This is a genomic window from Franconibacter sp. IITDAS19 (assembly GCF_023079515.1).
Taxonomy (GTDB): Bacteria; Pseudomonadota; Gammaproteobacteria; order Enterobacterales; family Enterobacteriaceae; genus Franconibacter; species Franconibacter pulveris.
Window position 1 is genome coordinate 504763 of sequence record NZ_JALJCP010000001.1, and the last position, 112225, is coordinate 616987.

Genomic DNA, 112225 nt, shown 5'->3' on the forward strand with positions numbered 1-112225 from the left:
AGATCGCGAGCCAGCACGCCGAGGTTATCCAGACTGCCAAACAGGCCGTGAATCAAAACGACAGGCGAATTGTTATTCGGTTGTTGCGCAGATTGCATTCGGGTATTCAATTTCATGGCAAAGTTCTTTTTTTGCATCTGAAAGGTTAGGGTATCATGTTGACCATTCTGCCGTCCGGCTGCAAGAAGCCAGTTAATTCCGACTTTTGCCGCCCCTCCAGGTGTGACGCTATCCGCTGTTGGGTTTTACTTCTATAATCCCAACGACTTGTATTCAGAAAAGATATTGCACTGGATTAAGATGAAAACGATTGAAGTTGATGACGAGCTGTATCGCTACATTGCCAGCCACACTCAGCACATTGGCGAAAGCGCGTCCGACATTTTACGGCGCATGCTTAAAGTTGCCGCCGGCTCGCAAGCCGCTGCCGCTCAGGCGAAAGAGAGCGCGCCTGTCAGCGCAGCCGTTGCCGAAAAGCCGGCGAACCCTGCCAAAGACCGCGTTCGCGCTATGCGAGAGCTGCTTTTATCGGACGAATACGCAGAACAGAAGCGAGCGGTCAATCGTTTCATGCTGGTGCTGTCTACACTCTATTCACTGGATGCAAAAGCGTTTGCCGAAGCCACCGAGTCGCTGCATGGCCGCACCCGCGTCTATTTCGCCGGTGACGAGCAAACGCTGCTGCAAAGCGGCAACCAGACCAAGCCCAAACATGTTCCGGGCACGCCATACTGGGTTATTACTAATACGAATACGGGCCGCAAATGCAGCATGATCGAACATATCATGCAGACCATGCAGTTCCCGGCGGAATTAATTGAAAAGGTTTGCGGCACCATCTAACACAAGCGTCAGAAGGATCAGGCCATGGCAATGCATAACCGTGCGGGTCAACCCGCGCAACAAAGTGATTTGATTAACGTCGCGCAGCTTACCGCGCAGTACTACGTATTGAAGCCGGAAGTCGGCAACGTTGAGCACGCGGTGAAGTTCGGTACCTCCGGCCATCGCGGCAGCGCGGGACGTCACAGCTTTAACGAGCCGCACATTCTGGCTATCGCCCAGGCCATTGCCGAAGAGCGCGCTAAAAACGGCATTACCGGCCCGTGCTATGTGGGTAAAGATACCCATGCGCTCTCTGAGCCCGCTTTTATCTCTGTGCTGGAAGTCCTGTCCGCGAACGGCGTCGATATCATCGTGCAGGAAAACAATGGTTACACCCCAACGCCTGCGGTTTCCAACGCTATCCTGGTTCACAACAAAAATGGCGGCGCTCAGGCGGACGGCATTGTCATTACCCCCTCTCACAACCCGCCGGAAGATGGCGGCATCAAATACAATCCGCCGAACGGCGGCCCGGCGGATACTAACGTAACCAAAGTGGTGGAAGATCGCGCAAACGCGCTGTTGGCGAACGGCCTGAAAGAGGTTAAACGCCTGCCGCTTGACGAAGCCTGGGCCAGCGGTCGCATTCAGGAAAAAGACCTGGTGCAGCCGTTTGTCGAAGGATTGGCAGATATTGTCGATATGGCGGCTATCCAGAAAGCGGGCCTGAAGCTCGGCGTTGACCCGCTTGGCGGCTCCGGTATCGAATACTGGAAGCGTATTGCGGAGCACTACAAGCTGGATCTGACCATTGTTAACGATCAGGTCGATCAAACTTTCCGCTTCATGCACCTTGATAAAGATGGCGTTATCCGTATGGACTGCTCCTCTGAGTCTGCGATGGCGGGGCTGCTGGCGCTGCGTGATAAGTTCGATCTGGCCTTTGCCAACGACCCGGATTACGACCGTCACGGTATTGTCACCCCGGCGGGGCTGATGAACCCGAACCACTATCTGGCGGTCGCCATTAACTATCTGTTCCAGCATCGTCCGCAGTGGGGCAACGAGGTGGCTGTCGGTAAAACGCTGGTCTCATCCGCGATGATTGACCGCGTGGTGAACGATCTCGGCCGTAAGCTGGTGGAAGTGCCGGTAGGCTTCAAATGGTTCGTTGATGGCCTTTACGACGGCAGCTTTGGCTTCGGCGGCGAAGAGAGCGCGGGCGCCTCTTTCCTGCGTTTTGACGGCACGCCGTGGTCCACCGATAAAGACGGCATCATCATGTGTCTGCTGGCGGCGGAAATCACTGCCGTCACCGGCAAAAACCCGCAGCAGCATTATGATGAACTGGCTGAACGCTTCGGCGCGCCGAGCTATAACCGTCTGCAGGCTTCCGCCACGTCCGCGCAAAAAGCGGCGCTTTCTAAGCTGTCGCCGGAAATGGTCAGCGCAAGCCAGCTGGCGGGCGACCCCATCACGGCGCGCCTGACCGCCGCGCCGGGCAACGGCGCTTCCATTGGCGGGCTGAAAGTGATGACTGACAACGGCTGGTTCGCCGCGCGTCCGTCAGGCACGGAAGACGCGTACAAAATCTATTGTGAAAGCTTCCTCGGCGCGGAACACCGTAAGCAGATTGAGAAAGAAGCGGTGGAGATCGTCAGCGAAGTGTTGAAAAACGCCTGATGGGTTGAATATAAAAAGGGAGCGCTTGTCGCTCCCTTTTTTATGTCGGCGTTACAGCATAAAGCGGTAGCCAATCCCCGTTTCTGTCAGCAGATGGCGCGGACGCGCCGGATCGCTTTCCAGTTTCTGGCGCAGGTGGCCCATATAGATGCGCAAATAGTGGCTATGCTCCACGGCGTTCGGGCCCCAGACCTGGCTTAAAAGCTGCCGCTGCGTCAGCACCTTGCCGTGATTATTCAGCAGCACCGCCAGCAGGCGAAACTCGATGGGCGTCAGGTGAATTTCTTCTTCGCCGCGCAGAATGCGCCGTGTAGCGAGATCGACATGAATATCGGAAAAGTGATAAGCCGGATCGTCCGGGGTTGAGCTGCCATGACGACGCAGCGCCACGCGCAGGCGCGCCTGCAGCTCGCCGATGCCGAAGGGTTTGCTCAGATAATCATCCGCCCCGGCATCCAGCGCGGCGATTTTATCTTCCTCTTCGCTGCGTGCTGACAGCACTATCACCGGGCGCTGGCTCCACTGGCGAAAATCGCGGATAAAATCCAGCCCGTCGCCGTCGGGCAAGCCAAGATCGAGTATGACCAGATCCGGTTTGCGGGTCGCGGCCTCAATCAGCCCGCGCTGCAACGTTTCCGCTTCATGAACGCGCAAGCCTTCGCTTTCCAGCGCAGCGCGCAGAAAGCGGCGGATCTCTTTCTCATCTTCGACAATCAGTACGCTAATCACATGTCCTCGTGAATATCCAGCTCAGGGGGGCGCTGCTGGGGCAGCACGATGTGGAAGCTTGCGCCGCCTTCAGGGCGGTTTTTAGCGTAAATGATGCCGCCGTGCACCTCAACTATAGCCTGACAAATAGCGAGACCGAGCCCGACGCCGGGAATGGCGGATTCTTTGTTGCCGCGCGCAAATTTCGCGAAAATCGCCGCTTCCTGACCCGGTGGGATCCCCGGCCCGCTGTCCCAGACTTCCAGCTCCAGTTGCTCGTCCCGACGGCTGGCCCGTACGCCGATGCGCGCCGCCGAGCCCGCATACTTCACGGCGTTTTCCAGCAAATTAATCAGCACGCGCTCAAGCAAGGCGCCGTCGACGTAAATCAACATCAGCGGGTCCGGCAGCGCGAGTTCAATATGCCGCCCGCCAAGGCCTGGCTCCAGCATTTTCAGCGCGCTGCCGACCACTTCCTCAAGCGTCAACCACTCTTTGCGCAGATTAAAGCCGCCGGACTGAATGCGCGCCATATCCAGTAAGTTATTCACCAGCCGCGTGGTGTTCAGCACATGCTGGCGAATAGCGCTGGCCTGCAGGGCATGTTTTGAGCCTTCAGAGGCGAGGTCGAGCGTCAGGATCTCCGCCTGGCCGAAAAGTACGGTAAGCGGCGTGCGTAAATCATGAGAAAGGGCCGCCAGCAGCGAGTTACGCAGTTGCTCATGCTCGCTCGCCATACGTGCCTGCTCCTCGCTTTTAGTCAGCCACAGCCGCTCAAGCGCGCTGGCGATAAGCAGGGTGAAGGTCTCCAGCAAACGCTGCTGCTCCGGGATCATCAACTGGCGCAGGCTTGAAGGTTCGACAATCAGCAGGCCGTGGGTTTTGTGCGCGGTGCGCAGCGGCAGGATCTGATACGGCACGCCGGGCAGCGTGTCGGTGCCGGCGCCCGCTGGCTGACCATTATCGAAACTCCAGCGGGCGATGGCCTCATCCCATGCGCTGATGCTGGCGGTATCGACAGGCGGCAGCAATTTACCGTGCTCATCGGGCAGCAGCATCAGGCTGCGGGCATGAAACGTGGAGTCGATAAAGCGCTCGCTGGTCACGGCGATATCCTGCGCCGAACGGCCCACCGCCAGCGCTTTCGACATTTCATAAAGATGGCGCGTGCGCTGCTCCCGATAACGCGCTATTCGCGCCTGGTAGCGTACGCCCGCGGTCAGGTTGCCGATAACCAGCCCGACGGTAAGCATCACCGCAAAGGTGAGCAGATACTGCACATCGGAGACCGCCAGCGTGCCGCGCGGGGCGATGAAAAAGAGATCGAAGCTGATGACATTAATCACCGTCGCCAGTACGGACGGCCAGCGCCCGTAAAAGAGGGCGACCATGACCACGCCCAGCAGATAGACCATCACCAGGTTGGCGGCGTCAAAGGCCGAAAGCCACTGATTCGCTACCAGCGTGATTAAGGCGCAAAGCAGCAGGGCGACGAGACAGCCGCGAATTTGTATGCGCCACTTTTCTGTAAAGGGGCGCGCGTCCGGGGCCTTAGGCGCGCTGGCGAGAGGCTTGTCATCAAGCGCGACGATAAGCAAGTCGAGGTCCGGCGCATGGCGCGCCAGCCGTTCGGCGAAGGTTTCGCGGTTCCACCAGCGGCGGCGATTGCGCCTGCCGATGATAATTTTGCCAAGGTTATGTTCCCGCGCGTAGCGCAGCAGCGCTTTCTCTTCCTCCGCTTCCGCGAGCGTGGCGGTTTCCGCGCCCAGCTCCTGGGCAAGGCGCAGCGCGCTTAAGATGGCGCGACGGGATTTTTCCGGCAGGCGATGCAGCCGCGGCGTTTCCACATAGACGGCGTGCCAGGCGCTGCCGAGCTTAGCGGCAAGGCGTGCGGCGGTGCGCACCAGCTTCTCGTTGCCGCTGCCGTGGCCGATGCAAAGCAAAATAGCGTCGCGCGTATGCCAGACCTTTTCCAGCCCCTGGTTATCGCGCCAGACGCGCATCTGCTCGTCCACCCGATCGGCGGTGCGCCGCAGCGCCAGTTCGCGCAGCGCGATCAGATTGCCTTTGCGAAAGAAGTGCTCAATGGCGCGCTCCGCCTGGCCTGCAATGTAAACTTTGCCTTCATGCAGACGCTGGCGCAGGTCATCGGGAGGAAGGTCCACCAGCACCACTTCGTCGGCGGCGTCAAAGAAAGGATCGGGCACCGTTTCGCGCACCTGAATGCCGGTTACTCCGCCCACCACGTCGTTCAGGCTTTCCAGATGCTGCACATTAACGGTAGTGAAAACGTCGATACCGGCGTTGAGCAACTCATCCACATCCTGCCAGCGCTTGGGGTGACGGGAGCCCGGCGCGTTGCTGTGCGCCAGTTCGTCCATCAGGATCAACGCCGGGCGGCGCGCCAGCGCGGCGTCGAGATCAAACTCCTGCACGGTGCGGCTGCGGTGCTGGATACGCTTGAGGGGCTGGATAGCCAGCCCCTCAAGGAGGGCCGCCGTTTCCTGGCGGCCATGGGTTTCCACTACGCCCACCAGGATGTCCAGCCCCTGCTGGCGCAGGCGCTGGGCTTCCTGGAGCATGGCGTAGGTTTTGCCCACGCCCGCGCAGGCGCCGAAGAAGATTTTGAGTTTGCCCCGCGTTCTGTCGCTCGCCTGGCTTAACAGGCGATCCGGGTCCGGACGCGTCGGTTCTTCGGTCATATCCCTTCCTTTATTTTTGCAGCGCATCCAGCGCGAGGTTGAGCTGCACCACATTCACTACCGGCTGGCCGATAAAACCCGGCATTGGCGTTTGCGTATTTTGCGCCACCAGTTGCGCTAATTGTTCAACGGAAAGCTGGCGGGCGCGGGCGACGCGCGGGATCTGCCAGGCGGCGGCCTGCGGCGAAATACCATAATCCAGGCCGCTTGCGGAGGCGGTCACCAGCTCTACCGGCACCGTAGGCGTCGCCTGCGGGTTAGCGGCGCGTAATGCCGCCACTCGCTCCTGCACCTGTTTATCGAGTTCCGGATTGCTGCCCGCGAGGTTGCTGCCACCGGACGCCATGGGATTATACGGCGCTTCGGCAGTGGCGGAGGGGCGGCCCTGGAAATATTTCGCTTCGCTAAACGCCTGACCGATAAGCCGCGAGCCGCGGATTTCTCCCGCTTGCTCGATGAGCGAGCCCTTCGCCTGCGCGTTAAACCACCACTGCCCGAGGGCGGTAGTCACGAGCGGATAGAGGCCGCCGGTAATCAGCGTCAGCAACAGCAGCAGCATAATGGCGGGACGTAACATCGTCATAACTATTTCCTCAGACTAAACCAAAAAGGGTGAGCAGCAGATCGATGGCCTTGATGCCGATAAAGGGCACGACCAACCCGCCCAGCCCGTATATCCACAGGTTGCGGCGCAGCATGGCGGCAGCGCTCAGCGGTTTGTAGCTCACGCCCTTCAGCGCCAGCGGGATAAGAAAAATAATGATCAGCGCGTTGAAAATGACCGCGCTCAGGATTGCCGAGGCGGGGGAGTGCAGATGCATCACGTTCAGCGCGTTAAGCTGCGGATACGTAGCGGCAAACGCCGCCGGAATAATGGCGAAATATTTCGCTACGTCGTTGGCGATGCTGAACGTGGTGAGCGAGCCGCGCGTCATCAGCATCTGCTTGCCGATATGCACCACCTCAATAAGTTTAGTGGGGTTGGAATCGAGGTCCACCATGTTGCCCGCCTCCTTCGCCGCCTGGGTGCCGGAGTTCATCGCCACCGCCACATCCGCCTGCGCCAGCGCGGGGGCGTCATTAGTGCCGTCGCCGGTCATCGCCACCAGCCTACCTTCCGCCTGATACTGACGGATAAGCGCGAGCTTCGCTTCCGGCGTCGCTTCCGAGAGAAAATCATCCACGCCCGCCTCGGCGGCGATAGCGGCGGCGGTGAGGCGGTTATCGCCAGTGATCATCACCGTTTTGATGCCCATTTTGCGCAGCTGTGCGAAGCGCTCTTTAATGCCGCCTTTTACGATATCTTTAAGCGCAATCACCCCGAGCACGTTCGCCCCTTCGGCCACCACCAGCGGCGTGCTGCCCTGGCGGGCAATCTCTTCTACCAGCGTATCCACCTGCGACGGAAAGTGGCCGCCGTTGGCCTCGACGTGACGGCGAATGGCGTCAACTGACCCTTTGCGAATCATCCTGTCGCCGACGTTAATGCCGCTCATGCGCGTCTGGGCGGTGAAGGGCACAAAGGTGGCGTGCAGGTTTTGCACATCGCGTTCGCGCAGATTAAAGCGCTGCTTCGCCAGCACCACAATGCTGCGGCCCTCCGGCGTTTCGTCAGCAAGCGATGCGAGCTGCGCGGCATCGGCCAGTTGTTGTTCATTTACGCCAGGTGCAGGGAGGAAAGCCGAAGCCTGACGGTTGCCAAGCGTAATGGTGCCGGTTTTATCAAGCAGCAGCACATCCACGTCGCCCGCCGCTTCCACTGCGCGTCCGCTGGTGGCGATAACATTTGCCCCGAGCATACGGCTCATCCCGGCGACGCCGATAGCAGACAGCAGCCCGCCGATAGTCGTGGGAATAAGGCACACCAACAGCGCCACCAGCACTGTCACGCTGACGGCCGTGCCGCCGTACAGCGAGAATGGCCAAAGCGTCGCGGTCGCCAGCAGAAAGACTATCGTCAGCGCCACCAGCAGAATGGTCAGCGCGATTTCGTTCGGCGTTTTGCGGCGCTTTGCGTTTTCCACCATCGCTATCATCCGGTCGAGGAAGGTTTCGCCCGGGTTGACGCTGCACTGGATAACCAGCCAGTCGGAAAGTATGCGCGTACCGCCGGTCACCGAGGCGAAATCGCCGCCCGACTCGCGAATCACCGGCGCGGATTCACCGGTAATGGCGCTTTCATCCACCGACGCGCCGCCTTCAATCACTTCACCGTCGCAGGGGATAATGTCGCCAGCCTCCACCAGCACGATATCTCCCTTACGCAGATCCGTGGCGGGCACGTGATCGATCTGCGCATCATGCTGCGGCGCGCGCAGCTTCCGGGCGAAGGCCGTTTTCTTTACGCCCTTCAGGCTATTGGCCTGCGCTTTACTGCGGCCTTCCGCCAGCGCTTCGGCGAAGTTAGCGAACAGCACGGTAAACCACAGCCACAGGCTGATGGCGCCGGTAAACAGCGCCTCTCCGGGCAGGCTGCCTGTGGCCATGGCGACAGCGAGCACGCTGGTCAGCAGACTGCCCAGCCAGACAATGAACATCACCGGGTTACGCCACTGCACGCGTGGGCTCAGTTTCTTGAACGAATCCATCAGCGCCTGACGAAGCAGGGATGCTTCAAACAGCGCCAGTTGCTTGCGACTCATGTATAGCGACTCCGCAATGGTCATTTCACAAGAGAAAGGTGTTCCGCTACCGGGCCTAAGGCGAGGGCGGGGATAAAGGTCAGGGCGCCAACCAGCAGAACCGTGCCGATCAACAGGCCGATAAAGAGCGCGCCGTGCGTGGGCAACGTGCCGACGCCCGCCGGCTGCGCTTTTTTCGCGACCAGCGAGCCCGCTATCGCCATCACCGGAATGATGACCAGAAAACGACCCAGCAGCATGCAAACCGCCAGCAGCAGGTTCCAGAACGGCGTGTTGGCGCTCAGGCCCGCAAAGGCGCTGCCGTTGTTGTTGGCGCCGGAGGAGACGGCGTAGAGCACTTCGCTAAAGCCGTGAATGCCGGGGTTATAGATGCCCGCGCGTCCGGCGTCGGTCATCATGGCGAGCGCGGTGCCGAGCAGCACCAGCGCAGGCGTAACCAGGATAGCCAGCGCGGTCATTTTCATTTCGCGCACGTCGATTTTTTTGCCAAGGTATTCCGGCGTGCGGCCAATCATCAGCCCGGCGATAAACACCGCCAGCAGCACGAACAGCAGCATGCCGTAAAGCCCGGAGCCTACGCCGCCGAAAACCACTTCGCCAATCTGCATCAGCCACAGCGGGATCATGCCGCCAAGCGCGGTGAAGGAGTCGTGCATCGCATTGACCGCGCCGCAGGACGCCGCGGTGGTGACCACGGAAAAGAGGCTGCTCGCCAGAATGCCGAAGCGGCTCTCTTTGCCTTCCATGTTGATGGCGCTATCCGCGCCGAGCGTGAGGAAGTGGCTGTTGCCCTGGGTTTCGGCCCACATCACCACCGCGACGCAGACTACGAAGATAATGCTCATCGACCAGAGAATGGCGCGCCCCTGACGAGCGTCGCCGGTCGCTTCGCCAAAGGTGAAACACAAGGCTGCGGGGATAAGGAAAATCGCCAGCATCTGCACGAAATTGGTCAGCGCGGTCGGATTTTCAAAAGGGTGCGAAGAGTTGGCGTTGAAGAAACCGCCGCCGTTGGTGCCGAGCATCTTGATAGCCTCCTGCGAAGCGACAGGCCCCATCGGCAGCAGCTGTTTCGCCCCTTCCAGCGAGGTATAAGGCTGATAGTCAGCAAAATTCTGAATGACGCCCTGCTGGATAAAGACCAGGGCGATAATCAGCGATATCGGCAGCAATACCCAGAGCGTGACGCGAGTAAGGTCTTTCCACGCGTTGCCAAGCGTCGTCACAGAATGACGGGCAAAGGCGCGAATAAGGGCAAACACCACGGCGATGCCGGTAGCGGCTGAGAGGAAATTTTGCACCGTCAGCCCGACCATCTGGCTGAAATAGCTAACCGTGCTTTCGCCCGCATAAGACTGCCAGTTCGTGTTAGCCACAAAACTGACGGCGGTGTTGAGCGCCAGATGCCAGCTTAAGCCTGGCAACTGCTGCGGATTTAACGGCAGCGAACCTTGCAGCATCAGAATCGCAAAAAGCACCGCCAGTCCAAGAGCGTTAAACAGAAGGATAGCGAACAGGTAGCGCTTCCAGTCCATCTCTTCGTTGCCCACGCCGGTAAAGGACCACAGCCATTTCTCCACTTTGCCGACGACAGGCAGCGGTCCGTCTTCAACGAACCGCGCAAGCACGCTGCCGAGCGGTTTCGCCAGCAGCAGAAGCACCAGCAGGAAACTCGCGATAAGTAAAAAAGCGGGAGCCGCCATCAGAACGCCTCCGCTTTAACAAGGGCATACACCAGGTAGCCCAGCAACAGGAAAACCAGCACCACGCCAGCTATCACGCCTGCACTCACAATCCACCTCCAGTGGGGTATTCAGGATGACGTGAGCTTAGAAATTCGCGCGCAAAGATTTCGCAAAAAAAACGCGGCGGGGTGTAAAAAAAATATAAAAAAAGCAAAAACCATTATTTAACTAAGGTTTAGTATTTATTTAACCGTTTTGTAACTTATTTACGGAAGAAGTGTAAATATCGGGCTTATACGCCAGAAATAGTGGTCGGAGGAGTAGTAAAATTACAAACAAAACGATACTATTTTAACCAGCTAACCACTTATCACTTTTCGGCGCTTTTTTGCCGGGTCACTTAAAGGGGAGAAACCTATGTCTTTATATAAAGAATTTCCAGCGCATCGGATCCTCCTGCGTCGCGCTCTGGTGATTGTTGCGGGCGTGCTCGCGTTGCCGGTCATGCTGTTCTGGAAAGATCGCGCTCGTTTTTACAGCTATCTGCACCGCGTCTGGGCGAAAACCAGCGATAAACCCGTCTGGATGGCGCAATCTGAACAGGCTGCCTGCGACTTTTACTAAGCCAGTCAATATCAGCCGAAAAAACCGCCGTAAAGGCGGTTTTTTATTGCCGAAGGGTTGGGGGTCTTTTACAACACAGGCTTAGCATGCCGCTATTCGCTGCGTTTTCACTGTCGGTAAGAAGGCGAAACGGTTAACAGTGGGGACCGCGCAATGAAGCAAAATCTTTTGGCGTCTCGTTGTTGATGGCGTGATGACGATGGAAGAGGGAAATATTATTGTTTCTGGCAATACATTTTTGCTTTCCGTCATCACGCAGGTCAAGTAGCGTTAAGGCTGCCCCCTCGGGCGGCCTTTTTCTTTTTGGCCTGGCTACAATTGGAAGATGTAGCGCGTAAGGAGCGGTTATGAGTGAAAAAATCCCTGTTGGCATCAGCGCCTGTTTGTTAGGGGACAACGTAAGATTTGATGGTGGGCATAAGCGGCTTACTTTTGCCGTCGATGAACTGGCGCCGTGGGTGCGCTTTGAGCCTGTCTGCCCGGAAATGGCTATCGGCCTGCCGGTGCCTCGTCCTGCGCTGCGACTGGTTAAGCAGCCGGCAGGCGGCGTCGCGCTACGCTTTAGCGATAAGCGGGAGGGCGATTTAACCGCCGCGATGCAGGATTTCGCAGAGGAGCGCATTTCCCGTTTTGAACATCTTTGCGGTTATATCGTCTGCGCCAAATCCCCCAGTTGCGGCATGGAGCGGGTACGCGTGTATGACGAAGAGGGAAAAAATAACCGTAAGGCAGGGCGCGGCATTTATACCGAAGCCCTGATGCGTAAATTCCCCTGGCTGCCGGTGGAGGAAGATGGGCGTCTGCACGATCCGCTCATTCGGGAAAATTTTGTCGAACGCATCTATACCCTGTTTGAACTTAACGAACTCCATAAAAACGGGCTGACCCGCGGCGAACTTATCGCGTTCCACAGTCGCTATAAATTGCTGCTGCTGGCGCATTCGCAGGCGCAATACCGCGAACTGGGGCGTTTTGTCGCCGCGATAGATAAGTGGGAAAACCTGGAGGCGTATTTCGTTGAGTATCGCCAGCGGCTGATGGATTTGCTGTCGCATCAGGCGACCCGCCGCAACCACACCAATGTGTTGATGCATGTGCAGGGCTATTTCCGCCCGCACCTCAACGCGCGGCAGCGCCAGGAACTTGCCGAGCTTATCGACCGCTACCGCCAGGGGACGCAGCCCCTGCTCGCGCCGGTAACATTGCTGAAACATTATATGGCAGAATACCCGGATGCCTATCTTGACCAGCAGCGCTATTTCGAACCCTATCCGGAAGCGTTGCGTCTGCGTTACGGCCATTAAAACAGGAGTGTTATGACCACCCATCTGGTCTGGTTTCGCGCGGATCTGCGCATCCACGACAATCTGGCGCTGGCCGCCGCCTGCCGCGATAAAAACGCCGCCGTGCTCGGCCTGTTCATCGCCACGCCGCAGCAGTGGCAAGACCACGCGATGGCGCCTCGTCAGGCCGCTTTTCTCTGGCAAAACCTCCAGGCGCTGCAGACGGCCCTGGCGGAGCGGGGCATTCCGCTGCACGTGCGGGAAGTCGCCACCTTTGCTGAGTCTGTAGAGGAAATAAAACAGTTTTGCGCGAAGCATCAGGTCGACGCGCTTTTCTATAACTACCAGTATGAGCTGAACGAGCATCGCCGCGATCGGGAAGTGGAGCGATGTCTGGAGGGCAACGTAGTCTGTCAGGGGTTTGATGACAGCGTGCTGTTGCCGCCAGGCAGCGTCACGACCGGCAACGGCGAGATGTACAAAGTCTTCACCCCTTTCAGCCGGGCGTTTATCCGCCGCCTGCAGGAAGGCCTGCCGGAGTGCGCGCACGCGCCGAAAGCGCGGGAAGGCGGAGCGCTCACTCCTGTCTCGCCGCTAAAGCCATTTGATTATCCGCAATGCGCGGTTGATGAGACGCTGTTTCCGGCAGGTGAGCAGGCGGCGCTGGCGCGGCTGCGCCATTTCTGCCAGCAGAAGGTGGCGCGCTATCCCGACGAGCGCGATTTCCCGGACCGCGATGGCACCAGTCGGTTATCCGCCTGGCTGGCGCTGGGCGTGCTCTCGCCGCGTCAGTGCCTGCACCGGCTGGTGGCCGAACAGCCCGGCGCGCTGGAAGGCGGTCCCGGCGCGGTGTGGCTCAACGAGCTTATCTGGCGTGATTTCTATCGCCATCTGCTGACCGCCTGGCCGACGCTCAGCCGCCACAAGCCCTTTATCGGCTGGACGGACAAGGTGCGCTGGCAGCAAAACGACGACCACTTTCAGGCCTGGTGCGAAGGCAAAACGGGATACCCGATTGTCGATGCCGCCATGCGCCAGATGAATGAAACGGGCTGGATGCACAACCGGCTTCGGATGATAACCGCCAGCTTTCTGGTGAAAGATCTGCTTATCGACTGGCGGCGGGGCGAGCGTTATTTTATGACGCAACTTGTTGATGGCGATTATGCCGCGAACAACGGCGGCTGGCAGTGGGCCGCCTCAACCGGTACGGACGCCGCGCCTTATTTTCGCATTTTCAACCCCACAACCCAGGGCGAGAAGTTCGATGCGCAGGGCGAGTTTATTCGCCGCTGGCTGCCGGAATTACGCCATATCCCCGACAAAGCGGTGCATCAACCCTGGACATGGGCGGAAAAACGGGGCGCGCGGCTTGATTACCCGCGCCCGATTGTCGATCACAAAGCGGCTCGCGCCGCCACGCTCGCGGCCTACGAGGCTGCACGGAAAACGCATTAAGAGAACGATGATGAAAAATACCGAACTGGAAACGCTAATCAATCAGAAGCTCAACAGCGCAGGCTTCAGCGACTACGCGCCAAACGGCCTGCAGGTTGAAGGACGCGACGAGATCCGCAAAATCATCACCGGCGTGACCGCAAGCCAGGCGCTGCTGGATGAGGCGGTGCGCCAGCAGGCGGACGCCGTCATTGTTCATCATGGCTATTTCTGGAAAGGCGAGTCACCGGTCATTCGCGGCATGAAGCGCAACCGCTTAAAAACGCTGCTGGCTAATGACATCAACCTTTACGGCTGGCACCTGCCCCTGGACGCGCATCCGGAACTTGGGAATAACGTGCAGCTGGCGCGTCTGCTGGGTATTGAAGTGAAAGGCGAAATCGAGCCGCTGGTGCTGTGGGGCGAGCTTTCTATGGCGGTGCCCGGGCTGGAATTCGCCTCCTGGCTTGAGGCGCGGCTCGGGCGTCGTCCGCTCTGGTGCGGCGATACCGGCCCGGCAGAGGTCAAACGCGTGGCGTGGTGCACTGGCGGCGGTCAGAGCTTTATCGATGCGGCGGCGCGTTTTGGCGTGGACGCTTTTATTACGGGCGAGGTCTCTGAACAGACTATTCACTCCGCCCGTGAACAGGGGCTGCATTTCTATGCGGCAGGCCACCATGCCACTGAACGCGGCGGCATTCGCGCGTTGAGCGAGTGGCTGCAGGAAGAAACCGATCTCGATGTGACGTTCATCGATATCCCGAACCCGGCATAAAGGGGAGCTTAAGTGCAAAGAGCACGTTGTTATCTGTTGGGTGAAAGCGCGGTAGTGCTGGAGCTTGAGCCGCCCGTCACGCTGGAAAGCCAGCGTCGTATCTGGTGGCTCACGCAGCGTCTGGCCGATGTCCCTTCGGTCGTGGAAACCATTCCGGGCATGAATAACATCACCGTCGTGCTGCGGGAGCCAAAAGCGCTGGCGCTGGACGCCATTGAGCGCCTGCAACGCTGGTGGGAAGAGAGCGAAGCGATGGACCCGCCTTCACGGCAGGTAACCCTGCCGGTGATTTACGGCGGCGACATGGGGCCGGATCTGGCCGACGTGGCGCGCCACACGGGGCTAAGCGAGAAGCAGGTCGTGGAACAGCACGCCGCCGGGGAGTATGTCGTCTATTTTGTCGGCTTCCAGCCTGGTTTTCCTTACCTTGGCGGCTTGCCTGCCGCGCTCGCTACGCCCAGGCGTGCGGAGCCGCGCCTGAGCGTGCCGGCTGGCTCGGTCGGCATCGGCGGCAACCAGACTGGCGTCTATCCGCTGCCCACGCCCGGCGGGTGGCAGATAATCGGGCGCACGCCGCAGGCGCTGTTTGACCCCACCCATGAGCCGCCAGGGCTGTTGATGCCCGGCGATACCGTGCGCTTCGTACCGCAAAAGGAGGGCGTATGTTAATCATACTTCGCGCCGGAATGCATACGACGGTACAGGACAGCGGGCGCTTCGGCTGGCGGCAGTTCGGCGTAAGCCGCAGCGGCGCCATGGATACGCCTGCGCTACGCATCGCCAACCTGCTGGTGGGCAATGACCCGGACGCCGCAGCGCTGGAGATAACGCTCGGCCAATTTCGCGTGCAGTTTACAGAAGATTGCTGGTTTGCTTTAACCGGCGCGGGCTGCGAGGCGCAGCTGGATGGGCATGCGGTATGGACAAGCTGGCGCATCGCGGCGAAAGCTGGCCAGACGCTGACGCTGAAATCCCCACAGCATGGCATGCGCAGCTACCTTGCGGTGGCGGGCGGCCTGGATGTGCCGAAAGTGATGAACTCCTACAGCACCGATCTCAAGGCGGGCTTCGGCGGTTTTCACGGACGTCCGCTTCGCGACGGCGACGAACTGGCGCAGCTGCCTTCCGCGCGCCATTTCCGCGAATCGCGCGGCGTGAAGCCGCTGTTCTGGGGTAACCGTATCCGTGCGCTGCCGGGGCCGGAGTATCACGAGTTTTCACACGCTTCGCAGGAAGCGTTCTGGCGCGCGCCATGGCAACTCAGCCCGCAAAGCAACCGCATGGGTTACCGGCTGAACGGCCAGCCGCTGGCGCGCACTACCGACCGCGAGCTGGCTTCTCATGGCCTGATGCCGGGCGTGGTGCAGGTGCCGCACAACGGTCAACCTATCGTACTGATGAACGACGCTCAGACCACCGGCGGCTATCCGCGCATCGCGTGCGTAATTGAAGCGGATCTCTATAAGCTCGCGCAGTTGCGCCTGGGCGAGCCGATTCACTTCGTGCAGTGCACGCTGGAGGAGGCGCTGGCGGCGCGTGAAGATCAACAGCGTTATTTCGATCAACTGGCCTGGCGACTGAATGATGAAGATTGACCTGAACGCGGATCTCGGCGAAGGCTGCGGCGACGACGGTGCGCTGATGCCGCTTATCTCCTCGGCGAATATCGCCTGCGGTTTTCACGCGGGCGATGCGCAGACGATGCGGGAAAGCGTGCGGCTGGCGCTGGCGCATCATGTCGCTATCGGCGCGCATCCTTCCTTTCCCGATCGCGAGAATTTCGGCCGCACGGCGATGCATCTGCCGCCGGAAACGGTTTACGCCCAGACGCTGTACCAGGCGGGCGCCTTAGCCGCCATCGCCCGTGCCGAAGGGGGCGTGATGAAGCATGTGAAGCCCCATGGCATGCTCTACAACCAGGCGGCAAGGGAGCCGCTGCTGGCCGATGCCATCGCCCGCGCGGTGAAAGCGCTGGATGCGAATTTAATCCTGGTGGGCCTTGCGGGCAGCGAGCTTATTCGCGCCGGTGCGCATTATGGCCTGGCGACCCGGGAGGAGGTGTTCGCAGACCGGGGATATCTGGCGGATGGTTCGCTGGTGCCCCGCAGCGAGCCGGACGCGCTGATTGAGGATGACGACGAGGCGGTAGCGCGTACGCTTGATATGGTGCTGAACGGCCAGGTACGGAGCCGGGAAGGCGGCTTTGCGAAAGTCAACGCTCAGACGGTCTGCCTGCACGGCGACGGCGCGCACGCGCTGGCGTTTGCGCGTCGGCTGCGCGAGGCTTTCGAACAGCGCCAGATTGCGATCAACGCGGGTTAAAGAGGCCCGGTTAATAAAGCCCGTCGCTTGCGGCGGGCATGCGCTCAAAGCGAAGCCGCAGCCCGCGCGGCGGTATCATAAAGCGAAGAGATGGTGCGCAGCAGCTGGGCCGTATCGCCAATAGAAGAGCCCGGTATACCGCTTTCCACCTGGATAGCGATAAGGCAGGCTTCGCGCACATCCCGGTATCGCATACACAACGCTTTTCCCTCCTCGGTGGTAGAAAAATAAAGCTCTTTACCCACCTTTTCGCTGGTCACATAACCTGCCTTAACCAGTTTTTTCAGCGCATAAGTCACGACATGCGTGTCCTCTACGTTCAACACAAAACAGATATCCGCGAGCTTTTTCTTGCGGTTGCGGTGGTTAACGTGATGCAGGAGCGAGACGTCAAACGCGCCCATATCGGGTTCGCCCGCGGCGGTCATACAGCGCACCATCCATTTGTTAAACGCGTTGCTGGTCATGATCAGCGCATATTCCAGCTCCGATAATTCCGCGCAGCGCTCCGAAACCAGGTGGCGGGAAGAGACGATGCGACCATCGCTGATGTCGTCGTTATTCGTTGATACAGAAGCAGTTTTTCGGGCCATAACTTCCCTTACATAAATGTGACTATTAGCAAAAAATATAAAACCGAACGGATAAAATAAAAACATTTTATTGATAAATTGTTTACATATTATGGGCGTTCGGATATAGCTTTTTGACTCAGGGTCTGCGCAGGTTTCGCGCATTCACAGGACCTGTCGTACATACACAACAACCGTTCGCCGTAATGCCACACGCTTCGCCCTGATGGGGAGTATTAAAAAAATAGCCTTCGGCGTGCAACGCTCACTTTAGATAGGGTCACGTTTTATGGACAGTTCCACACTGTTGCCGCTCATCGGGATACCGATAGTGGTTATAGGTTTTGCGCTGCGCTTCAACCCGCTGTTGGTCGTGGTGGTCGCAGGTCTGGCGACGGGGTTGCTGGTCGGCATGGATTTCGGCATGTTACTGGAAACGTTTGGCGAGAAGTTTGTTAACAGCCGCTCGCTGGCGACTTTCATTCTGATCCTGCCGGTCATTGGCCTGCTGGAGTATTACGGACTCAAAGAGCGCGCTCAGGCCTGGGTGGCGAAAATCGCCAGCGCAACCTCGGCGCGTATTTTGATGCTCTATTTTGTGGCGCGCGAAGGGACGGCGGCGCTGGGCTTGATGTCGCTCGGCGGACACGCGCAAACCGTGCGTCCGCTGCTGGCGCCGATGGCGGAAGGGGCGGCGCTTAACGAATATGGCGAATTGCCGCAGCATATCCGCGATAAAATCAAAGCCCACGCCGCCGCCTGCGACAATATCGCCGTGTTCTTCGGCGAAGACATTTTTATCGCGTTCGGCGCGGTGCTGCTGATTGACGCCTTCCTGAAAGAGAACGGCATTGCGGGCATTGAGCCGCTGCACATCGGCCTGTGGGCGATCCCTACCGCTATCTCGGCGCTGATTATCCATATGATTCGTCTGTTGCGTCTGGATGCCAGCATCCGTCGCGACGTGATGGCCTGGAAAGCGGAGCAGGGCAAGCAGGAGGTAGCGCAATGAGTACGCTGATAACCATCAACCGCGTTTATTACCTCATCGGCTTTATCGTTATGCTGCTGGTGGTGATGACGCTGCGCGATCGCGGCAACCCGAAACGTTTTACCACCGCGCTGTTCTGGTTTCTGTTCGGCGGGATTTTTCTGTTTGGCGACCTGATGGTGCAGGAGCTTGGTAAATCGCTGGCGTACCGGATTATCGGCGGCGGCGTTATCGTCATCGCCCTGCTGGCGGGTTTTGGGCTGGTCGGGAAGGGGCATTACAAAATGTCCACCGAGCCTGAGCGCGTCGCTTCGTCTGAGCGTCTTAAGAACTGGCTCTTTTTGCCGGCGCTGATGATCCCTGTCGTGACGGTGCTGGGGACGCTGTTTCTGAAAGGCGTTGCGGTCGGCGGCGTTTTCCTGCTCGACCAGAAACAGCTGACGCTCGCTGCGCTTAGCGTGGCATGTATAGCGGCCATCCTGACCGGCTGGTGGCTGACGCGCGGCACGCCGCTGCATGCGATTCGCCAGTCCCGCCGGCTGGTGGATACGATCGGTTGGGCGATTATTCTGCCGCAGATGCTCGCTATGCTTGGCGGCGTGTTTGTGGCGGCGAACACGGGCGACTCGGTGCAAAAAGTGGTGAGCCTGTTCGTCGACCCGGAAAACCGCTTCATGCTGGTGGTGATTTACTGCATCGGCATGGCGCTCTTCACCATGATCATGGGCAACGCCTTCGCCGCTTTCCCGGTATTAAGCGCCGGCATCGCCCTGCCGTTTTTGATTCATCACCACCATGGCGACCCGGCTCCGCTGCTGGCGATTGGCATGTATGCCGGCTATTGCGGCACGTTGATGACGCCGATGGCGGCGAATTTTAATATCGTCCCTGCGGCGCTGCTGGAGCTGAAGGATAAATATCAGGTGATTAAAGTTCAGATCCCCACCGCGCTGCCGCTGCTGGTGGTGAATGTGTTGTTAATGTATTTCCTCGTGTTTCGCTAAGCGCGGCGCGGTGTACCTAAGGAGCTGTTATGGAATTAACGCAACATCAGGCTGACGCCTTCGCCCGGATGCCTTTAACCTATTTGCGTCAGGAATACCCGAACCACATTATGCATTTGCTCAATGATGATGGTGACGTATTGCCGCCCCGCGAACTGCATCCCATTTTTTATGGCTGCTTTGACTGGCACTCGGCGGTGCATGGTTACTGGCTGCTGCTGCGCTGTTTGCGCCTTTACCCGCAGCTGTCGTGCCGCGAGGAGATTATTGCCCTGTTTGATGAGCACGTTACCGACGAGAACGTGGCGCAGGAGCTGGCCTATTTTACCGCGCCGTTCCGCGCCTCGTTTGAGCGTCCCTATGGCTATGGCTGGCTGCTGGCGCTGGCCCAGGAGCTGAAGCGCGCTTCGCTGCCGCAGGCCGAACGCTGGCATCAGACGCTGGAGCCGCTCACGCAGGATATTCGCGCGAGGCTTATGGATTACCTCAGCAAGCTAACTTACCCGATTCGCGTGGGGACGCATTACAACACCGCTTTTGCGCTGGCGCTGGGGCTGGATTATGCGCGAGCGCTGGAAGACAACGCGCTGGAAAGCGCCATACTGGACGCGGCTAATCGTTATTATCTGCACGATACGCACTATCCGGCGCACTACGAGCCGGGCGGCGATGAGTATATTTCCGGCGCGTTGACCGAAGCGCTGCTAATGAGCAAGGTGGCGGATAATTTCCCGGCGTGGTTTGATGCTTTCCTGCCGCAGGTGGCCTCGGTTTCGGCTTTGATGAACCCGGCGCAGGTGAGCGATCGCACCGATCCGAAAATCGCTCACCTTGACGGACTAAACCTCAGCCGCGCCTGGTGCATGAAGCACATTGCGAAGGCGTTGCCGGAAAACCATACGGCGCAGACCGCGTTGAAAGAGGCGGTGGCGCGCCATCTTTCGGCGAGCGTTGAACACGTGGTGGGAAGCCACTACAGCGGCGGACACTGGCTCGCAAGCTTCGCGCTGCTGGCGCTGGAGTAACGCCCTGAACCGCCGTCTGCGAACGGCGGTTTTTGTTGGTGGGATAAACACTGAAGCGGCATCGGCCGTTAAGCATGCGCGGCGTTTTACGGCTAAGGTTATGCAGGAGCATAAAACGTAAAACGAGGGGCGGCGCCATGCGGCGTCAGCCTGAAACGAAAAGGATGAAGCATGCCGGAAGGACCGGAAATCCGCCGCGCGGCGGATAAGCTTGAAGAGGCGGTAGCAGGCAAGCCGTTAACGCACGTCTGGTTTGCCTTTCCCGCGCTGAAAACGTTCGAAACCTCGCTGGTCGGCGAACGGGTGGAGCGTCTGGAAACGCGCGGTAAAGCGCTGCTGACGCACTTCTCTAATGGGTTAACGCTTTATAGCCATAACCAGCTGTATGGCGTCTGGCGGGTAGTGAAGGCCGGTGAAACGCCGCAGACCACGCGCAGCCTGCGTGTGCGGCTGGAAACCAAAGAGGCCGCCGTGCTGCTTTACAGCGCCTCGGAGATAGAAATGCTGGATGCCGAAGGCGTGGCGGCGCACGCGTTTTTGCAGCGGGTGGGGCCAGATGTGCTGGATATGTCTTTAACGGTGGAAGAGGTTAAGGCCCGGCTGTTAAGCCCGCGCTTTCGCCGTCGCCAGTTCAGCGGCTTACTGCTCGACCAGGCGTTTCTGGCGGGGCTTGGCAACTATCTACGGGTGGAGATCCTCTGGCAGGCGCAGCTTGCGCCGCGTCATAAGGCGGCGGCGCTGAGCGAAGCGCAGCTGGATGCGCTCGCGCGGGCCTGTCTCGCCATTCCACGCCTCTCTTACCAGACGCGAGGGCAGGCGGATGAAAACAAACACCACGGCGCGCTGTTTCGCTTCGAGGTGTTCCATCGGGCAGGGAAAAAGTGTCGGCGCTGCGGGGGGATCATTGAAAAAACCACGCTCTCCTCCCGGCCTTTTTACTGGTGCCCGGCGTGCCAGCATTAATATGATGGCCATAAAAAACGCGCCCGAAGGCGCGTTTTTCTTGATAAGCATTAACCACAGGCGATTAATGCTTCTCCAGGTCTGATTTGAAATCACGCTGCGTGTAGCCGGTATAGAGCTGACGCGGACGCGCAATTTTCATGCCTTCGCTGTGCATTTCGTTCCAGTGAGCTATCCAGCCTACGGTACGCGCCATGGCGAAAATCACGGTGAACATAGAAGACGGAATGCCCATCGCTTTCAGGATGATGCCGGAGTAGAAGTCTACGTTCGGGTAGAGTTTCTTCTCAATGAAGTACGGGTCGTTCAGGGCGATGTTTTCCAGCTCCATCGCCACTTCCAGCAGGTCGTCTTTGGTGCCCAGCTCTTTCAGCACTTCATGGCAGGTTTCGCGCATGACGGTGGCGCGCGGGTCGTAGTTCTTGTAAACGCGATGACCAAAGCCCATCAGGCGGAAAGAGTCGTTTTTGTCTTTCGCGCGACGCACGAACTCCGGAATGTGCTCCACGGAACTGATCTCTTCCAGCATCTTGAGCGCCGCTTCGTTGGCGCCGCCGTGCGCCGGTCCCCACAGAGAGGCGATGCCAGCCGCGATGCAGGCGAACGGGTTAGCGCCGGAAGAGCCTGCGGTACGGACGGTGGAGGTAGACGCGTTCTGCTCGTGGTCAGCGTGCAGGATAAGGATACGATCCATTGCGCGTTCCAGCACCGGGTTCACCTCGTAAGGCTCGCACGGTGTGGAGAACATCATATTCAGGAAGTTGCCTGCATAGGAGAGGTCGTTGCGCGGATAAACGAACGGCTGGCCGATAGAATATTTGTAACACATCGCTGCCATCGTCGGCATCTTGGAGAGCAGACGGAACGCCGCGATTTCACGGTGACGCGGGTTATTCACATCCAGCGAGTCGTGGTAGAACGCCGCCAGCGCGCCAGTCACGCCGCACATCACCGCCATCGGGTGAGAGTCGCGACGGAAGCCATGGAACAGACGCGTAATCTGCTCATGAATCATGGTATGGCGGGTTACTGTCACTTTAAATTCGTCATACTGCTCCTGGGTCGGTTTTTCGCCGTAGAGCAGGATATAGCAAACTTCGAGATAGTTAGATTCGGTGGCCAGTTGGTCGATGGGAAAACCGCGATGGAGCAGGATACCTTCGTCACCGTCGATAAAGGTGATTTTTGATTCGCAGGATGCGGTGGAGGTAAAACCCGGGTCGAAAGTAAAAACACCTTTAGAACCAAGACTACGGATATCAATTACATCCTGACCGAGCGTGCCTTGTAGCACGTCCAGTTCAATAGCAGCGTCACCGTTATAAGTGATGTTTGCCTTTTTGTCAGCCATTTACGGTCTCCTTAGCGCCTTATTTGCTTAAGACTCCTAACAACTTTTTTACATTCACTTTCAGGGAGAATATTGCCAGTTTGTTGTAGGGCGCGCAGCTCTGTGTGAGGAGGAAACCAGGGTACAGAGCGATGGGCGGCTTGCAGGCAACTATTCAGAACCCGGTGAAACTACCGCAAATCAGCGTGTTAGCAGTCGGGATTCTTTAAATCTGTGTATCACTAATACCGGGCTAAATAACTTCGGTCAATAGCACTACACTGTTACATAACTTATTCTCAGCAGAAAGTGTAATGCCATAACTTTTGCGAATTATATGCCTTTTCTGGTGATGTTTGTAACAATTTTGTTTAACATTTGTCAAATCAGATGATTAAAAATTAAAATTATGTTGTTATCGTGATCCTGGTCACTGTTCCGACCAAAAGCGGCCAAAGTATTTGTATGTTAATTGTAATGATATTGTGAACATCCTATACTGCCGCCAGGTCTCCGGAACACCCTGCCGCCGCGAGCCACCCAGCGTAGTAACCCTTCGTTTAACACTGGAAGCAGTTGTTTTTGCATGACGCAGAGTTATAGAAAAGTGACGCTGTCTGACCCGCCTGCAGACCGGAGGAAGGAAACAATAAGAAAAGCATGTGGGCGCTATTCATGATAAAAAAGGTGAAAAAACAAAGACCTGTTAACCTGGATCTCACAACGATCCGGTTTCCTGTCACCGCGATTGCTTCTATCCTCCACCGCGTTTCCGGCGTGATCACGTTTGTCGCTGTCGGCATTCTGCTCTGGTTGCTCGGGCTTTCGCTCTCCTCCCAAGAAGGTTTTCTGGCCGCGTCCTCCATCATGGACAGCTTCTTCGTTAAGTTCATTCTCTGGGGCATCCTCACTGCGTTGGCTTACCACGTGGTCGTAGGCATTCGCCACATGCTGATGGACTTTAACTACCTGGAAGAGACTTTTGCCGCGGGCCAACGCTCCGCGCGTGTTGCTTTTGTTATTACTGTCGTGCTTTCAATTCTCGCAGGAGTCCTCGTATGGTAAGCAACGCCTCCGCATTGGGACGCAATGGCGTACATGACTTCATCCTCGTTCGCGCTACTGCTATCGTTATTACGCTCTACATCATCTATATGATCGGCTTTTTCGCCATGAACGGCGAGCTGACCTATGAGATCTGGCGCGGTTTCTTCGCCTCCACCTTCACCAAAGTTTTTACCCTGCTCACGCTTATCTCGATTCTGGTCCACACATGGATTGGCATGTGGCAGGTGTTAACGGACTACGTTAAATCGCTCGCGCTTCGTCTGTTCCTGCAACTGGCGATTGTGGTTGCGCTTGCGGTTTACGTTATTTATGGATTCGTTGTGGTGTGGGGTGTGTAATGAATTTACCAGTCAGAGAATTTGATGCTGTAGTGATTGGCGCAGGCGGCGCAGGCATGCGCGCGGCGCTGCAAATTTCCCAGAGCGGCCAGACCTGTGCGCTGCTCTCTAAAGTGTTTCCTACTCGTTCGCACACCGTTTCCGCCCAGGGCGGCATTACCGTTGCGCTTGGCAACTCCCATGAAGATAACTGGGAATGGCACATGTACGACACGGTAAAAGGTTCCGACTACATCGGCGACCAGGATGCTATCGAATATATGTGCAAAACTGGCCCGGAAGCGATTCTGGAGCTTGAGCACATGGGGCTGCCGTTCTCCCGTCTGGACGATGGCCGCATCTATCAGCGTCCGTTCGGCGGCCAGTCGAAAAACTTCGGCGGCGAACAGGCGGCGCGCACCGCAGCCGCCGCGGACCGTACCGGCCACGCTCTGTTGCATACGCTGTATCAGCAGAACCTGAAAAACCACACCACGATTTTCTCCGAATGGTATGCGCTGGATCTAGTGAAAAACCAGGATGGCGCGGTGGTTGGCTGTACCGCACTGTGCATCGAAACCGGTGAAGTGGTTTACTTCAAAGCCCGCGCCACCGTGCTGGCGACCGGCGGCGCAGGCCGTATTTACCAGTCCACCACCAACGCCCACATCAATACCGGCGACGGCGTCGGCATGGCGCTGCGCGCGGGCGTACCGGTGCAGGATATGGAAATGTGGCAGTTCCACCCGACAGGCATCGCGGGCGCTGGCGTACTGGTGACGGAAGGCTGCCGCGGCGAAGGCGGCTATCTGCTGAACAAACATGGCGAGCGCTTCATGGAGCGTTATGCCCCGAACGCCAAAGACCTGGCGGGCCGCGACGTAGTGGCGCGCTCCATCATGATCGAAATCCGCGAAGGCCGCGGCTGCGACGGTCCGTGGGGCCCGCACGCCAAGCTGAAGCTCGACCACCTGGGTAAAGAGGTGCTGGAGTCCCGTCTGCCTGGCATTCTGGAGCTTTCCCGCACCTTCGCCCACGTTGACCCGGTAAAAGAGCCGATTCCGGTTATCCCGACCTGCCACTATATGATGGGCGGCATTCCGACCAAAGTGACCGGCCAGGCGCTGACCGTGAACGCGCAGGGCGAAGATGTGGTAATTCCTGGCCTGTTCGCGGTAGGCGAAATCGCCTGCGTATCCGTGCACGGCGCCAACCGCCTCGGCGGCAACTCGCTGCTCGACCTGGTGGTGTTTGGCCGTGCGGCGGGCCTGCATCTGCAGGAGTCCATCGCCGAGCAGGGGCCGCTTCGCGACGCGAGCGACTCTGATGTGGAAATGTCTCTTGAACGTCTCAACCGCTGGAACAACAACCGCAACGGTGAAGATCCGGTGGAAATTCGCAAAGCGCTGCAGGAGTGCATGCAGCATAACTTCTCGGTGTTCCGCGAAGGCGATGCCATGGCGAAAGGGCTTGAGCAGCTGAAAACGATCCGCGAGCGCCTGAAAAACGCTCGTCTGGACGACACCTCCAGCGAGTTCAACACCCAGCGCGTAGAGTGCCTGGAGCTCGACAACCTGATGGAAACCGCTTACGCCACCGCCGTTTCTGCGAACTTCCGTACCGAAAGCCGTGGCGCCCATAGCCGCTTCGATTATCCGGATCGCGATGACGAAAACTGGCTGTGCCACTCGTTGTACCTTCCGCAAAGCGAATCCATGACCCGCCGCGAGGTGAACATGGAGCCGAAATTGCGTCCGGCGTTCCCGCCGAAAGTGCGTACTTATTAATTGCGGAGAGACGGTGATGAAACTCGAATTTTCTATCTATCGCTATAACCCCGATGTCGACGACGCGCCGCACATGCAGGATTACGTCCTGGAGCAGGAAGAAGGGCGCGACATGATGCTGCTGGATGCGCTCATGCTGCTGAAGGAGAAGGACCCTACGCTGGCGTTTCGCCGCTCCTGCCGTGAAGGGGTCTGCGGTTCCGACGGCCTGAACATGAACGGTAAAAACGGTCTGGCGTGCATCACGCCGATCTCCGCCCTCGGCAACGGCAAGCAGAAAATTGTTATCCGTCCGCTGCCCGGTTTGCCGGTTATTCGTGACCTCGTGGTGGACATGGGGCAATTCTATGCCCAATATGAGAAGATTAAGCCTTACCTGTTGAATAATGGGCATAATCCGCCGGCGCGTGAGCATCTTCAGACGCCGGAGCAGCGTGAAAAACTCGACGGTCTGTATGAGTGTATTCTTTGCGCCTGCTGTTCGACCTCGTGCCCGTCGTTCTGGTGGAACCCGGACAAGTTCATCGGGCCGGCAGGGCTGCTGGCGGCGTACCGTTTCCTTATCGACAGCCGCGATACGGAAACCAACGATCGCCTCGATGGCCTGAGCGATGCTTTCAGCGTATTCCGCTGCCACAGCATCATGAACTGCGTCAGCGTATGTCCGAAGGGCTTAAACCCGACGCGCGCCATTGGGCACATCAAATCGATGCTGTTGCAGCGCGGTGCGTAACTGACCGAAGCATGCCGGGAGCGTAGGCTCCCGGTAGTATAAAGAGTAAGCAGGAAACCTTTAAAAACCGCTAATTGTAGTAGCACCAGTAATCGATGCGTTCAGCGCGAGGCAAGGCGGCAACTGAGCGCATCCCCGGGAGCATAGTGGACTATGTGACTGGGGTAAGCTCAGGCAGCCAACGCAGCCGCAGCCTGAAGGCCGAAGATTAATGGCAGTTTTTAAAGGTTCCTTCGCGGGCCCCACCAAGAAGAGCTCGCAAGTGAACCCTGGGACGTGCGTCTTACCGCGTACGTTGTAGTTATCCACGGCGAAATAAGCATACTGATGCTTAAGGGATCACGATGCAGAACGGCGCAATGCAAGCCTGGCTGGACTCTTCTTATCTCTCTGGCTCGAACCAGAGTTGGATAGAACAGCTCTATGAAGACTTCCTAACCGATCCTGATTCAGTGGACGCCCACTGGCGCTCCATGTTCCAGCAGTTGCCTGGCACCGGAGCCAGACCGGATCAATTCCATTCCAAAACGCGTGATTATTTTCGTCGCCTGGCGAAGGATGCCTCACGTTACACTTCCTCGATTACCGACCCTGACGCTGATGTTAAGCAGGTTAAAGTCCTGCAGCTGATTAACGCCTACCGTTTCCGCGGCCATCAGCAGGCTAATCTGGATCCGCTGGGTTTGTGGAAACAGGATCGCGTAGCCGATCTCGACCCGGCATTCCATAACCTGACCGAGGCCGATTTCCAGGAAACCTTTAACGTAGGCTCCTTCGCTGGCGGCAAAGAAGCGATGCAGCTCGGCGAGCTTATCGAAGCGCTCAAGCAGACCTACTGCGGCTCCATCGGCGCGGAATACATGCACATTACCTCCACGGAAGAGAAGCGTTGGATCCAGCAGCGCATTGAATCGGTGGTGGGCCACGCAAGCTTTAGCGTGGAAGAGAAAAAGCGCTTCCTCGGCGAACTGACCGCGGCGGAAGGGCTGGAGCGTTACCTGGGCGCCAAGTTCCCGGGAGCGAAACGTTTCTCGCTTGAAGGCGGCGATGCGTTAATCCCGATGCTCAAAGAGATGATTCGCCACGCCGGCAAAAGCGGCACCCGTGAAGTGGTGCTGGGCATGGCGCATCGCGGTCGTCTGAACGTGCTTATTAACGTGCTGGGCAAAAAACCGCAGGATCTCTTCGACGAGTTTGCAGGCAAACACAAAGAGCACCTCGGCACCGGCGACGTGAAATACCACATGGGCTTCTCGTCCGACATCGAAACCGAAGGCGGCCTGGTGCACCTGGCGCTGGCGTTCAACCCGTCGCATCTCGAAATTGTAAGCCCGGTAGTGATGGGCTCCGTGCGTGCGCGTCTGGATCGTCTGGACGAACCGAGCAGCAACAAAGTGCTGCCGATAACTATCCATGGCGACGCGGCGGTTACCGGCCAGGGCGTGGTTCAGGAAACTCTGAACATGTCGAAAGCGCGTGGTTACGAAGTGGGCGGCACCGTTCGCATCGTTATCAACAACCAGGTGGGCTTCACCACCTCCAACCCGCTGGATGCGCGTTCTACGCCGTACTGCACCGACATCGGCAAGATGGTACAGGCGCCGATTTTCCACGTGAACGCGGACGACCCGGAAGCGGTGGCGTTTGTTACCCGTCTGGCGCTGGAATTCCGTAACAACTTTAAGCGCGATGTTTTCATCGACCTGGTGTGCTATCGCCGTCACGGCCACAACGAAGCCGATGAGCCGAGCGCAACCCAGCCGCTGATGTACCAGAAAATCAAAAAGCATCCGACCCCGCGCAAACTCTATGCTGACCAGCTGGAGCAGGAAAAAGTGGCGACGCTGGAAGACGCAACCGAAATGGTCAACCTCTACCGCGACGCGCTGGATGCTGGCGAATGCGTGGTGAAAGAGTGGCGACCGATGAACATGCACTCCTTTACCTGGTCGCCATACCTCAACCATGAGTGGGACGAAAGCTACCCGAACAAGGTAGAGATGAAGCGGCTACAGGAGCTGGCTAAGCGCATTAGCACCGTGCCGGAAAGCATCGAAATGCAGTCGCGCGTGGCAAAAATTTATGCCGACCGTCAGCTGATGGCGAACGGCGAGAAACCGTTCGATTGGGGCGGGGCGGAAACGCTGGCTTACGCTACGCTTGTTGACGAAGGGATCCCGGTGCGTCTGTCGGGCGAAGACTCTGGTCGCGGCACCTTCTTCCACCGTCACGCGGTAGTACACAATCAGACCAACGGCTCCACTTATACGCCGCTGCAGCACGTGCATAACGGTCAGGGCCAGTTCAAAGTCTGGGACTCCGTGCTTTCCGAGGAAGCGGTGCTGGCGTTTGAATATGGTTACGCCACCGCTGAGCCGCGCACGCTGACCATCTGGGAAGCGCAGTTTGGCGACTTCGCCAACGGCGCGCAGGTGGTAATTGACCAGTTCATCAGCTCCGGCGAGCAGAAATGGGGCCGTATGTGCGGCCTGGTGATGCTGCTGCCGCACGGCTATGAAGGCCAGGGGCCGGAGCACTCCTCCGCACGCCTGGAACGTTATCTGCAGTTGTGCGCTGAGCAGAATATGCAGGTTTGCGTACCTTCCACGCCAGCGCAGGTTTACCACATGCTGCGTCGTCAGGCGCTGCGCGGTATGCGTCGTCCGCTGGTGGTAATGTCGCCGAAATCCCTGCTGCGTCATCCGCTGGCGATTTCAAGCCTTGATGAGCTGGCGAACGGCACGTTCATGCCGGCTATCGGCGAAATTGATGAGCTGGATCCGAAAGAAGTGAAACGTGTGGTGCTCTGCTCCGGTAAGGTTTACTACGACCTGCTGGAACAGCGCCGCAAAAACGATCAAAAAGATGTGGCCATTGTCCGTATCGAGCAGCTTTATCCGTTCCCGCACCAGGCGGTGCAGGAGGCGCTTAAGCCGTTCGCTCACGTACATGACTTCGTCTGGTGTCAGGAAGAGCCGCTTAACCAGGGCGCATGGTACTGTAGCCAACACCACTTCCGTGAAGTGATTCCGTTTGGGTCCGCGCTGCGTTATGCAGGCCGCCCGGCCTCCGCCTCTCCGGCGGTAGGGTATATGTCCGTTCACCAGAAACAGCAACAAGATCTGGTTAATGACGCGCTGAACGTCGATTAATAAAAGGATAAATAATGAGTAGCGTAGATATTCTTGTTCCCGACCTGCCTGAATCCGTTGCTGACGCAACCGTCGCCACCTGGCATAAAAAACCGGGCGATGCAGTCACACGCGATGAAGTGCTGGTAGAAATCGAAACTGACAAAGTGGTACTGGAAGTACCGGCGTCGGCTGACGGCATTCTGGATGCTGTGCTGGAAGAAGAGGGCACCACCGTGACCTCTCGCCAGATCCTCGGCCGCCTGCGTGAGGGCAACAGCGCAGGCAAAGAGAGCAGCGCCAAAGCTGACGCCAAAGAATCGACGCCTGCGCAGCGTCAACAAGCTTCTCTGGAAGAACAAAATAATGACGCGCTGAGCCCGGCTATTCGCCGTCTGCTGAGCGAACATGACCTTGACGCCAGCGCCATCAAAGGCACCGGCGTAGGCGGCCGCCTGACCCGTGAAGATGTGGAAAAACATCTGGCGAAAGCGAAATCCGCGCCGGCGCAAAGCGCCAAAGCGCCTGAGCAGCAGCCTGCCGCAGCGCAGCCGGCGCTTGGCAACCGCTCTGAAAAACGCGTGCCGATGACCCGCCTGCGCAAGCGTGTGGCGGAGCGTCTGCTGGAGGCGAAAAACTCCACCGCCATGCTAACCACCTTCAACGAAGTGAACATGAAGCCGATTATGGATCTGCGCAAGCAGTACGGCGAAGCCTTCGAGAAGCGTCACGGCATCCGCCTGGGCTTTATGTCCTTCTACGTTAAGGCGGTCGTGGAAGCGCTCAAGCGCTACCCGGAAGTTAACGCCTCTATCGACGGCGAAGATGTGGTTTATCACAACTACTTCGACGTCAGCATGGCGGTTTCCACGCCACGCGGCCTGGTAACGCCGGTACTGCGCGACGTTGATCTGCTGGGCATGGCTGATATTGAAAAACGCATCAAAGACCTGGCGGTGAAAGGCCGTGACGGCAAGCTGACCGTTGAGGATCTCACTGGCGGCAACTTCACCATCACCAACGGCGGCGTTTTCGGCTCGCTGATGTCCACGCCTATCATCAACCCGCCGCAGAGCGCGATCCTCGGCATGCATGCCATTAAAGATCGCCCGATGGCGGTAGATGGCAAGGTCGAGATCCTGCCTATGATGTATCTGGCGCTCTCCTACGATCATCGTCTGATCGACGGCCGCGAATCGGTAGGCTTCCTGGTGGCCATCAAAGAGCTGCTGGAAGATCCGACTCGTCTGCTGCTGGACGTGTAGCAACGCGGGAGCGCGCTCCCGACTTTTACCCTGTGGCCGCTCCGGAAGGGGCGGCGTCAGTACCCGAGCGTAACGGCTCTTAAGTCTTAATGGATAGAACACATGAACTTACACGAATATCAGGCGAAACAACTGTTTGCCCGGTATGGCTTACCGGCGCCGGTGGGTTATGCCTGTACTACCCCGCGTGAAGCAGAAGAAGCCGCGTCTAAAATCGGTGCAGGTCCGTGGGTAGTTAAATGTCAGGTTCACGCAGGCGGTCGCGGTAAAGCGGGCGGCGTGAAAGTGGTTAAGAGCAAGGAAGAGATCCGCGCTTTCGCTGAGCAGTGGCTGGGCAAACGTCTGGTGACCTACCAGACAGACGCTAACGGCCAGCCGGTAAACCAGATCCTGGTAGAAGGCGCAACCGATATCGATAAAGAGCTTTATCTTGGCGCGGTTGTCGACCGCGGAACCCGTCGCGTGGTCTTTATGGCCTCTACCGAAGGCGGCGTGGAAATTGAAAAAGTGGCGGAGGAAACCCCGCACCTGATCCACAAAATGGCGCTTGATCCGCTGACTGGCCCCATGCCGTATCAGGGCCGCGAGCTGGCGTTCAAACTGGGCCTGGAAGGCAAGCAGGTTCAGCAGTTCACTAAAATCTTCATGGGCCTGGCGACGTTGTTCCTTGAGCGTGACCTGGCGCTGGTAGAAATTAACCCGCTGGTTATCACCAAACAGGGCGACCTGATTTGCCTCGACGGCAAACTGGGCGCGGACGGCAACGCGCTGTTCCGCCAGCCGGATCTGCGTGAAATGCGCGACCACAGCCAGGAAGACGCCCGCGAAGCGCACGCTGCGCAGTGGGAGCTGAACTATGTGGCGCTGGATGGCAACATCGGTTGCATGGTGAACGGCGCGGGCCTTGCGATGGGCACCATGGACATCGTTAAGCTGCATGGCGGCCAGCCGGCGAACTTCCTTGACGTGGGCGGCGGCGCGACCAAAGAGCGCGTGACCGAAGCGTTTAAAATCATCCTGTCTGACGACAAGGTGAAAGCCGTTCTGGTAAACATTTTCGGCGGTATCGTACGCTGCGACCTGATTGCCGACGGCATCATCGGTGCGGTGGAAGAAGTAGGCGTAAACGTGCCGGTGGTGGTGCGTCTTGAAGGCAACAACGCTGAACTTGGCGCGCAGAAACTTGCTGAAAGCGGCCTGAATATTATTGCGGCGACAAGCCTGACGGATGCTGCGCAGCAGGTCGTTGCTGCGGTGGAGGGGAAATAATGTCTGTTTTAATCGATAAAAACACCAAAGTCATCTGCCAGGGCTTTACCGGCAGCCAGGGGACTTTCCACTCCGAGCAGGCGATTGCGTACGGCACCCAGATGGTCGGCGGCGTAACGCCGGGCAAAGGCGGCACCACCCACCTGGGTCTGCCGGTTTTCAATACCGTGCGTGAAGCCGTCGAAGCGACAGGCGCTACCGCCTCCGTTATCTACGTTCCGGCGCCGTTCTGTAAAGACTCCATTCTGGAAGCTATCGATGCAGGCATTAAGCTGATTATCACCATCACCGAAGGTATCCCGACGCTGGATATGCTCACCGTGAAAGTGAAGCTTGATGAAGCTGGCGTGCGCATGATCGGCCCGAACTGCCCGGGCGTCATTACCCCAGGCGAATGCAAGATAGGCATCATGCCGGGCCACATTCATAAGCCTGGTAAAGTAGGTATTGTTTCCCGCTCTGGTACATTGACCTATGAAGCGGTTAAGCAGACTACCGATTACGGCTTCGGCCAGTCCACCTGCGTGGGCATCGGCGGCGACCCGATCCCGGGTTCCAACTTCATCGATATCCTGAAGCTGTTCCAGGAGGATCCGCAGACAGAAGCTATCGTGATGATCGGCGAGATCGGCGGCAGCGCGGAAGAAGAAGCGGCGGCGTACATTAAAGATCACGTCACGAAGCCGGTTGTGGGCTACATCGCAGGCGTTACCGCGCCGAAAGGCAAGCGTATGGGCCATGCGGGCGCCATCATCGCAGGCGGTAAAGGCACAGCGGACGAGAAATTCGCTGCTCTGGAAGCGGCTGGCGTGAAAACCGTTCGCAGCCTGGCCGACATCGGCGATGCGCTGAGCACTATCCTGAAATAAACCGTTTCCTCGTTACAGAGAAAACAAAAAGTCCGATTCCATCTTTCGACATGGTTGGCCACCTCCGGGTGGCCTTTTTTATGCCCTGACTCCAGGGCGCGCTGTGACAGGCAGAACTGCCACGACAGGCGCGCAATAGCGTTTACTCTACGCCGCCGCGTTTTTCCATAACCTGATTTGATGATCACGCAGGGGAGGGGCGAAGAGTGTTCTTTGCCGTTTTACTGTGGCCGTACCGCGCCAGTCGCTGGCGTATGCCGCGTTATTCATGAGTTTCGTTAACGTTCCTTTTTGGCAAAAAAAGGGCTGTTTTAAGTAAAACTTTGGTGAGCAGCGCGCGAAAAAGGCAGGCTGTTGAATTTTAACGGGCAAAAAATAAAGGTTGTAGAAAAAATAAAAGCGCCGCTTATCAGGAAAAAAGAGATTAACGCAAATCATCACCGCCGTTTAATTGTTAATTAAATGCTGCATTAATGAAATAAACTTGCTATATCACGGCGCGATAAAAAGAAGGCGAAAATATGTGACCAGGTTAACATTGTCTCAACTTTTAATTAAAGAAAAGCCGCACGCTAATAAATAACGAAAAGTCATGGCAAGGTTAAATTAGCTAACTTACCATTTCACTGAAATGCACATTTAATTAACATCAATTTTACCGATGTAACCCAACTGGCTTGAAAATTAACATTAATTTTGAAAATTGATTTAAATTAATTTTTTGAACAGAAGGAAATGAGTGAAATTTATATTAATTGCGGTAAATCAATATGGCGCTTTTATAGGAAATTCGGTATAAATTGATCAACTTCGAGAAACGCAAATAAGCTTAATAAAACCTGTTTATTGTAAGGTTTTTGCGGCGTAATATATTTGTCGAATCAATTTGTTTTATTTAACGTATTTGTAACCTAACGCCACAGTTTTCTTACATCACCTCCGTGATGCGGCTTTGGCGTACCGGAAGCAAATGTATTTCTATTGGGGCATGCGTTGTGGAAACCGGTAACGGGAGCCGCATTCAAAGTCTTCATGCGAAGAGCAAGGAGTCAAGATGTTAGATATAGTCGAACTGTCGCGCTTACAGTTTGCCTTGACCGCGATGTACCACTTTCTGTTTGTGCCGCTGACGCTCGGTATGGCGTTCCTGCTGGCGATTATGGAAACGGTTTACGTCCTCTCTGGTAAACAAATTTATAAAGATATGACCAAGTTCTGGGGCAAGTTGTTTGCAATCAACTTTGCGCTGGGCGTGGCGACCGGCTTGACCATGGAGTTCCAGTTCGGGACTAACTGGTCTTATTATTCCCATTACGTGGGCGATATTTTTGGCGCGCCGCTGGCCATTGAAGGGTTAATGGCGTTTTTCCTTGAATCCACTTTTGTCGGCTTGTTCTTTTTTGGCTGGGATCGTCTGAGCAAAGTGCAGCATATGGCGGTGACCTGGCTGGTGGCGCTGGGTTCTAACCTCTCCGCGCTCTGGATTCTGGTAGCGAACGGCTGGATGCAGAACCCGGTTGCTTCCGATTTCAACTTTGAAACCATGCGCATGGAGATGGTGAGCTTCTCCGAGCTGGTGCTGAACCCGGTAGCGCAAGTGAAATTCGTTCACACCGTCGCAGCAGGGTATTGCACCGGCGCGATGTTTATTCTCGGTATCAGCGCGTGGTACATGCTGAAAGGCCGCGACTTCGCCTTTGCTAAACGCTCTTTCGCGATAGCGGCGAGCTTCGGCATGGCGGCGGTGCTTTCCGTTATCGTGCTGGGCGACGAATCCGGTTACGAGATGGGCGACGTGCAGAAAACCAAGCTTGCGGCGATCGAAGCGGAATGGGAAACCCAGCCGGCGCCAGCGGCGTTCACGCTGTTTGGTATTCCGGATCAAGAAGGGCAGGAAAACCACTTCGCGATTCAAATTCCTTACGCGCTTGGCATTATCGCGACCCGCTCCGTTGATACGCCGGTTATCGGCCTGAAAGATCTGATGGTGCAGCACGAGGCGCGCATCCGTAACGGCATGAAAGCCTATCAGTTGCTGGAGCAACTGCGCGGCGGTTCTACCGATCAGGCAGTTCGCGATCAATTCAACAGCGTGAAGAAAGATTTGGGCTATGGTCTGCTGCTTAAGCGCTACACCCCGAACGTGTCTGACGCGACCGAAGAGCAGATTAAGCAGGCAACCCAGGATTCTATTCCGGCTGTGGCGCCGCTTTACTTCTCCTTCCGCATCATGGTCGCCTGCGGCGTGCTGATGTTGCTTATCATCGGCGCCGCTTTCTGGAGCGTCATTCGTAACCGTATCGGTGAGAAAAAATGGCTGCTGCGCGCGGCGTTTTACGGCATTCCTCTGCCGTGGATCGCAGTGGAAGCAGGCTGGTTTGTCGCAGAATATGGCCGCCAACCGTGGGCTATCGGCGAGGTATTGCCAACGGCGGTGGCGAACTCAACGCTGACTGCGGGTGACATCATCTTCTCAATGGTGCTGATTTGCGGGCTCTACACGCTCTTCCTGGTGGCTGAACTCTTCCTGATGTTCAAATTTGCCCGCCTGGGACCGAGCAGCCTGAAAACCGGTCGCTACCATCACGAGCAGCCCAACGCGGGTTCTCGGGAATATGAAGAGTCCACCGTGGCTTCTCAGCCGGCACGCTAAGCGAGGAGAGGGAAAATGATCGATTACCAAGTATTGCGCTTTATCTGGTGGCTGCTGGTCGGCATTCTGCTGATCGGTTTTGCGGTCACCGATGGTTTTGATATGGGGGTCGGCATGCTGACCCGCGTGCTGGGACGGACCGATACCGAACGTCGCGTGATGATTAATACCATTGCGCCGCACTGGGACGGCAACCAGGTATGGCTCATCACGGCGGGGGGCGCGCTGTTCGCCGCCTGGCCGATGGTCTATGCCGCCGCGTTCTCCGGCTTTTATGTGGCGATGATCCTGGTGCTGGCGTCGCTCTTCTTCCGCCCGGTTGGTTTTGACTACCGCTCGAAGATTGAAGACACCCGCTGGCGCAATATGTGGGACTGGGGCATCTTCGCAGGCAGCTTCGTGCCGCCGCTGGTTATCGGCGTGGCGTTCGGCAACCTGCTGCAGGGCGTGCCGTTTACGGTAGATGAGTATCTGCGCCTGACCTACACCGGCAATTTCTTTCAGTTGCTGAACCCGTTTGGTCTGTTGGCGGGTATTGTCAGCGTGGCGATGATCATTACTCAGGGCGCGACTTACCTGCAGATGCGCACCGTTGGCGAACTGCACCTTCGTTCGCGCAATACTGCGCAACTCTCCGCGCTGGTAATGATGGTGTGCTTCGTGCTGGCGGGTGTTTGGGTTGTGTTTGGTATCGATGGCTATGTCGTCACGTCCACTATTGACGTTCATGCGGCGTCTAACCCGCTGACCAAAGAAGTGACTCGCGAGGCGGGCGCGTGGCTTGCGAACTTCAATAACACGCCGGTTTTGTGGGCGCTGCCTGCGCTGGGTGTGGTACTGCCGGTACTGACGATTCTGGCTTCGCGTCTGGAGAAAGGGGCCTGGGCGTTTGTCTTCTCTTCACTGACGCTGGCGTGCGTTATCCTCACTGCAGGCATTGCGATGTTCCCGTTCATCATGCCGTCCAGCATTATGATGAATGCCAGCCTGACGATGTGGGACGCCACCTCAAGCCAGCTGACGCTGACTGTGATGACCTACGTGGCCGCCGTGTTCGTACCGATTATTCTGCTCTACTCCACATGGTGTTACTGGAAAATGTTCGGTCGCATCACCAAAGAGCATATTGAAAGCAATACCCACTCTCTGTACTAACTAAGGAGCTGATTATGTGGTACTTCGCATGGATTTTAGGCACGCTTCTTGCTTGTGCTTTTGGGGTGATTACTGCGCTTGCGCTTGAGCATGTTGAAGCGGTCAAAGCGGGTAAAGAAGAGCACTGATGATTAACTTCATCACGAAGCTTTATGCAGTTATGGATAAGAGCCCCTTGCGGGCTCTTTCCTTAATCATGGCGCTAACGCTTGCCGGCTGCGTATTCTGGGACCCGACCCGCTTTGCGGCGAAGACCAGCGAGCTTGAGATTTGGCATGGCTTGCTGCTTATCTGGGCGGTTTGCGCAGGGGTGATTCACGGCACGGGATTCAGGCTGCGCGCAACCTACTGGCAAGCCTTGTTTTTCCCGCTCATCGCTGACCTTGTGCTGCTCGCCGGGCTGCTCTTTTTCTTCTTTTGAGCAACAACTCGCCACTGCTATTTATGGGCCGCTGAAGGCCCATAAATATTTACTCTCCGTTTACTTCAACCCATTCCAAACCTACACCCTCTTGCGTATAGTAAGCAGCGTTTAATTGCATTACCGGGATGTAGAGTGAGCACAACGCTGTTTCGATGGCCGGTCCGGGTCTATTACGAAGATACCGATGCCGGTGGTGTGGTTTATCACGCCAGTTATGTCGCTTTTTATGAAAGAGCACGCACAGAGATGCTGCGCCATCACCACTTTAGTCAGCAAGAGCTGCTGGCTGAGCGCGTGGCCTTCGTCGTACGCAAGATGACGCTTGAGTATTTTGCGCCTGCCCGACTCGACGATTTACTCGAAATCCAGACTGAAATTACATCGATGCGTGGGACTTCACTGATCTTCACGCAGCGGATAGTCAATGCCGATAATACCCTCCTCAACGAAGCGGAGGTTCAAATTGTCTGCGTTGATCCACTCTTAATGAAGCCTCGTGCGCTTCCCAAGTCTATTGTCGCGGAGTTCAAGCAGTGACTGACATGAATATCCTTGATTTGTTCCTGAAGGCAAGCCTTCTGGTTAAACTTATCATGTTGATTTTAATTGGTTTTTCCATCGCTTCCTGGGCCATCATCATTCAGCGAACGCGTATTCTCAACGCGGCGAGCCGCGAAGCGGAAGCGTTTGAAGATAAGTTCTGGTCCGGCATTGAGCTTTCCCGCCTTTATCAGGAAAGCCAGGGCCGTCGTGAAAATCTGAGTGGTTCAGAGCAAATCTTTTACGCAGGTTTTAAAGAGTTCGCCCGTCTGCATCGCGCCAATAGCCATGCGCCGGAAGCGATTGTCGAAGGGGCTTCACGCGCCATGCGTATCTCCATGAATCGCGAACTGGAAACGCTGGAAACCCATATTCCTTTTCTTGGCACCGTGGGGTCCATCAGTCCTTATATCGGTCTGTTCGGCACCGTATGGGGGATCATGCACGCCTTTATCGCCCTCGGCGCGGTGAAACAGGCGACCCTGCAGATGGTGGCGCCGGGTATCGCGGAAGCGCTGATCGCAACCGCTATCGGTCTGTTCGCGGCAATTCCCGCCGTTATGGCTTATAACCGCCTGAACCAGCGCGTGAACAAGCTGGAACTGAATTACGACAACTTTATGGAAGAGTTCACCGCTATTCTGCACCGTCAGGCTTTTACCAGCAGCGAAAGCAGCAAGGGGTAAACCATGGCCAGAACACGTGGACGGGGTCGTCGCGATCTGAAGTCTGAAATCAACATCGTACCGCTACTGGACGTGTTGCTGGTGTTGTTGCTCATCTTTATGGCAACGGCGCCGATAATCACCCAGAGCGTGGAAGTGGATCTGCCGGACGCCACGGATTCGAAAACTGTCAGCACCAATGACGACCCACCCGTCATCATTGAAGTTTCCGGGGTTGGGCAGTACAGCGTGGTGGTTGAAAAAGATCGTATGGATCAATTGCCTTCGGAGCAGGTGGTGGCGGAAGCCCAGCGTCGCTTGCAGGCGAATCCGAAAACGGTCTTTCTTATCGGTGGCGCTAAAGATGTCCCTTACGATGAAATTATTAAAGCGCTGAACCTGTTGCATCAGGCGGGTGTGAAATCTGTCGGGTTAATGACGCAGCCAATTTAAGCGTTTTACGCAACGGGTGAACAGTTTTTGGGAACCGAGAGTGTCAAAGGCAACCGAACAAAACGATAAGCTGAAACGAGCAATAATCATTTCAGTGGTGCTGCACGTCTTGCTGATTGCACTGCTGGTCTGGAGTTCGTTTGATGAGCACATTGACGAAGCTGCCGGCGGCGGCGGCGGGTCGGCCATTGATGCAGTCATGGTCGATCCCGGCGCGGTGGTGCAGCAATACAACCGTCAGCAACAGCAGCAGGCGAGCGCGCGCCGCGCCGCTGAGCAGCGTGAAAAGCAGGCGCAGCAGCAGGCGGAGGAGCTTCAGGAGAAGCAAGCCGCTGAGCAGGAGCGTCTGAAGCAGCTTGAGAAAGAACGTCTCGAAGCGCAGGAACAAGCGCGTCAGCAGGCGGAGCAGCAAAAGCAAGCAGAAGAGGCGGCTAAACGCGCTCAGGAACAGCAGAAGCAGGCTGAGGAAGCGGCGGCGAAAGCGGCGGCGGAGGCGAAGTCGCAAGCTGAAGCACAGGCGAAAGCCGCTGCCGAAGCAAAAGCGAAGGCGGATGCTCAGGCGAAAGCCGCTGAAGAAGCAGCGAAAAAAGCCGCCGCGGATGCACAGAAAAAAGCGCAGGAAGAAGCAGCAAAAGCCGCAGCAGACGCGCAGAAGAAAGCGCAGGAAGAAGCGGCTAAAGCGGCAAAAGCGGCTGAGAAGAAAGCGCAGGAAGAGGCGGCGAAAAAAGCTCAGCAGGAGGCTGAGAAAAAAGCAGCGGCTGAAGCGGCGAAGAAAGCGGCAGCCGAGAAAGCAGCTGCTGAAAAAGCAGAAAAAGCGGCCGCGGCGAAGGCGGCTGCGGCTGCGGAAAAAGCCGCTGCGGAAAAAGCGGCCGCTGCCGAGAAGGCCGCCGCCGCGAAGAAAGCCGCAGCAGAAAAAGCCGCCGCCGCGAAGAAAGCTGCGGCGGAAAAAGCGGCAGCTGCCGCAGGGGTTGATGATTTGCTTGGCGATCTCAGTTCCGGTAAGAATACGCCGAAATCCGGCGGCGGGGCGAAGGGAACTAATGCAGCGCCTGCCGGGACGGGTAATAGTAAAAACAATGGCGCCTCCGGCGCCGATATCAGCAGCTATGCTTCGCAGATTAAGTCTGCCATTGAGAGTAAGTTTTACGACGCGTCATCCTATACAGGCAAAACCTGTACGCTGCGCGTGAAACTCGCACCTGATGGTCTGCTGCTTGATATCCAGTCGGAAGGGGGGGACCCGGCGCTCTGCCAGGCGGCGATTTCCGCTGCTCGTCAGGCGAGAATTCCGAAGCCGCCAAGCCAGGCTGTATACGAAGTCTTTAAAAATGCACCGCTGGACTTTAAGCCCTGACCACAATTTCCCCGCGCAAGCGGGGAAAATCGTACTAAGGTGAGTCTCAGAGGTGGGGTAGTTTGAAATTAAGTTTGTTAACCTTCTGCTAAATTATCGTGGGCTTTCTGTCCGGATAAGGGAGATATGATGAAGCAGGCATTACGATTAGCATTCAGTTTTTTGATGCTGTGGGCAGCGGTGCTGCACGCGGAAGTACGTATTGAGATTACCCAGGGGGTAGACTCGGCGCGTCCTATTGGCGTCGCTCCGTTTAAATGGGCAGGTCCGGGCGCTGCGCCTGAAGATATTGGCGGCATTGTTGCAGCCGACCTGCGCAACAGCGGTAAATTCAACCCGCTCGACCGTTCCCGTCTGCCGCAGCAGCCCGCTTCCGCCCAGGAAGTGCAGCCTGCTGCCTGGTCAGCGCTGGGCATTGACGCGGTAGTAGTAGGCCAGGTTACCCCGAACGGTGACGGCAGCTACACGGTTGCTTATCAACTGGTAGATACCGGCGGCGCGCCGGGCACGGTACTTGCGCAAAACTCTTATAAGGTGAACAAGCAGTGGCTGCGTTATGCAGGTCATACTGCAAGCGACGAAGTCTTTGAAAAGCTGACCGGCATCAAAGGCGCGTTCCGCACCCGTATCGCCTATGTCGTGCAGACCAATGGCGGTCAGTTCCCGTATGAGCTGCGCGTATCTGACTATGATGGCTACAACCAGTTCGTGGTTCATCGTTCTCCGCAACCGCTGATGTCTCCGGCCTGGTCTCCGGATGGCAGCAAAGTTGCTTATGTTACCTTTGAAAGCGGCCGTTCCGCGCTGGTTATCCAGACGCTTTCCAACGGCGCCGTGCGTCAGGTTGCCTCCTTCCCGCGTCACAACGGCGCGCCGGCTTTCTCGCCGGATGGCAGCAAGCTCGCCTTCGCGCTCTCTAAAACCGGTAGCCTGAACCTTTACGTGATGGATATCGGCTCCGGCCAGATTCGCCAGGTGACGGATGGCCGCAGCAACAATACCGAACCGACCTGGTTCCCGGACAGCCAGACCCTGGCCTATACCTCTGACCAGGCAGGTCGTCCGCAGGTTTATAAAGTTAACGTCAACGGCGGCGCGCCTCAGCGTCTGACCTGGGAAGGTTCTCAGAATCAGGATGCGGATGTCAGCTCCGACGGTAAATTCTTAGTGATGGTGAGCTCCAACGGCGGCGCTCAGAACATTGCTAAACAAGATCTGGCAACGGGTGGCGTACAAACTTTGTCGTCCACGTTCCTGGATGAAACGCCAAGTCTGGCACCTAACGGCACTATGGTTATCTACAGCTCTTCTCAGGGGATGGGATCCGTGCTGAATCTGGTTTCTACAGATGGGCGTTTCAAAGCGCGTCTTCCGGCAACTGATGGTCAGGTTAAATTCCCGGCCTGGTCGCCGTATCTGTGATAATAAATAATTGATTATTAAAGGAATCAAAGAAATGCAACTGAACAAAGTGCTGAAAGGGCTGATGCTGGCTCTGCCTGTTATGGCAATCGCGGCGTGTTCTTCCAACAAGAACGCAAGCAACGACCAGAGCGGCGAAGGCATGCTGGGTGCCGGCACTGGTATGGATGCTAACGGCGGCGGCAACATGTCTTCTGAAGAGCAGGCTCGCCTGCAGATGCAGCAGCTGCAGCAGAACAACATTGTTTACTTCGATCTGGATAAGTATGACATCCGTTCTGACTTCGCTGCGATGCTGGATGCGCACGCTAACTTCCTGCGTAGCAACCCGTCTTACAAAGTGACCGTAGAAGGTCATGCGGACGAACGCGGTACCCCGGAGTACAACATCTCCCTGGGCGAGCGTCGTGCTAACGCCGTTAAGATGTACCTGCAAGGTAAAGGCGTTTCTGCAGACCAGATCTCCATCGTTTCTTACGGTAAAGAAAAACCTGCAGTACTGGGTCACGACGAAGCGGCTTACGCTAAAAACCGTCGCGCTGTACTGGTTTACTAAGAGACTCGCATGAGCAGTAACTTCAGACATCACCTGTTGGGTCTGTCGTTACTGGTTGGCATAGCGGCCCCCTGGGCCGCTTTTGCTCAGGCGCCAATCAGTAGCGTCGGCTCAGGCTCGGTCGAAGACCGCGTCACGCAACTTGAGCGTATCTCTAACGCTCACAGCCAGCTTTTAACTCAACTCCAGCAACAGCTCTCCGATAACCAGTCCGATATTGATTCCCTGCGCGGTCAGATTCAGGAAAATCAATATCAGCTGAATCAGATTGTCGAACGCCAAAAGCAGATCCTTTTGCAGATTGATAGCCTGAGCAGCGGCGGGGCGGCGACACAGGGAGCCGGCGGCACCCCAAATAGTGAGGCTCCGGCAGCGCCGGATAGCTCAGCCAGCGCGCCGGCAGCAGCGGCGCCAGTGCAGAGCGGCGATGCCAATACCGATTACAATGCGGCCATCGCGCTGGTGCAGGATAAATCGCGCCAGGACGAGGCTATCGTTGCGTTCCAGAACTTCATCAAGCAATACCCGGATTCCACTTACCAGCCTAATGCGAACTACTGGTTGGGACAGCTGAATTACAACAAGGGTAAAAAAGACGATGCGGCGTTTTACTTCGCATCAGTGGTGAAGAACTACCCAAAGTCGCCGAAAGCGGCTGACGCCATGTTTAAAGTCGGCGTCATCATGCAGGATAAAGGCGATACGGCGAAAGCAAAGGCGGTTTATCAGCAGGTTATCGCCAAATACCCTGGTACCGACGGCGCGAAGCAGGCGCAAAAGCGTCTGAATGCTATGTAATGCGTGCGGCTTGACCAGTAAGCGTTGGTTTTCTGGTCTCGCCGCATGATTACTAAGCAGTTGAGTGATCTGTATCGAAATTTTAGTTGCGTCAGATTCTTAAATCAGTAATATATGCCGCCGTTGCCACGGGATATGAAGCAAGCCTGTAGCAGCAAAAATGTGGGTCGTTAGCTCAGTTGGTAGAGCAGTTGACTTTTAATCAATTGGTCGCAGGTTCGAATCCTGCACGACCCACCACTCGCTAAGGTGGTATGAATAGCGAGAGCGTGAAGGATAACGTTGCACAGCAACGGCACAAAGGACGAGGCGAAGCCGAGTCATCCTGCACGACCCACCACATTAAAGGTGGAAACACCTTTCCAGCGTAATATCGGGTGATTAGCTCAGCTGGGAGAGCACCTCCCTTACAAGGAGGGGGTCGGCGGTTCGATCCCGTCATCACCCACCACGCGGGTCGTTAGCTCAGTTGGTAGAGCAGTTGACTTTTAATCAATTGGTCGCAGGTTCGAATCCTGCACGACCCACCACTCCACCACCGAGTGGTACAGCAGCAATTCTTTCAGATAACACCCGCATGGGTCGTTAGCTCAGTTGGTAGAGCAGTTGACTTTTAATCAATTGGTCGCAGGTTCGAATCCTGCACGACCCACCATCTGAAAGAAACCCGAGCAGTAAACCCAAAAGGGGTCGTTAGCTCAGTTGGTAGAGCAGTTGACTTTTAATCAATTGGTCGCAGGTTCGAATCCTGCACGACCCACCAGTGTAAAAAGGCGCCCTAAAGGCGCCTTTTTGCTATGCGCAGTTGTCAATGATTCGAACCTGCCGCAGGTTCGAGCCGAGCTTTAGTGAGGCAACATTGCCGCTTGCGGCAATGGCCCGGAGGGCGAAGTCATCCTGCACGACCCACCAGTGTAAAAAGGCGCCCTAAAGGCGCCTTTTTGCTATGCGCAGCGGTACTGATTCGAACCTGCCGCAGGTTCGAGCCGAGCTTCAGCGAGGCAACATTGCCGCTTGCGGCAATGGCCCGGAGGGCGAAGTCATCCTGCACGACCCACCAGTGTAAAAAGGCGCCCTAAAGGCGCCTTTTTGCTATGCCCAGCGGTAATGATTCGAACCTGCCGCAGGTTCGAGCCGGGCTTTAGCGAGGCAACATTGCCGCTTGCGGCAATGGCCCGGAGGGCGTAGTCATCCTGCACGACCCACCAGTGTAAAAAGCGCTCTCTACGCTATCTTGCTCTCCCTTTGACTCAACTATTAGCGCAGCGTTTGTCCGGCTGGTTTGCCTGTCAGTCCTGCATTATATGGGGCCTAAGTGAAACGCTGCCTGCCAAACCACAGCCGCTTATTTATTGTGACTTTTGGTCGTCAATCCGCTATCTTGTTTAGTATATAAAACACGATCGACTTATCTTTGCCTGCGCGAGCTATATGAGGGCAATCTTGTTAAGTCAGCAAAACGAGACAGTATGATGAGTGTGATGTTTGATCCGCAATCCGCTATTTACCCCTTCCCGCCGAAGCCCGCGCCCCTGAGCCATGACGAGAAAGCCTTTTATCGCGAAAAAATAAAGCGTTTACTTAAAGCGCGCGACGCGGTGATGGTGGCACATTATTACACCGATCCCGAGATTCAGGCGCTGGCTGAAGAAACGGGCGGCTGTATTTCCGACTCGCTGGAAATGGCCCGTTTTGGCGCAAAACATCCGGCCAGCACGCTGCTGGTCGCCGGGGTTCGCTTTATGGGGGAAACCGCCAAAATCCTCAGCCCCGAAAAAACCATCCTGATGCCGACGTTGCAGGCGGAATGTTCCCTCGATTTAGGCTGCCCGATTGACGAATTTAGCGCCTTCTGCGACGCGCATCCGGATCGCACCGTGGTGGTTTACGCTAACACTTCCGCTGCGGTTAAAGCACGCGCGGACTGGGTTGTAACATCAAGCATTGCCGTTGAGTTGATTGAGCATCTCGACAGCCTTGGTGAAAAAATTATCTGGGCGCCAGACAGGCACCTTGGCAGCTACGTGCAAAAGCAAACCGGCGCCGACGTCTTGTGCTGGCAGGGCGCCTGTATTGTGCATGACGAATTTAAAACCCAGGCGCTGGCGCGAATGAAAGCGCTCTACCCCGATGCCGCCGTGCTGGTGCACCCCGAATCGCCGCAGGCGGTAGTGGAAATGGCAGATGCTGTCGGTTCGACCAGCCAGCTTATCAATGCTGCCAGAGCCTTGCCGCATAAGCAGCTTATCGTAGCGACCGATCGCGGTATTTTTTACAAAATGCAGCAGGCCGTGCCGGAAAAAGAGCTGCTGGAAGCGCCGACTGCGGGCGAAGGGGCTACCTGTCGCAGCTGCGCTCATTGTCCATGGATGGCGATGAACGGGCTAAAAGCCATTGCCGAAGGCCTGGAGCAGGGCGGGGCGATGCATGAAATTCATGTTGATGCGAAACTGCGTGAGGGCGCGTTGCTGCCGCTTAACCGCATGCTGGATTTTGCCGCTACACTTCGGGGTTAGGTTGGTTTTTAAATCAAGGGCCTGTCGCCTATGCCCGGCAGGCCGGACAACGCAAAAGCGGTTTACGCTCAGGGGAAAATATGGATTTTTTTAGCGTTAATAACATTCTCGTTCACATCCCGCTCGGCACCGGCGGTTACAATCTGTCCTGGATAGAAGCGGTCGGCACGCTCGCCGGGCTCCTGTGCATCTGGCTGGCAAGCCTTGAGAAAATCAGCAACTATGCGTTTGGTTTAGTTAACGTAACGCTCTTTGCAATCATCTTTTTCCAGATCCAGCTTTACGCCAGTTTGCTGCTGCAACTCTTCTTCTTCGCCGCCAATATTTACGGCTGGTACGCCTGGTCGCGCCAGACGAATGACCACGAAGCGGCGCTACGCATACGGTGGTTACCCATGCCAAAAGCGATGGGCTGGCTTGCAGGATGCGTTCTCGCCATTGGCCTGATGACAGTCTGGATTGACCCGGTATTTGCTTTTCTCACGCGCGTGGCGGTGACAATAATGCAGGGGATGGGGCTAAACGTGACCATGCCTGCGCTTGCGCCGGATGCTTTCCCGTTTTGGGATTCCTGCATGATGGTGCTCTCCATCGTGGCGATGATCCTGATGACCCGCAAATATGTCGAGAACTGGCTGCTGTGGGTCATCATTAATGTTATCAGCGTGGTGATTTTCGCACGCCAGGGCGTCTATGCCATGTCGCTCGAATACCTGTTGCTGACTTTCATTGCCCTTAACGGTAGCCGTATGTGGATCAAAAGCGCCCGTGAGCAGGGCTCCCGGGCGCTGGCGCATTAATGCTGATGACCGTGGTGGTGCGAATGCGCCGCCTGCGGTTCATTGAGATGGCAATCTGCGCCGCTACATGGCTGGTATTCCATTTGTACCGTAGCGTGTTCTACCTGGTACTTGTGGGAAAGAAAATGGTGAATGCGGCTAAGCAGGGCGTCATGATCGTGCGGGGGAATAACCTGCACGTGCAGCGTCATTAAAGGCCGCTCGCCGACCAGCCAGACGTGAACATGATGTACGTCGCGCACTTCCGGGATAGCCCGGGAAAGTTCGCGCTTGAGGCCGCGCACGTCAAAGGTTTTCGGCGCCCCCTCCAGTAATTCATTGAGGCTCTCTTTTAACAGATTCCAGGCACTGCGCAGCACCAGACACGAAACCAGAATCGACAGGATCGGGTCGATGGGCGTCCAGCCCGTGCTGAGAATAATCAGTGCGGCCGCTATCGCGCCAACCGAGCCCAGCAAATCCCCCAGCACGTGCAACGCGGCGGCACGCACGTTCATATTTTTCTCTTCGCTGCCGCGATGCAAAATCCAGAACGAGGCCAGGTTGGCGATAAGTCCGGCAAAAGCGATGAGAAGCATTGCGCCGCCTGCCACAGGGCGTGGATGGTAAAACCGCTGGATAGCTTCCCAGACGATAAGCGCTGTTATCACCAGCAGCGCCAGCGCGTTCACAAACGCGGCTAGGGTGGTCAGGCGCAGCCAGCCGAAAGTATGCCGCGGGTTCGGCGGACGGCGCGAAAACTGGACCGCCAGCAGCGCCACCAGCAGGGCTGCGGCGTCCGTCAACATATGGCCGGCGTCTGCCAGCAGCGCCAGCGAGCCAGAAAGCAAACCGCCGACAACCTCGAGCACCATAAAAGCGGCGGTAATGGCAAAGGCGATGAAAAGCCGTCGGGCGTTAGCATCCTGTGACTGGGGAGCATGGGAGTGTGAATGCGCCATAGCAAATAAGCCTCAAAGGAATTGTTATAATTTTCACTTCATAAAATGGATAGCCAGTCTATAACGCGGCAGAGCAGTTTAAAAATCCGAAAAAACAAAGGAGAGCATAAGCTCTCCTTTATTGACTATTGATTTGTTATAGCCCGACAGTTTAGTGCGTCGTACCGTCGGTTTTGGTGTTGACGTCGTTGTTATTACCGCTGCCGGTTTCAACTTTTTTGTTCACGTCCGGGCAGCGACCGTCTTTACACATGGTGTTTTTGTGGACTTCATCGGTAGTCATGCCATCGCCGGAAAGCGTACCGGTGGAGCCTGAATTCGTGTTGCTGCTGGAGCTGGTTCCTGTGCCCGAGCCCATCGCGCCGGAACTCGTTCCTGTGCCAGAACCGGTCGTACCGGTAGTACCGCTGCCAGAATTGATGTTGTTGTTATTCACACCATTCGGAGCAAGGTTTTCTTTCGCGCCCGGCGCGACCTGGCCTGCATCAGCAGCCTGGTTAGACTGACCATTGCTGCCGCCCGCAGAGGAACCGCCAGCGCCGCCTGATGCTGCCAGTGCCGCGCCGCTAGCCAGAGTAAGTGTCGTAGTCAGGATTAATGAGGCTAATTTATTCATGTCATACTCCTGTTCTGATCGTTGTTGTTGGACATTGCTTCCAACAGTGCACTGAGACAGGTTTGTTTGCTCAGCACCCATAAGGTGGTTGAAAAAACCACTTCCGCCTCGTAAAGCAGAACGTGATCGGGAAATAAAGCAAAAACAGAGTGTTAACAGTTAAAAAGTGTAGACGCGATCTCGTTTTTCGCTACTCTTTGGCGAGTAATCACTCATTTCCAGGAATTTTCCTGTCGAAGTGTAAAAGCGCGTTTACACTTCGGACGTGACGAGATAGATTGAGGGGATTGAAACTTTATAAAAATGTAGAGCCCCACTGGAACGAACATGAATTATCAGAACGACGACTTACGCATTAAAGCCATCAACGAATTACTCCCACCGGTCGCCCTGTTAGAAAAATTTCCGGCGACAGCAAAAGCGGCGCAGACGGTTTCTCATGCCCGTCAGGCCATCCACAAGATTTTGCGCGGCAATGACGACCGCCTGCTGGTGGTAATTGGACCCTGCTCTATTCACGATCCGATCGCGGCGAAAGAGTATGCTTCTCGTCTGCTGAAGCTGCGTCAAGAGTTGCAAGGCGAACTGGAAGTGGTGATGCGCGTTTACTTTGAAAAGCCGCGCACCACGGTAGGCTGGAAAGGCCTTATTAACGACCCGCACATGGATAACAGCTTCCAGATCAACGACGGCCTGCGCATCGCCCGTAAGCTGCTTTTGGATATCAACGATACTGGTCTGCCTGCGGCAGGTGAGTTCCTCGATATGATCACGCCGCAATATATGGCGGACCTGATGAGCTGGGGCGCAATTGGCGCGCGTACGACGGAATCTCAGGTGCACCGCGAGCTGGCGTCCGGCCTCTCTTGTCCGGTGGGCTTCAAGAACGGCACCGATGGCACTATCAAAGTCGCGATTGACGCCATTAACGCAGCGGGCGCGCCGCACTGTTTCCTTTCTGTGACCAAGTGGGGCCATTCCGCTATCGTCAACACCAGCGGCAACAGCGACTGCCATATTATTCTGCGCGGCGGCAAAGAGCCGAATTACAGCGCAGCTCACGTCGCGCAAGTGAAAGAGGGGCTGACTAAGGCAGGTCTCGCGCCGCAGGTGATGATTGATTTTAGCCACGCTAACTCCAGCAAGCAGTTCAAAAAGCAAATGGATGTGGGCGCGGACGTCTGCCAGCAGATAGCGAAAGGCGAGAAAGCGATTATCGGCGTGATGATTGAAAGCCATCTGGTGGAAGGCAACCAGAGTCTTGAGAGCGGTGAACCGCTGGTTTACGGCAAAAGCGTGACCGACGCCTGCATCGGCTGGGAAGACACCGATGCCATTCTGCGCCAGCTCGCCGCAGCCGTTAAAGCGCGTCGCGGTTAATGCTGTTTGGCGGGGCGGCCGTACCCCGTTCCGTCAGCGGCCAATAAAAAAGGCGTGGTTTTCACCACGCCTTTTCTCATTTCGCAGAGCGATTACTTCGCTTTACCCTGGTTCGCTACGGCCGCGGCTTTCGCTGCGATTTCATCCGCGTTGCCCAGGTAGTAGTGTTTAATCGGCTTAAAGTTCTCGTCGAACTCATAAACCAGCGGCACGCCGGTCGGGATGTTCAGTTCGAGGATCTCTTCTTCGCTCATGTTATCCAGGTATTTTACCAGCGCGCGCAGAGAGTTGCCGTGAGCGGCGATAATCACGCGCTCGCCGCTTTTCAGGCGCGGCAGAATGGATTCGTTCCAGTAAGGAATGACGCGATCGATGGTCAGCGCCAGGCTTTCAGTCAGCGGCAGCTCCTGCTCGCTCAGTTTCGCATAGCGCGGGTCATGGCCCGGGAAACGCTCATCGTCTTTAGTCAGCGCCGGCGGGGTGACCGCGAAGCCGCGACGCCACTGTTTAACCTGCTCGTCACCATATTTCTCAGCGGTTTCCGCTTTGTTCAGGCCCTGCAGCGCGCCATAGTGGCGCTCGTTCAGTTTCCAGGATTTTTCAACCGGCAGCCAAGCCTGATCCAGCCCGTCCAGGATGTTCCACAGCGTATGGATGGCACGTTTCAGCACGGAGGTATAAGCAAAGTCAAAGCTGTAGCCTTCGTCTTTCAGCAGCTTGCCCGCAGCTTTCGCTTCGCTCACGCCTTTTTCAGACAGGTCGACATCGTACCAACCGGTAAAGCGGTTTTCGTTGTTCCACTGGCTTTCACCGTGACGAACCAGAACCAGCTTAGTAACAGCCATAGTATTACTCCTTCATAAGCCTGATTGAATGATAACAGTTATCATTATATTGCCGTGGTGAAGCCAGCGGCAACGCTAAACCTTTAACATAGCGAAAATAGCAGCGCAGTGTAAGGCGGTTGTGAAGCGGGGGTTAGATTTTTACAGCGAAATGGCGCGTTTATCAGCAATCTGGTGAAAAAAAGCCCTCTGTCGAGGGCTTGCGTCTTATAGCGGCAGGAAGTGGTATTCCGTGACGCTCAGATAATCTTCGCCGGGCTTCAGAACAGGGCTCGGCTGCGGCCATTCCGGATGGTTCGGGCTGTCGGGCAAGAATTCGCTTTCCAGCGCCAGCCCCTGATAGGGTTGATATTCACCCTGCTCGCGAGCCGGCACGCCGGTCAGGAAATTGCCGGTATAGACCTGCAGGGCAGGGGCGGTGGTATACACCGTCATCTGCAATTTGTTGTCGCTGGACCAGACCTGCGCGGCAGGCTCGCTGGCGTCGCCCTGAGCCTGGAGCAAAAAGGCGTGATCGTAGCCTTTTACCAGCTTCTGATCTTCATCCGCCAGGAAATCGGCGGCTATCTTCTTCGGCTGGCGGAAATCAAAGCTGGTGCCTGCCACCGCTTTCAGCCCGCTATGAGGAATACCCTGGGCATCCACCGGCAGATAGTGGTCGGCAAAAAGCTGCAGGCGGTGCTCACGCACGTCATCCTGCGCGCCGTCCAGGTTGAAATAGGCGTGGTTGGTAAGGTTAACCGGGCAGGGTTTATCAACCTTAGCGCGGTATTCAATGCAAAGCGCGTTCTCATCCGTCAGCCTGAAATGAGCGGTAGCGCGCAGTTCGCCAGGAAAGCCCTGGTCGCCGTCCGGCGAATCGAGGCTGTAGAGCACTTCATGCTCGTTCTGGCGAACAATACGCCAGCGTCGCTTGTCGAACCCTTCCGGCCCGCCGTGCAGCTGGTTTTCACCCTGGCTTGGCAGCAGGGTAACGGTCTGCCCGTCCAGTTGATAGGTCGCTTTCGCAATACGGTTGGCGTAGCGGCCTACCGATGCGCCTAAAAAAGCATCCTGTTGCGGATAATTTTCCGGGCTTGCGCAGCCCAGCAGCGTTTCGCGCACGGTGCCGTCGGTCATCGGGACGCGGGCGGAAAGCAGCGTGGCGCCCCAGTCCATGAGCGTGACCACCATCCCTGCGCTGTTGCGCAGGGTGGAGAGGCGGTAAGGCTGCCCGTCAGGGGCGAGTTGCGGCGTCTCTTTTAGCACAGACCTGCTCCTTCTGAAGGTTTGCACACATAAAAGGTTTCTTTAATTCCGGTTTTCGCTTCGTACTGGTTTTCTACGGCCTCTTTCACCGCAGGCACCAGCGACTCAGGCACCAGCGCGACCACGCAGCCGCCGAAGCCGCCGCCGGTCATCCGCACGCCGCCTTCGTCGCCAATGGCGGATTTCACAATGTCCACCAGCGTATCGATTTGCGGCACGGTTATCTCAAAGTCGTCGCGCATGGAGGCGTGCGATTCCGCCATCAGTTGGCCCATGCGCATGAGGTCGCCTTTTTCCAGCGCCTGCGCAGCCTCCTGGGTACGGGCATTCTCCGTCAGCACATGACGAACACGCTTAGCCACCACCGGATCCAGTTCATTCGCCACGGCGTTAAACTGCTCGAGGCTTACGTCTCGCAGCGCCTTTTGCGTAAAGAAGCGGGCGCCGGTTTCGCACTGCTCGCGGCGGGTGTTGTACTCGCTGCCCACCAGCGTGCGCTTGAAGTTACTGTTAATAATAACCACAGCCACGCCTTTTGGCATAGGCACCGCTTTGGTGCCGAGCGAGCGGCAGTCGATAAGCAACGCGTGATCTTTTTTACCGAGCGCGGAAATAAGCTGATCCATAATGCCGCAGTTGCAGCCCACAAACTGGTTTTCCGCTTCCTGGCCGTTAAGGGCTATCTGCGCGCCGTCCAGCTTAAGATGGTAAAGCTGCTGGAAAACGGTGCCGACCGCCACTTCCAGCGAAGCGGAAGAGCTTAAGCCCGCGCCCTGCGGCACGTTGCCGCTGATGACCATATCCACGCCGCCAAAGTTACTGTCGCGCTTTTGTAAATGCTTCACCACGCCGCGAACGTAGTTAGACCACTGCTGGCTCTCATGGCTCAGAATCGGCGCGTCGAGGGAGAACTCATCCGTCTGGTTTTCGTAATCCGCAGCGATAACGCGCACGGTGCGATCGTCGCGCTTCGCGCAACTGATAACCGTCTGGTAGTCAATGGCGCAGGGCAACACGAAGCCGTCATTATAGTCGGTGTGTTCGCCAATCAGGTTAACGCGTCCTGGCGCCTGAACGAGATGGGTGGCAGGGTAGCCGAATTTTTCAGCAAACAGGGATGCGGTTTTCTCTTTCAGACTCATTGTTATTCTCCGGATTCGCGAAAATGGACATCACTGACCGCGCGCAGGCGCTCGGCAGCCTGCTCGGCTGTCAGGTCGCGCTGGGTTTCCGCCAGCATTTCATAGCCGACCATAAATTTACGCACCGTAGCGGAGCGCAGCAGCGGCGGATAGAAATGGGCGTGCAACTGCCAGTGGGAATTCTCTTCGCCGTTAAACGGCGCGCCGTGCCAGCCCATGGAATAGGGGAAAGAGGTCTGGAACAGATTGTCGTAGCGGCTGGTCAGCTTTTTCAGCGCCAGCGCTAAATCGCTGCGCTGGGCTTCGCTGAGATCGGTAATGCGCAGCACATGGGTTTTGGGCAGCAGCAGGGTCTCAAAGGGCCAGGCCGCCCAGTAAGGCACCACGGCGAGCCAGTGCTCGGTTTCCACCACCGTGCGGCTGCCGTCGGCGAGTTCGCGCTGTACATAATCCACCAGCATCGGCGAGCCTTGCTGCGCGAAGTAGTCGCGCTGTAAGGCGTCTTCCCGCGCCACTTCGTTAGGCAGGAAGCTGTTCGCCCATACCTGGCCGTGCGGATGCGGGTTCGAGCAGCCCATGGCTGCGCCTTTGTTTTCGAAAACCTGCACCCACGGGTAGGTTTCACCCAGTTCGGCAGTTTGTTGCTGCCAGGTTTTCACCACTTCTTCCAGCGCAGATAGCGAAAGCTCAGGCAGCGTTTTGCTGTGATCGGGCGAGAAACAGATAACACGGCTGGTGCCGCGAGCGCTCTCGACGCGCAGCAGCGGATCGGCGCTCTGCGGCGCGTCCGGCGTGTCGGTCATCAGCGCGGCGAAGTCGTTGGTAAACACATAGGTGCTGGTGTAGTCCGGGTTTTTATCGCCAGTCACACGGGTATTGCCCGGGCAGAGATAGCAGTCCGGGTCATGCTTTGGCAGCGTCTGTTTCGCCGGGGTCTCCTGCGCGCCCTGCCACGGACGTTTGGCGCGATGCGGAGAGACCAGGATCCACTGGCCAGTCAGCGGGTTATAACGACGATGCGGGTGATCGACAGGGTTAAACTGTTCCATTTTTTCTTTTACTCCTCGTAGCCCTGCGGGTGACGAGACTGCCAGCGCCAGGTGTCATCCGCCATTTCCTGAAGCGAACGGGTCACGCGCCAGTCCAGCTCAGTATCCGCTTTGCTGGCGTCCGCCCAGTAGGCTGGCAGGTCGCCGTCGCGACGCGGCGCAAAGTGGTAAGCGACTGGCTTGCCGCACGCCTGGCTGAACGCGTTTACCACATCCAGCACGCTGTGGCCGACGCCCGCGCCGAGGTTATAAATGTGTACGCCCGGTTTACCGGCAAGCTTCTGCATGGCGGCGACGTGACCATCCGCCAGGTCCATAACGTGAATGTAATCGCGCACGCCAGTGCCATCTTTCGTCGGGTAGTCATTGCCGAAAACAGCCAGCGACTCGCGGCGGCCTACCGCCACCTGCGCGATATAAGGCATCAGGTTATTAGGGATGCCCTGCGGGTCTTCGCCCATGTCGCCCGACGGATGCGCGCCAACCGGGTTGAAATAGCGCAACAACGCAACGCTCCATTCCGGGTTCGCTTTCTGAATATCGGCGAGAATTTGCTCGACCATCAGCTTGCTTTTGCCGTACGGGCTTTGCGGCGTGCCGGTGGGGAAACTCTCCACGTAAGGGATTTTCGGCTGGTCGCCATAAACAGTGGCGGAGGAGCTAAAGATAAAATTAGTAACGTTAGCGGCGCGCATGGCGGAGACCAGGCGCAGGGTGCCGTTGACGTTGTTATCGTAATACTCAAGCGGCTTGCTGACCGATTCGCCGACCGCCTTCAGGCCCGCGAAATGGATCACCGCGTCGATTTGATGGTCGTGAAAAATTTCGGTAAGCAGCGCTTCGTTGCGAATGTCGCCGTCAATAAACAGCGGATGTTTGCCGCCCAGACGTTCGATAACCGGCAGCACGCTGCGCTTACTGTTGCAAAGGTTATCAAGAATAATCACGTCGTGGCCGCTCTGCAGTAATTGCACGCAGGTATGGCTGCCAATGTAACCGCTACCACCTGTTACCAGAACACGCATTTTTCGCTCCATTAGGCTTATGTTATCTATTAACCATAGCATAACAGAGAGGCGAAAAGTGTGATATGCGATAAATTAGTGAAATCGTTTACACCGCAGTTGCGCGCCTGTAAAAAGGGCGCGTTGAGCATTATAAAACAGGACGTTGCAGATGAGAGGCTGCGGGTTGTCTGAAAATAGCCGACAAAAGAAAACGGGAGCCTTTGGCTCCCGTGCGTTACGCGTCTAATTCCTCGCTCTGGTAGCGATAGCTGTCCCCCTCAGGCACAAAAGTCAGCCGGTGAGTAATGCACTGCGGCGCATCTTCGGCGTGATGAGAAACAAACAAAAGCTGCGTCTCGCCCTCGCCAATCAGAATGTCGACAAAGCGGCGCACCAGCTGGCGATTGAGTGGGTCGAGCCCCTGCAACGGCTCATCGAGAATCAACAACGTCGGGTGTTTGACCAGCGCGCGAGCAATCAGCGCCAGCCGCTGCTGGCCCCAGGAGAGGCTATGAAAGGGGGCGTCGGCAGTGGCGTTATCGATGCCGAGAATATCGAGCCACTGGCGGGTCAGCTTCTGCTGGCGGTCAGAAACCGCCTGATAGATGCCGATAGAGTCAAAGTAGCCAGAAAGAATCACATTGCGTACGGTGGTGCTGACGCGATAATCCAGATGCAGGCTGCTGCTGACGTAGCCGATATGCTTTTTAATATCCCAGATGGTTTCGCCGCTGCCGCGTCGTCTGCCGAACAGCGTTAAATCATTGCTGTAACCCTGGGGATGATCGCCAGTAATAAGGCTCAGCAGCGTCGATTTTCCCGCGCCGTTAGGGCCGACGATCTGCCAGTGCTCGCCGGGGCTTACGGTCCAGCTCAGGTTGTTGAGAATAGGCTTATCGTCATAAGAGACGGTGCCGTTTCGCAGCACAATACGCGGCTCGTCGGCAGAAAGCGTATGGCGCGCCGCCGGATCGTCCGCTTCCGGCAGGCTGATGCCTGCAAGTTTTTCGCTGTGGGCAAGTTGGGCGATAAGAGCCTGCTCCAGCAGCGTCGCTTTCGGGCCGGTATCGATGAGCGTGCATTCCGCCAGCACGCCGACGTTTTGCACGAAGCCTGGGATCTCATCAAAGCGGTTGAGGATCAGCACGATCGTGTAGCCTTGATCGTTAAGCGTGCCGAGCAGGCGGCCCAGCTGTTCGCGCGAACCCACGTCCAGGCCGTCGAACGGTTCATCGAAAATCAGCAGGTCGGGCTGCGCCATCAGCGCCTGGCAAAGCAGCGTTTTGCGCGTTTCGCCGGTAGAGAGGTATTTAAAGCGGCGCGCCAGCAGCGGCTCGATGCCGAACTGCGCGGCCAGTTCGCGACAGCGCGCATCGTCTTTTACGTCCTCCTGAATAATCTGCGCCGCCGTGCGCCCGGTATCCTCCTCGCCCGGGCTAAGCAGGTCGGTATTGTTGCGCTGCCATTCGTCGCTCACCAGCTTTTGCAGCCGCTCGAAGGAGAGCAGGTTAATGCGCGAGAAATCACAGCGCCGCTCGCCTTTTAGCAGCGTCAGATCGCCCGCCAGCGCGCGGGCCAGCGACGATTTACCACTGCCGTTAGCGCCAACAAACGCCCAGCTTTCGCCCTTGTGCAGGGTCAGACTGGCGAGATCGAGCACGCGCGTATCGCTCAGGCGAAACGTGCCTTGCAGAATTTGCAACGTTGACATGTTTTATCCCATTTATTGCAGCAGAAAACTACAGGGATACGTGCTGTTGGCGTCGTTGTCAACCGCAGGCGGCGTTTTAACAGAGCGTGGCGACGATCACTTTATCGGCGTTAAAAAAGGCTGTTATCACTTCGCCTTCCTGTAAAGCCAGCGTCTGCGCCTGCGTTAAGGGGAGGGTAGCGCACAGCGTTTGTCCATCCGGCAGACGTATCACGGCTTCGCTGTGCGCGCTGTCATGGGTAAGCTGAACAATCTCGCCGCGCAGCTGGTTATCCGCAAGCTTCGCTTCTTCTTCATCGCGGGTGAGCTGCACCCAGGGCGCCTTTAGCAGAATCAGCACCTCGCGTCCTTCATCCAGCGCCAGCCGGGCGGCGCTCTGCGCCGTGACCGCCGCCTTAAGGCGCGTTACGCCGTCCGCCAGCAAAACCGCGACCTGCTCCTGTACCGCTTCGCGCTCGCGCTGCACCACGGTGCCAAACCACTGGTTGCGGGCGCTGGTTTGCAGCGAGAAGCGGGAGATGGCCGCGAGCAGGCTGTCGAGCGGCAGTCGATCGTCACTCAGCACGTCGAAGGCTTTTTGCTGGATCTGCCCGAGCAGATCGTAAAGCTGGATTAACCGCCGCCCGTAATGCGTCACGACCGCGCCGCCGCCTCCTTTGCCGCCGGTGGCGCGCTCAACCAGCAGTTGCTCGCTTAGCTGGTTCATCTCGTTAATGGCGTCCCAGGCGCTCTTATAGCTGATGCCTGCGAGCTTCGCCCCCTGGCTGATGGAGCCGGTCTGTTCTATCTGTTTAAGAAGAGCGATGCGGCGCGGATCGGCAAACAGGCGGTCCTGAAGTTTCAGCGTAAGAAGAATGTCGGCGTGCATGAGAGGAGTCCTGCTCAAAAAGGCTATTGTGAAGGAAAGGCGTAAGCGGGTGCAAATGGCACAAAAGAGCAGTGCGTTTTGCGTTAATACCGCTAGAATAACCCTTTGTTCATATTCAGGAGACAACCATGCTCGAGTTGTTGAAAAGTCTGGTTTTCGCCATAATCATGGTACCCGTCGTGATGGCGATTATCCTGGGCGCGATTTACGGCCTGGGTGAAGTGTTTAACGTCTTCTCCTCTATTGGTCACAAAGACCGTTCAAGACAGCACCGCTGATTTCAAAACGCCCGGCTAAGCCGGGCGTTTTACTATAAAGCTCCCTCCCGCGCCGCCGATAATTGCTATGAAAAAGGATGGGTGGTCGTTATATTACTGCGTATATAACGACACTCGCAGGAGAAGCACATGGCAAACTTCCGGGCAACACTCACCCTCGGCGTCACGTTGGCGGCCGCCCTCACCGGGCAGGCGCTGGCGGATAACGGTAAAATTACGATTTTCGCCGCCGCCTCGTTAACAAACGCGATGCAGGAGATCGCCGCGCAATACAATAAAGCGAAAAAGGTGGATGTGGTTTCTTCCTTCGCCTCTTCCTCAACGCTTGCCCGTCAGCTGGAAGCGGGCGCGCCGGCGGATATCTTTATCTCTGCCGACCAGAAGTGGATGGACTATGCGGTGGAGAAAAAAGCTATCGAGACTGCCAGTCGTAAAACGCTGCTCGGCAACAGCCTGGTGGTGGTGGCGCCCAAAGCGAGCAAGCAGGGTGAAATCACCATTAACGAGAAAACCGCCTGGCAGAGCCTGCTGAAAGGCGAGCGTCTGGCCGTGGGCGACCCGGCGCACGTACCGGCAGGCATTTACGCCAAAGAGGCGTTGCAAAAACTGGGCGCATGGGAGACCCTCTCGCCGAAACTCGCTCCGGCGCAAGACGTACGCAACGCGCTGGCGCTGGTGGAGCGCAATGAAGCGCCGCTCGGCGTGGTTTACGGCTCCGACGCCGTGGCCAGCAAAGGCGTGAAAGTGGTGGGCGTCTTCCCGGAAAGCTCGCACCAGAAAGTGGAATACCCGCTGGCGATAGTGGCGGGGCGCAACAGCCCCGCAGTGAGCGCCTTTTATGATTACCTGCAGGGGCCGCAGGCCGCTGCCATCTTTAAACGTTACGGATTTACAACCAGCCAATGATGTTGACGGACCCCGAATGGCAGGCGGTGCTGCTGAGCCTGAAAGTCTCTTCCCTTGCGGTGCTTTTTAGTTTGCCCTTTGGGGTTCTGTTCGCCTGGCTGCTGGTGCGCTGCTCTTTTCCCGGCAAGTCGCTGGTCGACAGTTTGATTCACCTGCCGCTGGTGCTGCCGCCGGTGGTGGTGGGTTATTTACTGCTGATTGCCTTTGGCCGCCGGGGTATTTTCGGCGAATGGCTCTACGACTGGTTTGGCTTCACCCTGGCCTTTAGCTGGCGCGGCGCGGTGCTGGCGGCGGCGGTGATGTCCTTTCCGCTGATGGTGCGCGCTATCCGTCTCGCCCTGGAAGGGGTTGATCTGAAGCTTGAACAGGCGGCGCGCACGCTGGGCGCCGGACGCTGGCGCGTCTTTTTTACCATTACGCTGCCGCTGACGCTGCCGGGGATTATCGTCGGCACGGTGCTGGCCTTTGCCCGGTCGCTCGGTGAATTCGGCGCCACCATTACGTTTGTTTCCAATATTCCCGGCGAAACCCGCACGCTGCCTTCGGCGATGTATACGCTTATTCAGACCCCGGGCGGGGAAGGGGCGGCGGCCCGACTGTGCATTATCTCCATTGTGCTGGCGCTCTGTTCGCTGCTGGTTTCCGAATGGCTGGCGCGCCGCAGCCGTCAACGGACTGGAGGGTGAAATGCTGGAGCTTAACTTTACCCAGACGCTTGGCGACCACCGCTTAACCCTCAACGAAACGCTCCCGGGCAGCGGCATTACGGCGATATTTGGCGTCTCGGGCGCAGGCAAGACGTCGCTCATCAACGCCATCAGCGGCCTGACGCGGCCGGAGCAGGGGCGTATCACGCTTAATGACCGCGTGCTGAGCGACGCGGCGCAAAACATTTTCCTGCCGCCGGAAAAGCGGCGGATCGGTTACGTCTTTCAGGATGCCCGGCTCTTTCCTCACTATCGGGTCAGCGGCAACCTGAAATATGGCATGGCGAAAAGCATGGCGGGGCAGTATGACAAGCTGGTGGCGCTGCTGGGCATTGAGCCGTTGCTGGATCGTTTTCCCGCCAGCCTGTCGGGCGGCGAAAAGCAGCGGGTGGCTATCGGCAGGGCGCTGTTGACCGCGCCGGAATTACTGCTGCTCGACGAGCCGCTGGCCTCGCTCGATATCCCGCGCAAGCGCGAACTGCTGCCTTACCTGCAACGCCTCGCTCGCGAAGTCAACACGCCGATGCTCTACGTCAGCCATTCGCTGGAGGAAATTCTTCATCTGGCGGACAAAGTGCTGGTGCTGGATAACGGCGAGGTTAAAGCGTTTGGCAATCTGGAACAGGTCTGGGGCAGCCGGGTGATGAACCCGTGGCTGCCGAAAGAGCAGCAGAGCAGCGTGTTGAAAGTTACGGTGCTGGAACAGCATCCGCACTACGCTATGACAGCGCTGGCGCTGGGCGATCAGCACCTGTGGGTTAACCGTATCGATAAGCCGCTGCAGACGGCGCTGCGCATCCGCATTCAGGCTTCCGATGTGTCGCTGGTGCTGCAGCCTTCGCCGCACAGCAGCATTCGCAACGTGCTGCGGGCGAAAGTGGCGCAGTGCTATGACGACGACGGCCAGGTGGAAGTGCAACTGGAGGTCGGCTCGCGCACGCTCTGGGCGCGCATCAGCCCGTGGGCGAGGGACGAGCTTGCCATCAAGCCGGGCCTGTGGCTTTACGCGCAGATCAAAAGCGTGTCGATAACGACCTGATCAGAGCAGGTGCTGATAGATGACCTGGGCGATGCTCGGCTCGGTATTCGGGCCGATAACGCGGCTGGCGCTCGCCTTCACCACATCATCCGCATTGCCCATAGCGAAGCTCAGCCCCGCCGCTTTGAGCATGCTGATGTCGTTGTGGTTGTCGCCGAAAGCCACCACCTGGTCCATGCTCAGACCCTGTGAGGCGACCCATTCTGCAAGGCGCGCTCCTTTGCTGTTGCCGCGCGCCGACACGTCCACCTGATCGTGCCATGACCATTCGCACTCCACGCCCAGCTCTTTCTCCACCGTCAGGGCGAACGTTTGCAGGCGCGGAATATCACCGTCCGTCAGCGCAAACTTCCAGATGGCGTCCACTTGCGTTGCCGCCTCGCGTAGCGAGGGCACCTGGCGAAAGATCGGGCGCTGGTGTTCCGGCAGGCTCTTCGCCCAGTTTTCGGTGCGCATGACGTGGCCCATCGGATTTTCATAGAGCATGGCGTCATCCACGTACATCAGGCCGTTAATGTGGTGCTCATCCAGCAAATCAATTAAACGCAACGCTTTTTCCGGCGCCAGCGGCGTGGCCGACAGCACCTTTTTCGCTGGATAATCATACAAATAAGCGCCATTACAACAAATTGCAGGTGTATCCAGCGCCAGCGCCTGATAAAAAGGATGAATGGCGATGTGATGGCGGCCAGTGACGATAAGCAGTTGATAACCCGCTTCCTGTGCGCGCTTAAGCGCCTCGAGCGACTGCGGCAGCAGCGTTTTTTGCGCGGTCAGCAGGGTGCCGTCCAGATCCAGGGCAATTACACGGTACGTCATTTACGTTTCCAGAGGTTGTCGAATCATACAGGTTTTCCTGATGGTACACCGCAAGCCGCAGCGGGCGAAACCCTGCGGCGCGTTTCGGCATCGCTTGCTAAAACACGCTACCCTTTGTGGCAGACCTTCAAGTTGCAGTGAGGAAAGGAGTATTCATGAAACAGACCGTTTATACCGCCAGCCCGGAAAGCCAGCAAATCCACGTCTGGCGACTTAACCCCGAAGGGGATCTTACGCTGTTGCAAGTGGTGGACGCCCCAGGCCAGGTGCAGCCGATGGTAATCAGCCCCGATAAGCGTTTTCTTTATGTCGGCGTACGCCCTGAGTTTCGCGTTATCGCCTACCGCATCGCGGCGCACGACGGCACGCTGAGCGAGGCGGGCGAATCGGCGCTGCCGGGCAGCCCGACCCATATCTCTACCGATCATAGCGGGCGCTACCTGTTCAGCGCCTCCTATAACGCAGGCAACGTTGCGGTGATCCGCTTAAACGACGGCCTGCCAGGTGAAGTGGCCGACGTGGCCGACGGGCTGGAGGGCTGCCACTCCGCCAACATCTCTCCGGATAACCGCACGCTGTGGGTGCCAGCGCTTAAGCAGGATCGCATCTGCCTGTTTACGCTCAGCGACGATGGCAAGCTGGTCGCGCAAACCCCGGCGGAAGTCACCACCGTGGAAGGGGCTGGCCCGCGCCACATGGTGTTCCATCCGAACCGTAAATTTGCCTACTGCGTTAACGAGCTGAACAGCTCTGTGGACGTCTGGGCGCTGAACGACCCGCACGGCAACATTGAGTGCGTGCAGACGCTGGATATGATGCCTGCCGGTTTCGCCGATACCCGCTGGGCGGCGGATATTCACCTTACGCCGGACGGACGCCATCTTTACGCCTGCGATCGCACCGCAAGCGTATTGACCATTTTCAGCGTGTCGGAGGATGGCAGCGTGCTGGCGGTGGAAGGGCATCAGCCGACCGAAACCCAGCCGCGCGGCTTCAACATCGACCACAGCGGTAAATACCTGATTGCCGCCGGACAGAAATCGCACCATATCGCGCTTTACGCCATTGAAGAGCCGCAGGGGCTGTTGCAGGAAAAAGCGCGTTACGCCGTAGGCCAGGGGCCAATGTGGGTGACGATTAACGTCCAGGAGGCGTAATAAAAAAACCTCGCCGCGGCGAGGTTTTTTATTGGGCGGAGGGTGTAGCGCCTGACATGCCTGAATGCTTAGCATTGTCATTGGCGACAGCGAGCCGGGGCACGCCGTCGGAAGTGCGCGTGTTAAGGGCATCGCGTGCAGGCGGCGTGACATAAACACTCCGCTTCCTGCAACGGCTAATGCAGGCTCTGTGATAACGCAACAGGTCGCAGCAAAAAGGGGGATAACTCCCCCTTTCTTTACCGGCTTTCAGGCCGATTACTTTTTAGGCTCAGCCACCACCTGGCTGCCTACGCCGCGGTTGTTAAACTCCCACATGCGGTTGGCGTTCGCGTCGTTAAGGTCGCGCTGCACGTTGCCTTTATCGTCCGCCGTGCCGGTGTTGCCGGTGAACGGACGCTTAGAGCCGAGCGCGTCGCCCCACGGTTTCGCCACATTAAAGCCTTCGTTGATGACGCTGTCGCGAATAACGACCTGGCCGTTAGCGGTCTGGCCCGGCGTGTAACCGCCTTCGCCCGCTTCAAGATCCCATGCGCGGCCAAGCTGCGCTACGCCGTTGCCGGAAGCGCTGAAGCGGCTGTTTACCGCGAGGAAGCCGTAGAACAGGTTCGGCTGCGTCGCTGGCGCGAACACATAGCCTTCCTGCGGATTGCGGGAATTCACCAGACGGAACTCGGTATTATCAAACACTACCGCGCCGCGGCCAGCCACCACATCCACATCGCCTTCGATATAGCTGTTGGTAACCTGAGTGCGGGTCAGGCGGTTAGTCAGGAAGCGGTTCTGCACGTCGCTGTTAGTCACGAGGAAGGTGTTCTGGCGGCCCAGAATGTTCACCTTGTCAATCTGCACGCGATCGCCGTCGCTGCGCAGCGCCACCGCCTGATGGTTGCCCGCGTCCACGCTGTCGCCAAGGTTGTTCTCAATGGTCAGGTTCTGCAACTGCAGGCCATTGTTCTGCGACCAGACTACGGCGGAGCACATCACGCCGACAACGCCGGAGCGGCGGTTCTGGCAGTTATCAAACATATACCAGGCCGGTTTGCCCGGCATGTATTTGCCCGACGGGTTAACGGTGTGGCGCCAGGTATTGGCGTCCATTTCAGAATCCAGCGCCAGGCCAATTTTCACATCGATCGGTTTCTCGCCGGTGCCGTAAATCGTCACGCTGCCGGAAGCGGCCGGCACATAAACGGTGCCTTCATAGGTTCCCGGCATGACGGCGATATACTGACGGCTGGTGGAGTGGCGAACAATCGCCGCGTCAACCGCCGCCTGGATGCTGGTGTGGGTCACGCCCTGGGTACCCGCCGGGCCGACCACGAAATCGGGCTGCTGCGGCAGACGGATAGCGGAAGGGGACCACGCGGCCGCATTCGGATCGAGCGCGGCGAAATAGCGCGCCGGGGTGAAGTTTTTCGCTTCGTCAGCCGAAAGCACAGGACGGGACGCGGTGCCAGGGGCGGCCTGCTCAGAGGGACGCTGGTCCGGCGGCGTTGAGCTGCATGCACTCAGTGTCACGCCAAAAGCGAGCGCCAGCGCCAGACGGGAAACCGAAAATGTGTTCAAGGGTTGCTCCTTGCTTAGCAATGTAAAAAGAGGATATCCACGAAAGCCTGCATTTTTATACTAAGTTGAGCGAAACGAAAAGCCGATTGTGATAATCGGCTTTAAATCGGATCAGATATAGAGGGCGGTAAGGGAGGCGCTGGCAAGTCGGTGGAAATGCACATTAAAACCGACCATCGCGCCGCTGGCGTTTTCATCCACTTCGATGCGTTCTACGTCAAGCGCGTGAACGGTGAAGATATAGCGGTGCGATTCGCCTTTCGGCGGCGCCGCGCCGCCGTAGCCCGTGTTGCCAAAATCGGTCAGCGTCTGAATGGCGCCGTCCGGCAGCTCCGCCTGGCCGGAGCCGGAGCCCTGCGGCAGCACGCGGGTATCGGCGGGCAGATTCGCCACCACCCAGTGCCACCAGCCGGAGCCGGTAGGGGCGTCCGGGTCGTAGCAGGTGACGACAAAGCTTTTGGTACCCGGCGGCACCTCGTCCCACGCCAGGTGCGGGGAGATATTGTCGCCTTCATAACCCATGCCGTTAAAGACATGGCGGGCCGGCAGCTTTTCGCCCTCTTTGATATCGTGGCTGATTAACTTCATTGTTGCTCCTGTTCAGAGATCCAACAGCTTGAGTAACTCCTGGGCAGTCGCCGCGGACGAGGCTGGATTCTGTCCGGTAACGAGATGGCCGTCGGTTACCGCATACTCGCCCCAGTCTCCGGTGCGTTCAAACTGCCCGCCTTTTTCTTTCAGCGCATCTTCCACCAGGAACGGCACCACGTTAGTTAAGCCCACCGCCTCTTCTTCGCTGTTGGTAAAACCGGTTACGCGCTTGCCTTCAACCAGCGGCGAGCCGTCCGGTTTTTTGGCGTAACGCAGCACGCCGGGCGCATGGCAGACTGCCGCCACCGGCTTGCCGCTGGCCCAGTAATGCTCAATCAGCGCGATGGATACAGGATGGTCTGCCAGATCCCAGAGCGGGCCGTGACCGCCGGGGAAGAAAATCGCGTCATAATCGTCGGCGTTAATATCCTCGAGTTTCAGCGTGTTAGCGAGGGCATCCTGTGCGGTTTTATCCTTACAGAAGCGATCGGTGGCTTCGGTCTGGGCATCCGGTTCGTCGCTTTTCGGGTCAAGCGGCGGCTGGCCGCCTTTCGGCGAGGCGACGGTCACCTCCACGCCCGCATCATGAAAAACGTACCAGGGCGCGGCAAACTCCTCGAGCCAGAAGCCCGTTTTTTTGCCGGTATCGCCAAGCCTGTCGTGAGAGGTCAGCACCATCAGAATCTTCATCGTCTCCTCCTGGTTTTCTGCTTCAAATCCCTGAAGTGTAGTGCATCACGCTCCCGGTCGCCGGGCGCGGCGGCGGGATCACGCTCTGAAAAACGCCGGGTTTTTTACCGCTTCGCGCACCGCCCGGGTGAGCTTCGTGAGCTGTTCCGGCGTGATGATATAAGGCGGCATCAGGTAAATCAGGCGGCCGAAGGGACGTATCCAGACCCCTTGCTCAACGAAAAAGCGCTGCAGCGCCGCCATTTCTACCGGCTGGCGGGTTTCCACCACGCCGATAGCGCCCAGCACGCGAACGTCCGCCACCCCCGGCTCGTCGCGGCACGGGGTTAATTCTTCGCGCAGCTGTCGCTCAATGGCGGCGACCTGCGTATGCCAGTTCCCTTCTTCTAGCAGCGCCAGGCTCTCTGCGGCCACGGCGCAGGCGAGCGGGTTGCCCATGAACGTCGGGCCGTGCATAAAGCAGCCTGCTTCGCCATTGCTGATGGTCTCGGCGACATGGCGAGTGGTAAGCGTCGCTGAAAGGGTCATGGCGCCGCCGGTCAGCGCTTTGCCAAGGCAGAGAATATCCGGAGTCATGCCCGCATGTTCGCAGGCGAAGAGTTTGCCGGTGCGGCCAAAGCCGGTGGCTATCTCATCGGCGATCAGCAGAATGCCCTCGCGGTCGCACATCTTGCGGATGCGCTTAAGCCATTCCGGGTGATAAATGCGCATGCCGCCTGCGCCCTGCACGATAGGCTCCAGAATCACGGCCGCAATCTCGTGACGATGCGCCGCCAGCAGGCGGGCGAAAGGCGCCAGGTCGCGCTCATCCCATTCGCCGTCGAAGCGGCTTTGCGGCGCGGGCGCGAAGAGGTTTTCCGGCAGATATCCCTTCCACAGGCTGTGCATGGAGTTGTCCGGGTCGCAGACCGACATCGCGCCGAACGTATCGCCGTGGTAGCCGTTGCGAAAGGTGAGAAAGCGCTGACGCGGCTCGCCTTTCGCCTGCCAGTATTGCAGCGCCATTTTCATCGCCACTTCCACCGCCACCGAGCCGGAATCCGCCAGAAACACGCACTCCAGCGCCTGCGGAGTCATTGCCACCAGTTTACGGCAGAGCGCTATGGCGGCGGGGTGAGTAATGCCGCCGAACATCACGTGTGAAACGGCGTCAATCTGACGTTTAAGCGCCGCATTAAGGCGCGGGTGGTTATAGCCATGAATGGCGGCCCACCAGGAAGACATGCCGTCCACCAGCCTTTCGCCGCTGGCGAGACGCAGCTCGCAGCCTTCGGCGGACGTGACCGGATAGACGGGCAGCGGGGCGCTCATGGAGGTGTAGGGGTGCCAGATATGTCGCTGGTCGAAGGCGAGATCGTCAGGGGTCATAAGTGCTATTGTAAACCAAATTAAAAAGATTTAGGTTTACAAGTATATCTATAACCCCAACGAAAAAAAACTTTGGAGACGCCCCGATGGCTCACCACGCACGCTGGACTTTGTCGCAAGTTAACGCCCTTTTTGAAAAACCGCTGCTGGAGCTGCTCTTCGACGCGCAGCAGGTTCACCGCCAGCATTTCGACCCGCAGCAGGTGCAGGTCAGCACGCTCCTTTCCATCAAAACCGGCGCCTGCCCGGAAGATTGCAAATACTGCCCGCAGAGCGCGCGTTACAAAACCGGCCTCGAAGCGGAGCGGCTGATGGAGGTCGAGCAGGTGCTGGACTCCGCCCGCAAAGCGAAAGCCGCAGGCTCCACGCGCTTTTGCATGGGCGCGGCGTGGAAAAACCCCAACGACCGCGATATGCCTTACCTGGAGCAAATGGTGCAGGGCGTTAAAGCGATGGGGCTTGAAACCTGCATGACGCTTGGCACGCTGAGCGAATCGCAGGCGCAGCGTCTGGGCCAGGCGGGGCTGGATTACTACAACCACAACCTCGACACCTCGCCGGAGTTTTACGGCAACATTATCACCACCCGCACCTATCAGGAGCGTCTCGACACCATCGGCAAAGTACGCGACGCCGGCATTAAAGTCTGCTCCGGCGGCATCGTGGGCCTTGGCGAAACCGTCACCGACCGCGCGGGGCTGCTGCTGCAGCTCGCGAATCTCCCTACGCCGCCGGAAAGCGTGCCAATCAACATGCTGGTGAAGGTGAAAGGCACGCCGCTTGCCGACAACGAGGATGTTGACGCGTTCGATTTCATTCGCACCATCGCCGTGGCGCGCATCATGATGCCAACTTCTTACGTGCGCCTTTCGGCAGGCCGCGAGCAGATGAGCGAGCAGACGCAGGCGATGTGCTTTATGGCAGGCGCCAACTCCATTTTTTATGGCTGTAAGCTGCTCACCACCCCGAACCCGGAAGAGGACAAAGACTTACAGCTTTTCCGCAAGCTTGGGCTTAACCCGCAACAGACCGCGGTGCTGGCCGGCGACAACGAGCAGCAGGAGCGTCTGGAGCACGCCCTGCGCGACGCGGACAACCAACAGTACTACAACGCGGCGGCAGTATGAGCTGGCAGGCGCGAATCGACGCCGCCTTAAACGAGCGGCGTGAAAACCACGCCTTTCGCACCCGTGAACCAAACGAGCAGGGGAACGGGCGCTGGCTGGTGCGCGGCGAACAGCGCTGGCGGAATTTTTCCAGCAATGACTACCTCGGCCTGAGCCAGCACCCGGACGTAACCCGCGCCTGGCGGCAAGGGGCGGAGCGCTATGGCGTGGGGAGCGGCGGTTCCGGACATGTGACCGGCTATCATCGCGAGCACGCCGGGCTGGAAGCGGCGCTGGCGCAGTGGCTCGGTTTCGACCGGGCGCTGCTGTTCATCTCCGGCTTCGCGGCTAATCAGGCGGTTATTAGCGCGCTGATGCAAAAAGAGGACCGCCTGCTGGCGGACCGCTTAAGTCACGCCTCGCTGCTGGAGGCGGCAAGCCACAGCCCGGCGCGGCTACGGCGTTTCGCGCACAACGACGCGGGGGCGCTGCGAAATCTGCTGGCGAAACCGTGCGACGGGCAAACGCTGGTGGTGACGGAAGGGGTTTTTAGCATGGATGGCGACAGCGCGCCGCTGGCGCAACTTGCTCAGGCGTCCCGTGAGGCGAAGGCCTGGCTGATGGTGGACGATGCGCACGGCATCGGCGTGCTGGGCGAAGGCGGGCGCGGCAGTTGCTTTGCAAGCCAGGTTCACCCCGAACTGCTGATAGTCACCTTCGGCAAGGCTTTTGGCGTGAGCGGCGCAGCCGTGTTGTGCAGCCACTCGCTCGCCGATTACCTGACGCAGTTTGCCCGCCATCTTATCTACAGCACCAGCATGCCGCCCGCTCAGGCCGCTGCGTTGCATGCTGCGCTGCGCGTGATTCAGCAAGGCGACGCGCTGCGTAGCCGGCTTGCTCATCACATTACACGCTTTCGCACGGGCGCTGCGGCGCTGCCGCTTACGCTTGCAGAATCCGCCACCGCCATCCAGCCGCTGATTGTGGGTGATAACCTTCGCACCCAGGCGCTGGCGCAGCGGCTACGGGAACGCGGCTGCTGGGTCAGCGCGATTCGTCCGCCTACGGTGCCGGCGGGGACCGCCAGGCTTCGCATCACGCTCACCGCCGCCCATGAAAACGACGATATCGACGCCTTGCTGGAGGCCCTCTATGACGCCTGCCGTGAATAAACGCGCCGTGGCGGCCGCCTTTGGCCGCGCGGCGCAAAGCTATGACCGCTTTGCAGAACTACAGCGGCTGAGCGGCGAACGGTTGCTGGCCTGCCTGCAGGGCGCGGCCTTCGCCCAGGTGCTTGACGCAGGCTGCGGCACCGGCGCGTTCAGCCGCCGCTGGCGTGAGCTGGGAAGCGAGGTGACGGCAGTTGATCTCAGCGCGCAGATGCTGACGCAGGCGCGTCGCCAGCAGACGGCGCACCGCTATGCGCAGGGCGATATCGAAGCGCTGCCCTTCGCCAGTGAAAGCTTTGACCTGGTCTGGAGCAACCTGGTGGTGCAGTGGTGTGAAAACCTCTCACGGGGGCTGGGCGAACTTTATCGCGTAACCCGCTCCGGCGGGCGCATCGCCTTCAGCACGCTGGTGGAAGGATCGCTGCCGGAGTTGCATCAGGCGTGGCGGGCGGTGGATGAAAACCCGCACGCTAACCGCTTTTTATCCGCCGACGCGATAGCCCGCGCCTGCCCGGAAAGCCGCGTGGTGCTCTTTCAGGAGCGCATTACCCTGACTTTTCCGGACGCCTTAAGCGCCATGCGGTCGCTCAAAGGCATTGGCGCGACGCATCTGCATGACGGGCGGCAAAACCGCACCCTGACGCGCCGGGAGCTGCAGCGGCTGCCGCTCGCCTGGCCGCAGCGAGCGGGCGGTTTCCCGCTCTCGTACCATCTGATTTTTGGAGTGATTGAACGTGACTGAACGCTGGTTTATTACCGGTACCGATACCGAAGTGGGCAAGACCGTGGCGAGCTGCGCGCTGTTGCAGGCGGCGGCGCTTGCGGGCTACCGCACCGCAGGCTACAAGCCGGTGGCGTCCGGCAGCGAAATGACGCAAGAGGGGGTTCGCAACAGCGACGCGCTGGCCCTGCAGCGCCACAGCAGCGTGGCGTTGCGCTATGAACAGGTTAATCCGCTCACCTTTCTGGAACCCACATCGCCGCATATCGTAAGCCAGGAAGAGGGCAGACCGATTGATTTCGCTACGCTCTCCGCCGGGCTTGCCGCGCTGGAGCCGCTCGCCGACTGGGTGCAGGTGGAAGGCGCCGGCGGCTGGTTTACGCCGCTTTCGCAAACCGCCACTTTCGCCGACTGGGTTGTGAAGGAGCAATTGCCCGTGATTCTGGTCGTAGGCGTGAAGCTTGGCTGCATCAACCATGCGCTGCTTACCGCCCAGGCGGTCGCGGCGGCCGGGCTGCCGCTCGCGGGCTGGATTGCCAACGACGTGCAGCCGCCTGGCAAACGCCATCATGAGTATATGGCGACACTTAAAAGACTGCTGCCTGCGCCGTGTCTTGGGGAGATCCCGTGGCTTGGGGAGCGGGCCGAGCATCAGCCGCTCGGCCGTTATCTTTCGCTGGAGGCGCTGAAGCGGCGCTGAAGCGGCGCCAGGCTTTACGGCGTTATCCAGTGCGCCAGCTTTTCGTTATCAAGCTGCGCAACGCTCCCCCGGGCGACGGCGCGGCCGCGATGCAGCAGGCAAAAGCGGTCTGCTACCCGTCGAATGAACGACAGCTGCTGTTCCACCAGCAGCACGGTCAGGCCGAAATCGCGGTTTAAGCGCACTATCAGCAGGCTTAGCTTTTGAATCACATTCTGACCGGCGCCGCGCGTCGGCTCGTCCAGAATAAGCAGCCTGGGCTGGTTTACCAGCGCCCGGGCGAGCGCCAGCTGCTGCTGGTTATCGCCCGACAGCTCGCCGCCGCGCGCATGACGCAGCGCGTAAAGATCGGGGAAAAGATCGAAAATCATCTCCGGCAGCGGGCCTGGCTTATCCGCCGCCGCCAGCATGGCGATGCGCAGGTTTTCCTCAACGGTAAGCTGCGAGAAAATGCGCCTGTCCTGCGGCAGGAAGCTGATGCCGAGCGCGGCGCGGTGTTCTGGCGGCATCGTTAACAGCTCTTCCGGCGGCTTACCCGCCTCGCGCCACGTAATGCTGCCGCTCTGCACGGGCAGGTAGCCTGCAATACAATTCACAAGCGTCGTCTTACCCATACCCGGCGCGCCCATCACGCAGGTGCATTCGCCCGGCAGCAAATCTAAATCGACATTCCACAGCGTGTGCTGCGTGCCGTAGTACTGATTCACAGCACGTAAACTCAACATAGCAAACTCCTTTCTGAGAGGGTGAAGAGATAATCACTTCGCTGACTGCGCAGCGTTACGAGCGTTTTATTCACCAGATCACCAGCATCCTGCGTCGCTTCTCCCAAACAGGGAGAAAGGGTCGAGTTCCGGTACGGTTACGTTGCAATTCTCTTGCCAGCGCCGGAATCCGGGGCGAAATATCGTGTTCTTTGAGATTAAGCTGATAAAAAAGGGTGGGTGAGCGATCCTGGGCTAGCACTTTATCTGAAGGGTGCACTTTAAGGGTGCCTGAGAAGGGAGGAAACTCGCCGCCCTGGTGCAGCGCTGCGTTTAATTTTTAATCTATTGCCGGGCGTTATGTGACCATAATCACGTCTTGACGCTGAACAAAAAGTGCCAAAAGACGTCTAAAGCCGACAAGAAAAAATTTTTTCCGCCTCGTTACACAAAATGCAGGGTTTTCGCGGAGCGGCGCAGACAATGGCTTGAGGGTAGTTATCCACTATTCCTGTGGATAACCTTGTGCATTAGAGTTAGAAAACACCCGGCAAGCGAGAGCGGATGCGGGTTCCCGCCGGATTGACGCGAAAGCCGTCTCAAAAAAATATCGCTTAATTTACAGCAGTTTAAATAAAATCAATGGCCGTCAGAAAAGTGTCACCTGCTGCAATAAAACTATCACAGCCTCGCTTGACAAATGTTAAAAGGGCAAAACTTTTGGGGATAACCGCGTTCCGCTGGTTTTTTCTTCAGCTGGCAGGGGAAATAAAGCAGACCAGACGGCGGAAACGGTGCGTAACAAAATATTGCTTACCTGACACTGGTTTTTCATACAGTATTTAGTGCTGGCAAAAATTTCGCCTGCGAGTAAAATTACACCTCCGGCCCGCCCAAATCTGCATCAGGTAGTCATTTCATGAGTAAACCTTTCAAACTCAATTCCGCTTTTAAACCCTCTGGCGACCAGCCGGAGGCGATTCGTCGTCTGAAAGAGGGGCTGGAAGATGGTCTGGCTCACCAGACGCTGCTTGGCGTAACCGGTTCGGGGAAAACCTTTACCGTGGCCAACGTGATTGCCGACCTGCAGCGTCCGACGATGGTGCTGGCGCCGAATAAAACGCTGGCGGCGCAGCTGTATGGCGAAATGAAAGAGTTCTTCCCGGATAACGCCGTGGAATATTTCGTCTCGTACTACGACTACTATCAGCCGGAAGCCTACGTGCCGAGCTCCGACACCTTTATTGAAAAAGATGCGTCGGTGAACGAACACATCGAACAGATGCGCCTTTCCGCGACCAAAGCGCTGCTGGAGCGCCGCGACGTGGTGGTCGTGGCGTCGGTCTCCGCCATTTATGGTCTGGGCGACCCCGATTTGTATCTGAAGATGATGCTGCACCTCACGAAGGGCATGATAATCAACCAGCGCGATATCCTGCGCCGTCTGGCGGAGCTGCAATACACCCGCAACGACCAGGCGTTCCAGCGCGGCACCTTCCGCGTACGCGGTGAAGTAATAGATATTTTCCCGGCGGAATCCGATGACCTGGCGCTGCGCGTAGAACTCTTTGACGAAGAAGTGGAGCGCCTGTCGCTGTTTGACCCGCTTACCGGCACGGTAGAGTCGGTTATCCAGCGTTTCACCGTCTATCCGAAAACGCACTACGTTACGCCGCGCGAGCGCATTGTGCAGGCGATGGAAGAGATAAAAGTCGAGCTGGCGGACCGCCGCAAGGTGCTGCTTGCCAATAACAAGCTGCTGGAAGAACAGCGCCTGACCCAGCGCACCCAGTTTGACCTCGAAATGATGAACGAGCTGGGCTATTGCTCCGGCATCGAAAACTACTCGCGCTATCTCTCGGGGCGCGGACCGGGCGAGGCGCCGCCGACCCTGTTTGATTACCTGCCGGCCGACGGCCTGCTGGTGATTGACGAATCGCACGTTACTATTCCGCAGATTGGCGGCATGTATCGCGGCGACCGGGCGCGTAAAGAGACGCTGGTGGAGTATGGCTTCCGTCTGCCTTCCGCGCTGGATAACCGTCCGCTGAAATTTGAAGAGTTTGAAGCGCTGGCGCCGCAGTCGATCTACGTATCGGCGACGCCTGGCAACTATGAACTGGAAAAATCGGGCGGCGAAATCGTCGACCAGGTGGTGCGCCCGACAGGGCTGCTTGATCCGATTATCGAAGTGCGTCCGGTGGCGACCCAGGTGGACGACCTGCTGTCGGAAATCCGCAAGCGGGTGGCCATCAACGAGCGCGTGCTGGTGACAACATTAACCAAGCGCATGGCGGAAGATCTTACCGAATACCTGGAAGAGCATGGCGAGAAGGTGCGCTATCTGCACTCCGACATCGACACGGTGGAGCGCATGGAGATCATCCGCGACCTGCGTCTGGGGGAATTTGACGTGCTGGTGGGCATCAACCTGCTGCGTGAGGGGCTGGATATGCCGGAAGTATCGCTGGTGGCGATTCTGGATGCGGACAAAGAGGGCTTCCTGCGCTCCGAACGTTCGCTGATTCAGACTATCGGCCGCGCGGCGCGTAACGTTAACGGCAAGGCGATTCTGTACGGCGATAAAATTACGCCGTCGATGGCGAAAGCGATTGGCGAAACGGAGCGGCGTCGCGAGAAGCAGCAGCGTTATAACGAAGAGCACGGCATTGTGCCGCAGGGCCTGAACAAGAAGGTGGTGGATATTCTGGCGCTTGGCGAAAGCATCGCCAAAACTAAGCCGAAGGGCCGTGGCAAAGGCCGCAGCGTAGCCGATGTGGAAGCGGCGGAGCTGGCGCTGACGCCGAAAGCGCTGCAGCAAAAAATTCACCAGCTGGAGGCGCAGATGCTGCAACATGCGCAAAACCTGGAGTTTGAAGAAGCCGCGCAGATCCGCGACCAACTGCATCAGCTGCGCGAGCTGTTTATCGCCGCGTCCTGATTGCCTTCCTGAAGAAGGCAAAGGCGTCTTCTGTTGCGTTGAGCGGCGGCTTACAAAAAAGGCGGGTGGCCCTGAGCTCACCCGCCTTTTCCATTACGGCTAACCACGCTAAATCTTATCCCAGTTCCTGAATCGCTTTTTCCAGCGCAATGCGCAGCAGATGGCGGTCGTGGCGATGCGGGATGTCGGTCGCCTCAAGCGGTTGCTGGACGATAATGCGGTTCTTAACGCCGCTCACGTCAATTTGCGGACCTACCACCACCGCATCCACAACCGGTTTGCCGACATACTGCTCCATGACGGCGAGCTTCTCTTCCAGCGGTAAATTATCCGCCGCCGCGCTCTGTTCGCGCCCCAGGTTGCCGACATAAACCATCGGTGCGGGCGTGCGGCGCAGCGCCTGCGCCAGGTCCTCAACCAGCAGCAGCGGAATGAGGCTGGTATAAAAACTTCCCGGCCCGATGATAAGTAAATCCGCTTCGCCGATGGCCTGAATCGCTTCCCGCGTCGCCTGTACTTTAGGATAAAGCATCAACTCCTTAGGCGGCTGGGTTAGCAGGTCGATGCTGACCTCGCCGTAGACCGCATTGCCGTCCACGTCGATAGCCATCAAATCTACCGGTTGCTCCGACATCGGAATCAAGAAGGCGTCCACTTTCAGCAGGTTGCGAATTAAATTAATCGCCTCCAGAGGCCGCACGCTCAGGTGGTCCAGCGCCTTTAACATCAGGTTTCCGAGGTTATGGCCTGAAAGTTCGCCGTTGCCGCCAAAACGGTACTCAAACATCGCCGATGCGACGCTCGGTTCGGTAATGAGTTGATTAAGGCAATTACGCATGTCTCCCCAGGCGATGCCGCCTTCGGAACGGCGAATACGTCCGGTGGAGCCGCCGTTGTCGGTGGTGGTAACGATACCGGTAAGCCGTGAACCCAGCGAAGAGAGCGACGACATTACCCGGCCAAGGCCGTGCCCGCCACCCAGCGCCACCACCCGGTCAAGGTCCGCAAAAGTGCGATTGCGCATACCTAATCCTTATGAACCCAAAAAACGGCCTACGTTAACGTAAAGTGCGGCGAAAAACGATCCGCCATCCGCCTTAAAATGACGTGTATCAAGGCAAAAAGATGACTTTTACGTATCCTGATGCCAAATGTGGCGAATAAAGCGCTATGTATGCGTTTATATAGCGAAAATCGGCGTTGGCGAAACTGGGTTTCACGCGCTACTATCGCCATTACCACGTTTCAACAAATTGAAACAACACTCTAAGCCTTTGCGCCTAAGTCCTTGCGATATGGCGCTCTGGCCGTGGCGACGCCACCAGGGTGCAGGAAGAAATGACTGCATCTCCCGTATTTGGAAAGGTGTACATGGTTTCTCAACTTACCGATGCTTTTGCGCGTAAGTTTTATTACTTACGCCTGTCGATTACCGACGTCTGCAATTTTCGTTGCACCTACTGCCTGCCGGATGGCTACAAGCCCGCAGGCGCGACCAACAAAAGTTTCCTCTCGCTTGATGAAATTCGCCGCGTGACGCGCGCTTTCGCCGCGCTGGGCACTGAAAAAGTGCGCCTGACCGGGGGCGAGCCCTCCTTACGCCGCGACTTTACCGACATCATCGCCGCGGTGCGTGAAAACGCCGCCATCCGCCAGATTGCGGTCACCACAAACGGCTACCGCCTCGCGCGTGACGTAAAGGCATGGCGCGACGCCGGGCTCACCGCCGTTAACGTAAGCGTCGACAGTCTCGACGCCCGTCAGTTTCACGCGATTACCGGGCAGGATAAATTCCGCCAGGTCATGGCGGGGATAGACGCCGCTTTTGCGGCGGGCTTTGAGCGGGTGAAGGTCAATACGGTGCTGATGCGCGACGTTAACCACCATCAGCTCGACACCTTTCTTGCCTGGATCAAGCCGCGCCGCATTCAGCTACGCTTTATCGAACTGATGGAGACGGGCGAGGGCGGTTCGCTGTTTCGGGAGCATCATATCTCCGGCGCGACTATTCGCGACGAACTGCTCAAACGCGGCTGGATCCATCAGCTTCGCAACCGGGCGGACGGCCCGGCGCAGGTCTTCTGCCACCCCGATTACGAAGGGGAGATAGGCCTTATCATGCCGTATGACAAAGATTTCTGCGCCAGCTGCAACCGGCTGCGCGTGTCGTCGTCAGGTAAGCTGCATCTGTGTCTTTTTGGTGATGGCGGCGTGTCGCTTCGCGAACTGCTTGCTGATGACAGCCAGCAGGGCGCGCTGATTGCCCGCATCGAAGAGGCGCTGACCTATAAAAAGCAGACCCATTTCCTGCATGACGGCAACACCGGCATTACCCAGAATCTGTCCTATATCGGCGGTTAACCTTTTTACAAGGAGTAGAGCATGAGCCAGGTTAGCGCGGCGTTTATCCCGGCGCGTATCGCTATTCTTACCGTCTCCAGCCGTCGCGGCGAAGACGAAGACACCTCCGGCCATTTCCTGCGCGATGCCGCCGTTGAGGCGGGGCATCAGGTGGTGGAAAAAGCCATCGTAAAAGAGAATCTCTATGCCATTCGCGCCCAGGTTTCCGCCTGGATAGCCTCTGATGAAGTGCAGGTGGTGCTGATTAACGGCGGCACCGGCTTTACCGCAGGCGATGTCGCGCCTGAGGCGCTGCTGCCGCTATTCGACCGCGAAATCGCAGGCTTTGGCGAGCTGTTCCGCATGCTCTCTTTTGAAGAGATAGGCACCTCGATGATGCAGTCGCGCGCCGTGGCGGGCATTGCCAACCAGACGCTGATTTTCGCCATGCCCGGCTCCACGAAAGCGTGCCGCACGGCCTGGGAAAACATCATCGTGCCGCAGCTTGACGCCCGCACTCGTCCCTGTAATTTTCATCCTCATCTCAAGAAGTAAGCTATGTCGCAACTGACCCACATTAACGCCGCGGGCGAAGCCCATATGGTTGATGTTTCCGCCAAGGCGGAGACGGTGCGCGAGGCGCGCGCCGAAGCTTTCGTCGCCATGCGCCCGGAAACGCTGGCGATGATCATCGACGGCAGCCACCATAAGGGCGATGTGTTCGCCACCGCCCGCATCGCCGGCATTCAGGCCGCCAAACGCACCTGGGAGCTGATCCCGCTTTGTCATCCGCTGCTGCTTAGCAAAGTGGAAGTAGAGTTAGAAGCGCAGCCGGAACAGAGCCGCGTGCGCATTGCGTCGCTTTGCCGCCTGACCGGTAAAACCGGCGTGGAAATGGAGGCGCTGACGGCGGCGTCGGTGGCGGCGCTGACCATTTACGATATGTGCAAAGCCGTGCAGAAAGATATGGTCATTGGCCCGGTGCGGCTGCTGGCGAAAAGCGGCGGCAAGTCAGGCGATTTTCAGGTGAATGACAATGATTAAAGTCTTGTTTTTCGCGCAGGTGCGCGAGCTGGTCGCGACCGACGCGCTGGAGGTGACGGCGGACTTCGTAAACGTTGAGGCGCTGCGCGCGCACCTCGCCGCGCGTGGTGACCGCTTCGCGCTGGCGCTGGAGCCCGGCAAGCTGCTGGCGGCGGTCAACCAGACGCTGGTGGCCTTCGATCATCCGCTGAAAGCGGGCGACGAAGTGGCCTTTTTCCCACCGGTAACCGGAGGCTGACCATGGAAACCCGTATTCGCGTCGGGCGTGAAAATTTCAACGTAGGCGAAGAGTACCAGTGGCTTGCCCAGTGCGATGAAGACGGCGCCGTGGTCACCTTCACCGGCAAGGTGCGCAATCATAATCTTGGCGACAGCGTGAGCGCGCTGACGCTTGAGCACTACCCGGGCATGACGGAAAAGGCGCTGGCGGAGATTGTCGCGGATGCCCGAGCGCGCTGGCCGCTGCAGCGCGTGTCGGTGATTCACCGTATTGGCGAACTGTGGCCGGGAGACGAAATTGTGTTTGTCGGCGTAACCGGCGCCCACCGCAGCCAGGCGTTTGACGCCGCGCAGTTTATTATGGATTACCTGAAAACCCGCGCGCCGTTCTGGAAGCGGGAAGCGACGCCGGAAGGCGACCGCTGGGTGGAAGCCCGCGAGAGCGACCAGCAGGCGGCGAAGCGCTGGTAAGCGGGTTTCGCAGAATGTGCCAGGCTTTTACCAGGGGGCGCAAGCCCGGTTTTTATCGTTAAGAGGAGCCGTCATGGACCGATATCCACGTTCAAGTGACACCATTGTTCAGCCCCGCGCGGGGTTGCAGACTTTTATGGCGCAAGTGTATGGCTGGATGACCTGTGGGCTGCTGCTCACTGCGTTCGTCGCCTGGTATGCCGCTAATACGCCCGCCGTGATGATGTATGTGTTCTCAAGCCGCATCACTTTCTTCGGGCTTATTATCGCGCAGCTGGCGGTGGTGTTTGTGCTGTCGGGGCTGGTGCATAAGCTCAGCCCGGCGGTGGCGACCGCGCTGTTTATGCTCTATTCGGCGCTCACCGGCTTAACGCTCGCCAGTATCTTTCTGGTCTATACCTATGCCTCCATCGCCAGCACGTTCGTCGTGACGGCGGGGATGTTTGGCGCGATGAGCCTGTATGGCTACACCACCAAACGCGACCTGAGCGGCTTCGGCAATATGCTGTTTATGGCGCTGATAGGCATTCTTATCGCCTCGCTGGTGAATTTCTGGCTGAAGAGCACGGCGCTGATGTGGGCGGTAACCTATATCGGCGTTATCGTCTTCGTGGGGCTGACGGCGTATGACACGCAGAAGCTGAAAAACCTGGGGGCGGAGATAGATGTTAACGATCGCGGGCATTTGCGTAAGTACTCCATTCTCGGCGCGCTGACGCTATACCTTGATTTCATCAACCTGTTCCTGATGCTGCTGCGTATTTTTGGCAACCGGCGGTAGGCTGTTTTGATGGATAAAAACCCTCTGCGGAGGGTTTTTTTATGCGCGGGGCAAGGTGCGCGCTGACGTGTGACCCGGCGCGAAGGACATACGTTAGCGCCGGATGTTCCCCACAGGCGGCCCTGAACGGGCGCCGCCGTAGTCAGTGTGGGGAGGGCTGTGTCGCGGTGGCAGGAGAACGGTTTTGGTTTTGCAGGGCGGGTTAGCGTCGCGCCACCCGCCTTATAGCTTGTCGCCTGAGCGCCGCGCTTACCCTTTTACCTCTCCTTCTCTCGGCGTAAAGCGCGCCTCTTTCGTATGGCTCTCCACCCGATTCTCATCCGGCGTGCCGGACTTCTGCTCTGCGCTGGCGAGCTTTTTCTCGTTTTTCGCCCGCAGTTTCTTCGCGCGGCTTTCCAGCACCAGATAACAGATGATGGCGATGAGCAGCGGAGCGAAGAAATAGAGCATGCGATAGGCGAGCAGGGCGGCGATGATGGCGCCGTGGCTGACATGTTCGCCCGCCAGCAGGGCGATAAACACCGCTTCCAGCACGCCGATGCCCGCCGGAATATGGATGATAACCCCGGCGATGCTGCTCACCAGCAGCACGCCCAGCACGAAGAAATAGTCCACCTGCTGGCCGAGCAACAGCCAGATTATCGCCCCCATCGCCATCCAGTTCGCACTGGAGATAAGCAACTGGACGATAGCGAACTTCCACGACGGCAAGACCAGCTTCTGTCCTTTGATGGTCATATGACGGCGTTTCGCAAAACCGCAGGCCCAGAGATAAAACCCAATAAACGCCAGCAGCGCGAGACCAATAATGCGCAGCGTGCTTTCATTGATATACCAGTGTGCGGGCAACTGAACGACGCCAATGCTGAATATCACCCCGCCCAGCAGAATGTAACCAAGCCAGTTAGTGGTGATGCTGAGTGAGAAGATGCGCGTGATGGTGCTGCCCGGCAGCCCAAGCCGTGAATAGAGCCGGTAGCGCATCCCCACACCGCCCACCCAGGTGCTGAGCGTCAGGTTAAAGGCGTAGCAGATAAACGACACCAGCATCACTTGCCTTTTGGCAAGCTTATGGCCGCAGTAGGCGCGCCCGAGCAGGTCGTAAAAGCCGTACAGCACATAGCTGACAATCACCAGCGCGATGGCGCTTAACAGCGCGGTGCGATTGTAATCGCGGATAACCTTCCAGACCTCTTCCCAGTCCACTTTTTGCGCATAAAGCACAATCAGGACAATAACGGCGATAAAGAACAGCCAGGTAAGGATCTTTTTCGCTTTACGCCATTTCGGATGTGATTTCGCCATCAGGGTTTTACTCCCGGATTATCCGTCTCAACCCGGTCCTGGGTCTCGATTTCAGGTTGCACGGGCGGGTTAACCAGCGCCAGCCGCGGTGTGTGGGCGGGCAGCCAGCCGACCAGCGCCGGGAAGTGGCGCAAAAAGTGGAACGCCAGCACGCTTTTCGTCAGATTCCACCACGTACGCCGCGGCAGCATGCTTTCATCAACCTGTTTAGAATCTTCGCGGATAAGCCTGTTAAGGTTGTCGCGCAGCGTCTGGTTAAAATGCCGGTCATGGATGATAAGGTTCGCCTCCAGATTGAGAGAGAGGCTCAGCGGGTCAAGGTTGCTTGAGCCGACCGTTGCCCAGTGGTCATCCATCAGCGCCACTTTACCGTGCAGCGGGCGACGCAAATATTCAAACACCTGCACGCCGCCTTTCACCAGATAGTTGTAAAGCAGTCGCGCGCCTACTTTAACGATAGGCATATCTGGCTCACCCTGCACGATTAGCTTCACGCGCACGCCGCGCCGCGCTGCATTGCGCATGGCGTGCAGCAGACGGTAGCCGGGGAAGAAATAGGCGTTGGCGATGATCACCTCTTTCTTCGCGTTGGCGAGCATTTTCAGGTAATAACGTTCGATGTCGTCCCGGTGCTCTTCGTTGTCGCGCCAGACAAACAGCGCCTGGGCTTCGCCCGGCGTGATGTTGTCCGCCGCCTGCTGACGTCGACGCCGCCACCAGCGGCCCGCCTGCTCGTTTTCCGGCAGGTTGCTCAGCACAAACTGGTAGATATCCTGCACCACCGGGCCTTCCACCCGCACCGCGTAGTCCTGCTTCGCTTCCGGGCCGTAGTCGGACATATGCTCGGCGGAGTAGTTAATGCCGCCGACAAAAGCCACGTTGCCGTCAATCACCACAATTTTGCGGTGCATGCGGCGAAAGAGGTTGGTGCGCATGCCGAACAGCGGCTTGCGCGGGTCGTAATAGCGGAATATTACGCCTGCGGCGGTGAGCTCGTTGACGAAGCTGTCGCTGAGGTCTGGCGAGCCGTAGCCGTCCAGCAGCACTTCAATGCTGACGCCGCGCTGCGCCGCGCGCAGGAGCACCGCGTGCAGCTGTCGGCCGACCTCATCCTCGAACCAGATAAAGGTTTCGAGAAAAATTTTGCTTTTCGCTTTGTTGATGGCGGCAAACACCGCCGGATAGTACTCATCCCCGTTTTCGAGCAACTGTATGCGGTTGCCATCGCGCCAGGTGGGTTTCATAGATGAATCTCCACAGCCAGAGGGGCATGATCGGAAAGGTGTCGCCAGGTACGCAGCGGCAGCGCGGTCGGGGCGCTGACCGTGGCGTTTTTCACGTAGATGCGATCAAGGCGCAGCAGCGGGAAGCGAACCGGAAATGTGCGCGCCGGGCGGCCATAGGCCCGGGTGAACACTTCATCAAGCCCCGTGTGCTGATGCAAAAAGCGGTTCGCCTGCTGTCGCCAGTCGTTAAAATCGCCTGCTACCACTACCGGCTCGCCATCCGGCAGGCTGTTTACCAGCTCCGCCAGCATGTTGAGCTGTTCCTGACGATGCGCCTCCTTCAGGCCCAAATGAACACAAATAACATGCAGCGTTTTATCGAACGAGGGGGGAGAGATTTGACAGTGCAGCAACCCGCGCTTTTCATGCCCATCTACCGAGACGTCCAGGTTCTCATACTGCTCAATCGGAAAGCGGGAGAGCACCGCGTTGCCGTGATGCCCTTCCGGATAGACGGCGTTTCGCCCATAGGCGTAGTCGCTCCACATCGTATCGGCCAGAAACTCATAATGCGTGGTATCCGGCCAGTTCTCGACGTGCATTGGATGCACTTCATGCGCGCCCATGACTTCCTGCAGGCAGACAATATCTGCGGAAACCGTCCTTACCGCATCCCGTAGTTCCGGCAAAATAAAGCGCCGGTTAAAAGCGGTAAATCCTTTGTGCGTGTTGATGGTGAGCACTTTGAATGAAAATCGCTGTGTTTTCCCTGCCATGTTTCTCCCGTCACGTTTCGCTGTCCTGATGGAAATAAAGTGTAGTCTTAGTCACAAAAAGGTGCGGGCTTACGGAATTTTCCGTAAAGTGCGGTACTCTCAGTTATCAGTGAAAAATCCCGGAGGATGGAAGCCATGAGGTGGCAACAACAAATTCGCGTCGTAACGGGCCTGAGTTGCTGGCAGATTGTTCTGCATCTGGCGGTTATCGCGCTTCTTGTCGCCGGCTGGCTTAGCGGCTCGCTGGTGCGCGTCGGGCTGGGTTTATGCCTGCTTTACGGCGTGACGGTGCTGTTGATGCTGATGCTGCAGCGCCACCATGAAGGCCTCTGGCGCGATGTGGGCGATTTTCTGGAAGAGCTCACCACCACCTGGTATTTCGGCACGTCGCTTATCGCGCTGTGGCTGCTTTCCCGCGTTTTGCACAACAACTGGCTGCTGGCGCTGGCGGGGCTCGCCATGCTGGCGGGCCCGGCGCTGGTGTCGTTGCTGGTAAAAGAGCGTAAGCGCCATTCAGGCGATTTTGCGCCGAAACATCGCGTAGGCCGCTGACCCCGTCGTGGCCGCGATGACCAGTAGCGGCCACAAGCTCCGCCAGATAATCTCCAGACTCGCATCCTTTAAATAAATCGCTTTAGTAATATCGGTAAAGTGACGAATCGGGTTCGCCCAGGTGAGGTTTTGCAGCCACACCGGCATGTTCTCTACCGGCGAGACATACCCGGAAAGCAAAATCGCTGGCATCATAAAGACAAACACGCCGATAAACGCCTGCTGCTGCGTCGCGCAGAGTGCGGAAATCAACAGCCCAAAGCCCACCAGCGACAGCCCGTAAATAAGCATGGTGAAGTAAAAGAGCGCGAGCGAGCCGGAGAAGGGGATGTCATAGCCCCAGATGCCCGCACCCAGCACGATAGTGGCCTGAAAGGTCGCCACAACCAGCGCCGGCACCGCCTTGCCGACAAAAATCTGCCAGGTGGCCAGCGGCGAGACCAGCAGCTGGTCGAGCGTGCCCTGTTCGCGCTCCCGCGCCACCGAAAGGGAGGTGACAATCATCACCCCGATGGTGGTTATCATGGCGATAAGCGAAGGCACGATAAACCATTTGTAATCCAGGTTCGGGTTATACCAGTTGCGCACCACCAGCTCGCTGTTGTTCGGCTTCGGCTTGCCCTCCAGCAACTCCAGTTGGTAATCCTTCACTATCTCCTGCAAATAGTTGGCCGCTATCTGGGCGCTGTTGGAGTTGCGCCCGTCGAGGATAATTTGCAGCGGCGCGGGCTCAAGGCGTGACAGCTTGCGGGAGAAGTCTGCCGGAAAGCGGATCAGCAGCAGCGCTTTTTGCGTGTCGAGCGTCGGGCGGATCGCCTGCGCGCTGTTGAGCATTCGCACTTCGCTGAAAGCCTTAGCGCGTGCAAAGCGCTGCGTCAGCTCGATAGAGTGCGCGCCGTTGTCTTCGTTATAGATAGCGATAGTGGCGTTAGTGACCTCAAGCGTGGCGGCAAAAGGGAACAGCAGCACCTGCAGCAAGACTGGCATGATGAGGATGGCGCGGGTCTGCGGCTCGCGCAGCAGCGACTGCAACTCTTTGCGGATAAGCGTCCATAAGCGATAAAACATTCTGCCTCCTTAATCGAGCCGCCGACGGGTTTTAAGCCAGGTCAACCCGATAAACACCACGGCCGAAGCCACCAGGAAGAGCGTATTGACTACCAGCACCGCCGGAATATTTCCCGCCAGAAACAGGCTTTGCAGGGTGCTGACGAAATAGCGCGCCGGAATGATATAAGTCACCACCCGTATGGCGGCAGGCATGCTGTCTATCTGGAAAATAAACCCCGAGAGCATGACTGACGGCAGAAACGCCGCGTTCAGCGCCACCTGGGCGGCGTTGAACTGATTGCGGGTAAGCGTCGAGATAAGCAGCCCCATGCCCAGCGTGCTGAGTAAAAACAGGCTGGAGATGAGAAACAGCAACAGCAGTGAGCCGCGGTAAGGCACCCCCAGAATAAAGACTGAGACCAGCATGCAAAGCAGCATTGCCAGCATGCCAAGGAAGTAGTAGGGGATAAGCTTGCAGAGCAGCAGCTCGGTGCGCGTTACTTCGGTGGAAAGCAGCGCTTCCATGGTTCCGCGCTCCCATTCACGCGCCACCACAAGCGACGTGAGGATAGCGCCTATCACCGTCATGATGATGGTCACCGCACCGGGAATAATAAAGTGCTGGCTGATGGCGGCGGGGTTAAACCAGTAGCGAAGCTGCACATCGATAAGCGGCTCGACGCTTTCGCCCCGGTCTTGCGCGCGCTGGGTCTGCCAGATTTGCCAGATCCCCTGCAGATAACCCTGCACGAAGTTAGCGGTGTTGGGCTCGCTGCCGTCGGTTATCACCTGTACGGGGGCGGTATCGTTGCTGCGCGCCATGAGGGCGGCGAAGTCGTTCGGGATAACCACGATGCCGCGAATTTTTCCGCCCTGCATCAGGTTGATTAACTGCTGACGATTGCTGCTGACCGTGGCGGCGATAAAGGGCGAGGCGCTAATGGCATGCGTAAAATCCAGCGCCTCTTCGCTGCGCTCCTCCAGCAAGACGCCCACATGCAGGCGGCTGGAGTCCAGATTTATGCCGTAGCCGAAAATAAAAAGCAGCAGCAGCGGAATAACCATGGCGATAAGCCAGCTGCTGGGGTCGCGCAGGATCTGCCGCGTCTCTTTGACGCACAGCGCGCGGACGCGTCGCCAGGAAAAAGCCTGTGAGTGAGCGCTCATTTCGCGTGCTCCTTATCCCATTGCTCAATCAGCCGGATAAACGCCTGCTCCATGGTCGGGTCTTCCTGCTCACTCTGCGCCGCCTCGCGCTTGAGGGAGTCCGGCGTGCCGTGGGCGATAAGCTGCCCGTGATAGACCAGCCCGATGCGGTCGCAGTACTCCGCCTCGTCCATAAAGTGAGTGGTTACCATCACCGTCACCCCTTTTTCCACCATGCTGTTGATATGCAGCCAGAACTCACGGCGGGTGAGCGGGTCGACGCCGGAGGTGGGTTCGTCCAAAAAGAGAATGTCCGGCTCGTGCATCAGCGAACAGGCCAGCGCCAGCCGCTGCTTGAAGCCGAGCGGCAGGGCGTCGGTGGGCTGGCGAAAAATCGCGTTCAGGCCGAAAGCCTCGCTCATGCTGGCGATTTTGTCGTTCTGCGCCCGGCCGCGCAGGCCATATACGCCGGAGAAAAAGCGCAGGTTCTGCTCAACCGTCAGGTTGCCGTAAAGCGAGAATTTCTGCGCCATGTAGCCCAGATGCTGGCGCGCTTTGCCGGAGCTGGTTTTCAGATCCATATCCAGCACCAGCGCCTTACCTGATGTGGGCACCAGCAAGCCGCACATCATTTTGAAGGTGGTGGATTTGCCCGCGCCGTTAGGGCCGAGCAGGCCGAAAATTTCGCCGCGCTGAACCGTAAAGCTCACGTCATCGGTGGCGGCGAAGTCGCCAAATTTCTTGGTCAGGCTGCGCGCCTCGATGACCGTCTCGCAAGCCTCGCCTTCAACCGTATGCAGGATGGCGCCGAGCGGCGACTCTCGCGAGCCGGCGCCGCCTAAAAGATCGATAAACGCGTCTTCAAAGCGCGGCGCGGTCTCCTCAAGCTGGATCGGCGCCAGCGCCTGTTTTAGCGTTTGCGCGTTCGCCTCCCGGCGCAAAATCAGGCGTACCGAACGGCCCTGAATCATGCCGTCGCTCACTTCCGGGCGCTTTAGCGCCTGCTGCAACAGCTGACGGTTGCCGGTTGTGGGGCTGGTCATCAGAAAGCTGCGCCCGGCCATCTGCTGCGTAAGCGCCTTCGGCTCGCCCTGATAAAGCAGTTCGCCTTCGTTCATCAGCAGCACGTCCCGGCACTGTTCAGCCTCGTCCAGATAGGAGGTGCTCCAGAGAATAAGCATGCCTTCGCCTGCCAGCTCGTGCACCATCTGCCACAGCTCGCGCCGTGAGATCGGGTCGACGCCAACGCCGGGTTCATCAAGCAGCAGCACTTTCGGCTGCCCCACCAGCGTGCAGGCGAGGCCGAGCTTCTGCTTCATGCCGCCGGAAAGCTTGCCCGCCAGACGCCCGGTAAAGGGATCAAGCGCCGTAAACGCCAGCAGGCGTCTGAAGGTTTCACGGCGGGCCTCGCCGGTGACGCTGCGCAGGTCGGCGTAGAGATTCAGGTTCTCCAGCACCGTTAAATCTTCATACAGGCCGAATTTTTGCGGCATATAGCCGAGTACGGCGTGCAGGGCGTGGTCGTCGCGCACCGGATCGAGCCCGGCCACCTGCGCTTCGCCTTCATCCGGGCGTAGCAGCCCGGCCAGCATGCGCATCAGCGTGGTTTTTCCCGCGCCGTCTGGCCCCACCAGCCCGGTTACGCCGCCCGGCAGAATTTCCGCATCCAGCCGGGCGACGGCGGGTTTCTCCATGCCCGGGAAACGCTTAACCAGCCCGTGCAGGCGAATGGCGTTCTTAACGGCGTTCATCGCGCGCCCCGTCGCTGAAGGCGAGCGTCGCCGGCATGCCCTGGCGCAGTGCGCCGTCCGCGTCGTTTACGATAATGCGCAGGCGATAAACCAGGTCGGTGCGCAGATCCGGGGTTTCCACGCTTTTCGGCGTAAATTCGGCGGTAGGGGAGACAAAGCCGATTTTGCCGTGGTAGGGCTTATCGGGGCGGCTGTCAGTGTAGATCAACACCTCCCGGCCCGGCTGAACCTGGCTTAAATTCACCTCGTCGACATAGGCGCGCACCCAGACCGGGCGCGTCAGCGAGACGGTCAATACCGTGCCGCCGGCGTTCAACATCGTGCCCGGCTCCACGGCGCGGGTCAGCAGCACGCCGTCGGAAGGCGCCACCAGCTTCGTATCGTGCAGATCAAGCTTCGCCTGCGCGAGCTGCGCCTGCGCCTGTTGCAGGCTCGCTTTCGCCTGGGCTATTTCCTGCGGACGGTTCCCGGCGCGGAACTGGCTTAGCTTATCCTGCGCCGATTTGAGCTGCGCCTGGGCCTGGTCGCGCGAGGAGCGGGCATTCTCCAGGTCGTTGGCGGAGATAACGCGCCGTTGCCACAGCCCCTGCTGGCGCTGTAAAAAGCTCTGCGCATAGTCCCAGGCGGCCTGTGCCTGGCGTACCGCGGCGGCGGCCTGGGCTATCTCTTCCGAGCGGTAGCCGGCCATCACCAGTTCATATTTCGCCTGAGCGGCGGCGACATTTGCCTCGGCCTGCAACAGCGCGTTTTCATACGGTGCTTTGTCGAGTTCGCCAAGCAGCTGCCCGGCTTTTACCGTGTCGCCTTCATCCACCGTCAACGCGCTAAGCCGCCCGCCGACGCGAAAGCTCAGGTTGACGGTGCGGATATCCACGTTGCCATATAGCGTAAGCGTCTCGCGCTGGCGGCTCTCATACCAGCGCCAGCCGCCCCAGGCAGCCGCCAGCACGGCTATTGCAAGCAAAATTAGCCACAGCGGCTTTCTGTTCTTCATGGTTTCTCTCCTTGCGTCAGGCCGTCCAGGATCCAGTCAATATGGCGCGCCACCACCCGGTGAATGCTCGCGGCTCTCTCTTCATCAAACTGTGTCCAGCCCGCGCGCAGCAGGATCGTTTCCCGGCCAAGGCGAAACGCCAGAATCTCGCCGAGCAGCGCGTGGGTATGCAAAATGGTTTCGGTGGCCTGCTCATCGCAGCCGGTATAGCGGGCGATTAACCGGGTGAAATGCTCATGCAGCGGAGAAATAACCTGCGTATGCACCAGTTGATAGGCCGCCGTGGGGGAGAGCTGTTCGCGGGAGATAAATTTGCTGATGTTTAGCGTTTCGTCCGCCGTCAGTAGGCGAATCATCTGACGGCAGGCGTCGTCTATCAGGGCGCGGATGGCGGATTTCTCCGGCGCAGGCTGGCGAAGCAGCGCGTCGGCGGCCTCGGCCTGAGGGCGAAAGTTGCGGCTGATGAAATCCGCTATCCACTGCGCCGAGGCCATGTAGAGATCTTCTTTCGAGCCGAAGTAATAGGTAATGGCGGCGATATTCTGCCCTGCGGCGGCGGCGATGTCGCGCGTGGTGGCGTGCAGACCATATTCGCCAAACTGGGCGATGGCAGCGGCGATAAGCTGGTTTCGCGCCTGTTCCCCGCGCTGGGTGGAGGGCGAAGAGGAATTATTCATAAGGCACCACAAAGTTAATCAATCGATTGATTAAGATTATGTATAAGATTTACCCGTCGTCCAGCGCCAGCGAATTATTTTGCGAGGCGGTGCGAGCATGAGAATTTATGCGGTACTTCACAAAAACTGCTACACTCCGGCCCTTCACGACATTGTGGTTTGTGTCCCGCTCCGGCCAGACGGCCATTCGACTCCCTGAAACTACACCCTCTGCGGTCGGGACGAGTCAGGAATAAATATGTCTTTCGATTCACTTGGTTTAAGCCAGGAAATTCTTCGCGCGGTTGCCGAACAGGGCTACCACGAACCGACCCCCATTCAGCGCCAGGCGATCCCGGTGGTGCTGTCCGGTCGCGATCTGATGGCGAGCGCCCAGACCGGCACCGGTAAAACGGCGGGCTTTACGCTGCCGCTGCTGCAGCGTCTTACCCAGAATGAACCGCACGCTAAAAGCCGCCGCCCGGTGCGCGCGCTGATCCTCACCCCGACCCGCGAGCTGGCGGCGCAGGTGGGCGAAAACGTCCGCGATTACAGTAAATACCTCAACATCCGCTCGCTGGTGGTGTTTGGCGGCGTGAGCATCAACCCGCAGATGATGAAGCTGCGCGGCGGTGTGGATGTGCTGGTGGCGACCCCGGGCCGTCTGCTTGACCTTGAACACCAGAACGCGGTGAAGCTCGACCACGTGGAAATTCTCGTGCTCGATGAAGCGGACCGCATGCTCGACATGGGCTTTATCCACGATATTCGCCGCGTGCTGGCGAAGCTGCCCGCTAAGCGTCAGAACCTGCTGTTCTCCGCTACGTTCTCCGACGACATTAAAGCGCTGGCGGAAAAGCTGCTGCACAACCCGGAAGAGGTGGAAGTGGCGCGCCGCAATACCGCCTCTGAGCAGGTTTCGCAGCAGGTGCATTTTGTTGATAAGAAGCGTAAGCGGGAGTTGCTCTCTTACCTTATCGGCAAAGAAAACTGGCAGCAGGTGCTGGTCTTTACCCGTACCAAACATGGCGCCAACCACCTTGCCGAGCAGCTCAACAAAGACGGCATTCGCTCCGCCGCCATTCACGGCAACAAGAGCCAGGGCGCGCGCACCCGGGCGCTGGCGGACTTTAAGTCCGGCGACCTGCGCGTGCTGGTGGCGACCGACATCGCCGCCCGCGGCCTGGATATTGAAGAGCTGCCGCACGTGGTGAACTACGAGCTGCCGAACGTACCGGAAGATTACGTGCACCGCATCGGCCGTACCGGCCGCGCCGCGGCGACCGGCGAAGCGCTTTCGCTGGTGTGCGTGGACGAGCATAAGCTGCTGCGGGATATCGAACGTCTGCTCAAGCGTGAAATTCCGCGCCTGGCGATCCCGGGCTTCGAGCCGGACCCGAGCATCAAAGCGGAGCCTATCGTCAACGGTCGCCAGCAGCAGCGCGGCGGTCGGGGGCAGGGCGGCGGTCGCGGTCAGCCGCAGCGCCGTGAAGGCGGAGAAAACGCCAAACCGGCAGGCGAACGTGCACGTCGTCCGCAGGGTGAAAGCGCAAAGCCCGCTGGCGAGCGCCCGCGCCGTCAGGGCGCTGAAGGCAAGCCCGCAGGCGATCGTCCGCGTCGCCTGGGTGACAACGGCGCGCGTACTGGCGGTGAAGGCGCTCGTCGTCGCCGCGCGCCGCGCAAACCGTCCGGCGAGTAAAGCGTTAAGGGCTGGTTAACCCGGCCGACAGTCAAAAGGTGGGTGCGCATCGCGCATCCACCTTTTTTGCATCTGGGGATAAGGGGAATGATCTGCGCAGAGGCGGGTGGTGCTTCGCTGACCCACCTTACGGAACAACCAATCCACAACCCAACACTAACGGTGAGGTGAGGGTTTTTCCCTGCGGCTGCTTTTCTGCCGCGAGCCGGGATGGTTAAGGGGGCGGCGGCGAACGTAACCTTTCACCGCCCTCATATATTCCCCTCACCCCAGCCCTCTGCGCAGAGAAGTAGAATGAAAACCCACGCTTTCGGCACCAATAAAAAAGGGTTCAGCCGTGGGCGAAAAAGTGCCACAATAGTGGCTGTTTATACAGTATCTGGTTTCCCCGATGGCCCTCTCTGGCACGCAAAAAACGCAAATCGCCGCCTGGTATAAGGCGCTACAGCAGCAGATCCCGGACTTTATTCCGCGCCCACCGCAGCGGCAGATGATTGCCGAAGTGGCGAAAACCCTCGGCGGCGATGAGGGGCGGCATCTGGCGATTGAAGCGCCCACCGGCGTCGGGAAAACCCTCTCTTATCTTATCCCTGGCATTGCCATCGCTCGCGACGAGCAAAAAACGCTGGTGGTGAGCACGGCGAACGTGGCGCTGCAGGATCAAATCTACAGCAAAGACTTGCCGCTGCTGCGCAAAATCATCCCGGAGCTGAAATTTACCGCCGCCTTCGGTCGCGGGCGTTACGTCTGTCCGCGCAACCTCGCCGCGCTCTCCACCGATACCGCCGCCCAGGGAGACCTGCTGGCGTTTCTCGACGACGAGCTGACGCCGAACAGCAAAGAGGAGCAGCAGCGCTGCGCGAAGCTTAAGGCGGACCTTGACAGCTACAAGTGGGACGGCCTGCGCGACCACACCGACCAGGCTATTGATGACAGCCTGTGGGCGCGCCTCAGCACCGATAAAGCGAGCTGCCTTAACCGCAACTGCCACTACTACCGGGAGTGCCCGTTCTTCGTGGCGCGCCGTGAAATTCAGGAGGCGGAGGTGGTGGTGGCCAACCACGCGCTGGTGATGGCGGCGATGGAGAGCGAATCGGTATTGCCGGAGCCGAAAAACCTGCTGCTGGTGCTGGACGAAGGCCACCATCTGCCGGATGTCGCCCGCGACGCGCTGGAGATGAGCGCGGAAATCACTGCCCCCTGGAACCGTCTGCAGCTCGATCTTTTCTGCAAGCTTATCGCCACCTGCATGGATCAATTTCGCCCAAAAACCGTGCCGCCGCTGGCCGTGCCGGAGCGTCTCGCGGACCATTGCGAACAGGTCTATGAGCTTATCGCTTCACTCAATCGTATCCTCGCGCTTTATTTGCCGCCGGGCGAAGAGAGCGAGTTCCGCTTCCCGATGGGCGAGCTGCCCGAAGAGGTGATGGTGATTTGCCAGCAGCTGGCGAAGCTCACCGACACGCTGCGCGGTCTTGCCGAGCTGTTTTTAAACGATCTGAGCGAAAAAACCGGCAGTCATGACATTGTGCGCCTGCATCGGGTGCTGTTGCAGATGAACCGGGCGCTCGGACACTTTGAAGCGCAAAGCAAGCTGTGGCGGCTCTCCGCGATGGCGCAGGCTTCCGGCGCGCCGGTCACGAAATGGGTGACGCGCGAAACCCGGGAAGGGCAGCCGCACATTTTCTTCCACTGTGTTGGTATTCGCGTCAGCGATCAGCTGGAAAAGCTTATCTGGCGGCAGGTGCCGCATGTGATAGTGACTTCCGCCACGCTGCGTTCGCTTAACAGCTTTAATCGGTTGCAGGAAATGAGCGGGCTCAAAGAGAAAGCGGGCGACAGGTTTGTGAGCCTTGACTCGCCGTTTAATCATATTGAGCAGGGAAAAATCGTTATTCCGCGGCTGAAGCATGAACCGCTGATGGAGCACGAGGCGCTGCATCTCGCCGAGATGGCCGCCTTTTTCCGTGCCGAACTGGCGAAGGGCGAGCATAAAGGGATGCTGGTGCTGTTCGCCAGCAACCGCGCCATGCAGACGTTTCTTTCTTACGTGACCGACCTGCGCCTGACGCTGCTGGTGCGGGGCGATCAGCCGCGCTACCGGCTGGTGGAGCTGCACCGCAAACGGGTGGAGCAGGGCGAGACCAGCGTGCTGGTAGGGCTGCAATCTTTCGCTGAAGGGCTCGATTTAAAAGGCGAGCTGCTAAGCCAGGTGCACATCCATAAAATCGCCTTCCCGCCGGTAGACAGCCCGGTGGTCGTGACGGAAGGCGAGTGGTTAAAAAGCCTCAACCGCTACCCCTTTGAAGTGCAAAGCCTGCCTGCCGCCTCGTTTAACCTGATTCAGCAGGTCGGCAGGCTTATTCGCAGCCACGCCTGCTGGGGCGAGGTGGTGATTTATGACCGCCGTCTGCTGACGAAAAGCTACGGCAAGCGCCTGCTGGACGCGCTGCCGGTCTTCCCCATTGAACAGCCTGAAGCGCCGGAAGCGGTTAAAAAGCCGCGCCCCGTGCAGAGCGCGAGTGGCGGAAAGCGTAAAAACAGCATTGCCAGGCGACGCGGCGCTACTCGTAAGTAAAGGTCACCTGCACCACGCTTGTGAAGGTGCCAGCCGTGGCATTCCCGGTGGTAGCGACATAACGTGCGGCGAGGGGAAGCGTCACAGTGCCGTCGCTGCTGTTCACCGGGGTGGCGATTTCACTTCCTGCGCTGAGCGTCTTACTGTGGTCACCCGTACTGAGCTCAAGGCCCACGCCCGTACCCGTGCCGGTACTGGCGAAATAGTTCGGCGCATCCGCATCCGCTACGCCGTTAAAGGTACTGGTGACCTGGGTTATGGATGCCGGACAATTTGAAAGCGACATCTGAAAATCCACCCATTCTCCCGTTGCGCCCACCTGGCGAAATTGTCCTGACGTTGCCTTGCCCATATTTACACTGGCGTTTTGGCTGCCGCTGTCCACCACGCAGGTTGAACCAAGAATATTGCCGGTCACTCTGATTGCTACCGAATCGGCGCAGGCGTAATGGGCGGCGCAAGGCAATAAAAAAAGAAGTAATAATTTTTTCATGTATGCTCAAACCTATTGATACGCGATGGTAATAATCACTGCCGCATTGGCGCTGCCTGGCGTGACATCGTGAGACGTCTGGTAATAACGAATGCCGGCCGGCAGGGTCAGCCTTTTATCGGTAAGCGACAGCGGCGGATAGTAGCCACTAAAATAATTTATCGTCGCGTTATTAACCTGCATTTGGATACCTATACCTGTGGCGCTGTCAGGCGTATCGTCGAGTTTCATTACATCCTGCTGGCCATTCATAATCCCTTCTGCGCCTGTAATGCGATACTGAATCATGGTGTCCCTATCACAGCTAATATTCACGTCAAAGTTATGCCATGGCGTCGCAGTGCCTGGTCCGGTAAATTGTGAAGCAGGGATATCGCCTAAATTTACCACTAAGCTTTTGGGATCAACGGAACAGGAAACCGTATTCGGAGACAAATAAACGTTGTAATAAGCTGTACTGTTATTGGCAATTTTTTCCGCGTTGTAAATTTTAAAGACAAAGCTGCTGTTGGCGCTGTTTAAATTGCCTTCGCCTATTTGTTCTGCGGTTTTTACCAGCGCCAGATTGGTTGTTGCCATAAAAGATTTATTACTGTCGAGTTTATAAATAGGGGTGTTTCTCGAGTCGCAGTTTTCGCCTTTCCCTGTAACGCGTTTCCATTGATCGTTATAAAGAGTAACGCCAATACCGGCAATGCCCGTGGCATAAACACCCGGCATTCCGGGCACCTCTTCGCCTGAGCCGTTAAAACAGGCGATAAGAATTTCACCGCTGCGGTCGGTTGTGCAACTCACGTTAAAATTTACTGCTCTTTCCGTCCCCGCTATGACATCCCCAATTTCGGTAGAAGTTGAGATTGTTAAATTATAGATACCCTGGGACATAGGCAGTTGCCTGGTGCTGCAGGCCGCGTTGGCGTGCGGAATAAATAATAGTGAGCTCGCCAGTAAACACAGGGAGAAAAAGTAGCGGATAAATTTCATCATGACTCTCCGGCGCCGTTAATTAAGAACATTGCGCAGTGACGGTAATAACAGGGCTGCCCTGAGTTTTCTCCGGCAGATGATAATGTGCGCTGCAATGTTGGTTGTCCGCGGTGCCCCATGAGGCGGTTAACAACGCGTCTGGTTTAATCCCGGTCAGGTAAACCTGGCCTTCATCGCCAACAATAGCAGCTTCGTTTTGCTCGCCGTTCTCCACGGAAGCGCCAAACGGCACGGGATGACCGTCGGCGCGCAGCAGCGTCATCAGCACCCGGTTGCCTACACGCGTATCGAAGCTGGCGCGCACCACCGCTCCCCTTGTGGGGGTTACGGTTTGCGCGGCATGGGTGACGTCCGCCCCGTCAGGCAGCGTCTCGGTATTCAGCGCAATGGTGTTGCGCCGCCAGGGGCTGGCGTAGGGCACAATGGCATAACCGCGATAATCCGTTTTGACGCCGCTCTGGTTAGCAATCGCGGTGCCGCTGGCGCCTGGCGCTTCCACCAGGGCGAAGGTTTCTCCCAGCGGCTGCCCGAGCGTGACGCCATGGCGATGCGCGACGAGGCCGCCGCTCACGCCGTAGTTGATCTGCCGCTGGGTTTGATCCTGGGAGTAGCCGGCGTTCAGTTCGCCGTAAGTTCCGCGATAGTCGGCGTTCAGGCTGGTGGCGTTGCTGCTGCCGTCATGGCTTATGCTCTGCTGAACCCCCCAGTTCAGGTTATTATCGGCAAGCGCCGAGCCGTTCAGCCCCAACGTTTGCGCGCTGCCTTCTTTACTGCTGTTCAGGCTATAGCTGGCCCAGGTATTGCTCATCCAGCCATCTAACGGGACCGATACATTCAGTGAGATGATTTGCTCATTGTTTTTGGCCGTGCTGTCATCATTGAGCAGCTGCGTATTCTGGCTGAGGCTATAGTTGAAGCCGAAGCTGATGCCGTGCCAGCTGTTGCTGTAGCCAGCCCCGAGCGAGGTTTGCGTCTGCTGGTCCCAGTATTGTTCTTTCACCAGGCTCAGATTCAGCGACCCCAGCGTTTCGCCGAGCTCCTGATTAAGCGTTATCTCCTGGCGGCTTCGCCGTCTGTCAGGCGTATTCCACTGGTCGTCGCTGCGGTAGGAATCCAGGGTCTCCTGAAGCGTATAAAATCCTGAGGTATTGTAGCGATAACCCGCGACAGCCAGAGACGTGCCAGTGCTGGCGATATCTTTGCTATAGCGCATGCGCCATGAGCGTCCGTTCTGCGCTTCATCATGGAAGGGCTGCGACTGCGCCGAGATGAGATCGACGGAAAACGCGCCCCAGTCCCCCAGGTTTTTACCCACACCCAGCGCCAGCGCCCGATAATATTTGCTGTACTGAATGCCACCATAGGCGGTAAAACCACGCGGCAATCCATAGATGGTTGCCCCTTGCACAAACGGCGTTTCGGCAACCTCCTCGTCATAAGAGCGATATTTGCCCCCCGTCAGGCTGTATTTCAGATGGCCTTCACGCTGCAATACCGGTACGGATGCGTAGGGCACGACGAAATGCTGCTCGCTGCCGTCGGTTTCTTTGACGGTAACGCTAAGATCGCCGCTGCTGCCGGACGGATAAAGGTCATCTATTTCAAACGCACCGGGCGCTACGGTGTTCTGATAAATCACGTAACCGTTCTGGCGAATCGTTACCTGCGCATTGCTGTTGGCTATGCCGCGCACCACAGGGGCGTAGCCGCGCAGGCTGTCCGGCAGCATGTCATCATCCGAGGCAACCTGGGCGCCGGTGAAAGGAATGCTGTCAAACACATCGGCAGGCGAACTGCTCTGGCCCAGCACCAGTTCGCTGCCGAGCTTGCGTAGGTCGCGCTGCAAATAGGTATAAACGGACGAAAAGTCGGACTGGGTATCCGCACCGCTGCTGTTACGATTCCAGGTGGAGTAGTTACGCAGTCGCCAGGGGCCAACGTTAAAGCCAGGGCGCAGGTTCAGATAAGCGCTCTCGCTGTCCGGTCTGCCTTTTTCCAGTGAATGGATGAGGCTGCTGGAATAGCTGTAATTAAGCAGCAGCGCCGTTATTCCCTCATCAAGCTCGTCCGGGGCGATGGCATCGCGCGCCGTCTGCTCCATTGCGCTTTGCGGAATACTGAGCAGAAGTTGCTGGCGGTTAGCGATAAAGGTAGCGCTGGCAGCGGGAATAACGTTGAGCGTGGCGCAGCCATTCTGCTCAGTCAATTCGCTGAATTTATCCGTCGCCACGCCAAAGCTTTTCAGCGCGCTTATGCTCAGACATGGCGCGAGAATAGCATTGCCGCTGGCATCGTTAGCCAGAAAAAAATCGACGTCCCGGCTCGCTATTTTTTGGTTATTCACCAGAATATCGACCTTATATTTCCCGGGTGAGAGGCCAGGCCCTTTTTCATAAAGAGAAAGGTCAGGTCTTTCCTGGCTATGCTCGCCATCATCAAGCAGCGCCGGGTTGAAATAATCGTCACCCCAGGCCTGCCCTGATGATACTCCCAGTGCCAGGCACTGTAAGGAGATCAACAAGGCCAGATGGCGAATGCGTATTTTGTTCATCCGTCTGCCTTTGTTGTGTGACATGATTATTCCTGAAATAAAAATTATTTCTTGTGAAGAAAATTAACTAAGGTAGTGGATTCAGAAAGCGGTTTTCCATTCTTTACTGATGTTGCCGTAGTCATTAATAATTTTCCAGGAAACTGTGTTGCTGTTAATATTGGCGGGGATATCGAATCGCGTTTCGCTTTTTGGCGCCGCATAGCCAATTTTCGGCAATTTTTTTCCGCCTAAGGTGATGGACTGAAAATTCATATAATAAGGCGTGTCGTTGTTGACTATCAGAGCATTGCCGCTTCTGCGCCATTTTAAATCTTTTGCCACCTCTTCGGGTTTGCCGTTTATAGCTGCAGGGCGGTAGATTAATTTAATCCGGGTTTTTATGGCGATCTGCAATGTATTCTGTTCTTGTTGCTTCACTGTTGACGGAATCGATTTTACGTTCAGCCAGTAAAGCGATTCCCGATCCTGCGGCAAATTTGTGCCAGTATAAATGACACGCAGAACGTTATCCTGCTTTGCATTGAGGCGAAAAAGCGGTGGCGTCACTAAAAAAGGCGCCCGGGCGCCATCGGTAGAATCAATCGAGGTCTGGATTAAATAATTAATATCATCAGAGTTAGAGACGGTGAGCGAGCTTTCTTTTTTATCGCCTGGATAAATCAGGCGGGTGCCGCCGACTACCACGCCTGCCTGAGCTGCGGTGGCGGCCATTAATAACGCTGAAACGATAAATAACTTACGCATGGTGAACTCCAGTTATTAAAATAAGGATATTAGCCACCGGGTGGTGACTAATATCCGGCGGTGAGATCAGTTATAAGTAACGGTAAAGGTCGAGGTGGAATCCGCTTTTCCAGCAGTAACGGAGGCGGCGGTCTGAATATAGCGCGCGCCAAACGCCAAATCGTTGGTTTCGGAGCCAGACTTCAGCGTGTAATCCGCAGAGGCGGTATAAAGATCAAGCGGCGAACCGGAAGAGTCAAGCAACTGAATGCCTACACCGCTTGCCACTCCGGTGCCGCTGGTTAGCGCCAGCACTTTATCGTTGTCGCTGTTTGCGGTACCGCCAAAGGTAATTGAAGCCGCAGTCGCCGTTGCCGGGCAGTTTTTCAGTTGCAGAGCGAAGCTGGTAGGCGTTGCCGCCGAGCCAACGCCGGTAAACACAGTTTTGGAAATTTTCCCTAAGTTCACCTGCAGTGGGCTGCTCAGGGTATTCACCACCTCACAAGCGGAATCAAGGATTTCACCGGTAAAGTTCACTTGGCCTTCGCCTGTAGAGACGGCGAATGCAGAGACTGAGCAGCTTGCTATCCCGGCAATGACTGTACTTAACACAATATTTTTCATCATCAATCCTGAATTAAGAAGTAAGCAGCGCCTTAAATATCTAAGGCATGAATTATTTCGCCATTAAATATGCTATTGGTGTATTAGTTGTTCAATTTATGAACTCTAAACTATTCTTTTAGTGAATAAGTAACGTGTAATTAACTTGTTAATTTTATTGATTTGGTGCTACGGCGATAAAATAAAGTGAGTATCAGGCGCTTGTAATATAAGGTTTTTACCCTGTATTGTGCGCAGAGGCAGACAAGCACGCGTCAGAGCATAAACAGCAATGGGTTACGCCGGAATAATTCACCGTATTTATATTTAGGCGATGAGAGAGGAGAGAAAAATGGACTACCGTGCGATTATCAAAGAGATCGGCCGGGGAAAGAACCACGCACGTGACCTGGACTACGAAAGCGCACGTGCTCTCTATAACTATATGCTCAACGGCGAGGTGCCGGACCTGGAAATGGGCGGCATCCTGATTGCGCTGCGCATTAAAGGCGAGGGCGAAGCTGAAATGCGCGGCTTTTATGAAGCGATGCAGCAGCACACCTGGCGCCTGACGCCGCCGGTAGCGCGTCCTATGCCTGTCGTCATCCCAAGCTATAACGGCGCGCGAAAGCAGGCGAACCTGACGCCATTGCTGGCGATGCTGCTAAGCCGGCTTGGCTTTCCGGTCGTGGTGCATGGCGTAAGCGAAGATCCGACACGGGTGCTGACGGAAACCATCTTTAACCTGATGGGCATTGAAGCAACGCATCATGCAGGCCAGGCGCAGGCGAAGCTTGAGAGCCATCGTCCTGTTTATATTCCGGTAAGCGCGCTCTGTCCGCCGCTGGAAAAACAGCTTGGCATGCGCTGGCGGCTGGGGGTGCGCAACAGCGCCCATACGCTGGCGAAACTCGCCACGCCGTTTGCTGAAGCCAGCGCGCTGCGGCTTTCCAGCGTTTCACACCCGGAATATGTTGGCCGGGTCGCCGCCTTTTTTGCCGATATCGGCGGGCGCGCGTTACTGATGCACGGCACGGAAGGCGAAGTTTATGCGAATCCGCAGCGTTGCCCGCAGATAACGTGGATTGATGAGGCGGGTGAGCGGGTGCTGTGCGAACGTCACACCCAGACCAGCGCAGAAGCCTTGCCCGCGTCGAAAGAGGCGGAGGTGACCGCGCGCTGGACCGAGCGCTGCGCCGCCGGGCTTGAGCCGGTGCCGGAAGCGATTAAAACCCAGCTTGCCTGCTGCCTTGTGGCGACGGGAGAGGCGGCGGATATGGACGCGGCGCGGGTAAAAATCAACGAGATGTTCTGATACGCATAAAAAAGCCCGCGGCAGAAGCAGCGGGCAAAAGGGTAACAACAGGGGTAATACAGAGTCAGAGTTGAGGGTAAATCAGTTGTAGATAACCGCCGTGCCGCTGAGTTTATTGTTGTTGTTGGCTGAGGTGATGCTGTAAGCCTTCGCGCCTGCCGCTTCGGCTTTGGCAGCCAGACGGGCTTCCAGACCATCAAGGGTCGTTGCGCCGGTTGCCGAGACCACGCCGATTTTATGCAAGTTCTGTGCGTCGGCAGGGTTAACGGCCTGGGCGGCAAAAGCGCTGGAAACGGTGGTCAGGAGGAGGGCGGCAGCAGCATATTTAACGGTTTTCATACTATTTTTCTCGAAGTTTATTCTGTTATGAGGACATTGTTCCGTCGATGTGTTTATTATTGACGTTGAAGGTGAAATATTAAATCGAAGAGAATTGACAGGGTTGTTCTAAAAATTTGAATTATCGTTAATATCTTTGTTAATCAATTATCTACCCCGCAAGAAAGCAGGATTTTTTCACGTCTGCGTCTCGCAAAGCGTAACAGCACGCTTCGCCCTCTCTTTTGTTAACCTAATGTGTCAGCGGTAGCTTATGCCAGACAGACGAAGCCCGCCTTGAGGCGGGCCTGGAACGTAACGATTATTTATAAATGGTGGCAGTGCCGTACATCTGATTTTCGCCGCCAGCCGATTCCACTTTATAGGCTCTGGCGCCTTCCTGGCGCGCTTTTTCCGCCAGTTTATCTTCCAGGTCGTCCAGCGACAGGGCGCCTTGTGCGGAAACGGTGCCCGCCGGGCGCAGCTGCTGGTTAGTATTGTCCAGCATTTGCGGCGCGGAGAACGCGGAAAAAGAGAGCGTGGCGAAAGCCAGACCGGCGCAGAGCGATAGCAATGTTTTCATTTTGACCTCCTCCCGGGAGAGACGAGAACACAACGTAGCTTTCTAAGTGTAGGAGGGGCTTGCATAGCCATCGGCGCAAAAAATTGATGGACTTATGCTTATTTTTTGAACGATATATCTTTAGGCAGTTTTACAAATCAATCACATACAGGTGATTGTATTGTCAGGCTTTTATCTGAACCGGTAAAAGAACAACAGCAGGCCCGGGCGTGCGCTGTAAAAGGGTTTACAGGCATTTACCTTACCCCTGAGAGCAGGGCCTGTGTTGAGACGTAAAAAGAAAGGGTAGGTTTAAGAAAGGGCGCCGTCCCGGATAGCGCGCTAACGCAGCTGGCTATCTTTCGAACCGCGGCGGTTATACGGCGAAAAGCGCTGACGGTGTTCGTCCTGCTTTTGCTGGCAGTTAACGCACAAGTGAACGCCGGGGATGGCTTTACGCCGGGCCTCGGGGATCGGCTCATCGCACATCTCACAAAATTCCAGGCTTTCGCCCTTCGGCAGATCGCGCCGCGCCCGCGCCACAGCATCTTCTATGGTGCTGTCGATTTGATCCTGCACTGCGCCGTCGTTTGCCCAACCTGAAGCCATAAGACCTCCTGAATCGTTAAGCAGAACACTAATTATAGCAAAACGAGGGGGGTTCTGCTGAGAGAAGCCCGCCGCGGCGGGCTTTAGCGCGGTTAGCGGGCGTCCGGGCGCACGAGGTCGAAGCGCTGCGCTTCGTCAATGGCGTAGTAGGCGCTGGGGCCGCCGGCGCGTAAAACCGGTTGCGCTTTTGCGGTCTGGTAGATGCCGTTTTCCAGCAGCGTTTCGTCAATGTGAACCGCCACCACTTCGCCCAGCACCAGCCACGAATCTATGGGCTCGCCATTGGCGGAGGTCAGCTGGATGCACTGCGAAAGCCGGCACTCGAAATTCACCGGGCTTTCTGCCACGCGCGGCGCTTTCACCAGACGCGACGGCGCAGCGGTTAAGCCCGCTCGCGCAAACTCATCCTCGCCCCGGGGCAGGGTGGCGGAGGTTTCGTTCATCGGCACCGCCAGCGCGCGGGTGGTCAGGTTCCAGACAAACTCTTTGGTCTCCACGATATTCTGCACGCTGTCTTTCCAGCCGCTGCTGGCGAAGCCGATGATCGGCGGACGGTAATTAAAACAGTTAAAAAAGCTGTACGGGGCCAGGTTACGTTGCCCGTCGGCGTTAAGCGAGGCAATCCAGCCGATGGGGCGAGGGCCGACGATGGCATTCAGCGGGTCGTGCGGCAGGCCGTGGCCGCGAGCAGGTTCATAGTAATAACGTTTTTCCGACATAGCGCGCTCCTGTAAACAAAAAAACTATCATAGCCGGAGAGGCAAATTTTCCCCCACTTATTTACCGCCCTGGCCGCAGCAGGTATCTTACGCGCCCACACAGGAGAAAGCCGATGAACCGTAAACCGGGCCTGCACCCCCGCAACCGTCACCACAACCGCTATGACTTCGCCGCGCTTAAGCAGAGCTGCCCGGCGCTTGCTAATTATGTGCGCCTCTCGCCGCTGGGCGAAGAGACGGTCGATTTTGCCGATCCGCAGGCGGTAAAAACGCTTAACAAGGCGCTGCTGGCCCACTTTTACGGCGTGCAGAACTGGGATATTCCTGAAGGCTTTCTCTGTCCGCCTGTACCGGGCCGGGCGGATTACATCCACCACCTGGCGGATCTGCTCGCTGAAGGTAACGGCGGGGCGGTGCCTGCGCAGGCGAGCGTGCTGGATGTCGGCGTTGGCGCGAACTGCATTTACCCGCTTATCGGCCAGCATGAGTATGGCTGGCGTTTTACCGGCAGCGAAACGCACGACGAGGCGTTTCGCAGCGCGCAGGCGATTATTGCGGCGAACCCAGGGCTGAGCCGGGCCATCCGCCTGCGCCGTCAAAAACAACCGGACGGCATCTTTGAAGGCATTATTCATAAAAACGAACTGTATGATGCCACGCTCTGCAACCCCCCGTTCCACGATTCGGCGCAAAGCGCGCAGGCGGGCAGCGAACGCAAACGCCGCAATCTTGGGCTTACGGGCGCCGACCTGAATTTCGGCGGCCAGCAGCAGGAGCTGTGGTGCGAAGGCGGCGAAGTGGCCTTCATCAGCAAAATGATTGCCGAGAGCCAACGCGTCGCCCGTCAGGTGCTGTGGTTTACCTCGCTGGTTTCGAAAGGCGATAACCTGCCCGCGCTCTATCGCGCGTTACAGCAGGCGGGAGCCGTCAAGGTCGTGAAGAAAGAGATGGCGCAGGGTCAGAAGCAGAGCCGCTTTATCGCCTGGAGTTTCCAGAACGACGCCCAGCGCGAACGCTGGGCCCAGAGCCGTTTTCGTTAATCACACTTTCGGGTCGGCAGGCGGCAGCACGCCGCCGTTGCCGCCCATGGCCGCATCCTGCGCTCTCGCCGCCTGGGCTGCATCGGGCGCAGGCTGAACCATCTGCACCGTTTGTACCGGCGGGCGCACGCCTGCGAGATCGAAGTGTTTCTTCACCATGCCGTCCAGCGCGAAGCGCACCGTCCACTGCTTAAGCGGCTGTGTGGTGAAGGTGACGCGAATGGTAAACGCGGTATTGGTCAGGCCCACGATGCCGGCAAAATTCGGCTCGCCAATCACCAGCATGCGAATGTCCTCTCTTTCCATCAACTCTTCCACGGCGGCATGCAGCGCCCGGTTGGCTTTCTCCGTGTCTTCATGCCTGTCGACATCGTAGTTCGCCACAAAAGAGCCAATACCGCGCACGAAGTTAGCGAACGTGGTGATAGAGGACCACGGAATGATGTGATAAGCGCCGGTATCCTGGCGTACCCCGACCGAGCGAATCGACATCCGCTCGACCGTACCGGTGAGCGGCCCGATGGTCACCAGGTCGCCGGTATTCATGCCGTTTTCAAACTGAATGAATATGCCGGTAATGATGTCTTTTACCAGCGTTTGCGAACCAAACGACACCGCCAGGCCGAGCGCCCCTGCGCCTGCCAGCAGCGGGGCGATATTCACGCCGATTTCTGAAAGCACAATCATCACCGTAATGGTGCTGATGATCACCGCCAGCGCGTTGCGAAACAGCGTCAGCAGCGTGCGGGTGCGGGCGCTTGGCATCGGGCGGCCATGAATGTCCGACGCCAGCCGGCTCTCAATCAGGCTCGCCAGCAGCGTCCAGCCTACGGCGGAGAAGAAGAGAATCAGCAGGATGCGGATGAGAATATCCACCGTTTTCTCGCCCGCGCCGCGCGTGATCCACTGCCAGAAATCGAACAACCCCCACGCGTTTAACAGCAGCATGACGGCCACGCAGACGGTCAGAATACGCGCCAGCTTCAGCGATACGGATAGCCAGCCGTTGATCCTCTTTTGCAGCATCGGGTAGTTGCGCTGCACTTCTGGCGACAATGTGATGGTTTTTTGCAGCCAGCGCGACAGCACGCCGGAGATGAACGCCGCCACGCTGATGATGGCGAGACTTTTCAGTGAAGCGCCCATCATAAATTTCAGGCTGTTGCCCGGGTCAAACAGCGAGAAGAAGAAGAGCACAATGAAATAAGCGCTGGCGATCCAGTGCCAGACCAGCGCAAAGGCGCGGATAAACAGGCTGAAGAAGGCGAGGGAGCGGTCCGCCAGCTGGATCAAATCATGCTGGATTTCGCGCTTATTATGGAAAATGAGCCACAGCGCCCAGAGCGTAATGGTCAGCATAATGACTACGTTCGCCAGCGCCCCTGTCTGCACGTTGATCTGCGCCGAGATAATCGGCACCGCCACCAGCAGCCCGTAACCAATCAGGCTGCTCAGGCCGCTTAAGCGCGTGTTCCAGTAGCGGGCGCTGGCGTCGCTGATGCCAAAGGGCCGCAGGGTTGGCACGCGCGGGCAAAAGATAAGCCGCAGGATGGCTTTAAAAAACTCAATAAGCGCGAACGCGTTAAGAAAAAGCCCCTGCTGGCGGGCAATGGTGCGGCTGCCGGCGTTCATCAGGTCGATAAACAATTGCCCTAAAAAGAGCGTCAGCGCCAGGAGCGCGAGGTCGATGATGAACGCCAGCACAATCATGACCGGCAGTTGAAGCCAGTTGGCGCGGTTCGTGTTCTTACGCCTTCCCCACTCGCCCATTTTGCGATAAAGCGGTATGGCGCAGGCGCGAAGCGTCCAGTAAAAAGCAAAGACCGAGACCGCCAGCATGGTGAAATGGGTGAGGGCGTTGAGAAAGGTCTTCTGATTAAAAGCCTTGTGCGGCGCGCCGGTGATGTTGCGGTAGAGCTGGGCGAAGCGGCTGGAGAATTCGCCGCCGTAGTGACGGCTCACTTCCGTTACGTTCTCCAGCACCGTTTTCTCCTCTTCCTCCTCAACCGGCGGCGTGATGGCTGGCGTGGCTTTGTTTGCAGGCGTTGTCGAGGCCTGCCGGAGCTGGCTGATTAATTCGTTACGGGATTTTTCATTCTCCAGCACGTCCGCAAGCGCAGCGTAAGCGGCTTTCTTTTTCTCCGCGTCCGGCTCCGGCGATGCGGCCTGGCTGGTGTGCGTAGAGGAAGCGGCAACGGCAGCAGCAGGCAGGCTAACCGCCTGAGCAGAAAAGCTAAAGACGCTGACGAGCAGCAACACAATCCACGGCACGGCATACTCCGGATGAGAAAGTTAGGAAGCAAAGAAGATAAGTATAGTGTTCCGGCAAACGAACCGAGGAAATGGGGAGTTTTCTGGCGCGAAACACTGCGTAACGACGCCAAAAAATTATGAACTCTGCGCGGCCCTGAGATTGCGCTTCTGCGGGGGGATAAGCGAAGCGTCGCCCGCCGTTATTACACAAAGCAAACGAAACCGGGTAAACGCGTAAGGCCTGCATCAGAAATAAAAAACCCTCTCGGATGAGAGGGTTTGCCTTAGCAGAAAACCTTACGAAACGTGCTGCAGGAACTCCTGCAAACGCGCGCTGGGCGGGTTCTCGATAAGCGCCTGCGGGTTGCCGTCTTCGGCAATGCGGCCTTTATCAATAAAGATGAGGCGCGAGGCCACCTTCTCGGCAAAGCCGATTTCGTGGGTCACGATAACCATTGTCATGCCTTCTTCCGCCAGATCCTGCATCACTTTCAGCACTTCATGGCGCAGTTCCGGGTCGAGCGCCGAGGTCGGCTCATCGAACAGCATCATCTTCGGCTTCACCGCCAGCGCACGGGCAATCGCCACGCGCTGCTGCTGGCCGCCGGAAAGTTCGGAAGGGTAGTGGTGCGCGCGCTCGGCGAGTCCCACTTTCGCCAGCAGCTCTTTCGCCAGCTTTTCCGCCTCTGCTTTAGACGCGCCACGCACGCGAACCGGGCCGAACATCACGTTCTCCAGCGCCGTCAGGTGCGGGAAGAGATAAAACTGCTGGAACACCATGCCCGCTTCCTGACGGATCAAGCGCTCGTCCACTTTCGGGTCGTTCACTTTCAGGCCATCGACGATCAGGTCGCCGCTGGTTATCTCTTCCAGCTTATTAATGCAGCGCAGCAGCGTGGATTTACCGGAGCCGGACGGCCCGATAATGACCACCACTTCACCCTGCTTAATGTTCAAATCGATATTGTGCAGCACCTGGGTTTGGCCAAAGTGCTTCGAGACATTCTTAAATTCAATCACAGGATTTTCATCCTTCTTTCCAGACGACGCAGAATAAAGCTCAGTACCAGGGTGATAATCAGGTAGATAACCGCAACGGCGCTCCAGATTTCCAGGGCGCGGAAGTTGCCGGCGATAATCTCCTGGCCCTGACGGGTCAGTTCGGCGACGCCGATAACAATAAACAGCGACGTATCTTTAATGCTGATAATCCACTGGTTGCCGAGCGGCGGCAGCATACGGCGCAGCGCCAGGGGGAGGATCACATGGCGAATCGTCTCCCGGCGGGAGAGACCCAGCGCCAGGCCCGCCTCGCGAAAGCCCTTATGGATAGAGAGCACCGCGCCGCGGGTGATTTCCGCAATATACGCCCCAGAGTTAATCATGATAGTCACTACCGCCGCCGTGAACGGATCGATGCGCAGATCGTTGAACGCCATCGGCAGGGCGAAGTAGATAAACATCACCTGCACGACAATCGGCGTGCCGCGGATCACTTCGATAAATACCAGGGCGATATGGTTGGCTATCCAGCCGCCAAAGCTGCGGGCGAAACCGGCCACCAGACCGATTATCAGACCGCCGACCAGACCGAGGACCGAAATCCACAAGGTCATTTTGGCGCCTTCAAGCAAGAGGGGAATGGCAGGCCAGATGGCGCTCCAGTCAAACTGCATGATGATTTCCTGTGTTACCGTGGTTCAAAAACAGCAGGGGCGAAAGCCGCCCCTGACTGAGTGCTTATGGCTTTAAGAATAATTATTTCGGTTCAGTGCCGAACCATTTTTTATAGATTTCGTTATAGGTGCCGTTCTCTTTCAGCGTTTTCAGCGCGCCGTTAACTTTGGTACGCAGGTCATCGCTGCCTTTCGGGAAAGCGATGCCGTACTGCTGGCCCGCCAGAGAGTCGCCTACCGCTTTAAACTGACCATTGCCAGCCGTTTTGATGAAGTAAAGGATGTTCGGCGTATCGTGCAGCACGGCGTCAGCACGGTTGGTGCCAAGCTCCATATATGCGTTGTCGATGTTCGGGAACTGACGCAGATCTTTGGTTTTAATATTCGCTTTCGCGTAGTCAACGGAACCGGTGCCGCTCTTCACCGCCACCACTTTGCCGTCGAGATCTTTAACGCTTTTTACGTCGTTATTGTTCGCTTTGACCATCACCAGCAGGCCGCTGTTGTAGTAGCCATCAGAGAAGTCGATCGCTTTTTTGCGCTCTTCAGTGATGGTGATGCCCGCCAGCGCCAGGTCTACGTTTTTGGTTTGCAGCGCCGGGATAATGCCGCTGAAATCCATCGGCTTTAAGGTGTAGTCAAGCTTCAATTCTTTCGCGATAGCGGCCCACAGGTCCACGTCGAAGCCGACATATTTGTCGCCCTGTTTGAATTCAAACGGAACGAACGCCGTATCGGTCGCCACGACCAGTTTATCCGCAGCCTGGGAAGAGACCGCGAAAGCCAGGGTAAGTGCAGCCAGTGAAACTTTAAAAACAGACTTCATAGCATTTCCTTTTTTAATCCACGGGGCGATCCCCTGCGAGACGGGTGCAGTATGAAAAAATCGTGCCAGTTTTACAACCCACTGTTTTTCCAGCTGTAAGAAAAACAAGCATTGCACCAGGAACAGAACTGGAACGATCTTTTGCACCACAATGAGGCACCAAAATAGTGCGCGACGGTCAGGTCGCAAGGGTTGAGCATTATTAGCGCAGATTACGGTTTGAAAACAATCGTTACTTAACGATTGTGTGAGGGATTAGTTACAAAAAAATAACGGAAAGGGGGAATGTGAAACAAAAGCCTGCACTTAGTTAGTGCAAAGGCAAAAAAAAGCCCCTTCCCGAACGGGAAAGGGCATAAGCAGAGCGTCTGGCTTATTCGATGTTGGATTCAATAAACCACAGGAATTTATCCAGGTCGCGGGAGGCCGCGGTGAAAATATCTGCTGTATCTTCGTCTTTCGCTTCGCTGATCGCTTTACGAACATCGTTCGCCACAATAGCGTAGCGGTCGGCCAGCGCTTTCAGGTGCTCCTGCACGGTGTGGATATCAAGCGGGTAGCTTTGCAGCGGAGTCTTGCTGTTCACGACCTGTGTGGTACCCAGGGCGACGCCGCCCAGCTGTACGGCACGTTCAGCGATGGTATCCAGGTGTTCGGTCAGCGTGGTGCGGAAACCGTCCAGCATTTCATGAACGCCGATGAAGTTAGCACCGCGCATATTCCAGTGAGCCTGTTTGGTGATCAGCGACAGATCGATAAACTGAACAACCTGACGATTGAGCAGCTCGATGGTGGCTTTCTTGTCTTCATCTGCTACATCGTTACGGGTGTAGAGCAGATCAGAACCTTTAGATTTAACCAGTTTAGCGGTACTCATAATCATATCCTCTTGATGTTGGTGTCCCAATCAATTTACCGGAAATAAGTATAGCATCGGTTCCTCGACCTGCAGGTTTGGATATACCTATTGGTTAAATAGCAGAAGCTAAGTTGCTTTTAATTTTATTGATAATCAAATGGTTATCGCGTTTTTTGCGGATGAATCTTAATTCCGTCAGCAACAGAAGTTCATATTCTTATTATTTATTGATCTACAACAAACCTGGCAGGAAATATAAGTTGCTTAAGCGGGGGGAATTATTTTCGCCCGTCAGCGAGGCGGGCGAAAATAAATAAGAAAGGTTAATTGATATCAACCTCTTTGAGCTGCGTTTCGCGGCGAAGGGTAAGCGTCGAGCCAACGGAGGCGATGATTATCGACAATAGCGCCAGCCACTGCGTCAACGTCAGGCTTTCGCCCAGAAACACCATACCAGAGAGCGCCGCAAGCCCTGGCTCCATACTCATTAGCGTACCGAAAGTGCGGGTGGGTAAACGTGTTAGCGCAATCATTTCAAGAGAGTAGGGCAGCGCGGTGGAAAGCACCGCAACGCCAAGCCCCAAAGGCAGCAGCGACCAGTGCCACAGCGCCTCGCCCGCCTGCAAAGCGCCAACAGGCACAAAAATCACTGCGGCGATAAGCGAGCCTAACGCCACGGTCGCCGGGCCATGATCCGCGCCGGCGCGCTGGCCGGTCAGAATATAAAGCGCCCAACAAGCGCCCGCGCCCAGGGCGCAGGCAGCGCCAAACAGGTCGACATGGGCGACATCTTTACCGAGCGGCAGCAGAAACCACAGCCCCAGCACCGCCAGAATGACCCAGACAAAATCGATGGGTCTGCGCGAGCCAAACAGCGCGACCGCCAGCGGCCCGGTAAACTCCAGCGCTACCGCAATGCCAAGCGGCACCGTATTAATCGCCAGATAGAACAGGTAGTTCATCGCGCCCAGCGACAGTCCGTAGCAGAGCAAAGGCAAACGCTGCGATTTCGTAAAGCGCAGGCGCCACGGCTTGAAGACGATAACCAGAATAAGGGTGCCCAGCGCGAGACGCAGCGCGGTAACGCCGGGCGCGCCGACCAGCGGAAAAAGCGATTTAGCAAGTGAGGCGCCGCTCTGAATTGAAATCATAGCGACCAGTATTACTACTATGGGCATCCAGACGGGCATTTTGCGGGGCAACGTAGGCATCCTGTTCCTGTCAATTTTTGTCAGTGATAAGTAAAAGCCTGAGTTTAAGCGAAATAAAACGGTGCCGGTTGAACTTTTATTGAAAAATCACGCCGGGAAAATCGCTACCATGGCCGCCGTATCGCTCATTATTTCTCCATTCCCATTTAGGAATAATCTGGATGATGGTTAACGCTACGGGCATCCATAATGAGGCCCACGTGTTAAAACGCTGGATATTGAACAAGATAGGAGCATATGGAAATGTTCTGTTACACCAAAAGACGCGTTAGACAACGCGATTCACAAAGAGTTTCTCACCCGTCTTTGGTATATTAAAAACTTAGGACTTACTTGAAGCACATTTGAGGTGGTTATGAAAAAAATTGCATGTCTTTCAGCACTGGCTTGTGTTCTGGCCGTTTCCGCGGGTTCCGCTGTTGCCGGTACTGCTACCGTTTCCGGTGGCTATGCTCAGAGCGACGCGCAGGGCGTAATGAACAAAATGAACGGTTTCAACCTGAAATACCGCTATGAGTTCGATGACAGCAACCCGCTGGGCGTAATCGGTTCCTTCACCTATACCGAAAAAGATCGTACCGATAACGGCCTGTACAACAAAGGCCAGTACTACGGCCTGACTGCCGGTCCGGCTTTCCGCATCAATGACTGGGCAAGCATCTACGGCGTAGTGGGTGTTGGCTATGGTAAATTCCAGAGCACCGACTACCCGACCAAAACCAGCGACACCAGCGACTACGGTTTCTCTTACGGCGCCGGTCTGCAGTTCAACCCGGTTGAAAACGTTGCTCTGGACTTCTCCTACGAGCAGAGCCGCATCCGCAACACCGATGTTGGCACCTGGATCGCAGGCGTGGGCTACCGCTTCTAATTCGCTTTGCGAAGATAAAAAATCCGCCTCACCGGGCGGATTTTTTTTGCCTGCAACGTACGCGCAAAACGCTAGCGTGTTTTCGTCTCAAAAATATCGCTGCCCAGGTGATCATAGCTCACCTTATGCAGTTTAAAGTTAGTCACCCAAACCGGCCCCGCTTTTTGCGACGAGACAAACTTATATTTCGACGTAATTTCTTTTGCTTTAATTCCCGTCCACTGCGCAAAAAAGCTCAGAAAATCATTGGCTGAGCGGCGCGCTTTAATAAGGCGATGCGCGGTGTCGTCGCTTGAAAGCACCATAAAGGGCACCTGGAAATTTTGCTGAAACTTATCGTCATGCGCCAGGTACTGCACCTCTTTACCCCGCTCTTTAAAGGCCAGACCGTGGTCGGAAAAATAGACCATGGAGAAACTTTGCCCGGTGTTCTGCAATTGCTGATAAAGCTGCTCCAGCAGATGATCGGTCTGCGTGATGCTGTAAAGGTAGCAAGAGGTCTCCTTCGATTGAACGAACACCTCATATTTGCCTTGCGTGCGGTCGCAGGCCTGAGGATGCGAGCCCATCAGATGCAGCACGATAAGTTGCGGCTGCGTACGCGGCGTGGCAAAAACCTGCGACGTCATCTTTAACAGCGCTTCGTCACGGGTATTTTTATCCGCTTCGAAATCGCCGCTTTTCAGAAACTGCACTTCATCGGCGCGCTTAGCGATGCTGGCGATGGCGGTGTCGTACTCGCCAATCTGGCCCTGATTAGAGAACCACCAGGTCTGAAAACCGGCGCGATTGGCAAGCGTAACGAAGTTATCCTGATACTGCGGCTTATTGTCGAGCACGCGATTGAGCGTCAGCCCCAGCGATTTTTGTGTGGAGCCGCTTGCGGCGACGTAATCCGTAAAAAAATAGCCATTGGCGTGGCTGGCGAAAGGGGTGTTGTCCCAGTGGCCGCCAAACGCGCCGACCGCGTCGCGGCGCACGCTTTCGCCAATCACCACCACATAAGTGTGGTATTTCGGCTTCGCCGCCAGCACGTTCCAGGAGTCTTTCACCTGCGACAGCGCAGCCATACGCTGCTGCTCGTCGATCACCTCTGCATTATTAACCACCACATCTTTAACAAAGCGGAACACCGGATAGCCGGTGTCTTTGAGCTTAAAGACGCCGCCATAAGCAAGGTTTTGCAGCGGCGCGACAAAAAAAGCCGCCACGCTCACCGCAAGGCAAAGATGGTCGGTAAAACGCCACGGCTGTTTTGCGGCGGGCTTGCGCCGAAAAGCGATAACGCCGAGCGCGAAGATAAACAGCGACACCAGGTAGCTGTACCACGGGAAGATGGTCAGGAGCTCGGTGGACTCTTCCATATTGGTGGAATGCAGCGCCAGCAGCGTATTGAAGTTCGGCGCGCCGTAAGCCTGACCAAAGGGAAAATAGAAAGCCGCCGTCAGCGAACAGAGCGCCAGCATATTTTTTTGCACGCGCGGCGCAATGCGCCAGAGCAGCAACAGCACGCAGCTGAAAGCCACGGCGTAAAGCAGGCTGAATTCATAACCCAGCGCAGTGTTAATAAGCAAGGATTGCAGAAAGTAGAAACCCACCCACGGATCGAGCGCGATGCCGCGCGCAGCCAGCGTATCTTTAACGGTTAAATTCATATTCAGGTTCAACGAGACGCCATGCGCTAACCCTGGCGTAGAGGGTCTGTCGTGCTTTGCGGTCGGAAAAGGGAAAGGAAGAAATTCACATCCGGGAGCCGCTGTGCTGACAAGGCTGCAAGAAGATAAAGCCGAAGAATAAGAAGATCAACTGGCGCTAACAAACTGTTTTGCGAGGGAGATTACAAAAACGGCGAAAAAGCGGGAAAAGAGCCAACGTGACGAGAGAAAACCAGAAAAAATAAGCCAGACAAATGACAAAACGATGACGGGGTCATCAGAAAACCTTCTTGCGCACGCTTACTTCTGACGAGGCGGCGTTTGCGCCGGCTGCGGTTTTCCGCCCAGATAATCGCACAGTAAATTCAGCAGCAGCAGCCGCACCTGAAAAGGGGAGTGACTAAACACGCGCATACACCTCTTAAATTCGTTCATAACACGCCTCCTCGTGTAAACAGCCAGCCCAACCATCCTTGCTCGGCTGTTTGCATTACATACAGATATAGCACAGGCTATATTCTATAGCTACGGCTAACTCGTTAATTTTTTGTGCTGGCGAAGGTGTGGTTTACAATGGGCGCACCGTAGAGCATCCCAACAATGCGCCACTGAAATGAGGAAGTAGAATGAGCCGTCGGGCAGGTAAGCACAGCAGCACAAAAGTGACGCAACTGGTTAATGTTGAAGAGCATGTTGAAGGCTTTCGCCAGGTGCGAGAAGCCCACCGGCGAGAGCTTATTGATGA

At 57.3% G+C, this 112225-nt stretch carries 108 protein-coding genes, 5 tRNA genes, 2 other RNA genes and 1 riboswitch (2 of these 116 running past the window's edge); of the genes, 65 read left to right on the top strand and 50 right to left on the bottom strand.

Annotated elements, in window-relative coordinates; all coding sequences use genetic code 11:
• Positions 1–116, bottom strand: partial view of an esterase gene (gene ybfF / locus MT962_RS02540; RefSeq protein ID WP_247364459.1) — the 5' end (the start) only. It extends 652 nt beyond the left edge of the window; 116 of the gene's 768 nt are visible here — the first part of the coding sequence; its start codon is at positions 114–116; its stop codon lies off the left edge, out of view.
• A gap of 184 nt (positions 117–300) precedes the next feature.
• Here ybfF and seqA point away from each other — a divergent pair, with 184 nt between their 5' ends.
• Both seqA and pgm read left to right on the top strand, forming a co-directional pair.
• Positions 301–843: a replication initiation negative regulator SeqA gene (gene seqA / locus MT962_RS02545; protein ID WP_024557160.1), complete on the top strand. Its 543-nt coding sequence runs from the start codon at positions 301–303 to the stop codon at positions 841–843.
• A 24-nt stretch (positions 844–867) separates the two neighbouring features.
• Positions 868–2508 carry a phosphoglucomutase (alpha-D-glucose-1,6-bisphosphate-dependent) gene (pgm, locus tag MT962_RS02550; RefSeq protein WP_024557159.1) on the top strand — a complete coding sequence of 547 codons (1641 nt, stop codon included), beginning with the start codon at positions 868–870 and terminating at the stop codon, positions 2506–2508.
• Positions 2509–2559: 51 nt separating this feature from the next.
• On the opposite strand, the gene kdpE is transcribed toward pgm, so the two are convergent.
• Genes kdpE through kdpF form a run of 6 tightly spaced genes read right to left on the bottom strand, consistent with a single transcriptional unit; the run spans position 2560 to position 10352 of the window.
• Positions 2560–3237, bottom strand: coding sequence for a two-component system response regulator KdpE (gene kdpE / locus MT962_RS02555; RefSeq protein WP_024559694.1), 678 nt, complete (start codon positions 3235–3237; stop codon positions 2560–2562).
• Positions 3234–5918, bottom strand: coding sequence for a two-component system sensor histidine kinase KdpD (gene kdpD, locus MT962_RS02560; protein WP_247364462.1), 2685 nt, complete (start codon positions 5916–5918; stop codon positions 3234–3236). The genes kdpE and kdpD overlap by 4 nt, the downstream gene beginning before the upstream one ends.
• A gap of 10 nt (positions 5919–5928) precedes the next feature.
• The gene (kdpC, locus tag MT962_RS02565) at positions 5929–6501 is read right to left on the bottom strand and encodes a potassium-transporting ATPase subunit KdpC (protein ID WP_048887183.1); all 573 of its coding nucleotides are present in this window, start codon (positions 6499–6501) and stop codon (positions 5929–5931) included.
• A gap of 10 nt (positions 6502–6511) precedes the next feature.
• A complete protein-coding gene (gene kdpB / locus MT962_RS02570) occupies positions 6512–8560 on the bottom strand; it encodes a potassium-transporting ATPase subunit KdpB (RefSeq protein WP_247364464.1) in 2049 nt (682 codons plus the stop codon).
• 20 nt (positions 8561–8580) lie between these two features.
• Positions 8581–10263, bottom strand: a complete 1683-nt coding sequence (gene kdpA, locus MT962_RS02575; protein ID WP_247364466.1) for a potassium-transporting ATPase subunit KdpA — start codon at positions 10261–10263, stop codon at positions 8581–8583.
• The gene (kdpF, locus tag MT962_RS02580; protein ID WP_071788469.1) at positions 10263–10352 is read right to left on the bottom strand and encodes a K(+)-transporting ATPase subunit F; all 90 of its coding nucleotides are present in this window, start codon (positions 10350–10352) and stop codon (positions 10263–10265) included. Before kdpF ends, kdpA begins: the two co-directional genes overlap by 1 nt.
• 310 nt (positions 10353–10662) lie before the next feature.
• Between kdpF and MT962_RS02585 the strand changes: the two genes are divergently transcribed.
• The 7 genes from MT962_RS02585 to pxpA all read left to right on the top strand — a co-directional run bounded on the left by MT962_RS02585 (position 10663) and on the right by pxpA (position 16686).
• Entirely contained in the window at positions 10663–10869 is a 207-nt protein-coding gene (locus MT962_RS02585) for a YbfA family protein (protein WP_024552040.1), read from the top strand.
• A gap of 347 nt (positions 10870–11216) precedes the next feature.
• Entirely contained in the window at positions 11217–12173 is a 957-nt protein-coding gene (locus MT962_RS02590; RefSeq protein ID WP_188723204.1) for a DUF523 and DUF1722 domain-containing protein, read from the top strand.
• 12 nt (positions 12174–12185) lie between these two features.
• Entirely contained in the window at positions 12186–13610 is a 1425-nt protein-coding gene (gene phrB / locus MT962_RS02595; protein WP_188723205.1) for a deoxyribodipyrimidine photo-lyase, read from the top strand.
• Between the two features lie 10 nt (positions 13611–13620).
• A complete protein-coding gene (locus MT962_RS02600) occupies positions 13621–14364 on the top strand; it encodes a type 2 GTP cyclohydrolase I (RefSeq protein ID WP_024557151.1) in 744 nt (247 codons plus the stop codon).
• A 12-nt stretch (positions 14365–14376) separates the two neighbouring features.
• A complete protein-coding gene (gene pxpB, locus MT962_RS02605; protein WP_247364468.1) occupies positions 14377–15033 on the top strand; it encodes a 5-oxoprolinase subunit PxpB in 657 nt (218 codons plus the stop codon).
• Positions 15027–15959, top strand: coding sequence for a 5-oxoprolinase subunit PxpC (pxpC, locus tag MT962_RS02610; RefSeq protein ID WP_024557149.1), 933 nt, complete (start codon positions 15027–15029; stop codon positions 15957–15959). The genes pxpB and pxpC overlap by 7 nt, the downstream gene beginning before the upstream one ends.
• Positions 15949–16686 carry a 5-oxoprolinase subunit PxpA gene (gene pxpA, locus MT962_RS02615; RefSeq protein WP_281732632.1) on the top strand — a complete coding sequence of 246 codons (738 nt, stop codon included), beginning with the start codon at positions 15949–15951 and terminating at the stop codon, positions 16684–16686. Before pxpC ends, pxpA begins: the two co-directional genes overlap by 11 nt.
• A gap of 44 nt (positions 16687–16730) precedes the next feature.
• Here pxpA and MT962_RS02620 read toward each other — a convergent pair whose 3' ends face one another.
• Positions 16731–17279: a winged helix DNA-binding protein gene (locus MT962_RS02620; RefSeq protein WP_048887179.1), complete on the bottom strand. Its 549-nt coding sequence runs from the start codon at positions 17277–17279 to the stop codon at positions 16731–16733.
• Between the two features lie 268 nt (positions 17280–17547).
• Here MT962_RS02620 and MT962_RS02625 point away from each other — a divergent pair, with 268 nt between their 5' ends.
• From MT962_RS02625 to nei, 4 genes are all read left to right on the top strand, one after another.
• Positions 17548–18270, top strand: coding sequence for a DUF969 domain-containing protein (locus tag MT962_RS02625; RefSeq protein WP_024557146.1), 723 nt, complete (start codon positions 17548–17550; stop codon positions 18268–18270).
• Complete coding sequence (locus MT962_RS02630; RefSeq protein ID WP_247364472.1) at positions 18267–19253, top strand: DUF979 domain-containing protein; 987 nt, start codon at positions 18267–18269, stop codon at positions 19251–19253. The genes MT962_RS02625 and MT962_RS02630 overlap by 4 nt, the downstream gene beginning before the upstream one ends.
• Positions 19254–19282: 29 nt before the next feature.
• A complete protein-coding gene (locus tag MT962_RS02635; protein ID WP_024560874.1) occupies positions 19283–20278 on the top strand; it encodes a DUF2891 domain-containing protein in 996 nt (331 codons plus the stop codon).
• 171 nt (positions 20279–20449) lie between these two features.
• Positions 20450–21241, top strand: a complete 792-nt coding sequence (nei, locus tag MT962_RS02640) for an endonuclease VIII (protein WP_048887177.1) — start codon at positions 20450–20452, stop codon at positions 21239–21241.
• Positions 21242–21305: 64 nt separating this feature from the next.
• Here the strand turns inward: nei and gltA are convergent, their stop codons facing one another.
• The gene (gene gltA, locus MT962_RS02645; protein ID WP_024557142.1) at positions 21306–22592 is read right to left on the bottom strand and encodes a citrate synthase; all 1287 of its coding nucleotides are present in this window, start codon (positions 22590–22592) and stop codon (positions 21306–21308) included.
• A gap of 639 nt (positions 22593–23231) precedes the next feature.
• On the opposite strand from gltA, the gene sdhC reads away from it, so the two are divergent.
• From sdhC to pnuC, 28 genes are all read left to right on the top strand, one after another.
• A complete protein-coding gene (gene sdhC / locus MT962_RS02650; RefSeq protein ID WP_024557141.1) occupies positions 23232–23636 on the top strand; it encodes a succinate dehydrogenase cytochrome b556 subunit in 405 nt (134 codons plus the stop codon).
• Positions 23630–23977, top strand: a complete 348-nt coding sequence (gene sdhD, locus MT962_RS02655) for a succinate dehydrogenase membrane anchor subunit (RefSeq protein WP_024557140.1) — start codon at positions 23630–23632, stop codon at positions 23975–23977. Before sdhC ends, sdhD begins: the two co-directional genes overlap by 7 nt.
• Positions 23977–25743 (top strand): succinate dehydrogenase flavoprotein subunit, encoded by a 1767-nt coding sequence (gene sdhA / locus MT962_RS02660; RefSeq protein WP_024557139.1) that lies wholly within the window; start codon positions 23977–23979, stop codon positions 25741–25743. Before sdhD ends, sdhA begins: the two co-directional genes overlap by 1 nt.
• Before the next feature lie 16 nt (positions 25744–25759).
• Positions 25760–26476, top strand: coding sequence for a succinate dehydrogenase iron-sulfur subunit (locus MT962_RS02665; RefSeq protein ID WP_024557138.1), 717 nt, complete (start codon positions 25760–25762; stop codon positions 26474–26476).
• A 344-nt stretch (positions 26477–26820) separates the two neighbouring features.
• Complete coding sequence (gene sucA / locus MT962_RS02670) at positions 26821–29628, top strand: 2-oxoglutarate dehydrogenase E1 component (protein WP_024557137.1); 2808 nt, start codon at positions 26821–26823, stop codon at positions 29626–29628.
• A 14-nt stretch (positions 29629–29642) separates the two neighbouring features.
• A complete protein-coding gene (odhB, locus tag MT962_RS02675; protein ID WP_024557136.1) occupies positions 29643–30872 on the top strand; it encodes a 2-oxoglutarate dehydrogenase complex dihydrolipoyllysine-residue succinyltransferase in 1230 nt (409 codons plus the stop codon).
• A 102-nt stretch (positions 30873–30974) separates the two neighbouring features.
• Positions 30975–32141 (top strand): ADP-forming succinate--CoA ligase subunit beta, encoded by a 1167-nt coding sequence (gene sucC, locus MT962_RS02680; protein WP_024557135.1) that lies wholly within the window; start codon positions 30975–30977, stop codon positions 32139–32141.
• Positions 32141–33010, top strand: coding sequence for a succinate--CoA ligase subunit alpha (sucD, locus tag MT962_RS02685; RefSeq protein ID WP_024552427.1), 870 nt, complete (start codon positions 32141–32143; stop codon positions 33008–33010). The genes sucC and sucD overlap by 1 nt, the downstream gene beginning before the upstream one ends.
• 1054 nt (positions 33011–34064) lie before the next feature.
• Positions 34065–35663, top strand: a complete 1599-nt coding sequence (gene cydA, locus MT962_RS02690) for a cytochrome ubiquinol oxidase subunit I (RefSeq protein WP_024557134.1) — start codon at positions 34065–34067, stop codon at positions 35661–35663.
• 15 nt (positions 35664–35678) lie between these two features.
• Positions 35679–36818 (top strand): cytochrome d ubiquinol oxidase subunit II, encoded by a 1140-nt coding sequence (cydB, locus tag MT962_RS02695; protein WP_247364475.1) that lies wholly within the window; start codon positions 35679–35681, stop codon positions 36816–36818.
• 14 nt (positions 36819–36832) lie between these two features.
• Complete coding sequence (gene cydX, locus MT962_RS02700) at positions 36833–36946, top strand: cytochrome bd-I oxidase subunit CydX (protein ID WP_055725542.1); 114 nt, start codon at positions 36833–36835, stop codon at positions 36944–36946.
• A 2-nt stretch (positions 36947–36948) separates the two neighbouring features.
• Complete coding sequence (gene ybgE, locus MT962_RS02705) at positions 36949–37239, top strand: cyd operon protein YbgE (protein WP_073859844.1); 291 nt, start codon at positions 36949–36951, stop codon at positions 37237–37239.
• A 135-nt stretch (positions 37240–37374) separates the two neighbouring features.
• Positions 37375–37779 carry a tol-pal system-associated acyl-CoA thioesterase gene (gene ybgC, locus MT962_RS02710; RefSeq protein WP_024557131.1) on the top strand — a complete coding sequence of 135 codons (405 nt, stop codon included), beginning with the start codon at positions 37375–37377 and terminating at the stop codon, positions 37777–37779.
• Positions 37776–38468, top strand: a complete 693-nt coding sequence (gene tolQ / locus MT962_RS02715) for a Tol-Pal system protein TolQ (RefSeq protein WP_024552435.1) — start codon at positions 37776–37778, stop codon at positions 38466–38468. The genes ybgC and tolQ overlap by 4 nt, the downstream gene beginning before the upstream one ends.
• A 3-nt stretch (positions 38469–38471) precedes the next feature.
• A complete protein-coding gene (gene tolR, locus MT962_RS02720) occupies positions 38472–38900 on the top strand; it encodes a colicin uptake protein TolR (RefSeq protein WP_024557130.1) in 429 nt (142 codons plus the stop codon).
• 40 nt (positions 38901–38940) lie between these two features.
• Entirely contained in the window at positions 38941–40254 is a 1314-nt protein-coding gene (tolA, locus tag MT962_RS02725) for a cell envelope integrity protein TolA (protein ID WP_247364478.1), read from the top strand.
• A 129-nt stretch (positions 40255–40383) separates the two neighbouring features.
• Positions 40384–41676 (top strand): Tol-Pal system beta propeller repeat protein TolB, encoded by a 1293-nt coding sequence (gene tolB, locus MT962_RS02730; protein WP_024557128.1) that lies wholly within the window; start codon positions 40384–40386, stop codon positions 41674–41676.
• Between the two features lie 34 nt (positions 41677–41710).
• Positions 41711–42232, top strand: a complete 522-nt coding sequence (gene pal / locus MT962_RS02735) for a peptidoglycan-associated lipoprotein Pal (RefSeq protein WP_024552439.1) — start codon at positions 41711–41713, stop codon at positions 42230–42232.
• A 9-nt stretch (positions 42233–42241) separates the two neighbouring features.
• On the top strand, positions 42242–43030 hold the full coding sequence (gene cpoB / locus MT962_RS02740) for a cell division protein CpoB (RefSeq protein WP_247364481.1): 789 nt from the start codon (positions 42242–42244) through the stop codon (positions 43028–43030).
• A gap of 164 nt (positions 43031–43194) precedes the next feature.
• Positions 43195–43270, top strand: a tRNA-Lys gene (locus tag MT962_RS02745).
• Positions 43271–43405: 135 nt separating this feature from the next.
• Positions 43406–43481, top strand: a tRNA-Val gene (locus MT962_RS02750).
• 3 nt (positions 43482–43484) lie between these two features.
• A tRNA-Lys gene (locus tag MT962_RS02755) sits at positions 43485–43560 on the top strand.
• A gap of 49 nt (positions 43561–43609) precedes the next feature.
• Positions 43610–43685, top strand: a tRNA-Lys gene (locus MT962_RS02760).
• Positions 43686–43717: 32 nt separating this feature from the next.
• Positions 43718–43793, top strand: a tRNA-Lys gene (locus tag MT962_RS02765).
• A 22-nt stretch (positions 43794–43815) separates the two neighbouring features.
• Positions 43816–43942, top strand: a non-coding RNA gene (locus tag MT962_RS02770) — RtT sRNA.
• 30 nt (positions 43943–43972) lie between these two features.
• Positions 43973–44090, top strand: a non-coding RNA gene (locus tag MT962_RS02775) — RtT sRNA.
• 412 nt (positions 44091–44502) lie between these two features.
• A complete protein-coding gene (gene nadA / locus MT962_RS02780; protein ID WP_247365094.1) occupies positions 44503–45546 on the top strand; it encodes a quinolinate synthase NadA in 1044 nt (347 codons plus the stop codon).
• An 80-nt stretch (positions 45547–45626) separates the two neighbouring features.
• Positions 45627–46346, top strand: a complete 720-nt coding sequence (gene pnuC / locus MT962_RS02785; RefSeq protein ID WP_024555929.1) for a nicotinamide riboside transporter PnuC — start codon at positions 45627–45629, stop codon at positions 46344–46346.
• Here pnuC and zitB read toward each other — a convergent pair.
• Positions 46343–47287: a CDF family zinc transporter ZitB gene (zitB, locus tag MT962_RS02790; RefSeq protein WP_024555930.1), complete on the bottom strand. Its 945-nt coding sequence runs from the start codon at positions 47285–47287 to the stop codon at positions 46343–46345. The genes pnuC and zitB overlap by 4 nt on opposite strands.
• Positions 47288–47438: 151 nt before the next feature.
• Positions 47439–47903 carry a YbgS-like family protein gene (locus MT962_RS02795; RefSeq protein ID WP_247364485.1) on the bottom strand — a complete coding sequence of 155 codons (465 nt, stop codon included), beginning with the start codon at positions 47901–47903 and terminating at the stop codon, positions 47439–47441.
• 327 nt (positions 47904–48230) lie between these two features.
• Between MT962_RS02795 and aroG the strand changes: the two genes are divergently transcribed.
• On the top strand, positions 48231–49283 hold the full coding sequence (gene aroG / locus MT962_RS02800) for a 3-deoxy-7-phosphoheptulonate synthase AroG (RefSeq protein ID WP_024560341.1): 1053 nt from the start codon (positions 48231–48233) through the stop codon (positions 49281–49283).
• A 92-nt stretch (positions 49284–49375) separates the two neighbouring features.
• Here aroG and gpmA read toward each other — a convergent pair whose 3' ends face one another.
• From gpmA to modE, 7 genes are all read right to left on the bottom strand, one after another.
• Positions 49376–50128, bottom strand: a complete 753-nt coding sequence (gpmA, locus tag MT962_RS02805) for a 2,3-diphosphoglycerate-dependent phosphoglycerate mutase (protein WP_024555933.1) — start codon at positions 50126–50128, stop codon at positions 49376–49378.
• Positions 50129–50335: 207 nt separating this feature from the next.
• The gene (gene galM / locus MT962_RS02810) at positions 50336–51376 is read right to left on the bottom strand and encodes a galactose-1-epimerase (RefSeq protein WP_024555934.1); all 1041 of its coding nucleotides are present in this window, start codon (positions 51374–51376) and stop codon (positions 50336–50338) included.
• Positions 51370–52518, bottom strand: coding sequence for a galactokinase (gene galK / locus MT962_RS02815; RefSeq protein ID WP_247364488.1), 1149 nt, complete (start codon positions 52516–52518; stop codon positions 51370–51372). The genes galM and galK overlap by 7 nt, the downstream gene beginning before the upstream one ends.
• 2 nt (positions 52519–52520) lie before the next feature.
• Positions 52521–53567: a galactose-1-phosphate uridylyltransferase gene (gene galT, locus MT962_RS02820; RefSeq protein WP_247364491.1), complete on the bottom strand. Its 1047-nt coding sequence runs from the start codon at positions 53565–53567 to the stop codon at positions 52521–52523.
• Positions 53568–53575: 8 nt separating this feature from the next.
• The gene (gene galE / locus MT962_RS02825; RefSeq protein ID WP_247364497.1) at positions 53576–54592 is read right to left on the bottom strand and encodes a UDP-glucose 4-epimerase GalE; all 1017 of its coding nucleotides are present in this window, start codon (positions 54590–54592) and stop codon (positions 53576–53578) included.
• A 217-nt stretch (positions 54593–54809) separates the two neighbouring features.
• Positions 54810–56285, bottom strand: a complete 1476-nt coding sequence (gene modF / locus MT962_RS02830; RefSeq protein WP_247364498.1) for a molybdate ABC transporter ATP-binding protein ModF — start codon at positions 56283–56285, stop codon at positions 54810–54812.
• 76 nt (positions 56286–56361) lie between these two features.
• Positions 56362–57153 (bottom strand): molybdenum-dependent transcriptional regulator, encoded by a 792-nt coding sequence (gene modE, locus MT962_RS02835; protein WP_024555939.1) that lies wholly within the window; start codon positions 57151–57153, stop codon positions 56362–56364.
• A gap of 128 nt (positions 57154–57281) precedes the next feature.
• Here modE and MT962_RS02840 point away from each other — a divergent pair, with 128 nt between their 5' ends.
• The 4 genes from MT962_RS02840 to modC all read left to right on the top strand — a co-directional run bounded on the left by MT962_RS02840 (position 57282) and on the right by modC (position 60083).
• Positions 57282–57431, top strand: a complete 150-nt coding sequence (locus tag MT962_RS02840) for an AcrZ family multidrug efflux pump-associated protein (RefSeq protein WP_024555940.1) — start codon at positions 57282–57284, stop codon at positions 57429–57431.
• Between the two features lie 129 nt (positions 57432–57560).
• Entirely contained in the window at positions 57561–58337 is a 777-nt protein-coding gene (gene modA, locus MT962_RS02845) for a molybdate ABC transporter substrate-binding protein (protein WP_247364499.1), read from the top strand.
• Positions 58334–59023: a molybdate ABC transporter permease subunit gene (gene modB / locus MT962_RS02850; protein WP_024555942.1), complete on the top strand. Its 690-nt coding sequence runs from the start codon at positions 58334–58336 to the stop codon at positions 59021–59023. Before modA ends, modB begins: the two co-directional genes overlap by 4 nt.
• A gap of 1 nt (position 59024) precedes the next feature.
• Positions 59025–60083: a molybdenum ABC transporter ATP-binding protein ModC gene (gene modC / locus MT962_RS02855; RefSeq protein ID WP_247364500.1), complete on the top strand. Its 1059-nt coding sequence runs from the start codon at positions 59025–59027 to the stop codon at positions 60081–60083.
• On the opposite strand, the gene MT962_RS02860 is transcribed toward modC, so the two are convergent.
• Complete coding sequence (locus tag MT962_RS02860) at positions 60084–60902, bottom strand: pyridoxal phosphatase (RefSeq protein WP_247364501.1); 819 nt, start codon at positions 60900–60902, stop codon at positions 60084–60086.
• Between the two features lie 155 nt (positions 60903–61057).
• Between MT962_RS02860 and pgl the strand changes: the two genes are divergently transcribed.
• On the top strand, positions 61058–62059 hold the full coding sequence (gene pgl / locus MT962_RS02865; RefSeq protein WP_024555945.1) for a 6-phosphogluconolactonase: 1002 nt from the start codon (positions 61058–61060) through the stop codon (positions 62057–62059).
• 258 nt (positions 62060–62317) lie between these two features.
• Here the strand turns inward: pgl and MT962_RS02870 are convergent, their stop codons facing one another.
• The 4 genes from MT962_RS02870 to bioA form a co-directional block, all read right to left on the bottom strand.
• The gene (locus tag MT962_RS02870) at positions 62318–63628 is read right to left on the bottom strand and encodes a putative acyl-CoA thioester hydrolase (protein ID WP_048888357.1); all 1311 of its coding nucleotides are present in this window, start codon (positions 63626–63628) and stop codon (positions 62318–62320) included.
• A 111-nt stretch (positions 63629–63739) separates the two neighbouring features.
• Positions 63740–64216 carry a kinase inhibitor gene (locus tag MT962_RS02875; protein WP_024560806.1) on the bottom strand — a complete coding sequence of 159 codons (477 nt, stop codon included), beginning with the start codon at positions 64214–64216 and terminating at the stop codon, positions 63740–63742.
• A 12-nt stretch (positions 64217–64228) separates the two neighbouring features.
• On the bottom strand, positions 64229–64909 hold the full coding sequence (locus MT962_RS02880; protein ID WP_247364502.1) for a type 1 glutamine amidotransferase domain-containing protein: 681 nt from the start codon (positions 64907–64909) through the stop codon (positions 64229–64231).
• 78 nt (positions 64910–64987) lie between these two features.
• The gene (gene bioA / locus MT962_RS02885; RefSeq protein WP_247364503.1) at positions 64988–66277 is read right to left on the bottom strand and encodes an adenosylmethionine--8-amino-7-oxononanoate transaminase; all 1290 of its coding nucleotides are present in this window, start codon (positions 66275–66277) and stop codon (positions 64988–64990) included.
• An 86-nt stretch (positions 66278–66363) separates the two neighbouring features.
• On the opposite strand from bioA, the gene bioB reads away from it, so the two are divergent.
• From bioB to bioD, 4 genes are read left to right on the top strand one after another with little or no spacing between them, the layout of a single operon-like run.
• A complete protein-coding gene (bioB, locus tag MT962_RS02890; protein ID WP_188723218.1) occupies positions 66364–67404 on the top strand; it encodes a biotin synthase BioB in 1041 nt (346 codons plus the stop codon).
• A complete protein-coding gene (bioF, locus tag MT962_RS02895) occupies positions 67401–68555 on the top strand; it encodes an 8-amino-7-oxononanoate synthase (protein WP_247364505.1) in 1155 nt (384 codons plus the stop codon). Before bioB ends, bioF begins: the two co-directional genes overlap by 4 nt.
• A complete protein-coding gene (bioC, locus tag MT962_RS02900; protein ID WP_247364507.1) occupies positions 68536–69294 on the top strand; it encodes a malonyl-ACP O-methyltransferase BioC in 759 nt (252 codons plus the stop codon). Before bioF ends, bioC begins: the two co-directional genes overlap by 20 nt.
• Positions 69287–69973: a dethiobiotin synthase gene (gene bioD / locus MT962_RS02905; RefSeq protein ID WP_048888361.1), complete on the top strand. Its 687-nt coding sequence runs from the start codon at positions 69287–69289 to the stop codon at positions 69971–69973. Before bioC ends, bioD begins: the two co-directional genes overlap by 8 nt.
• A gap of 14 nt (positions 69974–69987) precedes the next feature.
• On the opposite strand, the gene MT962_RS02910 is transcribed toward bioD, so the two are convergent.
• Positions 69988–70698: an ATP-binding cassette domain-containing protein gene (locus MT962_RS02910; RefSeq protein WP_024560810.1), complete on the bottom strand. Its 711-nt coding sequence runs from the start codon at positions 70696–70698 to the stop codon at positions 69988–69990.
• A gap of 898 nt (positions 70699–71596) precedes the next feature.
• Between MT962_RS02910 and uvrB the strand changes: the two genes are divergently transcribed.
• The gene (gene uvrB, locus MT962_RS02915; protein ID WP_024555955.1) at positions 71597–73618 is read left to right on the top strand and encodes an excinuclease ABC subunit UvrB; all 2022 of its coding nucleotides are present in this window, start codon (positions 71597–71599) and stop codon (positions 73616–73618) included.
• Between the two features lie 115 nt (positions 73619–73733).
• Here the strand turns inward: uvrB and yvcK are convergent, their stop codons facing one another.
• Positions 73734–74642, bottom strand: a complete 909-nt coding sequence (gene yvcK / locus MT962_RS02920) for a uridine diphosphate-N-acetylglucosamine-binding protein YvcK (protein WP_024555956.1) — start codon at positions 74640–74642, stop codon at positions 73734–73736.
• Between the two features lie 228 nt (positions 74643–74870).
• Positions 74871–75002, top strand: a riboswitch (molybdenum cofactor riboswitch).
• Between yvcK and moaA the strand changes: the two genes are divergently transcribed.
• From moaA to MT962_RS02950, 6 genes are all read left to right on the top strand, one after another.
• Entirely contained in the window at positions 74990–75979 is a 990-nt protein-coding gene (moaA, locus tag MT962_RS02925) for a GTP 3',8-cyclase MoaA (RefSeq protein WP_029696957.1), read from the top strand. (Overlaps the previous riboswitch by 13 nt.)
• A 21-nt stretch (positions 75980–76000) precedes the next feature.
• Positions 76001–76513: a molybdenum cofactor biosynthesis protein B gene (gene moaB / locus MT962_RS02930; RefSeq protein ID WP_024555958.1), complete on the top strand. Its 513-nt coding sequence runs from the start codon at positions 76001–76003 to the stop codon at positions 76511–76513.
• A gap of 3 nt (positions 76514–76516) precedes the next feature.
• Positions 76517–77002, top strand: coding sequence for a cyclic pyranopterin monophosphate synthase MoaC (moaC, locus tag MT962_RS02935; RefSeq protein WP_024555959.1), 486 nt, complete (start codon positions 76517–76519; stop codon positions 77000–77002).
• On the top strand, positions 76995–77240 hold the full coding sequence (moaD, locus tag MT962_RS02940) for a molybdopterin synthase sulfur carrier subunit (protein WP_024555960.1): 246 nt from the start codon (positions 76995–76997) through the stop codon (positions 77238–77240). The genes moaC and moaD overlap by 8 nt, the downstream gene beginning before the upstream one ends.
• A 2-nt stretch (positions 77241–77242) precedes the next feature.
• Positions 77243–77692, top strand: coding sequence for a molybdopterin synthase catalytic subunit MoaE (gene moaE, locus MT962_RS02945; protein ID WP_048888362.1), 450 nt, complete (start codon positions 77243–77245; stop codon positions 77690–77692).
• Positions 77693–77765: 73 nt separating this feature from the next.
• Positions 77766–78473: a Bax inhibitor-1/YccA family protein gene (locus tag MT962_RS02950; protein ID WP_024560729.1), complete on the top strand. Its 708-nt coding sequence runs from the start codon at positions 77766–77768 to the stop codon at positions 78471–78473.
• 249 nt (positions 78474–78722) lie between these two features.
• Here the strand turns inward: MT962_RS02950 and MT962_RS02955 are convergent, their stop codons facing one another.
• From MT962_RS02955 to MT962_RS02965, 3 genes are read right to left on the bottom strand one after another with little or no spacing between them, the layout of a single operon-like run.
• Positions 78723–79778, bottom strand: coding sequence for a YbhN family protein (locus MT962_RS02955; RefSeq protein WP_024560730.1), 1056 nt, complete (start codon positions 79776–79778; stop codon positions 78723–78725).
• On the bottom strand, positions 79778–81022 hold the full coding sequence (clsB, locus tag MT962_RS02960; protein WP_024555964.1) for a cardiolipin synthase ClsB: 1245 nt from the start codon (positions 81020–81022) through the stop codon (positions 79778–79780). The genes MT962_RS02955 and clsB overlap by 1 nt, the downstream gene beginning before the upstream one ends.
• Complete coding sequence (locus MT962_RS02965; RefSeq protein WP_024555965.1) at positions 81019–81780, bottom strand: endonuclease/exonuclease/phosphatase family protein; 762 nt, start codon at positions 81778–81780, stop codon at positions 81019–81021. The genes clsB and MT962_RS02965 overlap by 4 nt, the downstream gene beginning before the upstream one ends.
• Before the next feature lie 135 nt (positions 81781–81915).
• On the opposite strand from MT962_RS02965, the gene MT962_RS02970 reads away from it, so the two are divergent.
• Complete coding sequence (locus tag MT962_RS02970) at positions 81916–82332, top strand: YbhQ family protein (protein WP_024560731.1); 417 nt, start codon at positions 81916–81918, stop codon at positions 82330–82332.
• Here MT962_RS02970 and MT962_RS02975 read toward each other — a convergent pair.
• Genes MT962_RS02975 through cecR form a run of 5 tightly spaced genes read right to left on the bottom strand, consistent with a single transcriptional unit; the run spans position 82294 to position 87950 of the window.
• Entirely contained in the window at positions 82294–83400 is a 1107-nt protein-coding gene (locus MT962_RS02975) for an ABC transporter permease (RefSeq protein ID WP_024555967.1), read from the bottom strand. The genes MT962_RS02970 and MT962_RS02975 overlap by 39 nt on opposite strands.
• A 9-nt stretch (positions 83401–83409) precedes the next feature.
• Positions 83410–84549: an ABC transporter permease gene (locus MT962_RS02980; RefSeq protein ID WP_048888363.1), complete on the bottom strand. Its 1140-nt coding sequence runs from the start codon at positions 84547–84549 to the stop codon at positions 83410–83412.
• Entirely contained in the window at positions 84546–86279 is a 1734-nt protein-coding gene (locus MT962_RS02985; RefSeq protein ID WP_048888364.1) for an ATP-binding cassette domain-containing protein, read from the bottom strand. The genes MT962_RS02980 and MT962_RS02985 overlap by 4 nt, the downstream gene beginning before the upstream one ends.
• Complete coding sequence (gene hlyD, locus MT962_RS02990; protein ID WP_247364511.1) at positions 86266–87273, bottom strand: secretion protein HlyD; 1008 nt, start codon at positions 87271–87273, stop codon at positions 86266–86268. The genes MT962_RS02985 and hlyD overlap by 14 nt, the downstream gene beginning before the upstream one ends.
• Complete coding sequence (gene cecR / locus MT962_RS02995) at positions 87270–87950, bottom strand: transcriptional regulator CecR (RefSeq protein ID WP_247364514.1); 681 nt, start codon at positions 87948–87950, stop codon at positions 87270–87272. The genes hlyD and cecR overlap by 4 nt, the downstream gene beginning before the upstream one ends.
• Positions 87951–88188: 238 nt before the next feature.
• On the opposite strand from cecR, the gene rhlE reads away from it, so the two are divergent.
• Together rhlE and dinG are read left to right on the top strand one after the other, a co-directional pair.
• Positions 88189–89628 (top strand): ATP-dependent RNA helicase RhlE, encoded by a 1440-nt coding sequence (gene rhlE, locus MT962_RS03000; protein ID WP_024555972.1) that lies wholly within the window; start codon positions 88189–88191, stop codon positions 89626–89628.
• Between the two features lie 391 nt (positions 89629–90019).
• Positions 90020–92206, top strand: a complete 2187-nt coding sequence (gene dinG / locus MT962_RS03005; protein WP_247364516.1) for an ATP-dependent DNA helicase DinG — start codon at positions 90020–90022, stop codon at positions 92204–92206.
• Here the strand turns inward: dinG and MT962_RS03010 are convergent.
• From MT962_RS03010 to MT962_RS03030, 5 genes are all read right to left on the bottom strand, one after another.
• Positions 92193–92699, bottom strand: coding sequence for a fimbrial protein (locus tag MT962_RS03010; RefSeq protein ID WP_024555974.1), 507 nt, complete (start codon positions 92697–92699; stop codon positions 92193–92195). The genes dinG and MT962_RS03010 overlap by 14 nt on opposite strands.
• 12 nt (positions 92700–92711) lie before the next feature.
• On the bottom strand, positions 92712–93686 hold the full coding sequence (locus MT962_RS03015; protein ID WP_081710937.1) for a fimbrial protein: 975 nt from the start codon (positions 93684–93686) through the stop codon (positions 92712–92714).
• Positions 93687–93705: 19 nt separating this feature from the next.
• Positions 93706–96261 carry a fimbria/pilus outer membrane usher protein gene (locus MT962_RS03020; protein ID WP_247364518.1) on the bottom strand — a complete coding sequence of 852 codons (2556 nt, stop codon included), beginning with the start codon at positions 96259–96261 and terminating at the stop codon, positions 93706–93708.
• Positions 96262–96318: 57 nt separating this feature from the next.
• A complete protein-coding gene (locus MT962_RS03025) occupies positions 96319–96984 on the bottom strand; it encodes a molecular chaperone (RefSeq protein ID WP_247364525.1) in 666 nt (221 codons plus the stop codon).
• 66 nt (positions 96985–97050) lie between these two features.
• Positions 97051–97587, bottom strand: coding sequence for a fimbrial protein (locus MT962_RS03030; protein WP_024555978.1), 537 nt, complete (start codon positions 97585–97587; stop codon positions 97051–97053).
• Positions 97588–97918: 331 nt separating this feature from the next.
• On the opposite strand from MT962_RS03030, the gene ybiB reads away from it, so the two are divergent.
• A complete protein-coding gene (gene ybiB / locus MT962_RS03035) occupies positions 97919–98881 on the top strand; it encodes a DNA-binding protein YbiB (protein ID WP_247364526.1) in 963 nt (320 codons plus the stop codon).
• 81 nt (positions 98882–98962) lie between these two features.
• Here ybiB and ybiJ read toward each other — a convergent pair whose 3' ends face one another.
• The 4 genes from ybiJ to MT962_RS03055 form a co-directional block, all read right to left on the bottom strand.
• Positions 98963–99220 carry a DUF1471 family protein YbiJ gene (ybiJ, locus tag MT962_RS03040; RefSeq protein ID WP_024555980.1) on the bottom strand — a complete coding sequence of 86 codons (258 nt, stop codon included), beginning with the start codon at positions 99218–99220 and terminating at the stop codon, positions 98963–98965.
• Between the two features lie 301 nt (positions 99221–99521).
• Positions 99522–99782: a YdgH/BhsA/McbA-like domain containing protein gene (locus MT962_RS03045; RefSeq protein WP_024560686.1), complete on the bottom strand. Its 261-nt coding sequence runs from the start codon at positions 99780–99782 to the stop codon at positions 99522–99524.
• A 321-nt stretch (positions 99783–100103) separates the two neighbouring features.
• Positions 100104–100370, bottom strand: coding sequence for a DksA/TraR family C4-type zinc finger protein (locus tag MT962_RS03050; RefSeq protein WP_024555982.1), 267 nt, complete (start codon positions 100368–100370; stop codon positions 100104–100106).
• Positions 100371–100462: 92 nt separating this feature from the next.
• On the bottom strand, positions 100463–101089 hold the full coding sequence (locus MT962_RS03055; protein ID WP_024555983.1) for a flavin reductase family protein: 627 nt from the start codon (positions 101087–101089) through the stop codon (positions 100463–100465).
• Between the two features lie 113 nt (positions 101090–101202).
• Between MT962_RS03055 and rlmF the strand changes: the two genes are divergently transcribed.
• Positions 101203–102129: a 23S rRNA (adenine(1618)-N(6))-methyltransferase RlmF gene (rlmF, locus tag MT962_RS03060; protein WP_247364527.1), complete on the top strand. Its 927-nt coding sequence runs from the start codon at positions 101203–101205 to the stop codon at positions 102127–102129.
• On the opposite strand, the gene ybiO is transcribed toward rlmF, so the two are convergent.
• The 6 genes from ybiO to rhtA all read right to left on the bottom strand — a co-directional run bounded on the left by ybiO (position 102130) and on the right by rhtA (position 108954).
• Positions 102130–104400, bottom strand: a complete 2271-nt coding sequence (ybiO, locus tag MT962_RS03065) for a mechanosensitive channel protein (protein ID WP_247364528.1) — start codon at positions 104398–104400, stop codon at positions 102130–102132.
• A 279-nt stretch (positions 104401–104679) separates the two neighbouring features.
• Complete coding sequence (gene glnQ, locus MT962_RS03070) at positions 104680–105402, bottom strand: glutamine ABC transporter ATP-binding protein GlnQ (RefSeq protein WP_024555986.1); 723 nt, start codon at positions 105400–105402, stop codon at positions 104680–104682.
• On the bottom strand, positions 105399–106058 hold the full coding sequence (gene glnP, locus MT962_RS03075; RefSeq protein ID WP_024555987.1) for a glutamine ABC transporter permease GlnP: 660 nt from the start codon (positions 106056–106058) through the stop codon (positions 105399–105401). The genes glnQ and glnP overlap by 4 nt, the downstream gene beginning before the upstream one ends.
• An 82-nt stretch (positions 106059–106140) precedes the next feature.
• Positions 106141–106884 carry a glutamine ABC transporter substrate-binding protein GlnH gene (gene glnH, locus MT962_RS03080; RefSeq protein WP_024555988.1) on the bottom strand — a complete coding sequence of 248 codons (744 nt, stop codon included), beginning with the start codon at positions 106882–106884 and terminating at the stop codon, positions 106141–106143.
• Positions 106885–107257: 373 nt separating this feature from the next.
• Entirely contained in the window at positions 107258–107761 is a 504-nt protein-coding gene (dps, locus tag MT962_RS03085; RefSeq protein WP_024555989.1) for a DNA starvation/stationary phase protection protein Dps, read from the bottom strand.
• A gap of 305 nt (positions 107762–108066) precedes the next feature.
• The gene (rhtA, locus tag MT962_RS03090; RefSeq protein ID WP_247364529.1) at positions 108067–108954 is read right to left on the bottom strand and encodes a threonine/homoserine exporter RhtA; all 888 of its coding nucleotides are present in this window, start codon (positions 108952–108954) and stop codon (positions 108067–108069) included.
• Positions 108955–109309: 355 nt separating this feature from the next.
• Here rhtA and ompX point away from each other — a divergent pair, with 355 nt between their 5' ends.
• The gene (ompX, locus tag MT962_RS03095) at positions 109310–109825 is read left to right on the top strand and encodes an outer membrane protein OmpX (RefSeq protein ID WP_024555991.1); all 516 of its coding nucleotides are present in this window, start codon (positions 109310–109312) and stop codon (positions 109823–109825) included.
• A gap of 71 nt (positions 109826–109896) precedes the next feature.
• Here the strand turns inward: ompX and MT962_RS03100 are convergent, their stop codons facing one another.
• Both MT962_RS03100 and mntS read right to left on the bottom strand, forming a co-directional pair.
• The gene (locus tag MT962_RS03100) at positions 109897–111480 is read right to left on the bottom strand and encodes a phosphoethanolamine transferase (RefSeq protein ID WP_024555992.1); all 1584 of its coding nucleotides are present in this window, start codon (positions 111478–111480) and stop codon (positions 109897–109899) included.
• 300 nt (positions 111481–111780) lie between these two features.
• The gene (gene mntS, locus MT962_RS03105) at positions 111781–111915 is read right to left on the bottom strand and encodes a manganase accumulation protein MntS (protein WP_034882037.1); all 135 of its coding nucleotides are present in this window, start codon (positions 111913–111915) and stop codon (positions 111781–111783) included.
• A 191-nt stretch (positions 111916–112106) separates the two neighbouring features.
• Here mntS and mntR point away from each other — a divergent pair, with 191 nt between their 5' ends.
• Positions 112107–112225, top strand: partial view of a manganese-binding transcriptional regulator MntR gene (gene mntR, locus MT962_RS03110; RefSeq protein WP_024555993.1) — the 5' end (the start) only. The gene runs 355 nt beyond the window's last position; only the first 119 of its 474 coding nucleotides appear in the window; it begins with the start codon at positions 112107–112109; its stop codon lies beyond the right edge, outside the window.

What these genes read in the sequence shown, in the direction of transcription:
- ompX (WP_024555991.1), top strand. Translation starts at nt 109,310, where the DNA reads ATGAAAAAAATTGCATGTCTTTCAGCACTGGCTTGTGTTCTGGCCGTT.
- sucA (WP_024557137.1), top strand. Translation starts at nt 26,821, where the DNA reads ATGCAGAACGGCGCAATGCAAGCCTGGCTGGACTCTTCTTATCTCTCT.
- hlyD (WP_247364511.1), bottom strand. Translation starts at nt 87,273, where the DNA reads ATGAAGAACAGAAAGCCGCTGTGGCTAATTTTGCTTGCAATAGCCGTG.
- nadA (WP_247365094.1), top strand. Translation starts at nt 44,503, where the DNA reads ATGAGTGTGATGTTTGATCCGCAATCCGCTATTTACCCCTTCCCGCCG.
- sucC (WP_024557135.1), top strand. Translation starts at nt 30,975, where the DNA reads ATGAACTTACACGAATATCAGGCGAAACAACTGTTTGCCCGGTATGGC.
- bioC (WP_247364507.1), top strand. Translation starts at nt 68,536, where the DNA reads ATGACGCCTGCCGTGAATAAACGCGCCGTGGCGGCCGCCTTTGGCCGC.
- MT962_RS03020 (WP_247364518.1), bottom strand. Translation starts at nt 96,261, where the DNA reads ATGTCACACAACAAAGGCAGACGGATGAACAAAATACGCATTCGCCAT.
- pxpC (WP_024557149.1), top strand. Translation starts at nt 15,027, where the DNA reads ATGTTAATCATACTTCGCGCCGGAATGCATACGACGGTACAGGACAGC.
- MT962_RS03100 (WP_024555992.1), bottom strand. Translation starts at nt 111,480, where the DNA reads ATGAATTTAACCGTTAAAGATACGCTGGCTGCGCGCGGCATCGCGCTC.
- MT962_RS02630 (WP_247364472.1), top strand. Translation starts at nt 18,267, where the DNA reads ATGAGTACGCTGATAACCATCAACCGCGTTTATTACCTCATCGGCTTT.
- kdpC (WP_048887183.1), bottom strand. Translation starts at nt 6,501, where the DNA reads ATGACGATGTTACGTCCCGCCATTATGCTGCTGCTGTTGCTGACGCTG.
- MT962_RS02665 (WP_024557138.1), top strand. Translation starts at nt 25,760, where the DNA reads ATGAAACTCGAATTTTCTATCTATCGCTATAACCCCGATGTCGACGAC.
- moaB (WP_024555958.1), top strand. Translation starts at nt 76,001, where the DNA reads ATGAGCCAGGTTAGCGCGGCGTTTATCCCGGCGCGTATCGCTATTCTT.
- yvcK (WP_024555956.1), bottom strand. Translation starts at nt 74,642, where the DNA reads ATGCGCAATCGCACTTTTGCGGACCTTGACCGGGTGGTGGCGCTGGGT.
- nei (WP_048887177.1), top strand. Translation starts at nt 20,450, where the DNA reads ATGCCGGAAGGACCGGAAATCCGCCGCGCGGCGGATAAGCTTGAAGAG.
- sdhD (WP_024557140.1), top strand. Translation starts at nt 23,630, where the DNA reads ATGGTAAGCAACGCCTCCGCATTGGGACGCAATGGCGTACATGACTTC.
- moaD (WP_024555960.1), top strand. Translation starts at nt 76,995, where the DNA reads ATGATTAAAGTCTTGTTTTTCGCGCAGGTGCGCGAGCTGGTCGCGACC.
- MT962_RS03055 (WP_024555983.1), bottom strand. Translation starts at nt 101,089, where the DNA reads ATGTCGGAAAAACGTTATTACTATGAACCTGCTCGCGGCCACGGCCTG.
- MT962_RS02840 (WP_024555940.1), top strand. Translation starts at nt 57,282, where the DNA reads ATGCTCGAGTTGTTGAAAAGTCTGGTTTTCGCCATAATCATGGTACCC.
- bioB (WP_188723218.1), top strand. Translation starts at nt 66,364, where the DNA reads ATGGCTCACCACGCACGCTGGACTTTGTCGCAAGTTAACGCCCTTTTT.
- MT962_RS02620 (WP_048887179.1), bottom strand. Translation starts at nt 17,279, where the DNA reads ATGGCCCGAAAAACTGCTTCTGTATCAACGAATAACGACGACATCAGC.
- MT962_RS02970 (WP_024560731.1), top strand. Translation starts at nt 81,916, where the DNA reads ATGAGGTGGCAACAACAAATTCGCGTCGTAACGGGCCTGAGTTGCTGG.
- MT962_RS02795 (WP_247364485.1), bottom strand. Translation starts at nt 47,903, where the DNA reads ATGAATAAATTAGCCTCATTAATCCTGACTACGACACTTACTCTGGCT.
- rlmF (WP_247364527.1), top strand. Translation starts at nt 101,203, where the DNA reads ATGAACCGTAAACCGGGCCTGCACCCCCGCAACCGTCACCACAACCGC.
- moaA (WP_029696957.1), top strand. Translation starts at nt 74,990, where the DNA reads ATGGTTTCTCAACTTACCGATGCTTTTGCGCGTAAGTTTTATTACTTA.
- tolR (WP_024557130.1), top strand. Translation starts at nt 38,472, where the DNA reads ATGGCCAGAACACGTGGACGGGGTCGTCGCGATCTGAAGTCTGAAATC.
- bioA (WP_247364503.1), bottom strand. Translation starts at nt 66,277, where the DNA reads ATGACCCCTGACGATCTCGCCTTCGACCAGCGACATATCTGGCACCCC.
- MT962_RS02880 (WP_247364502.1), bottom strand. Translation starts at nt 64,909, where the DNA reads ATGAAGATTCTGATGGTGCTGACCTCTCACGACAGGCTTGGCGATACC.
- MT962_RS03010 (WP_024555974.1), bottom strand. Translation starts at nt 92,699, where the DNA reads ATGAAAAAATTATTACTTCTTTTTTTATTGCCTTGCGCCGCCCATTAC.
- moaE (WP_048888362.1), top strand. Translation starts at nt 77,243, where the DNA reads ATGGAAACCCGTATTCGCGTCGGGCGTGAAAATTTCAACGTAGGCGAA.
- zitB (WP_024555930.1), bottom strand. Translation starts at nt 47,287, where the DNA reads ATGGCGCATTCACACTCCCATGCTCCCCAGTCACAGGATGCTAACGCC.
- MT962_RS02985 (WP_048888364.1), bottom strand. Translation starts at nt 86,279, where the DNA reads ATGAACGCCGTTAAGAACGCCATTCGCCTGCACGGGCTGGTTAAGCGT.
- sucD (WP_024552427.1), top strand. Translation starts at nt 32,141, where the DNA reads ATGTCTGTTTTAATCGATAAAAACACCAAAGTCATCTGCCAGGGCTTT.
- cpoB (WP_247364481.1), top strand. Translation starts at nt 42,242, where the DNA reads ATGAGCAGTAACTTCAGACATCACCTGTTGGGTCTGTCGTTACTGGTT.
- odhB (WP_024557136.1), top strand. Translation starts at nt 29,643, where the DNA reads ATGAGTAGCGTAGATATTCTTGTTCCCGACCTGCCTGAATCCGTTGCT.
- ybiJ (WP_024555980.1), bottom strand. Translation starts at nt 99,220, where the DNA reads ATGAAAACCGTTAAATATGCTGCTGCCGCCCTCCTCCTGACCACCGTT.
- ybiB (WP_247364526.1), top strand. Translation starts at nt 97,919, where the DNA reads ATGGACTACCGTGCGATTATCAAAGAGATCGGCCGGGGAAAGAACCAC.
- phrB (WP_188723205.1), top strand. Translation starts at nt 12,186, where the DNA reads ATGACCACCCATCTGGTCTGGTTTCGCGCGGATCTGCGCATCCACGAC.
- MT962_RS02975 (WP_024555967.1), bottom strand. Translation starts at nt 83,400, where the DNA reads ATGTTTTATCGCTTATGGACGCTTATCCGCAAAGAGTTGCAGTCGCTG.
- sdhC (WP_024557141.1), top strand. Translation starts at nt 23,232, where the DNA reads ATGTGGGCGCTATTCATGATAAAAAAGGTGAAAAAACAAAGACCTGTT.
- glnH (WP_024555988.1), bottom strand. Translation starts at nt 106,884, where the DNA reads ATGAAGTCTGTTTTTAAAGTTTCACTGGCTGCACTTACCCTGGCTTTC.
- seqA (WP_024557160.1), top strand. Translation starts at nt 301, where the DNA reads ATGAAAACGATTGAAGTTGATGACGAGCTGTATCGCTACATTGCCAGC.
- bioF (WP_247364505.1), top strand. Translation starts at nt 67,401, where the DNA reads ATGAGCTGGCAGGCGCGAATCGACGCCGCCTTAAACGAGCGGCGTGAA.
- sdhA (WP_024557139.1), top strand. Translation starts at nt 23,977, where the DNA reads ATGAATTTACCAGTCAGAGAATTTGATGCTGTAGTGATTGGCGCAGGC.
- modF (WP_247364498.1), bottom strand. Translation starts at nt 56,285, where the DNA reads ATGTCAACGTTGCAAATTCTGCAAGGCACGTTTCGCCTGAGCGATACG.
- MT962_RS02625 (WP_024557146.1), top strand. Translation starts at nt 17,548, where the DNA reads ATGGACAGTTCCACACTGTTGCCGCTCATCGGGATACCGATAGTGGTT.
- galT (WP_247364491.1), bottom strand. Translation starts at nt 53,567, where the DNA reads ATGGAACAGTTTAACCCTGTCGATCACCCGCATCGTCGTTATAACCCG.
- clsB (WP_024555964.1), bottom strand. Translation starts at nt 81,022, where the DNA reads ATGAAACCCACCTGGCGCGATGGCAACCGCATACAGTTGCTCGAAAAC.
- modE (WP_024555939.1), bottom strand. Translation starts at nt 57,153, where the DNA reads ATGCACGCCGACATTCTTCTTACGCTGAAACTTCAGGACCGCCTGTTT.
- pgm (WP_024557159.1), top strand. Translation starts at nt 868, where the DNA reads ATGGCAATGCATAACCGTGCGGGTCAACCCGCGCAACAAAGTGATTTG.
- MT962_RS03030 (WP_024555978.1), bottom strand. Translation starts at nt 97,587, where the DNA reads ATGAAAAATATTGTGTTAAGTACAGTCATTGCCGGGATAGCAAGCTGC.
- MT962_RS03015 (WP_081710937.1), bottom strand. Translation starts at nt 93,686, where the DNA reads ATGATGAAATTTATCCGCTACTTTTTCTCCCTGTGTTTACTGGCGAGC.
- uvrB (WP_024555955.1), top strand. Translation starts at nt 71,597, where the DNA reads ATGAGTAAACCTTTCAAACTCAATTCCGCTTTTAAACCCTCTGGCGAC.
- MT962_RS03050 (WP_024555982.1), bottom strand. Translation starts at nt 100,370, where the DNA reads ATGGCTTCAGGTTGGGCAAACGACGGCGCAGTGCAGGATCAAATCGAC.
- kdpA (WP_247364466.1), bottom strand. Translation starts at nt 10,263, where the DNA reads ATGGCGGCTCCCGCTTTTTTACTTATCGCGAGTTTCCTGCTGGTGCTT.
- rhlE (WP_024555972.1), top strand. Translation starts at nt 88,189, where the DNA reads ATGTCTTTCGATTCACTTGGTTTAAGCCAGGAAATTCTTCGCGCGGTT.
- MT962_RS02635 (WP_024560874.1), top strand. Translation starts at nt 19,283, where the DNA reads ATGGAATTAACGCAACATCAGGCTGACGCCTTCGCCCGGATGCCTTTA.
- dinG (WP_247364516.1), top strand. Translation starts at nt 90,020, where the DNA reads ATGGCCCTCTCTGGCACGCAAAAAACGCAAATCGCCGCCTGGTATAAG.
- MT962_RS02875 (WP_024560806.1), bottom strand. Translation starts at nt 64,216, where the DNA reads ATGAAGTTAATCAGCCACGATATCAAAGAGGGCGAAAAGCTGCCGGCC.
- kdpD (WP_247364462.1), bottom strand. Translation starts at nt 5,918, where the DNA reads ATGACCGAAGAACCGACGCGTCCGGACCCGGATCGCCTGTTAAGCCAG.
- galE (WP_247364497.1), bottom strand. Translation starts at nt 54,592, where the DNA reads ATGCGTGTTCTGGTAACAGGTGGTAGCGGTTACATTGGCAGCCATACC.
- MT962_RS02590 (WP_188723204.1), top strand. Translation starts at nt 11,217, where the DNA reads ATGAGTGAAAAAATCCCTGTTGGCATCAGCGCCTGTTTGTTAGGGGAC.
- pnuC (WP_024555929.1), top strand. Translation starts at nt 45,627, where the DNA reads ATGGATTTTTTTAGCGTTAATAACATTCTCGTTCACATCCCGCTCGGC.
- pgl (WP_024555945.1), top strand. Translation starts at nt 61,058, where the DNA reads ATGAAACAGACCGTTTATACCGCCAGCCCGGAAAGCCAGCAAATCCAC.
- MT962_RS02910 (WP_024560810.1), bottom strand. Translation starts at nt 70,698, where the DNA reads ATGTTGAGTTTACGTGCTGTGAATCAGTACTACGGCACGCAGCACACG.
- rhtA (WP_247364529.1), bottom strand. Translation starts at nt 108,954, where the DNA reads ATGCCTACGTTGCCCCGCAAAATGCCCGTCTGGATGCCCATAGTAGTA.
- kdpB (WP_247364464.1), bottom strand. Translation starts at nt 8,560, where the DNA reads ATGAGTCGCAAGCAACTGGCGCTGTTTGAAGCATCCCTGCTTCGTCAG.
- glnP (WP_024555987.1), bottom strand. Translation starts at nt 106,058, where the DNA reads ATGCAGTTTGACTGGAGCGCCATCTGGCCTGCCATTCCCCTCTTGCTT.
- aroG (WP_024560341.1), top strand. Translation starts at nt 48,231, where the DNA reads ATGAATTATCAGAACGACGACTTACGCATTAAAGCCATCAACGAATTA.
- MT962_RS03045 (WP_024560686.1), bottom strand. Translation starts at nt 99,782, where the DNA reads ATGAAAACATTGCTATCGCTCTGCGCCGGTCTGGCTTTCGCCACGCTC.
- cydX (WP_055725542.1), top strand. Translation starts at nt 36,833, where the DNA reads ATGTGGTACTTCGCATGGATTTTAGGCACGCTTCTTGCTTGTGCTTTT.
- cydB (WP_247364475.1), top strand. Translation starts at nt 35,679, where the DNA reads ATGATCGATTACCAAGTATTGCGCTTTATCTGGTGGCTGCTGGTCGGC.
- MT962_RS02950 (WP_024560729.1), top strand. Translation starts at nt 77,766, where the DNA reads ATGGACCGATATCCACGTTCAAGTGACACCATTGTTCAGCCCCGCGCG.
- modA (WP_247364499.1), top strand. Translation starts at nt 57,561, where the DNA reads ATGGCAAACTTCCGGGCAACACTCACCCTCGGCGTCACGTTGGCGGCC.
- tolB (WP_024557128.1), top strand. Translation starts at nt 40,384, where the DNA reads ATGAAGCAGGCATTACGATTAGCATTCAGTTTTTTGATGCTGTGGGCA.
- modC (WP_247364500.1), top strand. Translation starts at nt 59,025, where the DNA reads ATGCTGGAGCTTAACTTTACCCAGACGCTTGGCGACCACCGCTTAACC.
- dps (WP_024555989.1), bottom strand. Translation starts at nt 107,761, where the DNA reads ATGAGTACCGCTAAACTGGTTAAATCTAAAGGTTCTGATCTGCTCTAC.
- MT962_RS03025 (WP_247364525.1), bottom strand. Translation starts at nt 96,984, where the DNA reads ATGCGTAAGTTATTTATCGTTTCAGCGTTATTAATGGCCGCCACCGCA.
- moaC (WP_024555959.1), top strand. Translation starts at nt 76,517, where the DNA reads ATGTCGCAACTGACCCACATTAACGCCGCGGGCGAAGCCCATATGGTT.
- MT962_RS02955 (WP_024560730.1), bottom strand. Translation starts at nt 79,778, where the DNA reads ATGGCGAAATCACATCCGAAATGGCGTAAAGCGAAAAAGATCCTTACC.
- gltA (WP_024557142.1), bottom strand. Translation starts at nt 22,592, where the DNA reads ATGGCTGACAAAAAGGCAAACATCACTTATAACGGTGACGCTGCTATT.
- MT962_RS02600 (WP_024557151.1), top strand. Translation starts at nt 13,621, where the DNA reads ATGAAAAATACCGAACTGGAAACGCTAATCAATCAGAAGCTCAACAGC.
- MT962_RS02585 (WP_024552040.1), top strand. Translation starts at nt 10,663, where the DNA reads ATGTCTTTATATAAAGAATTTCCAGCGCATCGGATCCTCCTGCGTCGC.
- pal (WP_024552439.1), top strand. Translation starts at nt 41,711, where the DNA reads ATGCAACTGAACAAAGTGCTGAAAGGGCTGATGCTGGCTCTGCCTGTT.
- cydA (WP_024557134.1), top strand. Translation starts at nt 34,065, where the DNA reads ATGTTAGATATAGTCGAACTGTCGCGCTTACAGTTTGCCTTGACCGCG.
- modB (WP_024555942.1), top strand. Translation starts at nt 58,334, where the DNA reads ATGATGTTGACGGACCCCGAATGGCAGGCGGTGCTGCTGAGCCTGAAA.
- galK (WP_247364488.1), bottom strand. Translation starts at nt 52,518, where the DNA reads ATGAGTCTGAAAGAGAAAACCGCATCCCTGTTTGCTGAAAAATTCGGC.
- MT962_RS02980 (WP_048888363.1), bottom strand. Translation starts at nt 84,549, where the DNA reads ATGAGCGCTCACTCACAGGCTTTTTCCTGGCGACGCGTCCGCGCGCTG.
- cecR (WP_247364514.1), bottom strand. Translation starts at nt 87,950, where the DNA reads ATGAATAATTCCTCTTCGCCCTCCACCCAGCGCGGGGAACAGGCGCGA.
- MT962_RS02860 (WP_247364501.1), bottom strand. Translation starts at nt 60,902, where the DNA reads ATGACGTACCGTGTAATTGCCCTGGATCTGGACGGCACCCTGCTGACC.
- pxpA (WP_281732632.1), top strand. Translation starts at nt 15,949, where the DNA reads ATGAAGATTGACCTGAACGCGGATCTCGGCGAAGGCTGCGGCGACGAC.
- MT962_RS02965 (WP_024555965.1), bottom strand. Translation starts at nt 81,780, where the DNA reads ATGGCAGGGAAAACACAGCGATTTTCATTCAAAGTGCTCACCATCAAC.
- gpmA (WP_024555933.1), bottom strand. Translation starts at nt 50,128, where the DNA reads ATGGCTGTTACTAAGCTGGTTCTGGTTCGTCACGGTGAAAGCCAGTGG.
- mntS (WP_034882037.1), bottom strand. Translation starts at nt 111,915, where the DNA reads ATGAACGAATTTAAGAGGTGTATGCGCGTGTTTAGTCACTCCCCTTTT.